At 28.8% G+C, this 115,343-nt stretch carries 98 protein-coding genes, 2 tRNA genes, 2 rRNA genes and 2 pseudogenes (1 of these 104 running past the window's edge); 47 read left to right on the top strand and 57 right to left on the bottom strand.

Features of this window, described 5'->3' with window-relative positions; genetic code table 11:
• Together C4S76_RS01765 and rrf are read left to right on the top strand one after the other, a co-directional pair.
• Window positions 1–568 (top strand): 23S ribosomal RNA (locus tag C4S76_RS01765); the annotation flags it as partial.
• Between the two features lie 99 nt (window positions 569–667).
• Window positions 668–777: ribosomal RNA gene (gene rrf / locus C4S76_RS01770) — 5S ribosomal RNA — on the top strand.
• 245 nt (window positions 778–1,022) lie between these two features.
• Here the strand turns inward: rrf and msrA are convergent.
• Window positions 1,023–1,670 (bottom strand): peptide-methionine (S)-S-oxide reductase MsrA, encoded by a 648-nt coding sequence (gene msrA, locus C4S76_RS01775; protein WP_105192105.1) that lies wholly within the window; start codon window positions 1,668–1,670, stop codon window positions 1,023–1,025.
• Window positions 1,671–1,870: 200 nt separating this feature from the next.
• On the opposite strand from msrA, the gene C4S76_RS01780 reads away from it, so the two are divergent.
• The 4 genes from C4S76_RS01780 to hflX are packed head-to-tail and all read left to right on the top strand — an operon-like array spanning window position 1,871 to window position 5,848.
• Window positions 1,871–2,320, top strand: coding sequence for a Fur family transcriptional regulator (locus C4S76_RS01780; RefSeq protein WP_105192106.1), 450 nt, complete (start codon window positions 1,871–1,873; stop codon window positions 2,318–2,320).
• Window positions 2,321–2,323: 3 nt separating this feature from the next.
• On the top strand, window positions 2,324–3,952 hold the full coding sequence (locus C4S76_RS01785) for an OstA-like protein (RefSeq protein WP_105192107.1): 1,629 nt from the start codon (window positions 2,324–2,326) through the stop codon (window positions 3,950–3,952).
• Window positions 3,953–4,000: 48 nt separating this feature from the next.
• Window positions 4,001–4,573 (top strand): DNA-3-methyladenine glycosylase I, encoded by a 573-nt coding sequence (locus tag C4S76_RS01790; RefSeq protein ID WP_105192108.1) that lies wholly within the window; start codon window positions 4,001–4,003, stop codon window positions 4,571–4,573.
• Window positions 4,574–4,624: 51 nt separating this feature from the next.
• Window positions 4,625–5,848, top strand: a complete 1,224-nt coding sequence (gene hflX, locus C4S76_RS01795; protein WP_105192109.1) for a GTPase HflX — start codon at window positions 4,625–4,627, stop codon at window positions 5,846–5,848.
• Between the two features lie 74 nt (window positions 5,849–5,922).
• Here hflX and C4S76_RS01800 read toward each other — a convergent pair whose 3' ends face one another.
• The gene (locus tag C4S76_RS01800) at window positions 5,923–6,432 is read right to left on the bottom strand and encodes an SPOR domain-containing protein (protein ID WP_105192110.1); all 510 of its coding nucleotides are present in this window, start codon (window positions 6,430–6,432) and stop codon (window positions 5,923–5,925) included.
• Between the two features lie 61 nt (window positions 6,433–6,493).
• Complete coding sequence (locus C4S76_RS01805; protein ID WP_146105660.1) at window positions 6,494–8,527, bottom strand: hypothetical protein; 2,034 nt, start codon at window positions 8,525–8,527, stop codon at window positions 6,494–6,496.
• 218 nt (window positions 8,528–8,745) lie between these two features.
• On the opposite strand from C4S76_RS01805, the gene C4S76_RS01810 reads away from it, so the two are divergent.
• The 3 genes from C4S76_RS01810 (at window position 8,746) to C4S76_RS01820 (ending at window position 12,352) form a co-directional block, all read left to right on the top strand.
• Window positions 8,746–9,669, top strand: coding sequence for an ABC transporter ATP-binding protein (locus C4S76_RS01810; RefSeq protein WP_105192112.1), 924 nt, complete (start codon window positions 8,746–8,748; stop codon window positions 9,667–9,669).
• Window positions 9,666–10,979 carry an ABC transporter permease gene (locus tag C4S76_RS01815; RefSeq protein WP_105192113.1) on the top strand — a complete coding sequence of 438 codons (1,314 nt, stop codon included), beginning with the start codon at window positions 9,666–9,668 and terminating at the stop codon, window positions 10,977–10,979. The genes C4S76_RS01810 and C4S76_RS01815 overlap by 4 nt, the downstream gene beginning before the upstream one ends.
• A 116-nt stretch (window positions 10,980–11,095) precedes the next feature.
• Window positions 11,096–12,352 carry a nucleoside permease gene (locus tag C4S76_RS01820; RefSeq protein ID WP_105192114.1) on the top strand — a complete coding sequence of 419 codons (1,257 nt, stop codon included), beginning with the start codon at window positions 11,096–11,098 and terminating at the stop codon, window positions 12,350–12,352.
• A gap of 58 nt (window positions 12,353–12,410) precedes the next feature.
• On the opposite strand, the gene C4S76_RS01825 is transcribed toward C4S76_RS01820, so the two are convergent.
• From C4S76_RS01825 to secD, 3 genes are all read right to left on the bottom strand, one after another.
• Entirely contained in the window at window positions 12,411–12,971 is a 561-nt protein-coding gene (locus C4S76_RS01825) for a phosphatase PAP2 family protein (RefSeq protein ID WP_105192115.1), read from the bottom strand.
• Between the two features lie 5 nt (window positions 12,972–12,976).
• Window positions 12,977–13,270 carry a Sec-independent protein translocase subunit TatA/TatB gene (locus C4S76_RS01830; protein WP_245915769.1) on the bottom strand — a complete coding sequence of 98 codons (294 nt, stop codon included), beginning with the start codon at window positions 13,268–13,270 and terminating at the stop codon, window positions 12,977–12,979.
• A 123-nt stretch (window positions 13,271–13,393) separates the two neighbouring features.
• Window positions 13,394–16,261, bottom strand: a complete 2,868-nt coding sequence (gene secD, locus C4S76_RS01835) for a protein translocase subunit SecD (protein WP_105192118.1) — start codon at window positions 16,259–16,261, stop codon at window positions 13,394–13,396.
• A 221-nt stretch (window positions 16,262–16,482) separates the two neighbouring features.
• On the opposite strand from secD, the gene C4S76_RS01840 reads away from it, so the two are divergent.
• From C4S76_RS01840 to C4S76_RS01850, 3 genes are read left to right on the top strand one after another with little or no spacing between them, the layout of a single operon-like run.
• Window positions 16,483–17,031 carry an L-threonylcarbamoyladenylate synthase gene (locus C4S76_RS01840; RefSeq protein WP_394335582.1) on the top strand — a complete coding sequence of 183 codons (549 nt, stop codon included), beginning with the start codon at window positions 16,483–16,485 and terminating at the stop codon, window positions 17,029–17,031.
• Between the two features lie 9 nt (window positions 17,032–17,040).
• Window positions 17,041–18,459: a CCA tRNA nucleotidyltransferase gene (locus C4S76_RS01845; RefSeq protein ID WP_105192120.1), complete on the top strand. Its 1,419-nt coding sequence runs from the start codon at window positions 17,041–17,043 to the stop codon at window positions 18,457–18,459.
• A 7-nt stretch (window positions 18,460–18,466) separates the two neighbouring features.
• Window positions 18,467–19,024 carry an IS1096 element passenger TnpR family protein gene (locus tag C4S76_RS01850; protein WP_105192122.1) on the top strand — a complete coding sequence of 186 codons (558 nt, stop codon included), beginning with the start codon at window positions 18,467–18,469 and terminating at the stop codon, window positions 19,022–19,024.
• Between the two features lie 74 nt (window positions 19,025–19,098).
• Here the strand turns inward: C4S76_RS01850 and accC are convergent, their stop codons facing one another.
• The 4 genes from accC to C4S76_RS01870 form a co-directional block, all read right to left on the bottom strand.
• Window positions 19,099–20,463: an acetyl-CoA carboxylase biotin carboxylase subunit gene (gene accC, locus C4S76_RS01855; protein WP_105192123.1), complete on the bottom strand. Its 1,365-nt coding sequence runs from the start codon at window positions 20,461–20,463 to the stop codon at window positions 19,099–19,101.
• Window positions 20,464–20,492: 29 nt separating this feature from the next.
• On the bottom strand, window positions 20,493–20,975 hold the full coding sequence (gene accB, locus C4S76_RS01860; RefSeq protein WP_105192125.1) for an acetyl-CoA carboxylase biotin carboxyl carrier protein: 483 nt from the start codon (window positions 20,973–20,975) through the stop codon (window positions 20,493–20,495).
• Between the two features lie 107 nt (window positions 20,976–21,082).
• Window positions 21,083–21,283 (bottom strand): 50S ribosomal protein L32, encoded by a 201-nt coding sequence (gene rpmF / locus C4S76_RS01865; RefSeq protein WP_105192127.1) that lies wholly within the window; start codon window positions 21,281–21,283, stop codon window positions 21,083–21,085.
• A 40-nt stretch (window positions 21,284–21,323) separates the two neighbouring features.
• On the bottom strand, window positions 21,324–21,806 hold the full coding sequence (locus tag C4S76_RS01870; protein ID WP_105192129.1) for a YceD family protein: 483 nt from the start codon (window positions 21,804–21,806) through the stop codon (window positions 21,324–21,326).
• A gap of 706 nt (window positions 21,807–22,512) precedes the next feature.
• Between C4S76_RS01870 and atpB the strand changes: the two genes are divergently transcribed.
• The 7 genes from atpB (at window position 22,513) to guaB (ending at window position 29,630) form a co-directional block, all read left to right on the top strand.
• On the top strand, window positions 22,513–23,592 hold the full coding sequence (gene atpB, locus C4S76_RS01880) for a F0F1 ATP synthase subunit A (protein ID WP_105192133.1): 1,080 nt from the start codon (window positions 22,513–22,515) through the stop codon (window positions 23,590–23,592).
• A 17-nt stretch (window positions 23,593–23,609) separates the two neighbouring features.
• The gene (gene atpE / locus C4S76_RS01885; protein WP_105192135.1) at window positions 23,610–23,804 is read left to right on the top strand and encodes an ATP synthase F0 subunit C; all 195 of its coding nucleotides are present in this window, start codon (window positions 23,610–23,612) and stop codon (window positions 23,802–23,804) included.
• Window positions 23,805–23,916: 112 nt separating this feature from the next.
• Window positions 23,917–24,411 carry a F0F1 ATP synthase subunit B gene (locus C4S76_RS01890; protein WP_105192137.1) on the top strand — a complete coding sequence of 165 codons (495 nt, stop codon included), beginning with the start codon at window positions 23,917–23,919 and terminating at the stop codon, window positions 24,409–24,411.
• A 1-nt stretch (window position 24,412) separates the two neighbouring features.
• On the top strand, window positions 24,413–24,958 hold the full coding sequence (atpH, locus tag C4S76_RS01895; RefSeq protein WP_105192139.1) for an ATP synthase F1 subunit delta: 546 nt from the start codon (window positions 24,413–24,415) through the stop codon (window positions 24,956–24,958).
• A 41-nt stretch (window positions 24,959–24,999) separates the two neighbouring features.
• Window positions 25,000–26,580, top strand: coding sequence for a F0F1 ATP synthase subunit alpha (gene atpA / locus C4S76_RS01900; protein WP_105192141.1), 1,581 nt, complete (start codon window positions 25,000–25,002; stop codon window positions 26,578–26,580).
• Window positions 26,581–26,619: 39 nt separating this feature from the next.
• Window positions 26,620–27,498, top strand: a complete 879-nt coding sequence (gene atpG / locus C4S76_RS01905; RefSeq protein ID WP_105192143.1) for an ATP synthase F1 subunit gamma — start codon at window positions 26,620–26,622, stop codon at window positions 27,496–27,498.
• Window positions 27,499–28,169: 671 nt separating this feature from the next.
• A complete protein-coding gene (gene guaB / locus C4S76_RS01910; protein ID WP_105192145.1) occupies window positions 28,170–29,630 on the top strand; it encodes an IMP dehydrogenase in 1,461 nt (486 codons plus the stop codon).
• A 348-nt stretch (window positions 29,631–29,978) separates the two neighbouring features.
• Here the strand turns inward: guaB and C4S76_RS01915 are convergent, their stop codons facing one another.
• Window positions 29,979–31,157: an MFS transporter gene (locus tag C4S76_RS01915; RefSeq protein ID WP_105192147.1), complete on the bottom strand. Its 1,179-nt coding sequence runs from the start codon at window positions 31,155–31,157 to the stop codon at window positions 29,979–29,981.
• A 461-nt stretch (window positions 31,158–31,618) separates the two neighbouring features.
• Complete coding sequence (locus C4S76_RS01920) at window positions 31,619–32,272, bottom strand: TIGR02117 family protein (RefSeq protein WP_245915770.1); 654 nt, start codon at window positions 32,270–32,272, stop codon at window positions 31,619–31,621.
• 141 nt (window positions 32,273–32,413) lie between these two features.
• On the opposite strand from C4S76_RS01920, the gene trmB reads away from it, so the two are divergent.
• The gene (gene trmB / locus C4S76_RS01925) at window positions 32,414–33,094 is read left to right on the top strand and encodes a tRNA (guanosine(46)-N7)-methyltransferase TrmB (RefSeq protein WP_105192151.1); all 681 of its coding nucleotides are present in this window, start codon (window positions 32,414–32,416) and stop codon (window positions 33,092–33,094) included.
• A gap of 245 nt (window positions 33,095–33,339) precedes the next feature.
• On the opposite strand, the gene C4S76_RS01930 is transcribed toward trmB, so the two are convergent.
• Together C4S76_RS01930 and atpD are read right to left on the bottom strand one after the other, a co-directional pair.
• Entirely contained in the window at window positions 33,340–33,609 is a 270-nt protein-coding gene (locus C4S76_RS01930) for a FoF1 ATP synthase subunit delta/epsilon (protein ID WP_105192153.1), read from the bottom strand.
• 21 nt (window positions 33,610–33,630) lie between these two features.
• Window positions 33,631–35,145: a F0F1 ATP synthase subunit beta gene (atpD, locus tag C4S76_RS01935; protein WP_105192155.1), complete on the bottom strand. Its 1,515-nt coding sequence runs from the start codon at window positions 35,143–35,145 to the stop codon at window positions 33,631–33,633.
• Between the two features lie 147 nt (window positions 35,146–35,292).
• Between atpD and C4S76_RS01940 the strand changes: the two genes are divergently transcribed.
• A complete protein-coding gene (locus C4S76_RS01940; RefSeq protein ID WP_245915771.1) occupies window positions 35,293–36,216 on the top strand; it encodes a bifunctional riboflavin kinase/FAD synthetase in 924 nt (307 codons plus the stop codon).
• Here the strand turns inward: C4S76_RS01940 and C4S76_RS01945 are convergent, their stop codons facing one another.
• The 3 genes from C4S76_RS01945 to porV all read right to left on the bottom strand — a co-directional run bounded on the left by C4S76_RS01945 (window position 36,217) and on the right by porV (window position 39,007).
• On the bottom strand, window positions 36,217–36,765 hold the full coding sequence (locus tag C4S76_RS01945) for an FKBP-type peptidyl-prolyl cis-trans isomerase (RefSeq protein ID WP_105192157.1): 549 nt from the start codon (window positions 36,763–36,765) through the stop codon (window positions 36,217–36,219). It lies immediately after the preceding gene.
• A complete protein-coding gene (locus C4S76_RS01950; protein ID WP_105192159.1) occupies window positions 36,752–37,756 on the bottom strand; it encodes a DHH family phosphoesterase in 1,005 nt (334 codons plus the stop codon). The genes C4S76_RS01945 and C4S76_RS01950 overlap by 14 nt, the downstream gene beginning before the upstream one ends.
• A gap of 90 nt (window positions 37,757–37,846) precedes the next feature.
• A complete protein-coding gene (gene porV, locus C4S76_RS01955) occupies window positions 37,847–39,007 on the bottom strand; it encodes a type IX secretion system outer membrane channel protein PorV (RefSeq protein ID WP_105192161.1) in 1,161 nt (386 codons plus the stop codon).
• A gap of 448 nt (window positions 39,008–39,455) precedes the next feature.
• Here porV and gldJ point away from each other — a divergent pair, with 448 nt between their 5' ends.
• From gldJ to C4S76_RS01970, 3 genes are read left to right on the top strand one after another with little or no spacing between them, the layout of a single operon-like run.
• Window positions 39,456–41,111, top strand: a complete 1,656-nt coding sequence (gene gldJ, locus C4S76_RS01960; RefSeq protein WP_105192342.1) for a gliding motility lipoprotein GldJ — start codon at window positions 39,456–39,458, stop codon at window positions 41,109–41,111.
• 57 nt (window positions 41,112–41,168) lie between these two features.
• On the top strand, window positions 41,169–41,675 hold the full coding sequence (locus tag C4S76_RS01965; RefSeq protein WP_105192163.1) for a Smr/MutS family protein: 507 nt from the start codon (window positions 41,169–41,171) through the stop codon (window positions 41,673–41,675).
• A 21-nt stretch (window positions 41,676–41,696) separates the two neighbouring features.
• Window positions 41,697–44,534: a gluzincin family metallopeptidase gene (locus tag C4S76_RS01970; protein ID WP_105192165.1), complete on the top strand. Its 2,838-nt coding sequence runs from the start codon at window positions 41,697–41,699 to the stop codon at window positions 44,532–44,534.
• On the opposite strand, the gene C4S76_RS01975 is transcribed toward C4S76_RS01970, so the two are convergent.
• The 3 genes from C4S76_RS01975 to dctA all read right to left on the bottom strand — a co-directional run bounded on the left by C4S76_RS01975 (window position 44,515) and on the right by dctA (window position 47,513).
• Window positions 44,515–45,693, bottom strand: coding sequence for a cysteine desulfurase family protein (locus C4S76_RS01975; RefSeq protein ID WP_105192167.1), 1,179 nt, complete (start codon window positions 45,691–45,693; stop codon window positions 44,515–44,517). The two genes, C4S76_RS01970 and C4S76_RS01975, sit on opposite strands and share 20 nt — an antisense overlap.
• Window positions 45,694–45,701: 8 nt before the next feature.
• A complete protein-coding gene (locus C4S76_RS01980; protein ID WP_181044027.1) occupies window positions 45,702–46,112 on the bottom strand; it encodes a protease complex subunit PrcB family protein in 411 nt (136 codons plus the stop codon).
• Window positions 46,113–46,214: 102 nt separating this feature from the next.
• The gene (gene dctA / locus C4S76_RS01985) at window positions 46,215–47,513 is read right to left on the bottom strand and encodes a C4-dicarboxylate transporter DctA (RefSeq protein ID WP_105192171.1); all 1,299 of its coding nucleotides are present in this window, start codon (window positions 47,511–47,513) and stop codon (window positions 46,215–46,217) included.
• Between the two features lie 300 nt (window positions 47,514–47,813).
• Here dctA and C4S76_RS01990 point away from each other — a divergent pair, with 300 nt between their 5' ends.
• The gene (locus C4S76_RS01990; protein WP_105192173.1) at window positions 47,814–48,737 is read left to right on the top strand and encodes a ribonuclease Z; all 924 of its coding nucleotides are present in this window, start codon (window positions 47,814–47,816) and stop codon (window positions 48,735–48,737) included.
• A 109-nt stretch (window positions 48,738–48,846) separates the two neighbouring features.
• Here C4S76_RS01990 and C4S76_RS01995 read toward each other — a convergent pair whose 3' ends face one another.
• Together C4S76_RS01995 and C4S76_RS02000 are read right to left on the bottom strand one after the other, a co-directional pair.
• Window positions 48,847–49,425: a DUF4349 domain-containing protein gene (locus tag C4S76_RS01995; protein ID WP_146105661.1), complete on the bottom strand. Its 579-nt coding sequence runs from the start codon at window positions 49,423–49,425 to the stop codon at window positions 48,847–48,849.
• A gap of 8 nt (window positions 49,426–49,433) precedes the next feature.
• Window positions 49,434–49,625: a hypothetical protein gene (locus C4S76_RS02000; protein ID WP_105192177.1), complete on the bottom strand. Its 192-nt coding sequence runs from the start codon at window positions 49,623–49,625 to the stop codon at window positions 49,434–49,436.
• A 419-nt stretch (window positions 49,626–50,044) separates the two neighbouring features.
• Here C4S76_RS02000 and C4S76_RS02005 point away from each other — a divergent pair, with 419 nt between their 5' ends.
• Together C4S76_RS02005 and C4S76_RS02010 are read left to right on the top strand one after the other, a co-directional pair.
• On the top strand, window positions 50,045–50,452 hold the full coding sequence (locus tag C4S76_RS02005; protein WP_105192179.1) for an Rrf2 family transcriptional regulator: 408 nt from the start codon (window positions 50,045–50,047) through the stop codon (window positions 50,450–50,452).
• A 69-nt stretch (window positions 50,453–50,521) separates the two neighbouring features.
• A complete protein-coding gene (locus C4S76_RS02010) occupies window positions 50,522–51,172 on the top strand; it encodes an NAD(P)-dependent oxidoreductase (protein ID WP_105192181.1) in 651 nt (216 codons plus the stop codon).
• A gap of 255 nt (window positions 51,173–51,427) precedes the next feature.
• On the opposite strand, the gene C4S76_RS02015 is transcribed toward C4S76_RS02010, so the two are convergent.
• Window positions 51,428–52,678 (bottom strand): glutamate-5-semialdehyde dehydrogenase, encoded by a 1,251-nt coding sequence (locus tag C4S76_RS02015; protein WP_105192183.1) that lies wholly within the window; start codon window positions 52,676–52,678, stop codon window positions 51,428–51,430.
• Window positions 52,679–53,752 (bottom strand): glutamate 5-kinase, encoded by a 1,074-nt coding sequence (gene proB, locus C4S76_RS02020; protein WP_221404967.1) that lies wholly within the window; start codon window positions 53,750–53,752, stop codon window positions 52,679–52,681. It abuts the gene before it with no gap.
• A gap of 199 nt (window positions 53,753–53,951) precedes the next feature.
• On the opposite strand from proB, the gene C4S76_RS02025 reads away from it, so the two are divergent.
• Window positions 53,952–54,275 (top strand): zinc ribbon domain-containing protein YjdM, encoded by a 324-nt coding sequence (locus C4S76_RS02025; RefSeq protein WP_105192187.1) that lies wholly within the window; start codon window positions 53,952–53,954, stop codon window positions 54,273–54,275.
• A gap of 143 nt (window positions 54,276–54,418) precedes the next feature.
• Here the strand turns inward: C4S76_RS02025 and C4S76_RS02030 are convergent, their stop codons facing one another.
• The 3 genes from C4S76_RS02030 to C4S76_RS02040 all read right to left on the bottom strand — a co-directional run bounded on the left by C4S76_RS02030 (window position 54,419) and on the right by C4S76_RS02040 (window position 58,100).
• The gene (locus tag C4S76_RS02030; protein ID WP_105192188.1) at window positions 54,419–55,579 is read right to left on the bottom strand and encodes a hypothetical protein; all 1,161 of its coding nucleotides are present in this window, start codon (window positions 55,577–55,579) and stop codon (window positions 54,419–54,421) included.
• 101 nt (window positions 55,580–55,680) lie between these two features.
• On the bottom strand, window positions 55,681–56,880 hold the full coding sequence (locus tag C4S76_RS02035; RefSeq protein WP_146105663.1) for a hypothetical protein: 1,200 nt from the start codon (window positions 56,878–56,880) through the stop codon (window positions 55,681–55,683).
• Between the two features lie 110 nt (window positions 56,881–56,990).
• On the bottom strand, window positions 56,991–58,100 hold the full coding sequence (locus C4S76_RS02040) for a hypothetical protein (RefSeq protein WP_105192192.1): 1,110 nt from the start codon (window positions 58,098–58,100) through the stop codon (window positions 56,991–56,993).
• Window positions 58,101–58,794: 694 nt separating this feature from the next.
• On the opposite strand from C4S76_RS02040, the gene uvrA reads away from it, so the two are divergent.
• Complete coding sequence (gene uvrA, locus C4S76_RS02045) at window positions 58,795–61,617, top strand: excinuclease ABC subunit UvrA (RefSeq protein WP_105192194.1); 2,823 nt, start codon at window positions 58,795–58,797, stop codon at window positions 61,615–61,617.
• A 321-nt stretch (window positions 61,618–61,938) separates the two neighbouring features.
• The gene (gene upp, locus C4S76_RS02050) at window positions 61,939–62,598 is read left to right on the top strand and encodes a uracil phosphoribosyltransferase (protein WP_105192196.1); all 660 of its coding nucleotides are present in this window, start codon (window positions 61,939–61,941) and stop codon (window positions 62,596–62,598) included.
• Window positions 62,599–62,914: 316 nt separating this feature from the next.
• Here the strand turns inward: upp and rpiB are convergent, their stop codons facing one another.
• The 14 genes from rpiB to rocD all read right to left on the bottom strand — a co-directional run bounded on the left by rpiB (window position 62,915) and on the right by rocD (window position 78,467).
• A complete protein-coding gene (gene rpiB, locus C4S76_RS02055) occupies window positions 62,915–63,376 on the bottom strand; it encodes a ribose 5-phosphate isomerase B (RefSeq protein WP_105192198.1) in 462 nt (153 codons plus the stop codon).
• Window positions 63,377–63,887: 511 nt separating this feature from the next.
• Complete coding sequence (locus tag C4S76_RS02060) at window positions 63,888–65,090, bottom strand: BaiN/RdsA family NAD(P)/FAD-dependent oxidoreductase (RefSeq protein ID WP_105192200.1); 1,203 nt, start codon at window positions 65,088–65,090, stop codon at window positions 63,888–63,890.
• A gap of 13 nt (window positions 65,091–65,103) precedes the next feature.
• A complete protein-coding gene (locus tag C4S76_RS02065) occupies window positions 65,104–67,608 on the bottom strand; it encodes an exopolysaccharide transport family protein (RefSeq protein ID WP_105192201.1) in 2,505 nt (834 codons plus the stop codon).
• Window positions 67,608–68,414, bottom strand: coding sequence for a polysaccharide biosynthesis/export family protein (locus tag C4S76_RS02070; protein WP_105192203.1), 807 nt, complete (start codon window positions 68,412–68,414; stop codon window positions 67,608–67,610). The genes C4S76_RS02065 and C4S76_RS02070 overlap by 1 nt, the downstream gene beginning before the upstream one ends.
• A gap of 30 nt (window positions 68,415–68,444) precedes the next feature.
• Window positions 68,445–69,485 (bottom strand): polysaccharide biosynthesis protein, encoded by a 1,041-nt coding sequence (locus tag C4S76_RS02075; RefSeq protein WP_181044028.1) that lies wholly within the window; start codon window positions 69,483–69,485, stop codon window positions 68,445–68,447.
• A 15-nt stretch (window positions 69,486–69,500) separates the two neighbouring features.
• Window positions 69,501–70,622 (bottom strand): DegT/DnrJ/EryC1/StrS family aminotransferase, encoded by a 1,122-nt coding sequence (locus C4S76_RS02080; RefSeq protein WP_181044029.1) that lies wholly within the window; start codon window positions 70,620–70,622, stop codon window positions 69,501–69,503.
• A gap of 4 nt (window positions 70,623–70,626) precedes the next feature.
• Window positions 70,627–71,745, bottom strand: coding sequence for a glycosyltransferase family 4 protein (locus C4S76_RS02085; protein WP_105192209.1), 1,119 nt, complete (start codon window positions 71,743–71,745; stop codon window positions 70,627–70,629).
• Entirely contained in the window at window positions 71,732–72,490 is a 759-nt protein-coding gene (locus tag C4S76_RS02090) for a glycosyltransferase family 2 protein (RefSeq protein WP_245915773.1), read from the bottom strand. The genes C4S76_RS02085 and C4S76_RS02090 overlap by 14 nt, the downstream gene beginning before the upstream one ends.
• A 48-nt stretch (window positions 72,491–72,538) precedes the next feature.
• Window positions 72,539–73,636 carry an EpsG family protein gene (locus C4S76_RS02095; RefSeq protein ID WP_181044030.1) on the bottom strand — a complete coding sequence of 366 codons (1,098 nt, stop codon included), beginning with the start codon at window positions 73,634–73,636 and terminating at the stop codon, window positions 72,539–72,541.
• 39 nt (window positions 73,637–73,675) lie between these two features.
• A complete protein-coding gene (locus C4S76_RS02100) occupies window positions 73,676–74,638 on the bottom strand; it encodes a glycosyltransferase family 2 protein (RefSeq protein WP_105192213.1) in 963 nt (320 codons plus the stop codon).
• A gap of 42 nt (window positions 74,639–74,680) precedes the next feature.
• On the bottom strand, window positions 74,681–75,520 hold the full coding sequence (locus C4S76_RS02105; RefSeq protein ID WP_105192215.1) for an FkbM family methyltransferase: 840 nt from the start codon (window positions 75,518–75,520) through the stop codon (window positions 74,681–74,683).
• Window positions 75,521–75,638: 118 nt separating this feature from the next.
• On the bottom strand, window positions 75,639–76,832 hold the full coding sequence (locus C4S76_RS02110) for a 3-phosphoshikimate 1-carboxyvinyltransferase (RefSeq protein WP_105192217.1): 1,194 nt from the start codon (window positions 76,830–76,832) through the stop codon (window positions 75,639–75,641).
• Between the two features lie 72 nt (window positions 76,833–76,904).
• A complete protein-coding gene (locus tag C4S76_RS02115) occupies window positions 76,905–77,231 on the bottom strand; it encodes a nucleotide pyrophosphohydrolase (protein WP_105192219.1) in 327 nt (108 codons plus the stop codon).
• Window positions 77,232–78,467, bottom strand: a complete 1,236-nt coding sequence (gene rocD, locus C4S76_RS02120; protein ID WP_105192221.1) for an ornithine--oxo-acid transaminase — start codon at window positions 78,465–78,467, stop codon at window positions 77,232–77,234.
• 36 nt (window positions 78,468–78,503) lie between these two features.
• On the opposite strand from rocD, the gene C4S76_RS02125 reads away from it, so the two are divergent.
• Genes C4S76_RS02125 through C4S76_RS02135 form a run of 3 tightly spaced genes read left to right on the top strand, consistent with a single transcriptional unit; the run spans window position 78,504 to window position 80,230 of the window.
• Window positions 78,504–78,749 (top strand): hypothetical protein, encoded by a 246-nt coding sequence (locus tag C4S76_RS02125; RefSeq protein WP_105192223.1) that lies wholly within the window; start codon window positions 78,504–78,506, stop codon window positions 78,747–78,749.
• Between the two features lie 24 nt (window positions 78,750–78,773).
• Window positions 78,774–79,736 carry a site-specific tyrosine recombinase XerD gene (gene xerD / locus C4S76_RS02130; RefSeq protein ID WP_394335581.1) on the top strand — a complete coding sequence of 321 codons (963 nt, stop codon included), beginning with the start codon at window positions 78,774–78,776 and terminating at the stop codon, window positions 79,734–79,736.
• Window positions 79,736–80,230, top strand: a complete 495-nt coding sequence (locus C4S76_RS02135; protein ID WP_105192227.1) for a YkgJ family cysteine cluster protein — start codon at window positions 79,736–79,738, stop codon at window positions 80,228–80,230. Before xerD ends, C4S76_RS02135 begins: the two co-directional genes overlap by 1 nt.
• Here C4S76_RS02135 and C4S76_RS02140 read toward each other — a convergent pair.
• From C4S76_RS02140 to C4S76_RS02150, 3 genes are read right to left on the bottom strand one after another with little or no spacing between them, the layout of a single operon-like run.
• A complete protein-coding gene (locus C4S76_RS02140) occupies window positions 80,219–80,650 on the bottom strand; it encodes an MFS transporter (RefSeq protein WP_245915774.1) in 432 nt (143 codons plus the stop codon). The two genes, C4S76_RS02135 and C4S76_RS02140, sit on opposite strands and share 12 nt — an antisense overlap.
• Before the next feature lie 8 nt (window positions 80,651–80,658).
• Window positions 80,659–81,036 (bottom strand): RidA family protein, encoded by a 378-nt coding sequence (locus C4S76_RS02145; protein WP_105192231.1) that lies wholly within the window; start codon window positions 81,034–81,036, stop codon window positions 80,659–80,661.
• A gap of 38 nt (window positions 81,037–81,074) precedes the next feature.
• Window positions 81,075–83,645, bottom strand: coding sequence for a putative LPS assembly protein LptD (locus tag C4S76_RS02150; protein ID WP_105192233.1), 2,571 nt, complete (start codon window positions 83,643–83,645; stop codon window positions 81,075–81,077).
• Between the two features lie 92 nt (window positions 83,646–83,737).
• Between C4S76_RS02150 and C4S76_RS02155 the strand changes: the two genes are divergently transcribed.
• Complete coding sequence (locus tag C4S76_RS02155) at window positions 83,738–85,015, top strand: N-acetylmuramoyl-L-alanine amidase family protein (protein WP_181044031.1); 1,278 nt, start codon at window positions 83,738–83,740, stop codon at window positions 85,013–85,015.
• A 165-nt stretch (window positions 85,016–85,180) separates the two neighbouring features.
• Here C4S76_RS02155 and asnB read toward each other — a convergent pair whose 3' ends face one another.
• The 4 genes from asnB to C4S76_RS02175 form a co-directional block, all read right to left on the bottom strand.
• Window positions 85,181–86,845 (bottom strand): asparagine synthase B, encoded by a 1,665-nt coding sequence (gene asnB, locus C4S76_RS02160; RefSeq protein WP_105192237.1) that lies wholly within the window; start codon window positions 86,843–86,845, stop codon window positions 85,181–85,183.
• A gap of 175 nt (window positions 86,846–87,020) precedes the next feature.
• Window positions 87,021–87,599: an RdgB/HAM1 family non-canonical purine NTP pyrophosphatase gene (rdgB, locus tag C4S76_RS02165; RefSeq protein ID WP_105192239.1), complete on the bottom strand. Its 579-nt coding sequence runs from the start codon at window positions 87,597–87,599 to the stop codon at window positions 87,021–87,023.
• Window positions 87,600–87,736: 137 nt separating this feature from the next.
• On the bottom strand, window positions 87,737–88,549 hold the full coding sequence (locus tag C4S76_RS02170) for a CPBP family intramembrane glutamic endopeptidase (protein WP_105192241.1): 813 nt from the start codon (window positions 88,547–88,549) through the stop codon (window positions 87,737–87,739).
• Window positions 88,542–89,015, bottom strand: a complete 474-nt coding sequence (locus C4S76_RS02175) for a 23S rRNA (pseudouridine(1915)-N(3))-methyltransferase RlmH (RefSeq protein WP_105192243.1) — start codon at window positions 89,013–89,015, stop codon at window positions 88,542–88,544. The genes C4S76_RS02170 and C4S76_RS02175 overlap by 8 nt, the downstream gene beginning before the upstream one ends.
• A 204-nt stretch (window positions 89,016–89,219) precedes the next feature.
• Here C4S76_RS02175 and C4S76_RS02180 point away from each other — a divergent pair.
• Window positions 89,220–91,257 (top strand): annotated as a pseudogene (locus C4S76_RS02180) (dipeptidyl-peptidase 3 family protein).
• A 46-nt stretch (window positions 91,258–91,303) separates the two neighbouring features.
• Here the strand turns inward: C4S76_RS02180 and C4S76_RS02185 are convergent.
• The 3 genes from C4S76_RS02185 to C4S76_RS02195 are packed head-to-tail and all read right to left on the bottom strand — an operon-like array spanning window position 91,304 to window position 94,376.
• Window positions 91,304–92,392, bottom strand: a complete 1,089-nt coding sequence (locus C4S76_RS02185) for a metallophosphoesterase (protein WP_105192245.1) — start codon at window positions 92,390–92,392, stop codon at window positions 91,304–91,306.
• A gap of 20 nt (window positions 92,393–92,412) precedes the next feature.
• A complete protein-coding gene (gene glmM / locus C4S76_RS02190) occupies window positions 92,413–93,795 on the bottom strand; it encodes a phosphoglucosamine mutase (protein ID WP_105192247.1) in 1,383 nt (460 codons plus the stop codon).
• A gap of 11 nt (window positions 93,796–93,806) precedes the next feature.
• Complete coding sequence (locus C4S76_RS02195; RefSeq protein WP_105192249.1) at window positions 93,807–94,376, bottom strand: TlpA family protein disulfide reductase; 570 nt, start codon at window positions 94,374–94,376, stop codon at window positions 93,807–93,809.
• 171 nt (window positions 94,377–94,547) lie between these two features.
• Between C4S76_RS02195 and C4S76_RS02200 the strand changes: the two genes are divergently transcribed.
• The 12 genes and pseudogenes from C4S76_RS02200 to C4S76_RS02245 all read left to right on the top strand — a co-directional run bounded on the left by C4S76_RS02200 (window position 94,548) and on the right by C4S76_RS02245 (window position 105,683).
• Window positions 94,548–94,790 carry a hypothetical protein gene (locus C4S76_RS02200; RefSeq protein ID WP_146105664.1) on the top strand — a complete coding sequence of 81 codons (243 nt, stop codon included), beginning with the start codon at window positions 94,548–94,550 and terminating at the stop codon, window positions 94,788–94,790.
• 42 nt (window positions 94,791–94,832) lie between these two features.
• Window positions 94,833–95,450, top strand: a complete 618-nt coding sequence (locus C4S76_RS02205; RefSeq protein ID WP_105192253.1) for a YceI family protein — start codon at window positions 94,833–94,835, stop codon at window positions 95,448–95,450.
• Between the two features lie 148 nt (window positions 95,451–95,598).
• Window positions 95,599–95,672 (top strand) — tRNA-Asp (locus C4S76_RS02210).
• Window positions 95,673–95,698: 26 nt separating this feature from the next.
• Window positions 95,699–95,775 (top strand) — tRNA-Asp (locus C4S76_RS02215).
• 410 nt (window positions 95,776–96,185) lie between these two features.
• Window positions 96,186–96,845, top strand: coding sequence for a phage integrase SAM-like domain and Arm DNA-binding domain-containing protein (locus C4S76_RS12070; protein ID WP_221404968.1), 660 nt, complete (start codon window positions 96,186–96,188; stop codon window positions 96,843–96,845).
• Window positions 96,846–97,032: 187 nt separating this feature from the next.
• Window positions 97,033–97,410 carry a site-specific integrase gene (locus C4S76_RS11870; protein WP_449500857.1) on the top strand — a complete coding sequence of 126 codons (378 nt, stop codon included), beginning with the start codon at window positions 97,033–97,035 and terminating at the stop codon, window positions 97,408–97,410.
• A gap of 4 nt (window positions 97,411–97,414) precedes the next feature.
• Window positions 97,415–97,924: pseudogene (locus C4S76_RS02225) on the top strand (ORF6N domain-containing protein).
• Between the two features lie 824 nt (window positions 97,925–98,748).
• Window positions 98,749–99,003 carry a plasmid mobilization protein gene (locus C4S76_RS12075; protein ID WP_221404970.1) on the top strand — a complete coding sequence of 85 codons (255 nt, stop codon included), beginning with the start codon at window positions 98,749–98,751 and terminating at the stop codon, window positions 99,001–99,003.
• Window position 99,004: 1 nt separating this feature from the next.
• The gene (locus C4S76_RS12080) at window positions 99,005–99,175 is read left to right on the top strand and encodes a plasmid mobilization protein (protein ID WP_221404971.1); all 171 of its coding nucleotides are present in this window, start codon (window positions 99,005–99,007) and stop codon (window positions 99,173–99,175) included.
• Window positions 99,176–99,240: 65 nt separating this feature from the next.
• On the top strand, window positions 99,241–101,136 hold the full coding sequence (locus C4S76_RS02235) for a type I restriction-modification system subunit M (RefSeq protein ID WP_105192255.1): 1,896 nt from the start codon (window positions 99,241–99,243) through the stop codon (window positions 101,134–101,136).
• Complete coding sequence (locus C4S76_RS02240; RefSeq protein ID WP_105192257.1) at window positions 101,133–102,392, top strand: restriction endonuclease subunit S; 1,260 nt, start codon at window positions 101,133–101,135, stop codon at window positions 102,390–102,392. The genes C4S76_RS02235 and C4S76_RS02240 overlap by 4 nt, the downstream gene beginning before the upstream one ends.
• Before the next feature lie 12 nt (window positions 102,393–102,404).
• Complete coding sequence (locus C4S76_RS02245; RefSeq protein WP_221404972.1) at window positions 102,405–105,683, top strand: type I restriction endonuclease subunit R; 3,279 nt, start codon at window positions 102,405–102,407, stop codon at window positions 105,681–105,683.
• Window positions 105,684–105,694: 11 nt separating this feature from the next.
• Here C4S76_RS02245 and C4S76_RS02250 read toward each other — a convergent pair whose 3' ends face one another.
• The 6 genes from C4S76_RS02250 to C4S76_RS02275 all read right to left on the bottom strand — a co-directional run.
• Window positions 105,695–109,552 (bottom strand): DUF3883 domain-containing protein, encoded by a 3,858-nt coding sequence (locus C4S76_RS02250; RefSeq protein ID WP_181044032.1) that lies wholly within the window; start codon window positions 109,550–109,552, stop codon window positions 105,695–105,697.
• A 961-nt stretch (window positions 109,553–110,513) separates the two neighbouring features.
• On the bottom strand, window positions 110,514–110,717 hold the full coding sequence (locus C4S76_RS12170; protein WP_146105665.1) for a histidine kinase: 204 nt from the start codon (window positions 110,715–110,717) through the stop codon (window positions 110,514–110,516).
• Window positions 110,718–111,250: 533 nt separating this feature from the next.
• Entirely contained in the window at window positions 111,251–112,645 is a 1,395-nt protein-coding gene (locus tag C4S76_RS02260; RefSeq protein WP_181044033.1) for a serine hydrolase, read from the bottom strand.
• A 90-nt stretch (window positions 112,646–112,735) separates the two neighbouring features.
• A complete protein-coding gene (locus C4S76_RS02265) occupies window positions 112,736–113,692 on the bottom strand; it encodes a DUF6268 family outer membrane beta-barrel protein (RefSeq protein ID WP_105192347.1) in 957 nt (318 codons plus the stop codon).
• Window positions 113,693–113,913: 221 nt separating this feature from the next.
• The gene (locus C4S76_RS02270) at window positions 113,914–114,612 is read right to left on the bottom strand and encodes a CPBP family intramembrane glutamic endopeptidase (RefSeq protein ID WP_181044034.1); all 699 of its coding nucleotides are present in this window, start codon (window positions 114,610–114,612) and stop codon (window positions 113,914–113,916) included.
• A 60-nt stretch (window positions 114,613–114,672) separates the two neighbouring features.
• Window positions 114,673–115,343, bottom strand: partial view of a DUF6268 family outer membrane beta-barrel protein gene (locus tag C4S76_RS02275; RefSeq protein ID WP_105192348.1) — the 3' portion only. 232 nt of this gene lie beyond the right edge of the window; only the last 671 of its 903 coding nucleotides appear in the window; its start codon lies beyond the right edge, outside the window — the gene reads right to left on this strand; its stop codon occupies window positions 114,673–114,675.

The following is a 115,343-nucleotide window of genomic DNA, read 5'->3' on the forward strand; positions in this document are numbered from 1 at the left end:
TAGAGTGTAATGGCATAAGGGTGCTTGACTGCAAGACCAACAAGTCGAGCAGGTGCGAAAGCAGGACATAGTGATCCGGTGGTTCCGTATGGAAGGGCCATCGCTCATAGGATAAAAGGTACTCCGGGGATAACAGGCTAGTCTCCCCCAAGAGCTCACATCGACGGGGAGGTTCGGCACCTCGATGTCGGCTCGTCACATCCTGGGGCTGGAGAAGGTCCCAAGGGTTGGGCTGTTCGCCCATTAAAGTGGCACGCGAGCTGGGTTCAGAACGTCGTGAGACAGTTCGGTCTCTATCTATTGCGGGCGTTAGAATTTTGCGTGGAGTTGACTCTAGTACGAGAGGACCGAGTTGAACAAACCTCTGGTGTATCAGTTGTGCCGCCAGGTGCACTGCTGAGTAGCTAAGTTTGGAAGAGATAAGCACTGAAAGCATATAAGTGCGAAACTCGCCACAAGATAAGAATTCTTTTAAGGGTCGTGGGAGATCACCACGTTGATAGGCTACAGGTGTAAAGGCAGTGATGTCATAGCCGAGTAGTACTAATTACCCGTAGATTTCGTCCAAAAAAAGTACAGGTGAAGTAATAAAAACACAAATCAAATAAGCCTAGTATAAAAGGTGAGAAGTTTAAAAAATATTATATAAAATTCCATTAACAATATTTAGGGTGGTTATAGCTGCAGGGCTCACCTGTTCCCATTCCGAACACAGAAGTTAAGCCTGCCTAGCGCTGATGGTACTGCTAATTGCGGGAGAGTAGGTAGCCGCCAGTTTTTTAATACAGAGTCTCACTTATTATATAAGTGAGACTTTTTTGTTTTTATAGGGTTAAAAAATAAGAAAAAAATAGGAATATAAGAGGGATTATAGGTTTAATTAGTTTTACAGTAAGTATGGCCATATTAAAAGTGTATAGTGTATAAAAAAGGGAAATTCCGGGCTTATTATTGGGATTAAATTTTTATTATTTAATTTATGAAGAAGGGAGAATTTGTTTTTTTTATGAATAATGATAATTTTATTTAATAATTCTTTTAAATTCAGGTTTTAATTTGTAATTAAATTTAGTCCTAAATTTCTCAATTTTAGGAGCTATAACGGAGATACAATACGGATGACTAGGATTTTTCTGATAATATTCTTGATGGAAATCTTCTGCCGGAAAAAAATTAACAAAAGGAACAATTTGTGTTACATATTTTCCTTTCCATAAATCTGTAGATTGTGACTTTTTTAAAGATTCTTGTGATAAAATTTTTTGTTCTTCATTTCTATATAGAATTATAGATCTGTATTGTGAACCAATATCAATTCCTTGCCGATTGAGTTGAGTAGGATCGTGTAAAAACCAAAATATGTCTAATATTTCAGAAAATGAAATATACTCTGGGTCATACTCTATTTGTATTACTTCTGCATGATCTGTTAAGCCGGAAGAAACTTGCTGGAACGTTGGATAATCATTATATCCACCTGAATATCCGGAAGTTACTTTATTAACTCCTTTTATCATTTCAAAACATGGACTTAAACACCAAAAACAACCTCCGCCAAATGTCACTTTTTCTAATTTTTTTTCTGTATACTCTGAATATTTTTCTTTGTGTTGATTAGTTTGGCAATTAATAAATAAAAATATATTCAATATTAATATATAGCTTTTCATTTATTTAATTAAAATTTATATAATAATAATTATTTTTTTAATAAAAAAAATAGTTAAGATAATGAACAACAAAAACTGTACTAAAAAATATTTATGTATTTATTTTTTTACAATAAACTTATATTAAGTAAATATTCATTTGTTTTCTAAAATAAATAGCTAAAATATTTATTATATTTGCAATAGTATCCCAAAGTAATATGAATTCAAAGACAGTAAATAAAGATATAGAAATTGTAAAAGAAGTTTTTCGTAAATATTTAGAAGATAAAGGACATCGAAAAACACCAGAAAGATTTGCAATTGTAGAAGAGATTTATTCTACTGATGAGCATTTTAATATAGATTGGTTATATATGAGAATGAAGGAAAAGAATTATAGAGTAAGTAGGGCTACTATATATAATACTATTGAGATTTTACTAGATGCAAAATTAGTTAGAAAACATCAATTTGGAGATGGATTACAAGCTTTATATGAAAAATCATATTTTGCAAAACAACATGATCATATACTTATGATGGATAGTGGAGAAGTTATTGAATTTTGTGATCCTAGAATTCAAACTATTAAAGATTCATTAGAAGAAGTATTTGGTATAGAAATAGAGAGTCATTCCTTATATTTTTACGCAAAAAAGAAAGCTTAGTAAATGAAATTAAATTTTTTATTATTCTTTTTTATAGGATTAATTTTTTCACAAGAAGTTTTCTCACAACCTCAAAAAAATACCAAACCTCAAAAAATAAATTTAATTAATGCAGATCTGGAAGAAGTAAATGAGAATGTTTTTAATGGGAATTTGGTTTATTCAGGGAATGTTATAGCACAGCATGAGACTTCTAAATTACAAGCAGATTCTGTTATTTATTTTCAAGATAAGGACTTTGTTGAAGCAAGGGGGAATATACATTTTACAGATAAAGAAACTTTGTTAACATGTAAAAGGCTCACTTATGATGCGAATAAACGTATGGTTATTGCTTACGATAATGTAAAATTAGTAAGTCCGGATCAAACAGTAGAAACAGAAAAATTATTTTATGATGCTAATATAGATCTAGCTTATTTTGATAATTGGGGAACTGTATATAGGGGAACAAATATTACCAGAACAAAGATAGGTAAATATTATATTAAAGAAAATCGTATAGAATTAGGCGAAAGCTCAACCTTAGAATCTCCTGAATACAAGATAGATGGGTCTAATATAAAATATAATACTCAAACAGGTATAGCTGTATTTGATGAATTTACCAGAATAAATAGTAAAAAAGATTATTCTGTTTACGTTACGGGTACAAAAGGAACTTATAATACTAAAACTAAAGAATCTGTTTTAAAAAAAGATGGGAAAGTGTATTATCAAGGAAAAATTTTATCGGGAGATGATTTATATTTTAATGAGATAAAAGGGTTCGGGAAAGGAATTAAAAATGTAAAATTAGATGATCCTAAAGAAAAAAGATACTTAATAGGAGAATATGGAGAGGTGTATCAATTTAAAGATTCAGCAATTGTTACCGGTAGGCCTTATATGGTGAAAATATTTACTAAGGATTCATTATATCTACATTCTGATACATTAATTGCTATACAAAACAAAGATAAAAAATCTATAATTAGAGGATATCATAACGGTAGATTGTTCAAATCTAATATGTCCGGAAAAAGTGATTCTTTAGTTTATAATGAGTCTATTGGAAAAATAGATTTTTATAAAAAACCAATATTTTGGTCATCAAGTATGAGGCAACTTATAGCAGATACTCTTACAGCTTATTTAAATCCTACGAGCCAAGCTATTGATTCAATGTATGGAAGAAAACATGCATTTATAATTAGTAAAGTGGATTCTTTATCACCTAAGTTTGAGTTTAATCAATCTAAAGGAAGGGATTTACATGCATACTTTGAAAATCAGGAAATTCATATTGTTGATTTAGTTGGGAATGCGGAATCTATTACCTATATAGAGGAAGATAATTCAAAAACACATGAAAAGGAGCGAACAGGAATAGCAAAATCTATATGTGGCATATTGCAGGGAGAGTTTATAGAAAAGAAAATGGAAATTGTTTCATGCAAAATAAATGCAGAATCTAAAATATATCCAGAGAGTAAACTTCCAGAGCGACAACGCTTTTTGCCTGACTTTGATTGGAGGGAGGATGAGCGTTTACGTAAGTGGCAAGATATATTTCCTGATATTTTACCTTTTGATAAAGATAAACCTCGAAAGTCTTTAGATGATATTTTAAAAGAACATGATAAGTTATAAATTATTTTTTAAATAAAAATAATAATAAACTAAAATAAATTAACAAAAATGGTAACTAATAATATTATTAAAAGATGTGGTTGGGTAGGTAAAGATGAAATTTATAAAAAATATCATGATGAAGAATGGGGAAAACCTGTTTATGATGATAATATATTGTTTGAATTTCTAATTTTAGAAGGTTTTCAGGCAGGTTTAAGTTGGATTACTATTTTAAAAAAAAGAGAGAATTTCAGAAAGTCATTTGATAATTTTGATTATAAAAAAATAGCTAGTTACTCTCAACAAAAATTAAATGATTTATTATTGGATGAAGGGATTGTAAGGAATAAATTAAAAATTCAATCAGTTGTGGTAAATGCACAAAAATATATTGAAATTCAAATGGAATTTGGTTCTTTCTGCAACTATATTTGGAGTTTTGTAAATGGGAATCCGATTATTAATAAATGGAGTAATATAAAAGAAGTTCCAGCTTCTACAGAATTGTCAGATAAAATTTCAAAAGATTTAAAAAAACGAGGATTTAAATTTGTTGGAACAACAATAATTTATGCTTTTCTACAAGCAGTTGGTATAGTAAATGATCATATTACCGATTGTTTCTGTTCCATTAGTTAGAGATAGATCTATGACTATAAAAAATCATAAAAATAAAGCAGGAGAAATTATATGTTAGAAAAAAAAGAAATAATTTATGAAAATGCAATTTTAGTTGGCCTGATAACACAAAATCAAGATGAAGAAAAGCTCATGGAATATATGGATGAGCTAGAATTTTTAACTGAAACAGCAGGAGCTAAAGCAATTAAAAGATTTACACAGAAATTAGATCAACCAAATCCCAGAACATTTGTAGGTACAGGGAAATTAGAAGAGATTATCAATTTTGCTCAGGAAAATGAAATAGATACAATTATTTTTGATGATGAGTTAACTCCCTCACAATTAAAAAATTTAGAAAAAGAAATAGATAGAAAAATTATAGATCGAACTAATCTTATATTAGATATTTTTGCTCAGCGAGCCCAAACTTCTTATGCAAGAACACAAGTTGAGTTGGCTCAATATGAATATTTATTGCCTCGTTTAACAAGGATGTGGACTCACTTAGAAAGACAAAAAGGAGGTATAGGTTTAAGAGGTCCAGGTGAAACAGAAATAGAAACAGACCGTCGTATTATCAGGGATAGAATTTCTTTATTAAAAGAAAAGCTTAAATCTATAGATAAACAAATGGCCACTCAAAGGAATAACCGAGGAAAATTAGTAAGAGTAGCTTTAGTCGGATATACAAATGTAGGGAAATCTACTTTGATGAATGTATTAAGTAAATCTGATGTGTTTGCTGAAAATAAGCTTTTTGCAACATTGGATACTACTGTAAGAAAAGTGGTTATAGGTAATTTACCATTTTTGTTGACAGATACTGTAGGGTTTATAAGAAAATTACCTACTCAATTAGTAGAATCTTTTAAATCAACTTTAGATGAAGTTAGAGAGGCAGATTTATTGATACATGTAGTGGATATTTCTCATGCAAGTTTTGAAGATCATATTCAGTCTGTAAATACTATTTTATCAGATATTGGATGTGCAGATAAACCTACAATTTTAGTTTTTAATAAGATAGATAATTTTACATATGAAAAGAAAGATGACGACGATCTTACTCCTATAAAAAAAGGTAATTATTCATTAGAAGACTGGGAAAAAACTTGGATGGGAAAATCAAAGTATCCTACGGTTTTTATATCGGCAAAAACTAAAGAAAATTATAAGGTTATGAAAAAATTAATTTATGAGAAAGTTAAAGAAATTCATGTAAAAAGATTTCCTTATAATGATTTCCTTTTTGAGTACTATGATGATGAAGGTAAAGAAATAAATATGTAAATAATAAAAAATATAACGAATATCAAATTAAAAGAAAACCTGAATTTTTTTCAGGTTTCTTTGTTATAAATTAATTATTTAGCTCTGTTGCAATAAATTCTCCAATTAATTACTACTGCAGATGGAAAATTTCTTCTAATTCTCCTTAAATCTATCTGGGCTGATTCTTTTTTAAAGTAATCCCCTGCAAGCAGTCTCCAATCAGGTCGTAAATAATGTTTTTCAACTCTGAGTTCAGGAAATTCAGATCTAAAATTATTCAACAATGAATTAATATCTTGTTCACTTTTAGCCTCTGCAACTTTTATCATAAATCCGGGAATATCATTTCTTCTCCCACAAACACTCTTAGGAGAATTATTTTTAGGTTTCGTTTTAACTATAGGGGTAGAGGAAGGAGTAGATGAAGTTTTGGTCGATTTATTGCAAATTTCTTTATCATTTAACATTTTGATTATTAAAGGTTCTCCTTTAATAATTAATCTACTTCCTGTGGCTGAATCTACTTTAATAATTACTTCTTGTGCCATGAAGAAAGAAGAACAAGTAAACAGTAGTAATAAAGTTAAAAGATAATTTTTCATTAGTTTATAAATTAATATGATACAAAAATAATGTTTTCTATCAATATAATACCTCACTCTATTAAAATAAATTAAAAGTTAATTTTATAAACATATTACGATCAGGTTTATCATAATTATAAGCTCCAATTCTGTAGTAAAAACCTAAACCAAAGTAATAAATTATATGATTAAATTCAATTCCTAATTCTTGGTAGTAATTTGAGGGTGTTTTAAAATCTATTAAAGAATGTAGGTTTTTGTTTTGAATATTTCCTAAAAGTCCATTGTATAGAAGGGAAATAGATATATTTTCATTTCCCCATAATGGAATATCCTTAAATTTATGAATAAAGAAAAATGCAATAAATTTATCAGCAAAAAATTCACCCGGTAATAATGTTTCAAAAGAATCATAACCTTTTACTGAAAATCTTTTTAAAATAGTATTAGCATTTTTAGCATTTCCGAAACTACCATATAGATTCCATAACACAGTTTTTCCCGAAATGTATCCGGAATTTAAATATAAATGGCTAATTCCCCATTGGTTTTTAATAGAAATATCAGATGAAAAATCAAATTTATTATAATTAAAATCTCCTCCAATTCCTTTCCAACCTTTGGTATAATTAAAATTGAAATGTATAGGTTTGTCTTTTATAGTTAACTTACCTATAGGAGTCATTAAGTATTCACAAAAAGGAGAGTAATTTATTTGAAAGGAGGTAGTAAAATTATGATACCAATGCTTGGTACTAAAGTTTTTATAAATATAAGAATAGTTTGTTTTTTGATTAGAATAATTTAGAATAAAAGTTGTAGAGAATTTTTCAAAAAAATCTTGGTTATAGGAAATTTCACCTTTTCTATAATTATAAAAGATATTATTTTGAATAAAATTTAAATTTTTCTTACTTTCTAAAATAGTTTCTGAATTTCTATAAAAATCAGTAGAAAAAGGATTTACATCTGAATAGGTATCTATACTAAGTTTACCATCATTTTTTTTATTTACATACAAATCAATTCCAATATTACCTTTAAAAGAGGAATCTTTACTTCCAAATCCCGTATATCCGTGAAGAGAATAATTTTGGCTAAACTTATAATTGGTTTTTCCACCTATTTGAAACCTAAATCCTTCGTAATCATTATAACTCAAAAAATTAAGTAAACTTAAATCAAATTCTCCTAAGGAGAGTTTACCTTCTTTTAAAGCAAGGTAAGTTCGAACTTTTCTTTCTATCGGATAAAAATCAAATATTGAAGTAGTAGAAGAGTAAGTTTGTTTTTCAGCAAAATTTAATGGTTTTGATCTGAATGGTGAGATTTTAACTTCTGTATCTTTATTAAAATTTTGCTCTAACTCATAGGTATAACCCTTAAAATCATTTCGGTTATCGGTTTCGGTATCTGTAAAATTTAGCGTTGACGATTCTATAATAATCCAAGGCGTAATTATTAGTTTAGGACTTTTAAATTTTTTATCTAAAAATTTTGAAAAATCAATATTGTTAAATTTAATTTTATTAATGCAGCTTTTTAAGTACCAAAAATCTTTAAATTTAGCCCAATTTAATTCAAAATAACGTGTGAAATTTTGATTATATACAGTTCCTGAATATTTAACTATATTATAATTTTTACTATCTATATATAATAAACCATTACTCCCATTAATTAATAAATTTCTTTTTGAACCAAATGATATTATAAAGATTTTATTATTATTATAAGTAATACTATCAACTAATTTAAAATTATAGGAAAAAAAATTATCAGTTAAAATATCAGGTATTTTATCATACAACATTTGTTCGCCAAATAACTCATAAAAAGGTTCTTTTAATCCTGATACTTGATCGGCTATAATTATATTTTTATTTCCATATTTTTTACTATGCTGAAATTTAGTAACTCTTTCGCCTAAGAATACCAATTCTTGATTAGGATAAGATTGAGATATAGAATCTATATCAATATAATTTTTATTATTTAAATCTATATAAAATTTATTATAAACATAATATTGGTAAGATGATAGAGGAACAGAGTAATTTTTTTTTGCATTTGATAGAATTTGATAAGTATATAACTCGGAATTATTTTCCATTTTATGAGAAGGGAAGAGTTTATTTTGCTGTGCAAAAAAAAATATAGAATATAATAAACTAAACAGATTAAAATACTTTCTCATTAAAAAAGTTATGTGAATCAAAGACTATTTTATATATAATAATCTTTGCAAAGGTAAAATATTTGATTAAAAATTGATATTTTAAAAGATACAGAACTTTTTAGTACTTTTGGAATCTAATATATAAAAGTTTAATGGAATACTTTATTCAAGCTGAAAATGTTACCAGAGCCTATGAAGATAAAATAGCTTTAGATAAATTTAGTATTAATATCCCTAAAGGTAGTATTTATGGTATTTTAGGACCTAATGGAGCAGGAAAAACTACTTTTATTAGAATTATTAATCAAATAACCAAACCAGATAGCGGACAGATTCTTTTTAATGGTGAGCCTTTGCAATCCAAACATATAGCACATATCGGATATATGCCTGAAGAAAGAGGATTATATAAAAATATGAAAATTGGAGAACAAGCCATTTATTTAGCGCAATTAAAAGGGATGAAAAAATTAGAAGCTAAACAAAAGCTGGAATATTGGTTTGATAAATTAAAAATAGAAAAGTGGTGGAATAAGAAATTGAGCGAGTTATCAAAAGGAATGGCTCAAAAAATTCAGTTTGTGGTAACCGTACTCCATAATCCGGAATTATTAATTTTTGACGAACCATTTAGTGGTTTTGACCCTGTAAATGCAAATTTAATTAGAGATGAAATTTTAGAATTAAAAGAAAAAGGGACTACAATTTTATTTTCATCTCATCGGATGGAATCTGTTGAAGAATTATGTGATTATGTTGCCTTAATAAATAATTCTAAAAAAATATTAGATGGTTCAGTAAAAGAAATCAGACACAAATTTAAAGAAGGAAGATTTAAAGTTTCTATAACTAACATAGATTTTAAAGAAATTGAGTATTTTAAACAAATTAAACAACTGGAAAATTTAATAAAGGAAGAGAATACATACACATTTTCTATAAAAATAACCAATAATGAAAATTCAAAAGCTTTAATTACAGACCTGTCTGAAAAAGGAGATATTCTTTCTTTTTATGAAGAAATTCCAAGTATGAATCAAGTGTTTATTGATGCAGTAAAAAACAAAGATATATGAGAAATATATTTTTAGTAATGAGAAGAGAATTTCTCACTCAAATAAGAAAAAAATCATTTATTATTATTACTATTTTGGCTCCTTTGCTAATTATATTAGCAGTAATGGTAATAGCCTATATGATAAAAATGAATGAAACTAATGCCAATATAGCAATTGTAGATGCTAATAACCAATTTTATTCAGATTTTAAAAGTGATAGAAAAAATATATATAATTTTTACCAAGTAAAAGATATTAATTCTTTAAAAGATTCATTAATACATAGCAAAAATCTTGATGCCGTTTTATACGTTCCTAAAATGCAAGATTCTTTAATGGATAATCTACAAAACCATATTCAATTATATACTAATAAGAATCTTAATAAAAAACTTATATATTCAATAGAAAATACAATAAATAAAAAAATAGAAAATAAAAGAAGAATTCAATTAGGATTAAAAAAATCAGATTTAGATAAAATTAATTTCCATGTAAACCTTAAAATTACAAATATAAAAGAGGGAAATAAATCAGATAGTAACTCAACGATTAAAGATGTATTATCACTTTCTTTGATGTATGTAATACTTATGTTCATTATTATTTATGGGACACGAGTAATGAGAAGCATAATGGAAGAAAAAAATAATAGAGTTGTAGAAATTATTATTTCTTCTATAAGACCCTTTGATTTAATGATGGGTAAAATTTTAGGAACAACTCTGGTAGCTATATTACAATTTTGTATTTGGACAATAATGACTCTTTTTCTTTTATTTATAGGGCAAGTTTTTTTAGGTCATGAATTGATAGTAAATTCTATACAACATGAAGAATTTCAAACATTAATGAATCATGATACAGAATTACAAATTAAAACCATAATAGACTCATTATTTGAGCTTAATTATCCACTTATAATCTTTCTTTTTATATTTTTTTTCTTTTCAGGTTATTTATTCTATAGCTCATTTTTTGCAGCTATTGGAGCAGCGGTTGATAATGATACTGAAACCCAACAATTTATGCCTATTATTGTAATACCTTTACTATTAGGTGCTTATGGGTGCATTACCATAATTAATAATCCTGAGGGACCGGTTGCTTTTTGGTTGAGTATAATTCCTTTTACATCCCCTATGGCAATAGTGACACGATCTTTTTATGGAATACCTTTATGGCAGTTAATATTATCTATATTTATCATGCTTGCTTCTGTTTTATTAATGGTTTATATATCTGGTAAAATTTATAGAGTAGGAATTTTAATGTATGGTAAAAAAGTTAATTTTAAAGAAATATGGAAATGGATAAAACAATCTTAAAAATTTAAAAATATTACAAGAATTATATGTAGTATATCACTTTATTTGTAAAAATAAATGTATTACTTTAGCATAACAAAAAACAAAACAATCAATTTATAAAAAGGATAAAAGAGATGACTATAAAATTACGCTTAATAATTCTAGTGTTTTTACAATATTTTGTATGGGGAGCTTGGTTAATCTCTTTAGGAGGATATGCCGGACTTTCTACAATGGAAGGAGGCTTAGGATTTTCCGGAATACAAATTGGCAGCTTATTTGCCACAATGGGAATAGCCTCACTTTTTATGCCGGGGTTATTAGGAATTATTGCAGATAGATGGATGAATGCAGAAAGAGTATTAGGAGCAAGTCATTTGATAGCTGCCTTATTTTTAATTATAGCCTCACAAATGAAAGATTATGCATGGTTTTATACTTTTTTATTATTGCATACTTTTTTTTATATGCCTACTTTGGCTTTAACTAATACTGTTTCATATAATGCACTTGAAAAAAATGGATTAAACTCTGTGACGGCTTTCCCTCCAATTCGAGTATGGGGGACTGTAGGTTTTATAGTAGCCATGTGGATCGTTGATTTACTAGGATTTGCAAGAAGCCCTATTCAATTATATGTGAGCTCAGGAGCAGGAATTTTAATGGCTATATATTCTTTTACCATGCCCGAAACGCTTCCAACAAAAAGTAATAATTCACGTAAATTGTCCTCAGCTCTTGGCTTAGATGCCTTAATTCTTTTCAAAAAAAAGAAGATGGCAATATTTTTCTTTTTTTCAATGTTATTAGGATGCTCATTACAAATAACTAATGCTTTTGGAGGACCTTTTTTAGATAGTTTTAAATCTGTATATCCCAACTCTTTTGGTGTAAAGCACCCTAATCTATTACTCTCTATTTCACAAATTTCAGAAACTCTTTGCATATTATTGATACCATTTTTCCTTCAAAAGTTTGGTATTAAAAAAGTTATTATGTTAAGTATGTTGGCTTGGGTCTTGAGATTTGGATTATTTGGATTAGGAAATCCTGCAGATAGATTATATTTATTAGTTTTATCAATGATAGTATACGGTATGGCCTTTGATTTTTTCAATATTTCCGGATCTTTATTTGTTGAAAATGAAACAGATAAAAGTATGAGGGCTAGTGGCCAAGGTTTATTTATGATTATGACGAATGGCTTAGGGGCAATTTTAGGAAGTTACGGAAGCGGATGGGTAGTACAGCACTTTACAAAAAATAATATTACTGATTGGCCCACAGTATGGTTTATTTTTGCTGGCTATTCTTTATTTATATTGATTATTTTTCCTTTTGCATTTAGACCCAATCATCATCCGGATAGCAAAGGATCTATTCATCAATAAAATAGAAAGAATAATTTTTTAATAAGTAATTTGTTATTGAGGAATATAATTATCTTCTTTAATGCTGAGGAATAAACCATTTTTGGGTTTTACTGAATAAAAATCCAATGAGTATTCCAACGAAAATACCGGTAATTATATCTAATGGAAAATGTACCCCAACATAAATCCGACTATATGAAACCAAAAATGCCCAAATAAATAAAAGAAAAGGTGCATATTTATGTTTTTTATAAAACAAGGTAGATAAGTAAGTAACTAATCCAAATGAATTTGCAGCATGAGCAGAAAAAAAACAAAATGAACCTCGACAATTTTCTATGACTAATCGGAAAAGTCCGTTTAATTCAGAGTTTCTGCAAGGTCTTGGACGTTTTACCCAATGTTTGATAAGAGAAGCAAAATTATCAGTTATAGCAATCATTATTGCTATACTAATTAATATCAGAATAGTTTTTTTCCATCCATATTTTTCTATAAGAATAATAAGAATGAGAATATAAACAGGAATCCAACAATATTCATTGGTTATAAATAACCAGAAGCTATCAAAAGATTTACTTCCTAAATTATTTAGAAATAGAAATAAATTTATATCCCATTGAATTAGATCATTCATACAATCTAACTTCTTTTAACAGGACCCTCGAAAGTATCATCAAATGCAGATGTTATATTGTTACTATCCTCATTAACAGAATCCTTGATGTTTTTTTTAGCTTCCTGTATTTCATCTTCTATTTCTTTTAGAGAATCATTTTCCTCTATCTGCGACATTACTTCTCTTTTTATATTATCTGTAGCATCTTTCATAGCTCTTACTCCTTGCCCTAAACCGCGGGCTATTTCCGGTATTTTATCAGGACCAAATAACAGTACAGCTATAAATAAAATGACAATTATTTCTCCAAAACTCACGACTATATATTTTATGTTTTTACAAATACAAAGTTACTATTTTATTTATAGAGAAGATTTGAATTAATAACAAAAAAACAGGTTTCATAAAAACCTGTTTTTTTCTATTTCAATAATTTATTTTTATTTTACGTTAGCTAGTTTAGGACTATCAGTAGCTCTATCATAACTATATTTAGTTAAGTCATAAGATAGAGCGGATGCAATATAAATAGAAGAATACATACCAAAAGTAAATCCTAAGAATAAAGCAAACATAAATCCTTGAAGGCTTTCTCCACCAAAGAAAAATATAATTACTGTAACCATAATAGTAGAAACCCCAGTGTTTATCGTTCTTCCCAATGTATGATTGATAGCATCATTATATAATTCTTCCAAAGTCATTGTATGATGAATATTATGTTTTTTATTTTCACGTATACGGTCAAATACTATCACAGTGTCATTAATAGAATATCCTATGATTGTAAGAATAGCTGCAATAAAAGATTGATCTAGCTCAACTGAAAAAGGAACAATTTTTAACCATCCTAATACAGAAAATATACCCATGACAATTATTGAATCGTGAAGTAAAGAAATAACAGCACCGGTAGACATTTGCCAGTTGTTGAAACGTACTAAAATATATATAAAAATTCCGGCTAAAGCTATGGATACAGCAATTACACCATTTCTAACAATTCCGCTGGCAACAGTTGGTCCAACTTCAGATGCAGACTGAATACCATAAGGGGTACCTTTCACAAATTGATCTTTTGTATATTTTGAAGGTAAATAATTTTTTAATCCGGAATATAACTTTTCTCTAATTATTACATCAATATTCGGATCATTACTATCTACTCCATATTTAGTTGTAATTCTTACCTGATTTCCTTCACCATATTTTTTAGCATCCACATTTGTGGTTTCTCCATTTATTACAAATAATTTTTCAAGATTATGAGATATTTCTTCTGGTTGAATAGACTTATTAAGTTTAATTACATAGGTTCTTCCTCCAGTATAATCTACCCCTTTATCAAAACCTTTGGTAAATATAGAAACTACAGCTATGAGCATTAAAATTAAAGAAAAGATATAAGCAAATTTTCTTTTCTCCATCCATTTAAAATGAACATTGGTAAACCAATTTTTAGTAATTTTAGTAGAAAGAGCAAAATTTACTCCTTTCTCCATAGCTCCATATATAAATAAACTTGTAATAAATATAGCGGTAAATAAAGTACAGAAAATACCAATAACTAAAGTAACCGCAAATCCCTTAATAGGTCCAGTACTAAATAACAAAACTATCCCTACAATCAAAGTAGTTAAATTTCCGTCTATGATAGCAGCTAAAGCATGTTTTTGACCTTCAGAAAAAGCTTGTTTTAAAGGCTTTCCCATTCGTATTTCTTCTTTTACCCTTTCAAAAATAATAATATTAGCATCAACAGCCATAGCCATAGATAAAACGATTCCTGCAATACCCGGAAGAGTAAGAACAGAACCTGTTGAAGCCATAATTCCTACCAAGAAAAATAGATTTAGTATCAAAGCTATGTTAGCATAGAGTCCTGCTTTTCCATAATAGAAAAACATCCATATCAAGATAAAAACATAAGAAACTATAATAGAAAGTAATCCATTGTTAATGGATTGTTGTCCTAAAGTAGGACCAACAATTTCAGATTGGATAATTTTAGCTTTTGCCGGAAGTTTTCCTGATTTTAATACATCAACCAAATCATTAGCTTCTTGTTCATTAAATGAACCAGTGATTACAGATTGTCCGTTAGGAATAACTGTATTAACATTAGGAGCTGTATAAACAACATCATCAAGTACAACGGCAATAGGTTTACCTATATTTTTTTCTGTTAATTCTTTCCATATAGAAGAACTTTCATTATCCATTTGCATACTTATTTGGATTCTGTTGAACTGGTCAAAAGTAATTCCCGCCTCAGTAACCGCTCCAACTAATGGAGCTTTATTATTTTTAGTTCCTCTAATAGCATAAAGTTCTAAATCGTTTGGAAATTTAGAATCAGGTTTTGCTGCCCACAATAACTTTGTATAACGCATACCCATAGGTAGGAGATTTTTAGCCTTATCAGAGTATATTATTTTATTAATTGCAGCAGTATCTTTTATTTTAGCTGTAGCTACAGCGTTAGGTTGGTTAGAAGGAGATAAAAGTCCTAATAACTTATTATTAGCAATTTTTTGATTTACATCAGCTAGGTAACTCCATGCAGAAGATTGATCGTAAACTTCCCAAAATTCTAGTCTGGCAGAGGTTTGAAGTAATTTTTTAACTCGATCGGCATCAGAAACCCCTGGTAATTCTACTAAAATTCTGCCTGTACCAGGTACTCTTGCTATATTAGGTTCATCTATATTTAGTTTTTTAATACGAGCTCTAATAACATCAATGGCTGTGTTTACTCTAGACTCAACAACACCGGTTATATATTTTTCAACTTCGGCATCAGTTGTATTATATTGTATTTGTTTAGAAAGAGCTTTAGTACCAAAAATATCAGGGGAAGATAATTTTAGATTAGGTTGCCCAAGTTCTGTTTTAGCTTTTTCAAAAGATTTAAAAAATATTGAAGTATAGGTAGCACTGGATTTTGTTTGTTCAGATGTAGCCATATCCAAAGCTTTTTTGAATACAGGATTTTCTGAATTATCTGCTAAATCTAAAAGTAAGTCTTTTTCAGAAATTTCTAATAAAAGATTAAGACCTCCCTTAAGGTCTAACCCCAATTTCATTTCATTCTTTTTAGCATCATGATAATTTAATTTAACAATTCCCAAATTTAGAGTATCTTTGGCTAATTTTTCAAGTTGCTCTCTTTTGCTTCCTTCAGTTCCGTTAGATAAACTGTTAGCCTTAGATTCTATACGATTAACATAAAATGTCGGGAATAATTCTGCAATACAGATTAGTGTAAGAACTATTGCAAAAAATTTAACAAATCCTTTTCCTTTCATTGTGACTATTTATAATGTATAAATTTTTTCTATTAGTCTGCAAATATAATAGTCTATTTCATGTCCGCCAATTATTTATACATTTTTTTTGATTTAAATGGTATTCTATAACAATCAAATGAAATTTTATTGAAAAATATATAAAAAAAAATAGCATTTTGTACTTATAAATACAATCCATTTTTATATTTGCACTTTCAATTTTTGTAATGCAACAGGAAATTTTAAATGCGGTTAAAGTACTAAAAGAAGGAGGGCTAATTCTTTATCCTACAGATACTATCTGGGGAATAGGTTGCGATGCAACTAATGAGGAAGCTATTGAAAAAGTATTTAAATTAAAACAAAGAAGCAAAGAAAAAAAATTGATTCTTTTGGTTGAATCAGAGAAGCGTTTACAGGATTTAGTAGAAGTTTCTGCTTTGGCTTGGGAATTAATAGATATTTCAAAAAAGCCTATGACTATAATATATGAAAACCCTAAAAATTTACCATACAACTTAATATCCGAAGATCATACAATAGGAATAAGATTGACTAAAGATGAATTTTGTAAACAACTTATTTCTAAATTAAATAAACCTTTAGTTTCTACTTCAGCAAATATAAGCGGAGAAGCTTCTCCTAAAAATTTTAGTTCAATTTCTCCTTTAATTTTGGAGGGTGTAGATTATATAATAAATTTGCGTCACGAAGAAGAAAAAGAATATAAGGCTTCATCTATAATAAAATTATCAATAGATGGTAAAATCAAAATAATCAGAGAATAATGAATATTCATGAATTTAGATAAAGCACTACAATTACCTATTTTTAAGCAAATATCAAAAGTATCTAAAAATAGAAACCAACGGGTTTTTGTTATAGGAGGTTTTGTACGTGATTATTTAATAAATCAGTCCGAACCAAAAGATATTGATATTGTAACAGAAGGAAGCGGAATAGAATTAGCTGAAGAAATAGCTAAAATGTTTCAGCCCAAACTCAAAGTCAGTGTTTTTAAACGATTTGGTACGGCAATGATTAAAAATGATAAATATGATTTAGAATTTGTTGGTGCCAGAAAAGAGAGTTATTCTCCAGATTCTCGTAAACCCTTTGTAGAAAATGGAAGTTTAGAAGATGATCAGAAACGAAGAGATTTTACGGTCAATGCTATGGCGATAAGTCTTAATGAAAAGGATTATGGAGAGTTAATAGATCCATTTAATGGTAAAGAAGATTTGAAATTTAAAATTATACGTACTCCATTAAATCCGGATATTACCTATTCAGATGACCCGTTGAGGATGATTCGCGCTATAAGATTTGCAACTCAATTAGGGTTTTCTATAGAAAAAGAATCCTTTGAAGCTATTAAAAGAAATGCAGAACGTTTTGATATTCTTTCCAAAGAAAGAATAACTGATGAATTCAATAAAATCTTAATGAGTTCTACTCCGAGTGTGGGATTGAAATTACTGTATGAAACCAAACTTTTAGAAAGATTTTTACCAGAACTTACAGCTTTACAAGGTATAGAGGAAGTAGAGGGGCAGACCCATAAAGATAATTTTTATCATACTATTGAAGTAGTTGATAACATAAGTAAAAAAACGAATAAATTATGGTTAAGGTGGGCTGCATTATTGCATGATATTGGTAAAGCAAAAACTAAAAGATTTGATAAAAATATTGGATGGACTTTTCATTCTCATGAATTTGTAGGCAGTAAAATGGCAGTAACTATTTTTAAGAGGTTACATTTGCCTTTAGGGGATTCACTTAAATATGTTCAAAAACTTATACAATATAGTTCCCGTCCTATTTCATTAATTACTGATGAAGCTACTGATAGCGCTTTAAGAAGATTATTATTTGATGCAGGGAATGATTTAGAAGATTTATTTTTACTATGTAAATCAGATATTACTACTAAAAATGATAAAAAGCAACAACAGTTTAAAAGAAATTTTGATTATGTTGAAAAGAAAATCAAACAAGTAGAAGAAAAAGATCAAATAAGAAATTTTCAGCCTCCGATCACCGGTAATCATATAATGCAAACTTTTGAAATACTTGAAGGAAGACAAATTGGGATAATTAAAGAAGCTATAAAAGAAGCAATTTTAGAGGGAATAATTAAAAATGATTATAATAATTCATATAATTATATGTTAGAATTAGGGAATAAATTAAATTTGAAACGAAAAAACTAAATTAAAAATGATTTATAAAATTAGAGTAATCCTTGAAACAGATGATGATGTATTCCGAGATATTGAAATTAAAGATACACAGACATTATGGAATTTATATGAAGGTATTAAAAGTGCATTCACCCTTTTGGGCGATGAACTAGCATCTTTTTATAAATCTGATGTGAACTGGAATCAAGGAGAGGAGATTCCTTTAGAAGATATGTCTGATGAAGGTGATGGAGAAACTATGTCAGATGTTTATATTAAAGAAGCTTTTAGTAAGGTTGGAGATAGGATGTTGTTTGTTTACGATTTTATGAAAATGTGGTCATTTTATGTAGAACTTTTAGAAATTGTAGATAAAAAAGCGATAGGCAATTATCCTTTAACAGTTTATAGATTCGGGAAAATGCCATTAAAAGCTCCAAATAAGAAATTTATATCACCAACAGAGATAGATGATTTCGGAGAAGTAGGAGATGTAGATTTGAATATTAAATTTGAAGATGATGATTCTTTCAGTAATGAAGAAGAAGAAGATATTTATGATGAGGAAGATGATTTAATAGAAGATGATATATAATAAAATAGAATAAACATTTAAATTTATAAAAAAAAGCCTCTATACAGAGGCTTTTTTTTATAAATTACTTTATATTATTGTAAATCATCATTTTCATATTTTTCATCTAAAACAAAATCATCCATAAATTTAGTAGTATAATCTCCTTTAACAAAAAGAGGTTCATTCATTAACTGTTTATGAAAAGGAATTGTTGTTTTAACCCCCTGAATATGAAATTCATCTAAAGCTCTTTTCATTTTAGAAATTGCCTCTTCACGATTATGCGCAGTAACAATAAGTTTTGCTATCATGGAATCATAGAAGGTTGGAATTTGATATCTTTGATACACATGAGTATCTACTCTTACTCCGTTTCCTCCGGGTATATTTAAATCATTGATAGTTCCCGGACAGGGCCTGAAATCATTATAAGGATCTTCTGCATTAATTCTACATTCAATAGAATGCATTTTTGGATAGTAACTTTTACTAGGAACTTTGTAACCATTGGCTAGTTCTATTTGGAATTTAATTAAATCCAAATCAGTAATTTGCTCTGTTATAGGATGTTCCACTTGAATTCTGGTATTCATCTCCATAAAATAAAAGTTTCTATTTTTATCTACCAAAAATTCAATAGTACCAACACCTTCATAGCCAATACATTCTGCTGCTTTAATAGCAGCATTTCCCATCTTTTCACGAAGTTCGTCTGTCATAAAAGGGGAAGGCGTTTCTTCAACTAATTTTTGATGCCTTCTTTGTATGGAACAATCTCTTTCCGAAAGATGAATAGCTTTGCCAAATTTATCACCCGCTATTTGAATTTCAATATGCCTTGGTTCTTCAATTAGTTTTTCCATATACATCCCTCCATTTCCAAAAGCAGCTTCTGCTTCCTGTATGGCTGATTCCCATGCTTTTCTTAAGTCCTCAGGTTTCCAAATGTCCCTCATTCCTTTTCCCCCACCACCAGCAGTGGCTTTAATCATAACCGGATAACCAATTTTTTCAGCAATTTTTTCAGCCTCTTCAAAACTATTTATAAGTCCGTCAGAGCCTGGAATAGTAGGTACCCCAGCCTTTTTCATAGTAGCTTTAGCAGAAGCTTTATCTCCCATACGTTCAATATTTTCAGGAGTAGCTCCTATAAACTTAATTCCCATTTTTTGGCATGACCTTGAAAAATTTGCATTTTCAGATAGAAATCCATAACCAGGATGTATTGCATCTGCATTTGTTACTTCAGCGGCAGCTAATATATTAATAGGGTTTAGATAAGAATTTTTACTTGCAGGAGGACCAATACAAACTGCTTCATCCGCAAACCTCAGGTGCATACTTTTAGCATCAGCGGTAGAATAAACAGCAACAGTTTTTATACCCATTTCTTTAGCTGTTCTTAGAATACGCATGGCAATTTCGCCTCGATTAGCAATCAAAATTTTTTTAAACATAAATTTAGTTTTTATTTTGATTTAAAAAATTAAGAGGGATCTACTAAAAATAAAGGTTGATCAAACTCAACAGGAGAAGAATCTTCGACTAAAATTTTTACAATCTTACCAGAAACTTCAGATTCTATTTCATTAAATAATTTCATAGCTTCAATTACACATACTACGGTACCTGAATTTACAGAATCTCCTACATTTACAAAAGCCTCTTTATCCGGAGAAGATTTCCTATAAAACGTACCTATCATAGGAGATTTAATAGTTATATATTGTGAATTATCTTCTGAATTATCTTCTGAAAGAGTTGAAGATGTATTGGTTGTTTGTATTTGAGGCACAGTTGGTAATTGTTGTACAGGAATTGGTTGTACGGGCTGATTAACAGCTGGATATATTACTTCTGAATTACGAGTTTTAATAGATATCTCAAATTCTTCTGTTTTATAAGTCACTTCTGCAACATTAGATTTTGAAACAAATCTAATCAAGTTTTGAATGTCTTTAATGTCCATGAACTAAAGCTTTTTTAAATTTCAAATTTAAATTTATTTTTATTAATACACAAAAAACCATTTAATTAATTAAATGGTTTTAATATTTTAAAGATCAGTAAATTGGATTAATCTTCTGCAGTTTCAGCAGCTTTTTCCATAACTACTTTTCCTCTGTAATACAATTTATCTTCGTGCCAATAAGCTCTATGGTAAAGATGTAATTCTCCCGTTGCTGAGCATTTAGCGAGTTGAGGAACAGATGCTTTATAATGTGTTCTTCTTTTATCTCTTCTGGTAGAAGACTGACGTCTTTTAGGATGTGCCATAATTCCTTAAATATTATATTATTTAATTACTATTTTAACTTTATAAGTCTTCATCTGTATTAGGAAGACCATATTTTTTTAATAAATCCGTATATTCATCCTCGTATCCTTGTAAATACCTTGGATGAACATGTTTCATTGGTATAGATAAAATTACACATTCAAATATTAGCTGCGAAATATTAACACTATGTGAACCTACAGGAATAATTAATATTTCTTCATTACTGTCATCATATTCTTCCCCAAACTTAACAAGGGTTTTGATCTTGTTATTAATAGTTTGTTCATAATCTTTGTCAGAGATATCACAACGTAAAATTACAGTACCACTGATATTTATTTCCAATTCTAAAAATGAAGAATGTTTAATAAGTAAAACATTTACTTCTATTGCAGGATTATAAAACTCCTGATCAAAATCAAATAAATCAAAAAACGATTGCTCAATGCTCATATTAAAGCTATGGTTTCCAAGCTTTAAAGATGAAAATGAGATATCATAATTGTGTAACTTTTCCATAAAAATGGATTGCAAATTTAAAGATTTGTTTCAAAACTACAAACTTTATTTAAAAAAATAATAAATGTAAAACATAGATTTTGAGATTATTTCGAGTAAAGGTAATATAGTAAAGTATGTATTTTTAATATTGTTATTTTTATATTAAATAATTTTTAAACTTGCTTTTATTCTTCAGTTCAGATTTGATTAAAAAAAAAATTTTCAATTATATTTGCTAAATGTTATTGAGAGAATATTTAAATATTTATTTAGATGAATAAAATCCTTATAAAATATATTAGTTTAAATATTTTAATTACACTTATTGTTTTTTTTATATTTTATTTTTTTTCATGGAACTTATTTTATAAAACCTATGCTTTTATCTCTTTTTTAATTATTGATATAGCTTCCATATTTGTTTTTTTGGGGGTATACTTTTCTTTTAAAAAAATCTTTAAAAGGATTTTTACAGCTTATCTTTTTTTTACATTCTTCAAAAATATATTTTTATTATTTTATTGTTTTAAGTATAAGCAGGTTACGGAGAGATTGATTTTTTATCTATTTATAGTTTACATTATAACGATAAGCATTGAAATTATATATATTTTAAAACTTTTCTATTTCAGTGAATCTAAAAAAACAATAACATGATAAAGCTCATGTATATGTTATATATATATTAAAAATAGTTATATTTGCAAATCTATTTTATGGAAAAATGAAGAAATTTATATTTAGTTTTTTGGTTTTACTTTTTGTTTCAAATATAGTGCTAGCAGAAGATAAAAATCAAAATTCAAATAAGGAGTTCAATCCAACCGAAACAGCTTTACATCATGTGAAAGATTCGCATCAGTTTTCTATTTTAGGTGAAAGGTTAGTGCTAAATTTACCTGTAATCTTATGGACAGAAAACGGATTGGTTTGCTTTTCTTCGAAAGAATTTAATGGAGACGATACGGGTAAAGTTAAAGTTGAGAAAAATGGATTAGCTTTAGCAAAGTATCATGAAAAAATTTATTATGCTAATGCTACACCAAATTTTGAAGGAAATTACTTAGATATAGAACATGAACATCCTGTAAATAAAACTCCATGGGATTTTTCAATTACAGAAAATGTGTTTTCTATGTTTCTTTCTATGATTCTATTATTAGTGATATTTGTAGGAGCAGCAAGATATTATTCTAGTACAAAATATAACGGAGTACCTAAAGGGGTTGCGTCAGTAGTAGAGCCAATAATCGTATTCATCAGAGATGAAATAGCTATTCCTAATATTGGTGAAAAGAAATATAAAAAGTATTTGCCTTTTTTATTAACTATATTTTTCTTTATATGGTTGAATAATATTTTTGGATTGATTCCATTCTTTCCATTTAGTGCGAACTTAAGTGGGAATATAGCATTCACATGTACTTTAGCTTTGTTTACATTTATCATTACTACTTTTAGCGGGAAAAAAAATTATTGGAAGCATATCTTTTGGGCACCAGGAGTACCCGTTCCGATGAAACTTTTTTTAGCTCCGATAGAATTTATAGGTATATTTACTAAACCTTTCTCATTAATGATTCGACTTTTTGCTAACATAACAGCCGGGCATATAATTATTATTAGTTTAATTTCTCTAATATTTATATTTAAATCATATTTAGTAGCACCCGCTTCAATTGTAGCAGTAGTTTTTATATTTTTAATAGAAATTTTGGTAACTGCTTTACAAGCATATATTTTTACAATACTTTCGGCTTTATACTTTGGCATGGCTGTTGAAGATTCACACGAAGAACATTAATTTTAATATATATAAATATGGAAGTAGTTGGAGCAGGTTTAGCTGCAATAGGAGCAGGTTTAGGAATTGGTTTAATTGGTGGAAAAACGATGGAAGCCATAGCCAGACAACCAGAAGCTCAAGGGAAAATTCAATCTTCTGCTTTAATTTTAGCAGCATTAGTTGAAGCGGTAGCATTATTTGCTATTGTAGTTTCTTTAATTAAAAATTAAATAAGAAGAGTAGAAATTTTAAGAAAACCTGATTTTAACGGTTGGTTTGTTCAGGTTTTCTTTAAATATTAAATAATTATTCAAAAATACAAGATAAACTCAAAGATATATTATGGATTTATTAACCCCTGAAATTGGATTAGTTTTTTGGACTACTATTTCATTTATTGTATTATTATTTTTATTAGGGAAATTCGCATGGAAACCTATTCTTAAAGCTTTAGAAAATAGAGAAAATTCTATTCAAAAATCTTTAGATGAAGCTAAAGATGCAAGAGAAAAAATGATGGAATTAACTTCTCAAAATGAGCAGATTTTGAAAGAAGCAAGAATTGAAAGAGAATCGATTCTTAAAGAAGCTAGAGAAATAAAAGATAAAATGATTAATGAAGCAAAAGAATCTGCAGTACTTGAAAGTAATAAAATAATTTCTGCAGCTAAAGAAACCATCAATAATGAAAAGATGGCAGCCGTTAATCAAATTAAAAAAGAAGTAGCAGATTTATCCATAGATATAGCAAAAAAAGTTTTACAGAAAGAGCTTAACTCTGCAGAAGAACAAAAGAAATTAGTTGAAACTTTGCTAGACCAATCCAAATTAAATTAAAATGTCCAAAATAAGAATTGCAAGAAGATATGCAGATGGTTTGTGGGATTATGCTTTATCTGTGAAAGAAGAAGAGATAATTGTTGAGGAAATGCAATCTTTAATAAATATCATTAACGGAAGTAAAGACTTTCAGTTATTTCTTAAAACTCCTATTTTAGAAACTGAAAGAAAAATACAAATTGCAGCTCAAATTTTCAAATCTTTCTCTAAAACGACTCAACATTTTATTACTTTAGTTATCAAACAAAATAGAGAATCGGATTTAATAGATATAGCGGAAGAAGTTATTCATATCTATAATGAATATAAAGGAATTCTGCAAGTGACTATTACCTCAGCAATACCATTAGAAGATAAAACTATTTCAGATATCTTAATAAAATATGGAAAACTAGATGATCCAAAAAAAGTAAGAGTAGATAATAAAATAGATGAAAGTATAATTGGGGGATATATTTTACGCTTAGGAGATCAGCAATTAGATGCAAGTGTAAAAACAAAATTAGAAAACATCAAAAAACGGTTTGAACAAAAAGTATATTAGATAGATAATAAAGTTTTTACAATAAAAATTAAAAAACCATTATGGCAGATATAAAACCGGCAGAAGTTTCTGCTATTTTAAAACAACAATTATCAAATTTTGATGATAGTATTTCTTTAGATGAAGTAGGAACAGTATTACAAGTAGGGGATGGTATTGCCCGAGTTTATGGATTAAGTAATGCAGAACAAGGAGAATTAGTTAGATTTTCTAATGGATTGGAAGGAATGGTACAAAATCTTGAAGAAGATAATGTAGGAGTTATTTTATTTGGGCCATCGAGTAGTATTAAAGAAGGAGATACTGTTTCAAGAACAAGAAGTATTGCTTCTATTAAAGTAGGGGAAGGAATGATAGGACGTGTAGTTGATACTTTAGGATTACCTATAGATGGCAAAGGTCCTTTACAAGGAGAATTATTAGAAATGCCACTAGAAAGAAAGGCTCCTGGAGTAATTTATCGTCAACCTGTAAGTGATCCTTTACAGACAGGTATTGTGGCCATAGATTCAATGATCCCTATTGGAAGAGGTCAAAGAGAATTAATAATTGGAGATAGACAAACAGGTAAGTCTACCGTTGCAATTGATACAATAATTAATCAAAAAGAGTTTTATGATAGAGGAGAACCTGTATATTGTATATATGTAGCAATATCTCAAAAAGGTTCAACAGTAGCACAGATTGTAAAAACATTAGAAAATAGGGGAGCTATGGATTATACAATAATTGTTGCAGCAAATGCATCAGATCCTACTCCTATGCAAGTATATGCACCTTTTGCTGGAGCTGCAATTGGTGAATTCTTTAGAGATACCGGAAGATCAGCTTTAATTATATATGATGATTTATCTAAGCAAGCTGTATCTTATAGAGAAGTATCTTTGTTATTAAAAAGACCCCCAGGAAGAGAAGCTTATCCAGGAGATGTTTTCTATTTACATTCAAGATTACTTGAAAGAGCAGCTAAAATTATAAATAATGATGAAGTTGCTGCTAATATGAATGATTTGCCGGAGTCTTTGAAAGGAAAAGTAAAAGGGGGAGGATCTTTAACAGCACTTCCTATTATTGAAACTCAAGCTGGAGACGTTTCTGCATATATTCCGACAAATGTAATTTCCATTACTGATGGGCAAATTTTCCTAGAAACAGATCTGTTCAATTCAGGAGTGCGTCCTGCTATCAATGTAGGTATATCAGTTTCCAGAGTAGGAGGAGCAGCACAGATTAAGCCTATGAAAAAAGTTTCCGGAACTTTAAAAATAGACCAAGCTCAATATAGAGAACTAGAAGCTTTTTCAAAATTCGGTTCAGACCTTGATGCAGCTACAGCGGCTGTAATAGCAAAAGGAGAAAGAAATGTTGAAATTCTGAAACAATCTGTAAACTCTCCAGTCCCTGTAGAACAACAAGTAGCTATAATTTATGCAGGAACTCATAACTTACTAAAATCTATTCCGGTAAATAAAGTCAAAAATTTTAAACAAAATTTATTTGAAGTTTTAAAATCAAAATATTCTGACTTATTAAAAGAAATAAAATCCGGGAAAATAGACGATTCTGTTACTAATTTATTAGAAAAAATAATAGATGAAGTAGCTCAAAATTTCATTAATTGAAAATAATAAGACTATTTTAAAAAATTTATTATACTAGATATGGCTTCATTAAAAGAAATACGAAATAGAATTGCTTCAGTAAATTCAACCACGCAAATTACTAGTGCAATGAAAATGGTTTCTTCATCAAAATTGAAAAAAGCCCAAGATGCAATTTGTAAGTTACGTCCATATTCTAAAAAGATGCAGGAATTATTATCTAATGTAAGCTCAAATTTAGATTCTGAAGTTGGTGGAGAATATGTTCGAAAGAATGAGGTTAATAAAGTTTTATTGGTAGTTATTACTTCTAACAGAGGTTTAGCCGGAGCTTTTAATTCTTCAGTTGTTAAAGAAGTAAAAAATTTAATAGAAATAAAGTATAAAAATAAACAAGTTGAAATTTTAACTATCGGTAAAAAAGGGTATGATATACTGAATAGGTCTAGTGTAATTTATAAGGATTATAGTAATTTATGGGATTCTCTAACTTATGAAGGAGTTGTTGAAATCGCAGAAGAATTAATAGATTTATTTATTACAAATAAATATGATAAAATTGAATTTGTTTATAATCAATTTAAAAATGCAGTAATACAAGTATTACAAGTAGAACAATTTTTACCTTTACAAATTAAAGAAGAGAAATCTAATCTAGAAGCAAACAAAAATATAAATATTGATTATTTATTTGAGCCTTCTAAAGAAGAAATTTTAACTCATTTAATTCCTAAAACATTAAAAATACAGTTATTTAAAGCAATTTTAGACTCACATGCGGCAGAGCATGGGGCAAGAATGACAGCTATGCAATCCGCTACAGATAATGCTGAATCCTTAAAACAAGATCTAGTTATTTCTTATAATAAGGCAAGACAGGCTTCCATTACAAATGAATTGATAGAAATAGTTAGCGGAGCTCAAGCTTTGGATAATTAAAAATATAATTTTTTATGAAGGTCACTTAAAAAAGTGACCTTTTTTTATAAAATATTTATAGGAAATTCTTTTATTTAATTGCATTTAAGAAGATTTCCTTATTATACTAATTAATATTTATTAATTAGTATAATCACTTCTCACATGCAATATTTATAAAGATAAGTGAATAAAATTCTTTTTTTGATAGAATTATTATTGTTCTAATGTAGGGTAGATCCTAAAGTTTTATAATGAATATGTTTATATTTTGTAAAAGAATAAAAAGCACATAATATATATATCTACGTAATTACATAAACAGGAGAAAAGATATCTTCTTTAAAATTAATATATAAAAACATTTTGGTAACAAATGAGAGAATGTTAATTTAATAAAATGAGGTTTTTTTGCATTAAATGAATTAAGTTTAAGACATATTGTGACACCTAAGAAGTTTTCATTGTAAATAAAAAAAGCATTAGAGTTATTATTAGATCTTAGTTTCCTATTTTAGGATATTTGTAATAAATTTCATCTACAAAAAAGTAATCCATAGGAGGAAATAGGATATCGAATTTTCAAAGATTCTCCTGAAAAGTAATTCCTATAGATATAGTCTTTATTTTAACTTTCAATTATATTTTTAATTTTATGAAAAAAATCATAATTTTGCTTGGCAAAAGCACATATGTCACTTAGTTCAAAAATTATTGAAGAAGCAATCACTTTTGATGATGTACTTCTTATACCATCTTACTCAGAAGTACTTCCTTCGCAAGTTTCCCTAGAAACTCAATTGACTCAGAAAATAAATTTAAATATACCTATTGTATCCGCAGCTATGGATACAGTAACCGAGTCAGATTTAGCCATAGCTTTAGCACGAGAGGGAGGCTTAGGATTTATTCATAAAAACATGACTATTGAACAACAAGCCATTGAAGTTAATCGTGTTAAGAGAACTGAAAATGGGATGATAACTAATCCTATTACACTAAGCAGAAATCATACCTTACAAGATGCATTAGCCTTGATGCAGGAATATAAAATTTCAGGGTTGCCTGTAATCGAAGAAGATTATACTTTAGTAGGTATTATTACGAATAGAGATATAAAATATCAATCAAATTTATCTCAAAAAGTTGAAGATATTATGACAAAAGAGAAAATCATAACCTCTTCACGAAATACTTCTTTGGAACAAGCAAAAGAAATACTCTTAGATAATAGAATTGAAAAATTGCCAATTATAGATGATCATAATAAATTAATAGGTCTAATTACTATTAAGGATATAGATAATTTATTAGAATATCCCAGAGCCTGTAAAGATGGAAATGGAAGATTGAGAGTGGGAGCTGGAGTTGGGGTAGGAAATGATACTTTGGAAAGAGTAGATGCTTTAGTGAAAGTTGGGGTTGATATTATAGCAGTAGATTCTGCACATGGTCATTCTATTAATGTATTAAATAAACTAAAGGAAATAAGATCTTCTTTTCCAGAGTTAGAGATTGTAGGAGGAAATATAGTTACTTCAGAAGCGGCCAAAGATTTAATAGAAGCAGGAGCAAATGCTTTAAAAGTAGGAGTAGGGCCTGGTTCAATATGTACAACCAGAGTAGTTGCAGGAGTAGGAGTACCTCAACTTTCTGCTATATATAATGTTTTCGAATATGCTTCACAAAAAGGTATTCCGGTAATTGCTGATGGAGGAATAAAATTATCCGGAGATATAGTTAAAGCAATTGCAAGTGGAGCTTCTTGTGCTATGTTAGGCTCTTTATTTGCGGGCACAGAAGAAGCTCCTGGTGATGAAATTATTTTTCAAGGCAGGAAATTTAAAAGCTATCAAGGAATGGGATCGCTTTCTGCTATGAAAAGAGGAAGTAAAGATAGGTACTTTCAATCAGAAGCCAAAAAATTAGTTCCAGAAGGAATAGAAGGTAGGGTTCCTTATAAAGGAAAGCTTTCAGATGTAATTTACCAATTGTGTGGAGGAATTCGAGCAGGAATGGGATATTGTGGTACTGAAAATATTAAAAAATTACAAAAAGATAGTAAAATGGTTAAAATATCTTCAGCAGGATTAAAAGAAAGTCACCCACATGATGTAATCATTACTCAAGAGGCCCCTAACTATTCGAATTAGTTTTGTTTTTTTAATGAAGGTATAAATTATTAGAATTATTAATAATTTCGAATATTAAAAAAAACTTAAAAAATATTTTATAAAAACTAAAATAATTAAAAAAGTCTTAGTATTAAGACTTTTTTAATTATTTTTTTATTGAGTCAATTTTCCAATTTCTAATTTCAATATTACAGGTTTTTTTTGAAAAATTATAGCCAAATGACAAAAAAAATTAATTTGTTGAGACAATTTAAAAAGAAAGGAGTATATATATAATATATTTATTTATGAATAAGGGCTAAAGGTTTTTAGGATAATAGGGAAGTATACTTGGTTATTTAATAAACAATTGGGTTATATTAGTACTTATTTTTTACTAAAAATAAGATGACAAATAAGCATAATAATAGCAATACTTCCTCCTACGAATGTAACTCCGTTCCATCCGAAAACTTCAAAAGCATATCCAGTCATTAAAGTTCCTAAAGCGCCTCCAATAAAATAACTGGTCATATAAATAGTATTTACACGGTTTGTAGCGTCAGGATGTCCTGAAAAAATAATAGATTGATTGGTTATATGAGAGGCTTGAACGCCAATATCAATTAGAATAACACCAATAATTAATCCAATATAAGAATTACCAAAGCTGTAAAATATAAACCAGGAAATAATAATTGTAACAATAAAAATAATCATTAAAGTAGATTTATTATATTTATTAATAATTCCTCCTAAAAAAGCAGCAGTAATAGCTCCGGCAATTCCTGCCAATCCAAATTTTCCTGCCAAATTACTAGCGTTTCCACTAGTTAAATGAAAATCCTTTTCAAGATGAAATACTAATGGAGTCCAGAAAGCACTAAGCGAAGCAAAACTAAGCCCTCCTCTTAGAGCAGATAATCGTAGTGAAGGATCAGATTTAAATAGGTGAGAAAGAGAAAACATTAATTCTTTATATCCCCCCTTAAAGTTTGGATAAACTTCAGGCAATTGTAAATAAATCAGTATCCATAAAATTATCATTACGAAAGTAGCTATATAATACATTTCTTTCCATCCCCAAATATCTCCGATATATCCACTTAAAACTCTTGAGCCTAGAATTCCTACCAATAAGCCACTCATTACAAAACCTACAGCTTTAGCTTTTTTATCAGGTGTAGCCAAAGTTGCAGCCATAGGTATAAATAATTGAGGGATTACCGAAGTAAATCCGATAATAAAACTTATAGGAAATAATAATTCCACAGAAGGGCTCATAGCCATAGATAACAAAGAAATAATAATAAAAATAAAATCAATAAGTATCATTCTTTTCCTTCTGAACATATCACCTAAAGGAATAAAAAAGAAAAGTCCGAAAGCATATCCTATTTGCGTAAACATGGTTATGCCACTGATCTTTGATTCACTTACATTAAAATCTTTAGCCATCAGACCTAATAAAGGTTGATTATAGTAATTATTAGCTACAACCAATCCAGAACTGATTGCCATTAACCATAAAATTCCGGTAGTAAGTTTAGGTTGAGAAATATTCATTTCTTATTTTCAAATTAAATTAAAAAATCAAGGGGTCAAAGGTATGAAATAAATTTTCCAGTGTGAAAATTATATTGTTCAGCTTCGTTTAATGAAATCAATAAAAATTAGTGTTTACGGATGATTAAATGAAAACAAAGTTATGTAATTTGATAAACTAAAATTACAAAAACACTTAACGAACAACAAAGGCTTATCATATTAGTAATCCATCAAAATAAATTTCATATATACAATCAAAAATTCTATATAATAGTAAATGAATAATTATTTAATTTATTATGTTTATAGATGAATTTATAATAAATAAATAAAGTATGAAAAATAATGACTTATTCACTTAAAATGAGATTTGCTATAAATAATTTTATAAAATATTAATATATAAATTAACAGGACATATTTAATAAAATTATAATAAATTTGTGAGAAAATAGGTTTGTATTATTAAAAAAAATAATTTATTTATATTGATTGAAAATACCTTGTTGGAAAGGAGTCCATAGACAAGCTTTTAATCCAGCATTTTTTAAAGCTGAGTTCACCCAGGTATTACAAGTAAAAAATAGTTGATAGGTTCCTTTAGCCTCGTAAAAAGAATCATTTTCCCCATAAGTATTAGAAGTTATAATATTAATAAGATTCCCTTTTTCGTCTCTTTTAAAATATTGTTGTATATATTTTATAAGTCGTTTATATTGATCTTTGGAAATCATTATTTTTTTATAATCTTTTTCATCCTCAATACTTTTAAGATATGTAGTATGAATTGCCGTGGTACTAAGGCCGAAAGCAGCTTTAAAAGCTACCGAAACTTTTACATGATCCCAATCAGGGACATCAAGAAAAAATCCCCGATCACCCCAACCTATAGAAATATAATTTTGTATACTATCTTTACTTGAAGTTTGGCTGTATTTTATTTCCTTACTCCAGTTTATTTCTTCTGTTTTTATAGGAAATATTAGGTCAGTATGCATGCCATTAGTGGAAATATATATGGGCATTTCTTCAGGTTGATTATCTTCTTTGTTAACAGTAATATGGGAAAAAATATATGCGCCTGCTAAATATAAAAATAATACAGAGGTAATAAATAATAATAAGAATCCCATGCATTTTAAGAACTTTTTTATAAAAAGTAATTTCATAGAGTTAAAATTTAAAGCCCTAATTTAAATATAAAAAATAATTAAATATTATTTATAATTAATTTTTTGAATATATCTGTATTTTTGCACTTGTATTAATGAATAATGGGAAAAGATAAATTAAGAAAATTTGCTGAAAATAAAACTTTTTATAATGTTTTGCAGCCCTCAAGGGAGGAGGTTGTGAATGATAATGGATTTTATTTAAAAGGAAAATGGCGAAAAGAATTTTTTAAAAATGATAACCCTATAGTTTTAGAGTTAGGTTGTGGGAAAGGTGAGTACTCAGTAGGATTGGCACAAAGTTTTCCAAATAAAAATTTTTTAGGTATAGATATAAAAGGAGCTCGGTTTTGGAGAGGAGCAAAAACGGCTATAGAACAAAACATAAAAAATATCGGTTTTTTAAGAACCCAGATAGAATTAATTAATTTCATTTTTGAAAATGGTGAGGTAGATGAGATATGGATTACTTTTCCGGATCCTCAAATTAAATTTAAGAGAACTAAACATAGATTGATAAATCCTTTATTTTTAGATAAATATAAAAAAATATTAAACTCTAAGAATGGAGTTATTCATTTGAAAACTGACAGTGAATTTTTACATGGTTATGCTAATGGTCTTTTACAAGGTTTAGGTTGTAAAATATTGGCTTCTCATCATGATATTTATGGTGCTCCAGAATATGATTTACCTTCTTATGTTAGAGAAATAAAAACGTTTTATGAAAATATATTTTTAAAAGAAGGAAAGCCTATAACTTATCTAAAATTTAAAGTATAAATAGAGAAATTTTATTTAAAATATTGTTTTATTATGATTTCAGAATGAATAATATTAATATTCTGTTTATAAATAATTTTAATATTATATGAATTTAAAGTTGATTTTAAAACATTTATTTAAGCGATTCAATTACATTTAAAATTGAAATTTATTTCTAAATACATACTAAAAAAGTAAATTAATAATATGCAAAAAATAAACCCTCTATTAGAGGGTTTATTTTTTTGTATTTGTGAATTTTATTAATCACAAAGGATAATTCCTTTATTATTATTAAATTCTAATATACCTCCTTTAATAAGATAAGTATCAAATTTTCCTTCTTTAGTTAAATTTTTATTAACTGAAGAAGAAATTATAGATTCAATCTTTATTTTTCCTGAAGTAAGTGCAGAAACAATAGCTGCGTGATTTTCTAGCATTTGAAATTCACCATGTAATCCAGGAATAATTACAGATGAAACTTCACCATCAAAAATAGTATCTTCAGGGGTTAATATTTGTATTTTCATTAATAAACTTGAAGATTTAAATTAATTTTTCAATTCAGCTAACATTTTTTCACCATGCTCAATAACTTCTTCAATAGTTCCTTTAAGATTAAATGCAGCTTCTGGATATTGATCTAGCTTACCATCCATGATCATATTAAATCCTTTAATAGTATCTTTAATGTCTACTAAAGCACCAGGAGTCCCGGTAAATTGTTCTGCAACATGGAATGGCTGAGATAAAAATCTTTGTACTCTTCTGGCTCTGTGTACTACTAATTTATCTTCTTCACTTAATTCTTCCATACCCAAAATAGCAATAATATCTTGAAGGGCTTTATATCTCTGTAAGATTTCTTTTACTCTTTCTGCACAATTGTAATGTTCATCTCCTAAAATCTCTGGAGTTAATATTCTTGAGGTAGATTGCAGAGGGTCTACAGCAGGATAAATACCTAATGAGGCTATCTTTCTATCTAATACTGTAGTTGCATCCAAATAAGCAAAAGTAGTTGCCGGAGCAGGGTCTGTTAAGTCGTCTGCAGGTACATATACTGCCTGAACGGAAGTAATAGAACCATTCTTTGTAGAGGTTATTCTTTCTTGTAAAGCCCCCATTTCGCTGGCTAAAGTTGGTTGGTAACCCACAGCTGAAGGCATACGTCCTAATAAAGCGGAAACTTCAGAACCAGCCTGTGTGAAACGGAAAATGTTATCTATAAAGAATAAAACATCACGTCCTTTACCACTTCCTTCTCCGTCTCTATAGTATTCTGCTAATGTCAATCCAGAAAGAGCTACTCTGGCACGAGCTCCTGGTGGCTCATTCATTTGCCCGAAAACAAAAGCTACTTTAGAAGTTTTTAGTGCTTCATGGTCTACTTTGGATAAATCCCATCCACCGTTTTCTAAAGACTTCATAAACTCATCTCCATATGAAATGATTTTAGATTCTAGCATTTCACGTAGAAGATCATTTCCTTCTCTGGTTCTTTCTCCAACTCCTGCAAAAACAGATAGACCTCCATGGCCTTTGGCTATATTATTAATCAATTCTTGAATCAATACGGTTTTTCCTACTCCCGCACCTCCAAATAATCCAATCTTACCTCCTTTGGAATAAGGTTCTATAAGATCTATTACTTTGATACCGGTATAGAGAACTTCTGCCGATGTAGATAGATCTTCAAATTTAGGTGCCGGTCTATGTATAGGTAATTCATGGGTTTTAGGAACCTCTCCAATACCGTCAATAGCTTTCCCTACTACATTAAATAAACGTCCATTAATTTGGTCTCCAGTAGGCATTGTAATGGGTTTATTTGCTGAGAGAACCAATTGTCCTCTGTGTAAACCGTCTGTAGCATCCATGGCAATACAACGTACAGTATCTTGTCCGATATGTTGCTCTACTTCCATAATTAGAGAAGGTTCTCCGTTTTCTTTTACAACTTCTAAAGAGTCATAAATATTTGGAAGTTCTGATACTTCTTCAAAAATAACGTCTATAACAGGACCGATTATTTGCGATATCTTTCCTTTTTGTTCAGTTGCCATATTATTTAGTATTCGATAACTTTAAGAATTTTATGTATTTCTGCTAATTTTGCATTACTGCAAATATAATATTTTATTCTCATTCTCTTTTGAAAAAAATATAATATTTATCATATTTGCACATTAAATTTGTTTACTAAATATTAAGTGGAAATTCATATAGGGAATATAGAACAACCTAAAGAAAAGAAAATTATTTTAACCTTAGGAATGTTCGATGGGGTTCATTTGGGACATCAATTTGTTATAAAATATTTAAAAGAAATTGCAAGTAAAGAAGGTGGAGAAACTGCAATAATGACTTTTAATCCTCATCCCAGATTTGTTTTGCAACCCCAAACTGATTTTAGATTACTTACGATTTTAGATGAAAAGATTAAAATGTTGGATAGATTTTCGGTTCAGCATTTATATATTCAAGAATTTACCTATGAATTTAGCCGTTTAACAGCTTTAGAATTTGTAAAAAATATTTTAGTAAATCAGATGAAAATCCATTCCCTAATCGTGGGATATGATCATCAATTTGGAAAAAATAGAGATGGTAATTTTGAACAACTTAAACTTTTCTCAGAAATGTTTAATTTTAAATTATATCGGTTGCCTCCCATTACAGAACATAATACAGTGATAAGTTCTACTAAAATTAGAAATCAAATAAATGAAGGTAATATAGCTTTGGCTAATCAATGGCTAGGATATCCCTTTATTATGATAGGAAAAGTGATCCAAGGTGATAAGATAGGAAGAACAATAGGATTTCCTACTGCTAACATTGAAATTGACCCTCAAAAAATATGCCCTAAAAACGGAGTTTATTTTGTTAATGTAAAAGTTAGAGATAAGAATTATAAAGGAATGATGAACATAGGGGTACGTCCTACAATAAAAGGGGTGAAAAAACAAATTGAAGTTCATATACTTAATTTTAATGAAGATATTTATGGGGAAATATTAGAAATTCATTTTTACGAAAGAGAAAGAGATGAAAAAAAATTTATATCAATAGAAGGTTTAAAAAAACAATTAACTAAAGATAAAGAGAATACTATTAAATATTTTTCAAAATAATTAAGGGGATTTTACATCTATAAGATTCAATTTTATAAGTAAAGGAGCATTTGCTCCAATTTTATTTTCATCTCCATATAAGCCATAAGCGGTAAAAGAAGGTAATAAAATTTCAACCGTTTCACCTTTTCTCATTTTATATAAAGCACTTTCAATCCCCCTAATTTCATTAAATTTACCTAAAATGCCTTGTTTATTTCCAAATTCATTTGTGGAATAAATTATTTGATTGTTTAAATCTTTTACTTCTGCGGTATAAATTACCTGATCATTTAATTTTGCCAGTGGAGAATTATTTTTTATAACGTATCGAATCCATATACCTGAAGATGTAGTTTCAAAAATATGTTGTAATGAATCTTTTTGCTTATTTACCCATTTTTGTAGATATTTTCTTTCATTTGTTTCTCTAATTTTGGAATATTTTTGAGAATTTTGTAAATAATCTGTATGTTTCGATTGTTCAGGTTGAAAAATTTCTTTCTTTTGACAAGCGGCAAAAAGTAGAAATAAAAATAAATAAACAATATTATTATTATATATTTTCATTTTCTATAATATTTTTAAATTTTTGAATTGTATTTTCAAGAGAAAGTTCACTTCTACCTCCGGCAGCATTTATATGTCCTCCACCATTAAAATATTTTCTAGCAAATACATTAACATCAAAATTACCTTTAGAACGAAATGAAATTTTGATAAAATCATTTTGCAAATCTTCCATAAAAAAAGCTACAAATTTAATACCTATGATGGATAAACCATAATTCACAAAGCCTTCTGTATCTCCTTTTTGGTATCCCATACTTTTTAGTTGTTCTCGGGTAAGTGATAATATTGCCGTGTTTTTTTCTTTTATCAGCTGCACCGAGTCTAATACTGTGCCTAATAATTTAATTTTTTCAGTTGTATTGTTATCTAAGATATTGGAAGCTGCTAAATCAGGTAAAACTCCTTTATCAATTAAATGGGCTATTATTCTATGAGTTTCAGCAGTAGTGTTTCTATATCTAAAACTACCTGTATCTGTTAGAATTCCTATATATAAACAATAAGCAATATCTTCATCAATTTTTGAGACTTCGCCTATTGAATCAATAAATTTATAAATCATCTGGCAAGTTGCCGGTTGTGTAATATCTGAATATATAAAATTAAAAGAATCGGGTTGCTGGTGATGATCTATTAAAATTTTAATAGCTTTACTTTTATTTAATTTATCTTCAAGTTGGTTTATTCTAGCAGCTGTATTAAAATCTAGACAAAAGATTAGATCTGCTTTTTTAAATGCAATTTCAGTATATTTAGTTCTATATTCAGCAATAATAATATTTTTTGCTTTAGGCAACCACTTTAAAAATTTAGGAAATTCATTGGGAACAATAATAGCTGAATCAATATCTAATTTTTTAAAAAAAAGTTGTAATGCAAGAGAGGATCCAATTGCATCTCCATCAGGGTTTTGATGTGTAAGGATAAGTATATTTTTCTTAATTTTTAAAAGATGTTTTATTTCGGATAGTTCTTTTTCTGAAAACATATAATGCATATTTTTAGTAAAAATATAAAAATCACTCCTTATGAAGAGTGATTTTTATAGAGAATATGAAAAATTAGATTTTATTTAATTCTATAAATTATCATACGATGAAGAAGTATCTCCACCAAAATTCCAGGTTAAACCAAATCTTAAAGTATTATCCAAAGCATTATTTACACTGGCTGTGGTTATTAAATAAGAAAAATCTATACCAAAAGATTGATATTTAAGTCCTGCACCTAATGTAATGTATTGTCTACCTCCTTTATCCGGGTTTTCATAAAAATAACCGGTTCTAAATGCAAAAGCATTTTTAAAAGTATATTCACCAGCAATACTATAAGTAATTTCTTTACCTGCATCTTTATTTCCGAAAGAACTAAACATTCCAGAGATAAAACTTTTGTCAGGAACTTCCGTATGGGTTGTACCATTAGAATCTGTAACATCTTTAGGTGCAGGTACTAATAACTTAGTCGCTTCAAAAGTTAACCCTAATTTATTTTCACTATCAAAAAATAAATCATATCCTACACCTAATCTTAGATTCGTAGGAAGATAACTTTTATTTTCCTGACTATCTGAATAATCTAATTTAGGTCCCATATTGAAAATTCCCCATCCTGCTCTCCATCGACCTTGATAGTTTTTAAAAACGTCTGTTTTGTTTGATTGAAAATATCCGGTAACATCTACAGCAAATGTATTGGCCGCTTTAGTTTGAGCATAAGAATTATCTACATTGTTAAAAAGGTCAGATCGTATATACCTAGCAGTAACAGCCATAGAATATACATCAGCAAGTTTTAAACCATAGGATAAGTCAATAGCAAATTCATTGGGTTTAGAAGTGCCTTTTTCAACAATATCATTCCCTATTAATTCATTTAGTTGAATTTCTCCCATGTTAAAGTAATAAATACTGGCAGCCACCGTACTTCTTTCTTCCTCTCCTAAGAAAGTATAAAAAGTACCATTTAATAAAAATACATCATTAGTTAATTTATTCATATAAGGAGTATAAGATACACCTATTCCAGAATAGCTGCTTCCAAATACATATTTGGAAGGATTCCAATATTGGGAATATTCATCTGGCGACGTGGCGACTCCTTGATCACCTAATCCTCCAGAACGGGCATCTGGGGAAATTCTTAAAAACGGAGCCCCAGTTATTATAGCATAACGATTATCTTGAGCTTTTAAAAGAGCAAAGCATAGGATGGATAGTAATAAAATACTTTTTTTCATGTATTTAATTAAGTTTTGTTTTTTACAATTTATATTAGCAAAGATAGATTTTTATTTTTAAATTATCTATAAGGAATAAACTTAAAAATCTTTATTGCTATTTTTAATGTTTTTGTCTAATTTTTTGGTAGGAATGTTATTTTTTTTGATTTTGTATTATTCATAAGTAGAATTTTATAAACTAGATCATCCCTACGCAAACCATTCTTATTCATTTTAACGATAAAATTAATAGGGATATTGTTATTTAGAGATTATTTTTTCTTTGTTAAACTTAAATACAATTTATTTGGGTATAATAATTTTCTTTTTATGCAATATTTATTTTCAACTAAACAATATTTCAAGTTTATTTATCGTTACTCCACTATTAATTAGAAATAGAAAAATTTTTAAATTCATAATAATATATTATTTTTGCATGTTTAAAATAATGAAAATAGATATAATGAAAATAGGAAAATTCATTTTATTGTTCACTGTGGTTTCTTCATTTTCTTTCCTTCTAACAAGTTGCGGTGGAGGTGGAGGAAAATCAAAACTTGGTGGAGGAACAAAAAATACTCAAAGTTTATCAGGATGGAAAGCAAATGATAAGAATGGATGGTTTTTTAGCAGTAAAAGGAAAAATGAAAAATCTTGGGTAGGAATGGTATTTGTTGAAGGAGGGACTTTCACTATGGGATTGGTAAAAGATGATGTTATGCACGATTGGAATAATACTCCTACGCGTATGCAGGTGCGTTCTTTTTTTATAGGAGAAACAGAAGTAACCAATTATGAATATAGAGAATATGTTACATGGTTGAAATATGTATATTCTCCTAGTGATGAAAATTATAAAGATATTTATTACGGAGCACTTCCGGATACATTAGTTTGGAAAAATAAATTATCAAGAAATGATGTATATTCCGAAGATTATTTCAGGGCTCCACAATTTGATAATTATCCCGTAGTAGGAGTTTCATGGTTACAGGCACAAAGATATTGTGATTGGCTTACAGATAGAGCAAACGAAAGGGAGTTAATGAATAGAGGAATTATTTCGAGAAATTTTTATAATGACCCTGCCAATAATGTGGGTTCTAATTCATTTAATGTTGAAAAATATAAATATAATGATCCTTCATTAGAAAACATTGTTAATCAAGACAAAGTAGCAAAACAAAGTGGAATAGGAAATAAAAATGAAAGAGTAGTTGCTGTAAATAAAAGTGCTCAAGGTAATTTAGTACAAAAATTTAGATTGCCTACAGAAGCAGAATGGGAGTATGCAGCTCTTGCTGAGGCCGATAATAGGCAATATAATTTAGTAGAAGGGAAAGATGTGATGATCAATAGAATGCGTGAGAAAAAAGGGAGAAACAGAGGACAGTTTTTAGATAATTTTAAATATGGACAAGGAGATTATTCCGGTATAGGTGGCTGGGGTAACGATGGAAATGCCATAACCTCTGATGTAAGAGCCTATCGTTCTAATCCATATGGTATTTATGGAATGTATGGTAATGTGGCTGAATGGACTCAAGATGTATACCGACCTTTAATAGATACCGATTTTAATGATTTTAACTATTATCGTGGTAATGTTTATCAACGTTTTATAAATGAAGAAGGAAGTCCGGGGCAGTTTAAAAAAGTGGAGGATGATAATATTCAATATGATACATTAACAGACGGAAGAAGAATCTATAAAAGTTTATCAGGTAAATTTGAAACTGAGGTAGTTGAAGATTCTAGAAATTTTAGAGATGGAGATTTACAATCATCTTTAGAAGCAGGAAATGGAAAAACAGACTCAGCAGGAACATATAATTTTTATAATTCGCCAATTAGAAATTGGGTGGTTGATAAAAAAGGAAGAGTTATTTTACAAAAAGATGCTAAACAGAGAACCTCTCAAATAAGTAATGATTTGAGGGTTATTAAAGGTGGCTCTTGGAATGATACAGCATATTGGCTGGATCCGGGTCAGAGAAGATATATGAATGAAGCAGAATCTGCAGTGTGGGTAGGATTCAGAGTAGCTCAGGATCATAAAGGAAAAGAAAGCTCTTCTGTAAAGACCAAGAGAGGAACTAATAATAGGATGCCTAGATAAATATAAGCTTAATATTATAATATAGGGCTATCTTTTAGGTAGCCCTTTTTATTTAATATGGAAATTGGTGATAAGGTAAATGTAATTGATGAGAAAGGAACTTTTATTATAAAAGAAATAAAAGGACCTCAAGTAATTCTTTTAGATGAATATGGTTTTGAAAATATTTATTTAGCTAAAAGTATTATACCTTATAGCTCTTTTAAAGAGCTAAATTTCGATTGTTTAGAAGAGATGAAAAAAGATGAACATAAGGATAATAAAAGTATAATTATAAAAAAAGAAACTATAAGAATAATTGATTTACATATTGGGCATTTAGTCGATTCTTTGAGAGATATAAAACCCCATCAAATGTTACAGAAACAAATTAATGTAGCATATTCAGAAATAAAAAAAGCAAAAAAAGATGGAATTAAAAAGCTCATTTTAATTCATGGCAAAGGTAAAGGAGTTTTAAAAAAAAATATATATCAACTTTTACAATCTATAGACGATATAGAATATTTTGAGGCAGATATTATGAAATATCGATTTGGTGCAGTTGAAATTAGATTTAAATAAGTATTTTAATACCTTTGTTTGATGAATTTTAAAATTATATATGTTATACTTTTCTTAAATTCTACCCTGTTTTCTTTAGCGCAAAAAGATAAAATAATAATTACGGCTACATTAGATACTCTATCTAAAACCTTAGCGGTAAATCAAAAAATATTTTTTTATAATGATACAAAGACGTCTTTAAATTCAATTTATTTCCATTCTGCCACTAATTCATATTCCAATAATCATACAGAGCTAGGGAAGAGAAAATTAGAGGACCGAAATAAGGTATTATATTTTTCAAAACTTAAAGAAAGAGGAAAAATAGAAAATCTAACTATTTTTACTCAAAATAAACCGGCATTATTTTTATTAAGAGATTTTGAATTTTATGAAATTTATTTATATGAACCTTTATTGCCAGACAAAACTATTATGATAGAGTTAAATTATAAAATAAAATTACCCGTCGATAAGATTTCAGGTTATGGTTATTCAAAAGATGGAAGTTATTTGTTAAAATATTTTTTTTTGCAGCCTTTATCATATAAAGAAAATAAACCATTACTAGTACCTTTTACTGATACTGAATTTAGTCCATACAGAAATACAGATTATGAAATAAACTTTCAATATCCTGATAATTATTTTATAGATAGTGATTTAAAAGTAATTGATTCAAATAACTTAATGGGGACTAGTAAGGATGCAATCAGTATTTTAATATCAAAAAAAAATAATATTAAATTTAATTATAAAATTAAGGAAGATTCTGTAGAAGTATCTATAGGCTATGGAATTAAAGATAGTCTTTTAAATATTTATCAAAATAAAATAGAACGAGAACTGTCATATTTGCATAAAAAGCTGGGACCATTACCTTCAAAAATATTTATTAGTACTAAAATTAAAAAAAATCAAAATTTTATAGGAGTAGACGATATCAACTTTTTTGGGATAAAAGAATGGAATTTATTTAGTGAAGAAGATCAAATAGATCTTAAATTATTCCAGCAAATTGCCTATAATGTAATCAATCAAAAAATTGAGTTGGATAAAAATTTTAATCATTGGATATTGAATGGATTATTATTTTATTATCAATATAACTATATTAAAGAATTCTATCCTAATACAAAATTATTAGGAAATTTGCCTAATGAAGTAAGTGTATTCAAAATAAAACCCTTGAAGTATTTTTTTATTTCAAAAGTACCTCTTACTGACAGGTATAAATTAGGTTACAGATATATTGCAACACAAAATTATGATCAGCCTATTAATGAAAAGTATTTAAATTTAAGTAATATAAATCAGATAATTATAAGTGGATTTAAAACTGGTTTAAGTTTCAATTTTATTTCAGATTATATTGGGAAAAATATTTTTGAAGAATCTATAAAGACTATGGTTCAACAAAATAATGACAAAGAACTAACTTCAGAAGAATTAAAAAATTCATTAGAAAAAAGCTCTAAACGTAATTTAGATTGGTTTTTTAATGATTATATAAATACAAATGAAAGAATTAATTTTAAGATAAAGAAATTTTATTCTCAAGAAAATCAAGATAGTATACAAATTAATATTTATAATAAAACCCAATTACCGGTTCCAATTTTAATTTCAGCAAAAAAAGATAAGAAAATAGTCAATGAAAAATGGGTATATTCTACAAAAAAAGACTCTTTATATTCTTTTCCTAAAGGTAATTATGATGAATTATTAATAAACCAAAATTATCTATTTCCGGAAATAAACGATAATGATAATAGTTTAATTACCAAAGGTTTTTATAAAAATAAAAAAAGGTTTCAATTGAAATTTTACGCAGATGTAGATAATCCTAATTATACACAAATATTTTATGAACCTAAGGTAAAATGGAATAATTATGATAAATTTATTTTAGGTATACGGTTTTATAACCGTTCTCCTTTTTCAAGACCTTTTGAGTACTCTTTCGCTCCTACATATTCTACAGGTACTAATAGTCTAACAGGATCAGGATCACTCAACTATAATATTGATATGGAAACGGGGATATTCAGAAGAATTTCTTTAAACTCTAATTACAATTACTTTCATTATGATAAAGGCCTATCATATACACAATATTCAGAAGGATTGAGCTTTATTTTTAAGAAAAGACCTAGATCTGAGATTTCAAGAACTATAAGTGTTGGTTTTAATAGCGTAGAAAGGGAAAAAGATCCTTTTAAACTAAGAGAAAAAAATGATTATTCGCATTATAACCTTTTAAATATTTCCTATATATATTCAGATAAAAAAATAATTAATGAGTGGTATGGTAGAACTGATTTCCAACATTCAAATCTTTTTGATAAAATTAGTTCGGAAATATATTATAGACATGAATATGCTTATAATAAGAAAATAACTTTACGTTATTTTGGTGGGTATTTTTTTAATAATAGATCCAATTCAACTTACTTTGATTTCGGTATTGATCATATAACAGATTATAGCTTTAGTTATGTAGATTATTTAGGAAGATCAGCAACCAGTGGATTATTGTATCAGCAATATATAATGGCAGAAGGAGGGTTCAAATCTTTAGTAGATAAATCTGCTAGTAAATGGATTAATACATTAAATGGAGAAATACATTTATGGAAACTTTTTGATTTATATGCAGATGCTGGAGTTTATAAAAGTAATGGTAAATCTATACGATTCATTTATGATTCAGGGGTTAAACTCAGAATAATTCCAGATTTCCTAGAACTTTATTTCCCAATGCAATCTACATTAGGGTTTGAACCTGCAATGAAAAATTATTTTTCAAATATAAGGTTTACATTTAATTTTAATCTTTCTGCAGTGGTTAACCATCTTAGACGTGGATGGTATTAGTTTTGTTAATTGTCGCTTTTTGATATATTTCAGATAAAGCACTTACTAAAGCATCAATATCTTCTTTAGAATTGTAATGACTAAAAGAAATCCGTAATGTTGTACTATTCATGAGTTCTTCAGTACTAAATAGTTGTAACATGGTACTGGAAGGTGTGGTAGCACCTGATGAACAAGCACTTCCCTGAGATACAGCTATACCTTTAATATCGAGTTGAAAGCCTACTAAAGTATTGGGTATGGGCAGTAATATACTGATTAAGGTGTATATGCTTTGTGAATTTTCTTGACAAGTGCCATTAAATGTTATGCCAGGTATATGATTCGTTAACTGTTCAATAGTATATTGCTTTAATTTTTCTATTTGCATTTTTCTTTGCTCTAATTCTTTCATAGCACAATCAAAAGCTTTTCCCAACCCTACAATACCATAAACATTCTCTGTACCTGCACGCATATTTCTTTCTTGGGATCCTCCTGTAATTATGCTTTTTAAACCGGAAGTTTTTTTTATATACACAAATCCCACTCCTTTAGGACCATGTAATTTATGCGCACTACATGTAGCAAAATTAAGAGGTAAGTTTGCAAGATCTATTAAATAATGACCCATTGTTTGAACAGTATCTGAGTGGAAAAGAGCATTATATTTCTTACATAAACTGCCCACATAGTTTAAGTCAATTAAGTTTCCTATTTCGTTATTTGCATGCATTAATGAAACTAATGTAGGCTTATTTTCCATTAAATATTCTTCAAGAGTTTCAAAATTTAAATTTCCTTTTTTATCTTTAAGAGGAAGGAAAATAATTTCAAGGTCATTGTGTTTTTCCCTTAAGTCACGAATGGTTTCTAAAACACTTTTATGTTCTAAAGGAGAAGATATAATCCGCTTTATTCCTAAATTTTCAACGCAGGATCTAAGGATCAAATTATTGGATTCAGTACCACAAGAAGTAAAAATGATTTCATGAGGAGGAACATTAAGCCATTGGGCAATGCATTTTCTAGCAGCTTCAATTTTAGCTTTTCCTTCCTGTCCAAAACTATGAGTAGAAGAGGGGTTTCCATAATCTTCATTCATAGATTCCATCATAACTTCAATCACACGTTTATCTATAATGGTAGAGGCAGCACTATCTAAATATATCTTCTTCATTGTAATCTTTATTCTAATTTTAAATATACATTGTTTGAATTTGTTTTCTCTATTTCAGCAATAATATAAGGAGTAGCTATGGCATCAGTAGAAAGTATAGTTCCATTTTCTTGGATAGTTTGCAATTTTACAATAATTGATTGATTTTTTCTTTCTACTTTATGAACGGAATATTCTAAACCTCCATTAGATTTTTCTCCAAAAGTTATAAAAATATAATCTTTTTTAGGTGAATATTTTCTATGAACAATAGGAAAAATATTTTTATGAAACTCAGTGAAAAGAGAATCAAAATCTTTTTTATTTTTAACGAGCATATGGAAAGGATAAGAAAATCCTCCATATGCTCCTGACTCAATTATACGAAAATTTATACAAGAATTATTAGATGTATTTTGCTTTACAGTATGACAATTCATAATGAAAAGAATACATATGAATAATAAAATAGAATGAATTACTTTAAATAAGTTCATTATACAAAAATAATAAATATAGATGGGAATAGAAACTATAAAAAGTTATTGAGAAATTAGAATTTTTTTAGCCTTTTCCGAATCGAATTCTTTTTCTCTACGTGCTACTACAATTGTGGCTGTAGCATTTCCTATAATATTGGTTATTGCTCTAGCTTCACTCATAAATTTATCTATACCAAAAATTAAAGCAACTGATTCAACCGGAACATGACCGACAACAGGAAGAGTTGCAGCAAGTGTAATAAATCCGCTGCCCGTAACTCCTGCAGCTCCTTTAGAGGTAAGCAATAATACTAATAAAAGAGCGATTTCTTGCTGTAAGTTCAAATGCTTGTCTAAGGCTTGAGAAATAAATACAGCAGCCATGGTTAAATATATAGAAGTTCCATCAAGATTAAAAGAATATCCGGTAGGAATGACTAAACCGACTACTGATTTAGAACAACCTATTTTTTCCATTTTTTTCATAATTCCAGGCAGAGCGGATTCTGAAGAAGAGGTACCTAATACAAGTAAAATCTCTTCTTTGATGTATAATAAAAATTTAAATACATTTATTTTATTATAATAAAGAACAGAGCCTATAACTAAGAAAACAAAAACAGCACAGGTTAAATAAAAACACAAAATAAGCATTCCTAAATTAGCTAAAACTTTAAGGCCATAAACTCCAATGGTATATCCCATAGCTCCTAAAGCTCCTAAAGGAGCCAAATACATGATCATTTTAATAATAGCAAATAATCCATCCAAAAAAGATTGCATTACATTTAACACGGGTTGAGAAGCTTTAGTACCTATCTTTGTCATAGCAAATCCAAATAAAACAGCAAATACTAAAACTTGTAGTAAATTATTAGATGCTATGGAAGCAATTACGTTTTCAGGAATCATATCAATAATAAAATTTACAATTCCATGATCTTCTTTACTTTTTTCTATATAGGTTCCAACATGCGAGGCATCTAAAGAATGAGGATCCACATGCATATTATCTCCGGGTTTTAAAACATTTACAAATATTAATCCGATAATTAATGCTATAGTGGTCATAATTTCAAAGTAAATAATCGCTGTAGCACCTACTTTCCCAACTTTTTTAGTGTCTTCCATACCTGCAATTCCCAATACAATCGTACAAAAAATTAGAGGGCCTACAATCATCTTAATCAGTTTAATAAAACCATCACCTAAAGGTTTTAGTTTTTCACCTAATCCGGGGAAATGTTCACTTACTCCTTGGGCATTAACTATATCATTACTTGGGAAAAAATATCCGATTAAAATACCAATAATAATAGCAATAATTACTTGTACGTATAAATTCTTTAAAATTTTCATGGTTTTTATTTTTTTAGGTGAGTAATATATAAATATTTAATCCAAAACAAAAAAATAATATGCTATTACTATATAATAATATTATTATTACGTATAACTTACTTGTAATGAATATGTTATATGTTGTATTTGTAAATATATATCTATTTTCATAACATATTATTTATTAAGAAACTTGTTAAATATTTATTTTTTCAAAAAAAAAAATAATAAAAAAATACACTTACTTTATTAAATTTAATTAAAACAGTCTTGAAGATTTATTCGATATTTGCATTTGATAATAACTTGGCATAAAAAATGAAACTTACAATCTTGGGTTATAATTCAGCAGTTCCCACAGTGAGATTTAATCCTTCTGCTCAGCTATTAGAAACTTATAATAGATATTTTTTAATAGATTGTGGTGAAGGTACACAGGTTCAATTAAGAAAGGCTAAAGCTAAATTTTCAAGAATTAATAATATTTTTATATCTCATTTACATGGAGATCATGTTTTTGGATTAATTGGTTTACTTTCCTCTTTTCAATTATTAGGAAGAACTACTCCCATGAATATTTATGGTCCTAAAGGAATTAAAGAATTTGTCGAAATTCAATTTAAATTAACAGAAAGTTTTAATAATTTTAAAATAAATTTTATTGAGTTAACCTCTAAAAATCCTGAATTGATATATGAAGATGATAAAATATGGGTATATACAATTCCCCTAAATCATCGCATTTACACTAATGGTTTTTTATTCAAAGAAAAACCAAAATTACGCAAATTAAACATGGAAGAAATTGGAAAGATTCAAGAAATAAAAATTTGTGATTATTATAATTTAAAGTTAGGAAAAGATTTTAAAACAGAAGAAGGTGTTATAATTAGTAATAGTAAACTAACTTTATCTTCCCCTCATTCATATAGCTATGCATATTGTTCAGATACTTTATATAAACCGGATATAGTTTCTCAAATAAAAAATGTAGATGTATTATATCATGAATCAACCTTTCTGGAGGAATTAAAAACGTTGGCTTATAAAACTCAGCATACTACAGCTTTACAAGCTGCTGATATAGCTAAGAAAGCAAATGTAAAATATTTAATTTTAGGACATTTTTCTAATAGATATACAGATGTTTCTGTTTTTAAAAATGAAGCAAAAAAAATATTTCAAAATTCCTTGCTTCCTGAAGAATTAAAAGTTATGGATTTTGAAAAATTGATTAAATAAAAACTCAGTTAATAAAACTGAGTTTTTATTTATTATGAATAGGAAATAGGAGATTATTTGATTTTACTTTTTTTATATTTTCTTAAAATAATATATCCAAGAATTAAGATTACCCATAAAGGCCATATATACATAAAGGCCATATATATAATATAACAATTATAATTTTTTGAAGAATATTTCCCCCGGTATATAAAGCTGTTTTAATTTGATACCCAAAGTTTGAATTTTCATAAGTTGTAAAATTTTTAGTATTAGGTATTATAGTTTGTTTAATGTTTTCTTTTTCAACTAAATCTAAAGTCACAGTAGCATATTGTACTAGATCATTTAATTTGTATTTATTAATTAAATTTTCTTCCTGAGAATTATTCAAATTTTTATCTATTTTTTTAGTATTAGTTTTTATATTATTAATTCTTGCTTCTATGGTTACATCTGTAATTTCTAAATTTCGGGAAATTACGAAACCAATTTCTTGATTTAAAGATTGGAGGAATTCATTGAGATTGTTTTTAGGAATACGTACTTCCATAAAATTAGTTATATTATATACCTTAGTTTCCCGTGCACTATCTTTAGATATGGGAGTTATCTTTTCAGAAATTATTTGAGAATTTAATTCACTTTTGCCTACATATCCACCTAATTTTATTACATTTTTTTCTATAGTCAAAGTAGATTTCAAAGCATCTTTTACTTCAATATTAATATATCAGCCTTATGAATAAATTTTTTGTTAGGATTTTGTATTCCATTAACAGAAGATGTACTATCAAAAATTATATTTTTAGTCTCTGTTGTTTGATCAGAAAGCTGTTTTTTATCACAACTTATTAATAAAAAATAAAAAAGTAAAGATAGAAATAGAAAGTTTTTTGTTTTCATGATTAAAATTTTTGTTTCTCAAAAGTATAAGGCTGACTATTGTAAATAATTACTAAACTCTTATAAAATAATTGTAATAGGGTTTTACAAAATTTATATGCTGATTATCAGGTGTTTTTTAATTAATTGTAAAATAAAATTATGAGGAGTATTAAGTAGTAAAAAAGTTTTTACAAGTTAATATTCCTAATTCTAATTACATATATTAAATAAATCATGAGATTTTAATGTCTCTTTTAAGACTTTAATGTATTAAACAATCAGAGTTGATTTTTAATTAACTCTATATAGTAGAAATTAGGATTAAATAAATTATAAATATATGTTAATAAAATATTTTACCATTTGAAATGAAGTAAATAATTTGTTAGATAAAAAATAATGAATATATTTGAACTGTAATTTAAATAATTACAGTAATGAATGATAAACGTTTTATAATTTCTATGCATATACTTACTCTTATGGTTAAAAATTCAGAGGATTGGCTTTCTTCAGAATTTATTTCAGGGAGTATAAATGTAAATCCTGTGTTAGTGCGTAAAGAATTATCAAATTTAAATAAACATGGATTTATACAAACCAAAGAAGGAAAAAACGGAGGAAGCAAGTTAAGTAGATTACCACAAAAAATACTTTTATCTGAAATCTACTCCAGTGTGTATAATTCACAATTATTAGGAAAACTATTAAAAGACCCCAATCCCAAATGTAACATAGGTAACAAAATAAATCAAAATATAAGTGAATTAACTAATACTATTGAAAAAGTTGTATTAAAAAAATTAGAAACCATAACTTTATTTGATTTTAGCAAAAAATTCTAATTTTTTTTGACTAAAACTGTTTTAATTTTAGTTACAGTTTTTTGAATTAAATTAAAAAAATATATAATTATGAAGAAAGTAGCATTAATCGGAGCCACAGGATTTGTTGGCTCAGAAATAGTAAAAGAGTTGTTAAATAGAGGTTTTGAAGTTACAGCTATTGCACGATCTGTTGATAAGATAAAGATAGAAAACAAACATTTAAACAAAATAAGTGTAGATATTTTTAATAAAGAAAAATTATCAAAGGCTTTGAAAGGTAACGATGCAGTAATAAGTGCATATAATCCAGGGTGGACAAATCCTGAAATATATGAAGAAACCATTAAAGGCTATCAGTCTATTATTGCAGCGGTAAAATTGGCTGGAATTAAAAGATTACAAGCTGTAGGAGGAGCCGGAAGCCTATGGGCATCTCCAAATAAAACAGTGATAGATAGTGGTGCGATACCTAAGGAAATTCTACCCGGAGTAAAAGCATTGGCTTTGGTTTTAAAAGAGCAATTTCTGCCGGAGAAAGAACTAGACTGGGTGTTTTTTTCTCCCGCAGGAGTTATAGAACCAGGAAAAAGGACTACTCATTATCGTTTAGGTTTAGATCACTTAATCACAGATGAGCAGGGAAATAGTAAAATTTCGGTACAAGACTATGCAAAAGCTATGGTAGATGAATTAGAGAATCCTCAACATCATCAACAAAGATTTACTATAGGCTACTAAATAAAAAAGGAGCTATTCGGCTCCTTTTTTATTATTAATTTTTGATTTTTCAAGAAAAAATTATATACCGTTTTTTTAATTAAGTTATGTTTCAAGATGATTTAATTTTTTCAAACTTTTAAAAATGAAATTCAATATAAATATTTAAAAAAGATTGTGATTTTATTATGAGTATATTCCTTACTAAATTTAAATAAAGTAAATAATTAAAGGTTGAAAAGTATAATTAATAGAAGGTTTTTTTGAAACAAATATTTACCTACGTATTTGTCCATTACCTTGTATTATCCATTTATATGTACATAATTCCTCCAATGCCATAGGTCCGCGAGCATGCATTTTTTGTGTACTTATGCCAATTTCAGCTCCCCAACCTAATTGGGATCCATCTGTAAAAGCTGTAGAGGCATTAATATAAACACAAGCTGCGTCTACCCGCCTTTCAAATAATTTAATGGCCTCCTTATTTTCACTAATAATAGCTTCACTATGGCGTGAACCGTATAGATTAATGTGATTAATAGCTTCATTTATAGATTCAACTGTTTTAATGGACATTTTATAATCTAAAAACTCTGTACCATAACTTTTAGAATTTACTTTTTTTAATAATTCATTAGGATATTGATTCAATAAATTTTCATAAGCAAGATCATCAGCATAAATCAGTACATTTTGTTTCATCAAATCTTTACACAAATAGGCAAGATCAGGTAAGCGATATTTGTCAATAATTAAACAATCCAAAGAATTACAAACACTAACTTTTCTAGTTTTAGCATTGGTAATAATATTTTTTCCTATTTCTTTATTTCCTTCTTGGTGGAAATAGGTATGGCAAACTCCTGCCCCGGTTTCAATAATAGGTATAAGTGAATTTTCACGTACAAAATTAATAAGTTCCTTACCTCCTCTAGGAATTATTAAATCAACATACTCTCGTGCAGTTAATAACTGCTCTGTAGCAGATCTGTCGTTAGGCAATAAAGTACATATATCAGGGTTTATGTTTTTTTCTTTTAATGTACTACGTATGATTTCGGAGATTATTGCATTGGAGTAAGCTGCTTCTGATCCCCCTTTCAGTATACAAGCATTACCGGACTTTAGGCATAAGGAAAAAACATCAAAACATACATTAGGGCGGGATTCAAATATAATACCGATGACACCGAAAGGAACCGAGATTTTAGAAAGTTGCAATCCATTATCCAGTTTTCTTTTAGCTATAATTTTACCGACCGGATAGGGCAGAGACTTAACCTTATGTAGGTCTGAAATGATATCTGTTATTCTTTGTTCATTTAAAAGTAAACGATCATATTTAGGAAGGATAGGGTCCATTTTCTCCAAATCTTTTTGATTTTCAGAGAGAATTTTTGTTATATTTTTTTCTGTTTTTTGAGCGATTAACTCAAGTAATTCATTTATTTTTTTTTCAGAAAGCAAGTTTAGCTCTGTTCCGGCATTTTTTGCTTGTTTAAATAGTTGTATATAACTTTTCATTTAATTACTTTCTAGATATAAATAATCATAGTGTATAATAGGTCTTTTATGACTTTTGCCTATTAACTCTTTAGCCATTGTACTGCTATACGAAGTACGTCCTATACCGATTTGTTTTCCATTTTCATCCTTAATTTGTACGATATCATCGGCTTCAAAATTTCCCGTTACCTTTACTATCCCAATAGGTAATAGGCTTACGGCAGTATCTCCCAGTAAAGCTTCACAGGCACCTTTATTTATATAAATAATTCCTTTAGTAAAATCATCAGAATGAGCAATCCACTTTTTTACGCATGAAATAGATTTAGTAGAGGGCACAAAGCGGGTTGCATTTACCTCTTGTTCCTTAACTATTTTTAAAAGTATATTTTCGGTTCGTCCATTAGCAATAATTACTTCTATTCCTTCTTCCGCTACCTTACGAGCAATGTTATATTTGGTTTTCATTCCTCCTCGTCCCATAGAAGATTTGGAAGTTTGTATATATTTTTCAATAGATTGTTTGTCTGTTTCTATTTCACGGATTAATAGAGATTCCGGTTTTTCAGGATCTCCGGTAAAAATACCGTCTATATTACTTAATAATATCAGTTTTTTACAATCCATCATGCTAGCAACCAGCCCCGAAAGTTCGTCATTATCAGTAAACATAAGTTCATTAACAGAAATTGTATCGTTTTCATTCACTATAGGAATAATTCCGCTCTCTAACATAATATTCATACAATTTCTTTGATTTAAGTAATGGCGACGGGTAGCGAAATCTTCCTTGGTGGTTAGAATTTGTCCACAGGTAATTCCTTGCTGGTGAAAAAGATCGCTGTAACGATTCATTAATTTTACCTGGCCTATAGCAGAGTAGAGTTGTCGTGCAGAAATGCTGTCCAATTTAATGGAAGGTGAAATTTCTGTTTTTCCCGAAGCTACCGCACCAGAAGATACTAATATGATTTCTATATTATTTTTATATAATTCGGAAATTTGATCTACTATATCAGACATTTGTGTAATGTCTAAAGAACCATCTTTTCGGGTAAGTATTTGACTTCCGATTTTTATAACAATTCTCATTTTCATAACAAAGCAATAAGATTGAAAAACAAAGTTAAAACTTTAATTTCATTTAATGTTTATTACTCATTAGGGATGATTTATTCTGAATAAATAAAAATGAGAAGGTAAAAGAATCCTTAGATATAATTTCTTCAAGGTTGTAGGAGCAGTATAAAATATTTATTTTTGCTTTCAAAAATATTTAAAATAATAAATAATGATAGATGTAATACCGTGTCCGAAGTGCTCTATGCAAAATACTTATTTTGACGGAACTTCTTATGTTTGCCCGGATTGTTTTTATGAATGGACATTAGAAGAAAAAGAAATTTCTGTTATTTCTAAAGACAGTAATGGCGCTGAACTGAAGGATGGAGATGCTGTAACCGTAATCAAAGATCTTAAAGTTAAGGGTTCTTCTATGGTAATTAAAAGAGGAACAAAAGTAAAAAGCATTCGGCTGACAAATAATCCTGAAGAAGTAGAATGTAAAATAGATGGTTCAGGAATAGTTTTAAAAACCTGCTTTCTTAAAAAATAAGCAATTAATTAGTTGAGAAAAGTCTAAACAATTTTTACAATTAAGAAATTTTTATTATTAAAAACAAAGATTTAAGAAAACCCAAAAAGGTATCTTTTTATTAAAAGATACCTTTTTGGGTTTTATATCTTTACTTATTAAAATTATTCCAATTTTTCTATGAATATTGTTACTCCGGATTCTACTGAAGGTATAGGAGGGTTTAATTTATCTATTTGGTCATCTTTCAAACCTTGAATGGCTTTTTCTTGATCATCAATTTTACCATTTACGTTAAGGGTAATTCTATATACTTCCTGTGTTTGGTGAAGAACAAGTAAAACTGAACCTATGTCTCTAAGTCCTGAGTTTAAATCTGGGTAAGTTCTACCGCCTGAAGAATAATTAGGCATGCCACTACCACCCCAAGATTCATCTGCTAATTTATACCAATTTCCGTCCTTATAAGCAGGTATTTTGCCCCATAATTGAAGATTTTGTCCTCCACCACCGGCTTTTTCATATTTGATGGTGACATGTGTGTTAACTAGAGGTCTGAATTCAATATAACTATCTTGAGCTGTAGATACATGCGTTCCATTGTATCGTACAGTAATATTCCCTATAGTAGTTACAGATCGAGCGGGAGTTTTTTCATTAATAGGAGAGGTATATTTTCGTGCATACATCACAGGTTTAATTTCGTTAAGGTCTCCTAAGCTATCTGTACAGGTTTTATCTAAGAAAGAGAGTTCAAATTTTGAAGGTTTAGGAGAAGATATATCAGGTTTTCCGGTGACCGTATAATAAATATTTCCATTTCCGTAATTTAACTTTCCGGGTTGTAGAACATAGGTAAGTCCATTTACTTTTTTAGGTTGACCGGCTTTAAATCTGCCTCCGTTACCCATGGTGTAAGGAAGGGTTATGGTCCCATTGTATTCTTGGTCCTTTATATATTTAGGAGGGGTTAGGTAAGCATTACCACATTGTAATGAATCAATTTTAGGGGCTGTTCCGGAGCTATTATCCAGTAATCTCCATTCATTATCATTCCAAAAATAAAATCCAGGTACTGATAATCCTGCTTTTTCTCCAGTATTATACACTATCAGGCTTTTAGCAGGGTTAGGTATTGTAATAGTATCATAAATAGATTTTAAAGCTACTTTCGGAAATAATACTCCTTTTTTTTTGCCAGATAAATGATTTACGTTAATGTCTAATATGGCAGAAGAATCTGTAGACACAGAACCTATGTTTATCTGTGAAAAAATATAATTATAAAATATAATTATAAAGAGAAAGAAAAATTTTTTTTTCATTTTTACTTTGTTAAGTTTTTAAAAGAATTATTTTTATTTTGTTAAAAAAAATGATCTAATTGTGTTTTATTATCTAGTTATATCTAAAAAAAATTACTAAGTTAATCCAGCTTTTCTATAAATATAGTAACCCCTGAAGGGACATCTTCATCTAGTATGTTTCCTCTGGCTATATTTCCGTTTACATTAAGTGTGACTCTGTATATTTCTTGAGTATTGTGAAATATAATTATAACCGTACCTAAATCCCTTAAACCGGAATTTAAGTCGGGATATGCACCTGAAGAATAAGGTGGATAAACTGCAGGATTAGTCCAAGAATCATCAGCTAATTTATACCATAAATCTTTAGCTTCAACTTTATGTGTTTCTTCATTTAGCTTGTAAAATTTTGATTTAGCAGCTATTTTTCCCCATAGTTCAAGATTTTGTCCTCCGGCACCTGCTTTGTCGTATTTAATAGTAACGTAGGTATCTACTAAAGGATGGAATTCAATAAAACTATCATGCCCTGAAGATATTTTCGTAGCATTATATCTAACTTGTATATTTCCTATTGTTGTTACAGAACGAAGTGTAGTGCCTTCCTTTACAACAACTTCATTATTTTTATTATTAATTATTACTTTATCGGCATTAATAGTATCAGTATATTTTCGTGCATATTGGATAGATTTAATTTCGTTAAGATCTCCTAAGGTAGCTTTGCAGGATTTATCTAAAAAATTCAGTTCAAATAAAGAACCTTCAGGTGATGATACAGTAGGAGTTCCGGTAACTGTGTAAAAAAGATTTCCATTTCCATAATTTAACTCACCTCCTTGCAATACATAAGTAAGTCCATTTACAGTTTTAGATACACCGGAAAAATATTTTCCTCCATTTCCCATGGTATAGGGCAGAGTAATAGTACCAAAATAAGTTTTCCCCTTCTCATATCTGGGAGGAGTAAGCATAGCACTTCCACATTGTAATGTGTTGATAGAGGGGTTAATTCCGGAGCTACTGTCAAGAAGTCTCCATTCGGTTCCGTTCCAAAAATAAAAACCGGGTGTAGAAAAATTTTTATTTTTTCCTGTATTATAAATTACCAAACCTATGGCGGGATTAGGAATAGTCGTTTTATCGTCGATAGATAATAAAGTCACATTAGGAAATAAAACTCCTTTTTTGGGATTAATTTGTTCTACGTTAATGTCTAATGCGGAAGAAGGATCAGGGTTTTTAGTACCTATCCCTACCTGAGAAAAGACAAAATAGGAAAAGGATAATAAAGTTAATAAGAATAATTTTTTTTTCATTATTTTATTTTTTTTCATTATAGTATTAAGGAAATAATTGGTTAAAAAAAAGAAAAAGCATATATTAATTGTAAGATCAATAAAAGTTTAAATATGCTTCTTAAATGCTATTACTCTAATTTTTCAATGAAAAACGTAACTCCTGACTTAATTGCAGGAATTCTATTATAAGCCGGAATAGCATCGTTTATATTTACACTGACTCTATAAACTTCCTGTGTTGTATTGTTTTGAAAAGTAATTAAAACCGTGCCTATATCTCTGTTTAAAGCACTTAAATCCGGAAAAGAACCAGATGTAGAAGAAGGAACTCCCCATCCCCAATTCCAAACACCATCCGTTACTGTTTTATACCAAGTACCATCATTACTTGCAGGTATTGTTCCATATATTTCAAGATTTTGTCCTCCATACCCAACTTTATCATATTTAAGAGTAACATGGGTCGGAATTAAAGGTCTGAACTCTATAAAACCATTTATTGTAGGATCCGTACCATTATATCTTACTTCTAAATTTCCGATTTTTGTCACAGAATTTTCAGGTGTAAATATATCAATAGGGGAAGTATTTTTACGGGCAAAATTAACCGTTTTAATTTCATTTAGGGTTCCTAAGGTAACCTCACAGGACTTATCTAAAAATTTAAGGGTAAATTTTGTACCAGTAGGAGAAGATACTGATGGGGATCCGGTTACCGTATAAGAAAGTGTTCCATTTCCAAAATTTAATGTTCCAGGTTGCAGTCCATAACTTAAACCGTTTTCTTCTAAGATACCATTATTAGTATATTTTCCTCCATTTCCCATAATATAGGGAAGGGTAATAGTTCCTGAATATTTTTGACCCGCAATATATCTAGGAGGGGTAAGCATAGCATTTTCACATTGAAGGGAATTTACGGAAGGTTCTATGGCTGTACTACTGTCAAGGAGCCTCCATTCAGTTCCGTCCCAGTAATAAAAACTTCGAGTCGTAAATCCGGGATTTTCCCCTGTATTAAAGACGATCAATCCGACAGTAGGTTTTGGGATAGTAACAATATCTGTACTTGAAGTTAGTGCCACTCTGGGAAACAGAACGCCTTTTTTTTGAGATGTTTGATCTGCGTTAATGTCTAGTATAGCAGAAGGATCGGGTTTGTCTGTGCCGATACCTATTTGAGAAAAGATCAAATTGTAAGATGATAATAAGCTAACTAAGAATAATTTTTTTTTCATTTTTAATTTATTAAATATTTAAAATATTTTTTAGCCCATATGACAAAATAAAAGAACTAATAGATTTTTTTATTTTTTTTATTCATTAAAATAATACAAATTTAATTTATTTTTATATTAAAACAATTATTTTTTTTAAAAATAATAATGGTGAAAATATATTGTATTTTATAATATTTAAAAATAAATGTTGTTGAGGATTTTTTTCATATATACTTGCTTTTGCAATGGAATTTGGAAATATCACATTTGTAATCTATCATAAAATAATTTAGAAATAATTCATGGAGAGTTTTTAAATACATTCAATAATATTGAAATTGAATTTATATTTTCAGACTATTAGTGAATACTATTTATATTTATGGTGTAATGTATGTTTCTATTTTTATAATTAGTATGTAAATAGAGTATTTTTTGTATTAATACTATGTTATTAAATGAAAATGCATTAAAAATAAGATAAAAATAAAATAATTTTAGTTGTTTCCTGTTTAATATCGATTAATATCAATTAGTATTTATAAAAAATTATATTTTATTAAAAAAAATGTAAAATATGTATTGATTATTTTCTTAATAAACATAATTCTATAGGTATAATGTTTGATGAATAAGGTATATTTTTTTATAGTATATACTTTTCGTATTTTTGTTATTGGTTTTTTGAAAAAAGAACAGGATTATATAAATTATGAGTCAAGAATTTATACACATTTATGGAGCCAGGGAACATAATCTTAAAGATATTTATATAAATATTCCCAGAAATCAATTAGTAGTCATAACAGGACTCAGCGGAAGCGGAAAATCATCTTTAGCATTCGATACCATTTTTGCAGAAGGACAACGCAGGTATATAGAAACATTTTCAGCATATGCCCGTCAGTTTTTAGGAACATTAGAACGCCCAGATGTGGATAAGATTGATGGACTATCGCCGGTTATAGCCATAGAACAAAAAACCACTTCTAAAAATCCTCGTTCAACAGTGGGCACCATTACGGAATTATATGATTTTTTTCGATTACTATATGCCCGTGCTTCCGACGCATATTCCTATAATACAGGTGAGAAAATGGTTACATATTCGGAAGATCAAATTATTGAACTGATATATCAGGAATATAAAGACGAGAAAGTCTTACTTCTTGCACCGTTAGTAAGATCTCGTAAAGGTCATTATAGAGAACTATTTTCCAGTTTAGCTAAAAAAGGCTTTCTACAGGTCAGGATAGATGGTGAATTGTTGGATATAGAAAGAGACATGAAGTTAGATAGATATAAAACGCATGATATTGATGTAGTAATTGATAAGTTGATCATCGATAATTCAGACCAAAAACAAAGAGTACTTTCATCTATACGTTTAGCTATGCAATATGGAGAGGGCACTATTATGTTATTAAAGCAAAGTGAAACAGACGGAAGATATTATAGCCGGAATTTGATGTGTCCTTCCACAGGGATTTCCTATCAAATACCAGAACCAAACACTTTTTCTTTTAATTCGCCAAAGGGAGCATGTGAAACTTGTAGTGGTTTAGGACGAATTAAAGAAATAGAGTTATCTAAGCTGATTCCTAATCCTAAACTTTCTTTTAGTAAAAATGTAATGCCTGTGTTGGAAGAGCTGAAATATACAGACTGGTTATTTTCACAGATAGAAATGATTCTGAAAAAAAATGGGTTTGATAAAAAAACTCCCTGGGAAAAATTGTCTTCTCTAGCTCAACATGAAATCTTATATGGAGTAGAAGAAAAATTAACTGTAGATCTAGATTATGCAAAAATTAAAAAAACCTATAAAATTAGTTTTGAAGGTGTTTTTGCTTATTTAAATAAATTGAGAGAAGAGGGAGAAGACGGGGAAATAAATCGGTTTAAAACTCAAGTTTTTGAAGATAAAGTATGTCCAGAATGTAAGGGAGCCCGATTGAAGAAAGAAAGTTTATTTTTTAGACTTGATAACAAGAATATATATGAAGTATCGAAACTGTCCTTGTTAGAATTAAAAAACTGGATAGAAGAATTGCCAGATAAGTTGAGTAAAAGTCAAAATATAATAGCCAAGGAACTATTACAGGAAATTACTAAAAGACTTAGTTTTCTCTTGGATGTAGGGTTAGAATATTTGAGTTTACATAGACCCTCTCAAACACTTTCGGGAGGAGAGTCTCAAAGAATTCGATTAGCCACTCAAATAGGATCTCAATTAGTAAATGTGCTATATATTTTAGATGAACCTAGTATAGGACTTCACCAAAGGGACAATGTTAAGCTGATAAAATCACTGAAAAAACTCAGAGATCTGGGAAATTCTGTATTGGTTGTAGAGCATGATAAGGATATGATCCTCAATTCCGATTATGTGGTAGATATGGGGCCTTATGCGGGAAAACGAGGAGGAAAAATAGTTTGGCAGGGACCTCCTGAAAATTTAAAAAAAGCAAACACTTTAACCTCTAAATATATCAATGGATATTTAGAAATTTCTATTCCCCAGAAACGAAGGGAAGGTAATGGTCATTTTCTTACTTTGAGTGGATGTACAGGAAATAATTTAAAAAATGTAAATTTTAGAATACCTTTAGGAGTTTTAGTTTGTATCACCGGAGTATCAGGAAGTGGTAAATCCTCATTAATAACCAATACATTATACCCTATTCTTAATAAACATTTTTTCAGAGCAGAAAAAGAACCACTTCCTTATAAAAAAATTGAAGGTTTAGAATATCTGGATAAAATTGTGGATGTAGATCAGTCGCCTATAGGCAGAACTCCCAGATCTAATCCTGCCACTTACACTGGAGTTTTTACAGAAATACGGAATTTATTTACACAGTTACCGGAATCTAAAATAAGAGGATATAAATTGGGGAGATTTTCTTTTAATGTTAAAGGAGGAAGGTGTGAAGTTTGTCAGGGATCAGGATTAAAATTGATAGAAATGAATTTTCTTCCGGATGTTTATGTTCCTTGCGAAACTTGTCACGGAAAAAGATTCAATAGAGAAACTTTAGAAGTCAGATACAAAGGAAAGTCTATTTCTGATGTTTTGGATATGACAATTGATGAAGCAGTAGAATTTTTCCGACCTATACCTAAAATTTATAGTAAAATAAAAACTTTACAGGAAGTAGGACTAGGGTATATTACTTTAGGCCAACAATCTACGACTCTTTCGGGAGGGGAAGCTCAAAGAGTAAAACTAGCCACAGAGCTTAGCAAAAAACAAACAGGAAATACCATTTATATTTTAGATGAACCTACAACCGGTTTGCATTTTGAAGATATTAGGGTATTGATGGAAGTAATTAATCGTTTAGTAGAATTAGGAAATTCTGTAATTATTATTGAGCATAATTTAGATGTTATTAAAACAGCGGATTATATAGTAGATATTGGATTAGAAGGAGGGGATATGGGAGGAAAAATCATTGTACAAGGAACTCCTGAAGAAGTTGTGAAAAATAAAATAAGTTTTACGGCTAAATATCTAAAAGATGAGTTATAAATTATAAGTATATATTTATATGAGCAATGAAAATAATTTTTGTTTTAATTAATGTTAAGTTCAGTAAATATATTTCATGCTCAGCTTATAAATAGAGAAGATATTAAAAGAAGGAGTTCAGATAGATATTTATCTTTTTTAAATTTATAAGATTATTAAATTCCGAAAGTTATAAAAAAACGATAAATAGGTAAGAAGGATCTTAAAAATGATCCGGTTAATTTAGTATCATTTCTTAGATTGATGAATCGTTAAAAAACTTTAAAAATTACATTTGCATGAATGTAATTCAAATACCTACCTTTACAAAAAATATAAAAAATGATTGTACACGATTTTAGTCGTACCCATTCCATATTAAATCATTTTGTTGCAGAACTTAGAGATGTAGAAATTCAAAAAGACAGAATGCGTTTTAGGAAAAATTTAGAAAGAATAGGGGAAATTTTAGGATATGAGTTGAGTAAAACGTTAGATTATTGTATAACAGAAGTAAATTCTCCATTAGGAGTTAAACCTACAGAACTTTTAAAACAACAACCTGTTTTGTGTACAATTTTACGTGCAGGGTTACCTTTACATCAAGGAATGATGAACTTTTTTGATAAGGCAGAAACTACTTTTGTTTCAGCATTTAGACATCATCCTAACGGTGAGAAAGAATTTGAGATAGTGGTGGAATATCTTGCCACTCCTTCTTTAGAAAATAAAACTTTAATAATATCAGACCCTATGCTGGCAACTGGTGAATCTTTAGCAAATGTATATGAAGTTTTATTAAGTGAAGGAAAGCCAAAAAAAGTACATATAGTTGCAGCTATTGGTTCAAAACCCGGATTAGATTATATTTCAACTAAATTACCTGAAAATACTGAATTGTGGATAGCTTCTGTAGATGATATACTAGACAATCATAAATATATTGTTCCGGGCTTAGGGGATGCAGGCGATTTAGCATTCGGGAAAAAATTGTCCAAATAAAATTCAAGTTTTAAATTATATTAAACTTAAGAATTATTATATAAATATTTTATATTGTTTTATAAAATTTATATATTTATTATTGATTATTATTGTGTTGAAAGTAAATTTTTGATAAGATTCTTTAATTTTTTTATATAATTCACTTTTAGTATTAAGGATTTTTTATGTGAAAAGTGAAATGGGAAAAATAATATTATTGAAGTTTTAATCTAAAAAAACAGTTATAATTAAAAAAATAACAAGAGTAAATATAATAAATTGTACTTATTCTTGTTATTTTTTTGTTAATTAAATTTTTATTCTTAAAAAAACTTTATTTTTTAGAATATTCATTTTCATAGTGGCATATACGTTCTACCTTTGGAGCAGATCCTCCTCCGCTAAATTCTGAATCTAACCAAGTATTTAATAAGCTTTTGGCTAATTCATGTCCAATAACTCGTTCACCAAAACAGATGATTTGTGCATTGTTACTTTTTCTTGCTCTCTCAGCAGAAAATGGATCGTGACAAACTGCTGCTCTAACTCCTGGGATTTTATTAGCTGTAATTGCCATTCCGATTCCTGTACCACAAGTTAATACTGCTCTTTCAAATTCTCCGTTAGCTACTGCTTTTGCTACACTTGCAGCTACATCTGGATATAGAACAGTTTCACCCTTTTCTGCACCAAAATCTTTTACTTCATAACCAAGTTTTTCTAAATGGTCTTTTAATACTACTTTTAGTGCATATGCTGCTTCATCGCATCCGATTGCTATTTTTTTATTATTCATGATAATTGGTATGTTTTAAAATTAAAAAATATAGGTATTTTCGTTTACACAAATTTAATTACTAAATCAAAATTAAACAATATAATTTCGAACTATTTTTAATGATAATTAACAGTTTTTTTATTAATTTATTATTTATGTTGTTGATATTTAGTTTGTTGTTATTTTTTTTGAGATGGTTTTATGTTTCGAAATCGAAATATTTTAAGTGTTTTTAATCAGTTATTTATTTTAATAAACTTCTATTGCTTATTCTATAAAATTTATTTATACTATGGGAAAAAAGAATAAAATTAAGAGATAATAAATAATAATTAATGAAATTATTATAAATTATTTTTATTATTTCACGAATAGAGTAACATTTTTAAGATAAAACACAATCTTATAAAAAAATATTTTAAGAATTTTTAATCAAAAAATAAGTGTTAATATTAATCTAAATAAAATTAATGATTTTTAAGAAATTTAGGAGAGTTATAAATTCTAACCAAAAGAAAATTATAATATTTTACTCTTTGTATTTAAATTGTTGGCTGATTATAAAAGCTTCACTCCAGCATGCCTGAAAATTAAAACCTCCGGTTATAGCATCTATATTTAACACTTCACCGGCAAAATATAATCCGGAAATCAGTTTAGATTGCATGGTTCTAAAATCTATTTCTTTCAAATCAACTCCTCCAGCTGTTACAAATTCTTCTTTATAAGTACTTTTTCCATCAATAAGTAATTGTGTGTGAGTTATAATTTCAGCTATTCTATTGATATCTTTTTTTCCTAGATCTGCTAATAATTTATTGGATATTCCTACATGATCTAAGAGATTTAACCAAAATCGTTGTGTTATGTTATAAATTTTTAGAGTAGAAATATTTTTTTTAGGATGTACTTGTTTAATTTTATATAGACTTTCTTTGACCGTATCAAATTTTTCAGAGATCCAATTAATATTTATAGAGAAAGTATAATTAAGATTAGCAATTTCTCGAGCTCCCCATGCAGAAAGTCTGAGTATTGCAGGGCCGCTGAGACCCCAATGGGTAATAAGAATCGGACCAGTTTCCTTTATTTTTAATTGAGGAATAGAAACTTCTGCATTTAGAAAAGAAATTCCTTGTAAATTTTGGATTAAAGAATTTTTACAATTAAAAGTGAATAAGCTTGGTACGGGTGGAATAATTTTATGACCTAGTTTTTCAATGATTTTCCACATTTTTTGGGAACTTCCAGTACATATAACTACCGAGTCTGCACAATATGAATTTTGATTTGTTTGAATATTAAATTTATTTTCATTTTTAGTGATTTGCGTTACTTGGGTGTCATAAGATATATTTATTTGATTGGACGAGGTTTCATTAAGTAATGTTTCTATAATAGTTTGAGAAGAATTAGTTTCTGGAAAAATTCTATTATCAGATTCTATTTTTATATTGGTATTTTTATTTTTAAACCATTCAATAGTATCTAATGGTTGAAATTGATGAAAAACACTCAAAAGTTCTTTAGTCCCTCTGGGATAAAATTTAGTTAATTCTTTTGGAACAAAACAAGCATTTGAAAGATTACATCTTCCGCCCCCAGAAATTTTTAATTTTTGAAGTGGTTTTTTTGCCTGTTCTATTATTAGCACATTCCAATTACAATATTTTAGGTTTGAGGCTAAAAAGAATCCAGCAGCACCTCCACCTATTATGATAAGCTGCTTCATCTCTTATTTAGGTTTAAGATTTTTTAAATAATCTTTTTATTCTTGAAATTAATGAATTATCGTAGATTTCATCTTCTTCAAAATAGCCATAACCATAACCATAACCATATCCGTAACCATAACCGTACTCTCTCGAACTCATGTAATCGTTGAAAATTATACCTATGTGATTGACTTCTCCCTCATTATACTTTTCATTAATTCCTTTAAGTAATTGTTTATATGTGTAATTACATCTGGTAATATATAATCTGGCATCTGAAAATCTCATAAGGTCATAAGCATCTATTACCAACCCAACGGGAGGAGAATCAATAATAACAAAGTCATATAATTCTCTTAATTTTTTTATAAGTTCTTCATTTTCATCGCTAATCAATAATTCCCCAGGATTAGGTGGAATTGGACCAGCTGGTATTATATCTAAATTTTCATATTCAGTCTTCTTAATTATTTCTTCCAAAGTATTGATTCCTGATAGATAACCAGATAACCCAACTTTATTACTAATTTTAAAATCATCAAAAATCCTAGGTTTACGTAAATCCATTCCTACCAATACAGTTTTTTTTCCGCTTAAGGCAATAACTGATGCTAAGTTTATTGCTATAAATGTCTTTCCCTCTCCTCCAATAGATGATGTAATAAGAAAAACTTTACCCCCTATTACTTCTTTTTCATTAAATAAGAATCTCAAATTTGAACGAATAGCTCTAAAACTTTCTGATATACTGGATTTGGGTCTATTAAATACGACAAGGTTATTTTCCACATTTTTACTTCCTATAGTTCCTATTATAGGTATTTTTGTAATATTCTTTAAATCAGAAAATAATTTTATTTTATTATCTAATAATTCTATTAAAAATAGAGCTAAAAAAGGAATGAAAAGAAAAATACTTGTATATGTAATTTGATTTTTTTTGATATTAGGGGTAATAGGTCCTTGACCGGTATTTTTAGCTTTATCTAAAATATTAATATCAGAAACTGTAGTGGCTTTCCTCATTTCTGCCTCTGAAAGCTTGTCTAATAGTGTATTATATATTCCATCATTTAGTAAGTAGCCTCTTTGAGCATTAACATATAATTGTTCTTTTTCAGGAAGAGTTTCTATTTCGAGTTCTAAGTTATTTATTTGCTTATTAATGTTATCCATATTATTCAATAGGTCTTTAGAAGAGCTATTTAACATGGAAGAAATTTTTGATTTAGCATTATTTAATCTATAATTTATTTCTTTTATAGGTTCTGAATTAGGTCTATATAAAAATAATTTTTCTCTTTTTTCTTCCTCAAGACTATGTATTTGCTGTAGAGTAGTATTAAATTCAGGATTAGTAATTCCTGCTAACGAAAAATCAATAACATCTTTATTGTTATATACAGAGTTTTTTAATTGTGATAATGCATTTATCTTAGTTTTAAGTTCTTCTTTTTGTTGATCTAAAGTTTGTATTTTAGATAAAACTAAATTAGTAGAACTTTCTGATTTTGAGAAAATTTTATTTTCAAGTTGTACTTTTTGAAAGACAGCTGAGGCACTATCAAGTTTTTTCTTTGTAATAATAATTTGATTTTTTATAAATAGAATTGTATTTTGATTAACTAGATTTTTATCTTTTAATCGAGTTTTCATCAATTCTTCAATAGATTTGTTTAAAAAATTAATTGTTCCATTTAAACTTAATCCTTTTTTAGAAACAATCATTATTGAAGATAAATCAGAATCAAAATCAACACTTGTGGAAGCTAAAATTTTATTAACAGCATTGTTTATTGTAGAAAGATAAAAATAAAATTCAAAATTATGCATAGACATATTTCCAATATATTCTGGATTAGATACTATTTTAAATTTTAAATTATTTGTTTTTACCCATGTATTTAAAGAAACTATTAATTGTTTTTTGTATGTATCTTTTCTATTGATATACTCCTCTTTTGGATAATAAAAACATTGTTCATTTACTTCTTCTGGAAATGTTAATTCAAATTTATTTTTAGAAAGATATTTAATTTTCACATGAGAGTTTAGACTTTGTGCATAGCTTGTGTCTATTACTACTTTAAAAGGAATATCAACATAGTCAATTTCAGTGGTTTTAATATTTCCTTTCAGATAATAATTTATATATAAATTTAAAGATTTAACTAGATTTTCATTATGGGTACGGGAAGTCAATATTTTTTTATAAAAAATCCCTTGAGTACCACCGTTATTTCCTCCCCAAATAAAATTTATTGATTGGCTGGGAGCTAATACATTAGAAGTACTAGAAGATATACTTACAGAAACTGAGGTTTGATAGAACCTATCAGAAAATCTGTTTATTATAAATGCTATGAGCCATCCAATAATAAAAAATATGATAAACCAGTACCAATTTTTTAACAAACGTTTGATAAATCTTTCGATACTAAAGAAATTATTCTCAAGAATTTCTGAAGCTTTACTTTTTTGATTGACAGACTGATTATTGTCTATATTGTTTTTGTTATTATTTTGCTGATTCATTATAAACTTTTAAAGAACACATATGTTGCAATTGCCTGCATTCCTAAAGACAGAAATTGAGTTGCATCTCCAAGAGTTGTACCCCCACCGAGTCCGGATATTTTCTCTTTTAAAGGATCTATAATTACTTGATCTCCTGATTGAAGATAAAAATATGGGGAATTTAGAATATCATCACGTGTTATATCTAAAGTAATATTTTTTTTACCTTCTGGATATTCTCTAATTATTCGTATATGTCTTCTGTCAGCAAATCTTGTTAAATCCCCAGATTTTGCAATAGCTTGCAGTAAATCAACTCTGTTACTTTGTTCAATTTTTTCACCAGGGCTAGATACTTCCCCAACCATATAATATTTTATAGAACCAATATTCATCCTTACTTCAGCTTTTCCTTCATTATATAATACTTGGTTTAATTTTGCTTGTACTAAATCTGTAACTTCACTTAAAGTAAGTCCATAAACATAAAATTCACCCAATCCATATATAGTTATATATCCGTTAGGGTCGACTATTAGACCTCCTGTTCTTAATCTGCCATCATTTGGATTAGTTCCACCTTTAAAATAAGTAGTATTTTCATTAGTTAGAAATTTTGCAGCATTTTCATCAGAAGTAATAAGAGTCATTGTAAGGATATCATCTTTTTTTATCCTATATTTTTCATAAGCTACAGGAATTAATCCATATTGGTTTAATTGTAAATTTTCACTTGGTTGAAGGTATTTTAATTTTTTAACTCCTATACAAGAACTAAGCAAGATTGAATTTAATATAATAAATATAAATATTTTTATCTTCATAGTGAGAATGATAATAGTTGGCAAAAATAGTTAAATTTTTAATAATTGGCTATACTTTTTAATTTCCATTTCTATTTTTTTTAAATTATAACTGTTTAAATTTATTTTGTTACATTCTGAACATATCTTTTCTTGTGTTTCATAAGAAAAAATAAGTTCTTCATCAAATTTTTCATACTTTTTAGATTTAGATTTTGTGTATGAGATATTGGGGATATAATCCAAATTTAATTTTTGTAAAATTTTAAAGAGTATTTCTTCTATTATATAAGGTTGTCCCATATTGAGTATATAAATTCCTGAAGAAAATAAAGGGTTTGATAGAATAATTAATCCTTGAGTTGCTTGAAATTTAGATATAAAATAACGTTTCATGCTTTTATGAGTTATTGTAATAGGTAGTTTATTTTCAATTTGAAATTTGAAAATGTTAAATATGGACCCATTACTATTGAAAACATTTCCGAAACGTAAAATTTTAACTATAAAATTATCTTTTTTTGAAAGAAACTCCTTAATGAGATAAAGTTCAGTTATTCTTTTAGAAATTCCCATCTTATTTATTGGGTTAACAGCTTTATCTGTAGATATAAAAATAAATTGTTCTGCATTTTGTTTTTTGGCAGTAAACAAAATATTTAAGGTAGCTTCAGTATTGACAGAAATTAATTCGGTGCTGTTATTTTCTAAAATAGCAATATGCTTATATGCTGCAGCATGATATATGATTTGAATAGGAAAAGTAGAAAAAATATGATTTATTGTATTTTGATTTCTTATATCTCCTAAAATTAAAAAAAGCTTTTTATTTTCAATAGCTGTTTTAAAAAATAATCCTAATTGAAAAATCCCATATTCAGAATGATCGAGGGCTATGATTTCTTTGATATTTTGATTTAAGAGGTGTTTAATTAAAGAACTACCAATAGAACCAGCTCCACCTGTTATAAGAATAGTTTTGTTATTTAAGTAATTATTTTTCTGTAATGAGATATTAATTTTCTTGTCAAAAATATCTTCAAAATGAATTATTTGATTATTTATATTTAATATGTCTGCTGTATCAATCAAAACATTCAACTTTATTTATAAATTTTTATCAATTATATTTATAATTCTTTTTAATTTATTCTTGGTAAGATTATTTCCGGAAGGTAAACTTAAACCGTGTTTGAATAAATAATTTTCAAAACTTTTATCTCCATAAAAAAAGTAATTTTTAAAAACTGTTTGTTTATATAATGGATTCCATAAATATCGAGATTCTATTCCATTTTTATTTAAAATATCTTTAATTTTTTTGTTTAAGTCTTTGGGGAAAATAAATGAACTTAACCATCTATTAGAAAAACAGTTTTCATCTTCTATTTGAGATTCAATTTCTAATTTATTTTTAAAATAAGATAAATAATAGTTAAAAATATTTCTTCGTTGTGTAACTTTTTGATTGAGACTTTTAAACTGGGCTAATCCTATCGCTGCTAATATATTACTTTGAGAATAATTATATCCTAATTCTTCATGTTTATAATAATCTATATCTTCTTTAGCTTGATTAGCTAGTTTTTTAGCATAGGAATAATCTTTTTGATTAGGTAATATTAAAGCTCCTCCTGTAGAACAAGTAATAATTTTATTGCCATTAAAAGAAAGAATTCCATAGTCACCTAATTGTCCTAGTGGCAAATTAAAATATTTAGATCCTAAAGCTTCTGCAGCATCTTCTATAATTTTAATATTATAATTTTTACAAATATCAAAAATACTTTTCATATTACAAGGCATCCCATATATATGAGCTACAATTAATACTTTTGGATGTATATTTTTATTTTTTAAATTTATTAATGCATGTTCTAAATATTCAGGAGATAAATTCCAACTTTTTTGATCAGCACCAATAAATACTGGTATTGCCTTTTGGTACAATATCGGAAATGCTGTTGCAGCAAAAGTAAAATCAGAACATAAAACATAGTCTCCCTCTTTTATATTTAAAATTTTTAATGCTAAGTGAATAGCAGATGTACCATTATTAGTAAGTAATATATTTTTATGGGAATAATAAAGAGATAATTTTTTGGTAAAATTATTAATAAATGAACCATAAGGTGATATCCATCCACTCAATAATGCTTCATTTACAAATTTTATTTCTTTATTTGTAATGCAGGGGGGAGAAAGGTATATTTTATTTGTTGTGTCCAAATAATTAATTTTTATTTTTATTTGATTTTGTAATTAATAATGGTAAAAATGAAAATATTAAACCTAAAGTTAATATTATTAATAATAAAAGATGAACCTTAATATGTCTAAGAAAATAAGCAGTTAAAATTATAAGAGCATTCTCAGAAATCATAATTAAAGAAACCTTTTTATGATCTAACCCTAATCTTAAATACCTATGATGCATATGGTTTTTATCGCCTCTAAATGGAGAATTTCCTTTTAATATTCTAATAATAAAAACTCCAATAGTATCTATTATTGGGATAATTAAAATTGCAATCACTATTACTGGTGCAGATTGTAAATGATAAATAGGGGTGCCAAATGGTGATAATATTAAAAATAAATTTAAAAATTTAATACCCATAAATGATAATAGAAAACCAATGATCATGGAGCCGGTATCTCCCATAAAAATTTTATATTTTTTATTAAAATTAAATCGTAAAAAAGCTAATAGGCTTCCTATGATGGTTAATGCCAATACTATCATAGGATAATTTATACTTCCTAGCCTCCAAAAAGTAAATATAAAAGCACAACAAGCAAGTAAAGCTATACCTGAGGCTAAACCATCAATACCGTCAACTAAATTGTAAGCATTAATTAGAAAAATAAATATTATAACTGTAAAAATGATACTGATTCCGTAAGGTAAAGTTTCAATTCCAAAAATACCAAAAAAACTTCCAATTCTTACATTAGATCCTATTGAGATCATTAATGAAGCTATGATTTGTGCATAAAGTTTTTTATTAGGTGTAACAACTAGTATATCATCCATTAATCCAATGAAAAATAAGATAATAATGGAAGAAAACAAGAAAATATAACTTGAAAATAATTCGTAAGCACAAATAGAAGACATAATGGTAATTGAATAAAAGATAGCTATTCCTCCTAAATTAGGAGTTCTTTTATTATGAGAACTCCTCTCTCCAGGTAAAGCCATTAAGTCTTTTTTATAAGATATTTTTATAATTTTAGGAATAGATATATAAGTCAAAAGAAATGATCCTACTAATCCTAAGAAACATTTTAAATAGAAACTATTTATTCCAAAAATATTTTTTAAATCTCTTATGTCAAATTCGTTCATATTTCTTTAATCCATTAAATGCCCATTGAACTGTATAATAGATAGATTTATACAAAGATAATTGCAAAAAATTATAATAAACAAAAAATTGTAATTTAAACATTAGCCATTTATTTCTAGAATAGGAATTACACCTTATTCTATATATTACTAACGGTTTATTTATAGCTCTAATTATAGTTTTTTTTGAAAGATTTAGTATCATCGCATAATCTTCTCTTCTATAAACATCAGGGAAAATTATTTTCCCAATTTTATTAGCATCATATATTAATGTTGAAATAAAAACAGGGCAATTTAGTAACAATCTGTTAAAATTTACATTATCTTCTGCACTAAAATCCTTTAAACATGGTTCTAATTTTTCATTTACTCTTTTATAAGAGGTATAAACTGCAGATTCATTATTTTCTTGTAAGTATTTAATTCGTTCTTCTAAAGCAGTAGGTAACCATAGATCATCACTGTCAATAAAAGATATATATCTTCCTTTAGCTTGATTGATGCCATAATTTCTAGCAATAGCAGTGCCCATGTTTTTTTTTAGTTTTAGTAATTTAATTCTATCATCTTTATAATTTTCAATAATTTTTATAGAAGAATCTGTGCTGCAATCATCAACTATAATCCATTCCCAATTTGGATATGTTTGATTTAATACAGAGTCTATAGTTTCTGATATAAATTTTTCAGAATTATAACAAGCTGTAATTATAGATATATGATTTTGCGAAATATGGTTCAATTTTGTAAAATTTTTGAAATTAAACTTTAAAACATGTGTATTTATTTTTTAGTCAATTGTTTCATCAATTATAACATTAGCAGATCCGTCTGTAAAAAGAGTATCAAATTTATCAAAATTTAATTTTTTTGCATTTGCAGCAAACCGAAAGCTCAAAAGATATAGGTAAATAATCAAAAAAGAGTAAATAAAATATTTATTAATTTGACTTTTACTGTTTTTTATAATAATTGCGAATAAAGTACCAGCAAATGCATCATAAACAATAGGAAGCCTAATTGAAAATATTTCATTCTGACGAAAACAATAATAAATACAATAATAGGTGAGACATAAATTTCTAATTTTTAAATAATTATAATTATTTGCTGTTTTAATGTTATACTTATCAAAAGAAAAAATGATTACTAAAAAACATATTTTAACAAGTTCTCCAACAGAAAAGGTTGATTCACCTAATTTTTGATAAGAATTGTAAGCATCAGATAAGGTATCAGCAGATAATGAATTAAAAATTTCTCCGAACCAATTATAAGGTTCTAATGGAGCAATTAAAATAGATAATACAATCAATAAAAAAGCTTTGAAAGTAGATATATAAATGTTTGCTATCCAATAAGCTGGCAAAAAAATTATAGCAGTTTTATGAAAATAGTAAGCTATTAAAATAGATAACAAAAATTTTAACAGTTTTCTTTGTGTAATATATTGAAATGAAAATAGGCAAATAGCTATGGAAGCTCCTTGTCTGATATGCCCTGAATCTTGAAAAAAATATGTAGGCATATAATAAAATAATAAAGTAAAAAATGGATAAGGAGAAAATTTATAGTAAAATGAACTTCTGAGACTTATGGATATAGTGGCAAAAGTAAATAGAAGAATGAAAAAAGGTAAATGTAAATTTCCTATTATTTTCGAAAATATTATATAAGTAGGCTCTACACCAGAATCGAATATTTGATTCCATCTAATAAAAGTATTAGCTCCAACAAAAAATCTTACATATGGCCAATAATCAGCTCCTCGGTTTCCTCTTGTTCCCGTAATAAAAATTAAAACTATAACCATGCAGATGTATGGAATTTTAATTTTTGGTTTTATATTATAATTACTTGAAACTTCCATATAACTATAGAAAGTCATAATAATCATAATTAGGTAAAATACGGGGTGTATCATTCCTTATATCTTTATTATTTGTATTAAATAATATATTTTCTTTTTTATTCCAAGGGAAAAAAGATAATTTTTAGCAAATCTAGTATAACATATTATATCTTTTTTAGTTATTTTTTCTTGATTTATTAATTTTTTTAATTTAGAAAACATATAACTCTTTTCTGGAGTTTTTACATAAGCATAATAAGCCAGGAAGCTATAAAAACCTTGCAGTATTACAAACTTTTTCCACACATTAGTCCATTTACTGTAAAAACATGTATTGAAATCTTTTTTAACAATTTTTATAGCTTCAAATATATCTAAACCTTTTATGTTATAATTTCTGGTAATAGATCCTGTTCTAACAAAATATTTGTAAAAATATTTATCGGATTTAGCTATAGTTTTTGCTTTTAAAAATAGACGTGGAATAGTGGCTATATCTTCAAAATGTAAATTTTTAGGAAACGTAATTCCTTCAAATAATTCTTTTTTAAATATCTTATTACAAGCAAAACAAGACATTTCACCAAATATAGAAAAATCTTCTTTTAAAAATATTTTTTCTTTTGATTGAGGCATTTGAGGAAGAAGTTCTATGGAGTTATTATTTTCATTTACTTTTTCAAGACTACAAAAAACGATTTCTGCATTATGTTTTATGCCTAAATTATACATTTCTTCCATCATTTTGGAATCAATCCAGTCGTCTCCATCAACAAAAGCTAAATATTCTCCATTAGCATGTTTTATACCATAATTTCTTGCATCACTTAATCCTCCATTAGATTTATTATATACTTTAATAAAAGAATAATTTTTAGAGTATTGTTCAATAATATTTAGAGAATTATCTGTAGAACCGTCATTAATTATTACTATTTCAAGTTCCTTTAGTGATTGATGAACTATAGATTCCAAGCATTTGGCTATATAAGGTTCAACGTTGTAAACAGGTACTATAATAGATATTTTATAATGCATAAATTTCCTAAATCATAATGATTGTTCGATCTATTAAAAAAGTTATTTTTCTTTAATCTCTTCAATAATATTATGAAAATTTTTATTTATAATAAGAAAGTTAGAATCTAAAAAATTTTCCATTTTCACATTATAATCTAAAAAATGAACTCCGTTAGGATATATTTTCCCTATAATATAATTATTAGGAACACAAAAGTTGTATATATCTTTTAAAAATGAGCCAGAATAAATAAAATTTTTTCCATATTCAAATTGTATAGCATCAATTTTATTATTTTTTATCATATTTTTAAAACCTTTAATAACTTCAAAATCCATTCCTTCTACATCAATTTTTAAGAAATTGATGTGAGAAATATTATTTTCTGAACAAAATTGATCGCCTGCGTAAATTTCTACTTTTTTCTCAATATAATTTATATTTTTATCGGAGTTATTCTCATATCTTGTAGAGAGATAATGACTTGTAGGAAAATGCTTAAAAATTGTTTCAGATCGCTCACTTCCAAGTGCTAGGTTAAAATAATGTATATCTTTAAATTGTTGAGTAAATTCTTTACATTTACTAAGTGTTTCATCTATTGCTTCTATAGCATAAATAGTAGCTTTTGGATTAAATATTTTATAAATTCTCGTATTGGTACCTACATTAGCTCCGCAATCCACTACAATATCAAAATTATGTTTAGCTAATTTTTTAAACAATAAATTTTCTCCATTTGAAGAAGAATCATAGCTAACATTATTCTGAGCATAAGTAAGATATTCAGCTATTTGTAAGACAGATTTAATAGGTTGTTTGTTTCTTTTATCAGAAATAAATTTTATTATTTTATTTTTTTTACTTTGTGGAATTAATTCTTTTAATGATCTAGACATTTTTAATAAATATTGTACAAAGTTATACTTTTATTTAAAAAACAATTAAACAAATTAAAAAATATGTATTTTAATAAGTGCATAATCATAATATATTTAAAATAGGTTAGTTTAATTACTAATAAAAAAAATTATATTTTTTGATATCTTCCCAAAATTCAGGATAGGATTTTTTAACAACTTCAGGATTTTCAATTTGCAATGGGAATAATAATTTAAGGGGTACAAAGCTCATAGCCATCCTATGATCGTTATATGTTTGTATATTTATATTATCAATAAAATTATTACATGAATAAATTTTTAGACTATTATCAGTTATAAAAACTTCTCCACCACATTTTTCAATTTCTGTTTTAAGTGCGTGTAAGCGATCAGTTTCTTTTATTTTTAAAGTTTCCAATCCAGTTATATGTATAGGGATTCGTAGTCCAAAAGCTGTAACGGCCACAGTTTGAGCTATATCGGGGCAATCATTCATATCCAGTTGAATTGATTTTGGATAGCAGAATTCTTTTATTTTAGATAAAATAATTTCGCCATTGATAAATTCTGTATTTACTCCAAAATAATCTTTATATATAATTTCAACTCTTCGGTCTGCTTGTAAAGAATTTTTAAAAAGATATTTTAACCTAATATTAAAGTCACTTCCTAAAGCACAAAGTGAGTAATGATAGGAAGCCGATGACCAGTCGCTTTCAATTACAAATTCTGTTTTTTTTAATTTATTAGTATAAGCTATAGAAATATTATTTTCATAAAAGTCTACCTTGATGCCTAATTGGGTTAAAATGTTGAGAGTCATATTTATGTAAGGAAAAGAAGTAACCTTTCCTTCAAGTTCAATATTTAAACCATTTTTTAATTGAGTTCCTATTAAACATAAAGCAGTTATATATTGACTACTCACTTGAGAAGAAATTTTAATCTTATTTTCATGTAATTCTTTCCCATTAATTTCTAAGGGAGGATATCCATTATTTTCTAGATAAGAAATATTAGCACCCAGCTTTTGTAATGCAGATACTAAAATTTCAATAGGACGTTCTTTCATTCGGTGAGACCCGGTAAGAATCGTTTTTCTTTTATTTTGAATAGAGTAATATGCTGTTAAAAAACGCATAGCAGTTCCTGCATGATGTATATCTATAAGTTCATTATTAGAAGATAAGGCATCTTGCATAAGTTGTGAATCATGACTTTTAGAAGTATTAATTAATCGAATAGTATTAGGGTATAAAGCGTTTAAAATTAACAATCGATTAGTTATACTTTTAGAACCAGATAATTGAATGTGTATTTCTTTCATGAGAAAGTATTATATTCTGAATTTAGGAATAAAAAAATAAAATATAAGTTAAAAAAATAATCAATCAAAAAATTATTTCAATTTTTTATTATTCAGATGTCTTGTTTTATCACGAAGCATTTTAGACTTCATATTTTTTTGAAAAGCATCTTCAAGGTCTATCCCTGTTTGGTTAGCTAAACAGGTAACTACAAAAATAACATCAGCTAACTCTTCACCCAAATCCTTATTTTTATCAGATTCTTTTTCTGACTGTTCACCATATCTTCTGGCAATAATTCTAGCAACTTCACCAACTTCTTCAGTAAGTTGAGCCATATTAGTTAGCTCATTAAAATACCTTACTCCGTATTTATTGATCCATTGATCTACCTGATGTTGTATTTTATCTAATCCCATTTATTCAAACTCTCTGATAGTTAATTTAATGATTTCTAAACATTCTTTTATTTGTTTTTCTGTAATAGTAAGAGGAGGTGCAAACCTAATTATGTTGGTATGAGTGGGCTTAGCTAATAGTCCATGATCCTTTAATTTAAGACATATTTCCCAAGCCAGTTCTTTATATGAAGAATTATTAATAATAAGAGCATTTAGTAATCCTTTACCTCTAATTTGTTTGGCAATTTTAGAATTTTCACAAAAAGTTTTCATTTCTTTTCTGAATATCAATCCCATATCATAAGCATTTTTTGCTAAGTTTTCTTCTTGTATTACTTGCAATGATGCAATACCAATTGCTGCAGCAATAGGGTTCCCTCCAAATGTAGATCCGTGTTGTCCTGGTTTTATAACATTCATAATTTCTTTGTTGGATAATACCACAGAAATAGGATAGGTTCCTCCGGAAAGAGCTTTACCCAAAATTAAAATATCTGGTTTGATATCTTCATAATCACAAGCTAATAGTTTCCCGGTTCTAGCAATTCCGGTCTGTATCTCATCACCAATAAAAAGGACAGAGTGGGATTTACATATATCATAGCATGCTTTTAAATATCCATCATCTGGTACATAGGCTCCTGCCTCACCTTGAATAGGCTCAACTAAAAAACCCGTTATATTGGAATTTTCATTTATAATTTTTTCCAAAGCCTGAACATTATTATAAGGAATTTTTATAAATCCGGGAGTAAACGGGCCATAATGAGTAGATGCTTCAGTATCAGATGAAAAAGAAATAATAGTAGTAGTTCTTCCATGGAAATTATTTTCGCAAACAACGATTTGAGCCTCATTTTCTTTAATTCCTTTAGATTCATACCCCCATTTACGGCAAAGTTTTATCGCTGTTTCAACCGCCTCTGCACCTGTATTCATAGGAAGAACTTTTTCATAACCAAAGTAATCTGTTATATATTTTTCAAATATTCCTAATTTATTATTATAAAAAGCTCTTGAGGTAAGTGTTAATTTTTTAGATTGTTCAATGAGTGTGTTTATAATTTTTGGATGGCAATGTCCTTGATTGACAGCTGAATAAGCGGATAAGAAGTCATAATATTTTTTTCCTTCAACATCCCATAAAAAAACCCCTTTTCCTTTTTCTAATACAACAGGTAAGGGATGATAGTTGTGAGCTCCATATTCATTTTCGTATTCCATTAAATGAAGTGGAGATAATTTTGGTTCCATGAACAAATTTATTTTTTGCTAAATTAATTAAAAATTATGGGAATTTTAAATTTAGTAAAATCAGGTTTATTATTTTACCTTACAATGCATGGAGACTCAAATTTTATAGGCAATCCTTTATTACAAAATAATTTCTACTCATTGCAAGGAAATATCCCAATTAAAAAGGAAACGTATCAACTTACTTATATCAATAAAAATTCAACTTTAGTTGAAAATTCCTTAGGTATTACAAAGACTAGAACATTCAATAAATTTAACTTTTATTTTAAAAATTACTAATCTTTTAGAATTTTTAAAATAAGCATGTTTACATTAATCTATAAATTAAACAAAAATAGTAGCTTTGCAAAAATAATGGATTGGAATTCTGCTTTTATAGATTTTAATGAATATTTGTTGTTGGAGAAAGGGCTTTCTCAGAACACACAATTAGCATATACAAGGGATTTAAATAAATTAAGAATATTTGCTGAACTACATAACGAATCTAACCCTTGTTTGGTAGATAAATTTTTTATGCAGGATTTTGTATATGATTTTGCTAAAAAAACAAAGTCAGATAAATCCCAAGCAAGATTAATATCATCATTAAAAGCCTTTTTTAATTTTTTACAAATAGAAGATAGGAGGGAAGACAATCCTGTCGAACTGATTGAAAGTCCTAAAATAGGGCTTAGATTACCGGATACTCTAAGTCATTCAGAAATTGAAAAAATTATTTCAACAATAGATTTATCAATGCCTGAAGGAACAAGAAATCGGACCATTATTGAAACATTGTATGGATGTGGTCTGCGAGTATCAGAATTAGTAAATTTAAAATTATCAGATTTATTTTTTGAAGAAAATTTTATAAGGGTTATTGGTAAAGGAGATAAGCAAAGATTAGTACCTATATCAGATTGGACCATCAAATATATTACTATTTATAAAGAAACTGTGCGATCACATCAAAATATAAAGCCTAAAAATGAAGATATTTTATTTTTAAATAGAAGGGGAGGAAAATTAACCCGAGAGATGATATTTATAATAGTTAAAGATGCTGCAGAAAGGGCAGGAATTTGTAAAAAAGTTTCCCCACATACTTTCAGACATTCTTTTGCTACTGTTTTATTAAAAAATGGTGCTGATTTACGATCTATTCAACAAATGTTAGGACATGAAAGTATTACTACAACTGAAATATATACACATTTAGATAAACAACAACTCCGAGATGCAATTGAAAAATATCACCCTTTTTATAGAAAAAATTTAGAATGATGTCTGTAAATATAATACAACATAAAAAAGAAGCATTAAAGAAGCAGGAAACTCATAAAAAATATTTAGAAAAATTAAAAAGTAAGAGACCTAAAAAACTTGATGTAATTATGCAGGAAATACATCAAAATGTTTTTAAAAACGTAGATTGTTTAAAATGTGCAAATTGTTGTAAAATAACAGGTCCCTTATATACGGAAAGAGATATAGAAAGAATATCTAAAAATTTACATATAAAAGCTTCTGAATTTATAGAGAAATATTTATACAAAGATGAAGATAATGATTGGGTATTAAAACAATTGCCATGTCCATTCTTAGATTCAGAAAATTATTGTTTGATTTATGAATTTCGCCCCAAAGCTTGTAAAGAATATCCACATACAGATCGAAAGAAGTTTTATCAGATTAATAAATTAACCTTGCAAAATACTTTAATATGTCCGGCAACCTACAAAGTTGTTGAAGAATTAATAAAAAAACTACCTTTGTAAATTAACTTTTTTGTTCTTTTTGTTTTGCAACCATTCTACTAATTGGGCCCCCAACCATGAAAAAGGGAAAAAAATAAAAAACATACATACGATATACCAGGTAGGATAACCTTTAAATGTGAAAATAGTAGCAATTGCAGCTATTAAAAGTATAAAACCTATTAACATAGCATAGGCTTTTTTCGCTGTTTTAACTATTAAAGCACATACAATTCCTCCCATAAGAGAAGCTATCCCTGAGGAAATTAATAAAGCTATAAAAAATTCTACTTTAGCAGTTCTTACAACCGACCTCCAATGTTCTATAGGTAATCCCTTATAATTAAAAGGAATCCAGTAAGAATTAATCATTACAGAAAAAGTAATTATAGCCAAAGCTACAAATAAACCTGCTATTACAGCAATTGTGTTTCTAATCATTTTTATGTTTATTCAGAAGCTATTACTGAAATTTCTATTTTAACATTTTTAGGCAAAGCAACTACTTGTACACATTCTCTAGCTGGAAAAATTTCTGAAAAATAAGAAGCATATATTTCATTTACTATTCCAAAATCCTTTATATCTGTTAAAAAAATAGTAGATTTAATTATGTTATTACATGTAAGATTTGCTTTTTTTAGAATGGCTTCTATATTTTTCATTACCTGCTGGGTTTGTTCTTCAATGCCTGTAGGGATTTCATTTGTTGATGGATGAACAGGAATTTGCCCCGAAATGAATAATAGATTATTTATTTTTATTGCTTGCGAATAAGGTCCTATAGCTGCAGGAGCCTTAGTGGTATTTATTATATTTTTAGACATTTTTTATGTTAATTTAATTTTATAAATATAAAAAAAATTTAAAAATTAGTGTTATCATTAAAATTTCTTGCTTCATATTTTATAGCATCTTTTAGAAGATTTGCCTTAATTCCTATATAAAAATCCCATGTTTTATTATAACCAGAAGAGATAGGTACCCAATTAAAACTAATATTAAAGCTACGTAAATCTCGCATAAATCCAAGGCGGGTATAACCAAACTCTCTACTTTCCATATCATAATTTGTAGATCCGGTTATTTTCCAGTAAGGAGACGGAGAAACTTCACCTGTTATATTTACTGTGGCAGATGTAGTTGAAAATCTGTTATATTCTTTAGTATGAGAATAGTTTAATCCAATATTCAATTTCCATGGAATATAGAAATGAGCGTAATTTTCGTCATCAAAATAATATTTTTCATATCTAATTTGTCCCTGTTTATTATATTTTTTGGAATAATTATCTTCATTTATCCCAAATAAAGACGGATCTAAAGAAAAATTTAACCCCATAGTATAGCTAGCAATTGTAAAATATCCAAATTTATCTACCATATGTCCAAAATTGTTATTTGTGGGATTATCAAATACTATTTTGTAAGGGTTAATTTTCATTCCATAATTAATTTTTAGTTTGGAATTGAAAACAGAAGAAGATCCTGTTGCAATTAAAGGAGACCATTTTAATGAATCTGCAGCAAAATTATAACCGGTAGAAATATTTAAAGCTTCAAATATTTTTATTTTTTTTACTCCACTTTTTTCATTTTTGTCTCTTACTTTCATTTCCAAATTATTTGCTATGGAAATAGAAACAGAACTATTTTCAATATTTGAAGGATCCCCTAATATTCCACCTTCGAAATAAGAATATTTAATTTTTTGTCCTGATTGATTTATGTATGTGCCATAATACCCCCATGAATCACTGGAAAAATCAGGCATATAGTTATAACTGATAGTAGGAGATATCATGTGTCTAATTGACTCTATAACTCCTCCTTTTTTAAATTTTGCCATTCCATATAATGTAGTGCTAATACTAGCAGACCCACCAAAAGTACGGTAAGATTTAAAACCATTATGATTGTTAATTTCTAGTTTATTTTCAGAAAGGTTATAGTCTTTTTTAATCGTTTTGGTTGTCCAGGCCTCTTTATAATTTCCATTAATACCTATTTGAAAATAATTGAAAATATTAGCAGTAGTACCAAAATTTGTTTGATTTGTTATACCATTTTTAGAATTATCAAACATTTTAGAGGTAAAAATGTCATCCATGGTAGTATTAACTGTATTTTGAAGGTTCATTTTGTAATCCATGTAGATGTTTTGGAGCATGCCTTTTTTAGCACCTGATTTGGGTGAAAAAGGATAAACCTGCGGCATAGTTACAGATAGGTTAGGTAATATCATTGTTACATCTCCCGAATTTGAATTTCCTGATGTAATGTTTTGAGAAGCAGATGCATTTAAAGAAATGGTTAAAGGATTATTATTAAATCTTTTCACTAAAGAGATTGAGGAAGAAGCTTGGTTGTTATTTACACTTCCGTTAAGTGCATTTTGATTATATATACTATTATTATAATAATTTTGGCTTACAAAATTAATAGCTGAATTAAAAGAAAGGGTAGGATTGGCTTTGGAATCCTGATAGTGAGACCATACTACTCTATAATTTTCAATTTCCGAATAATCATCTAAACCTTTTGTGCTGGTTATATTTTTTTCGTAAATAATATTAAAATTTCCTGAATATTTATATCTTTTAACATATCTCAATTTGTTGTCTGTCATCCAACTACCCTTAGTGTAAACACCAAACCGGCTTTCCAAATCTAAATATTCTCCGATGGGAACATAAAATCCCCATCTTTCTAGGTAAAACCCTTTAGTTTGTCTTTCTCCAAAGGTACCAATAAGAACTCCTGCTTCTCTTTTTTTACCAGAAGAAGGTAGATATAAAAAAGGAAGAATAAACGGAGTTGGGAACTGTTCAATATACATTTGAGTAGGTCCGGCAACCAAAGTTTTTTGGTTTTTTCCCGTGATCATCTTCATTTTGTTGGTTGATAAATGATAGTCGGGCAAAGAATCTTTTTTAGCTTTAAAGTATTCATCAGTAGTCATAATCCCCCTTCTCATATAGTAATTTTCATCATCTACTCTTTTAGCCTTTTCCGCTAATATTACCATTTCATCTTCATCGGTTCTTATATTGAAAGCAGTACCCTGTTTCGTTTTCATATTGAATACAGCTTCTTTATATTCAAATTTTTTATCTCCTTGTGTAAAGAGGATATTATCTGTAATTTTTCCTAAACTGTCAGTTTTACCACGCGCAAAAATATCTCCGGAATTCCAGTCAATGACGATATAATCTGCTGCAATAGACATATTTTCATAATCGACCTTGGCATTGTGAATTAAATAAGTTAACTTTTTAGAAAACAAATTTCTTATTTCATCTCCTTGAGTGTTAAGAATATCTTCAAGTTTTTCTTTTTTATTTTGAATTGTATCTCGAGTTATATGTGTGGAATCTGGGATGCTTTTTCCAACCTTATTCTGTGCTAACAGAATGTTAAAAATTAGAATAAACAAACAAAGTATACTATATTTGAATCTTGAATTAATCAATGTATATAATTTCAGAGAGAAATTTAAGTGCCAAAATTAATCAAAAAAAATTTTTAATGCGAGTTTTAACAGTATTTAACTTAAAAAATCTAATAATATTATTTTTAATCTCGATAAGCAGTTTATCATATTCTCAAAAAAAAGATTTTGTACTAGTGTTGGATGCCGGTCATGGTGGGAATGATTTTGGAGCCAAAGGTCCTTATGCTTATGAAAAAGATGTTAACCTTTCTTTAGTTTTAAAAGTAGGAGCTTTGATTGAGAAAAATAACAAGAATATTAAAGTTATATATACCAGGAAAGTGGATGAATTTATTCCGTTGATGACCAGAGCTGATATCGCAAATCGAAACAAAGCAGATTTATTTATATCAATACATTGCAATTCCAGTTCAAGTAGTGCACCTTATGGTACGGAGACTTATGTGTTAGGTGCTCATCGAAATAATGACAATTTTAATGTTGCTAAAAGAGAAAATGAGGTTATTTATTTAGAAAAAGATTATAAAAGTACTTATGAAGGTTTTAATCCATCTTCTCCAGAATCAATTATAGGGCTTACTTTAATGCAGAATGTTTTTTTGGAAAACAGCTTAAAAATAGCTTCTTTGGTTGAAGATAATTTTAAAAAGGAAAGTAGGCTGTCACGAGGAGTAAAGCAAGCAGGTTTTTTAGTTTTGGTGCAAACAGCTATGCCCTCTGTTTTAATTGAAACAGGTTTTATATCCAATTATCAAGAAGGGAAGTATCTTGCGTCAGAAGAAGGACAGAATGTTATAGCTAATGACATTTATGGTGCATTAATAAAATACAAAAAAGAATATGATAAAAAATCAGGAAAAACAGAAGAGATAAAAGAAGTAGTAAAAGAAAAACCTCTTGAAAATACTAGCTTAAAAGTACAATTTTTAGCTTCTTTTAATAAATATTTTCCAGGTTCAGCCCAACTGAGAGGACTTAAAAATATAGAGATTATCAAATCCGGAGGAAAATATATATACTATACGGGAAATACTAATTTGAGGTCTGAAGGAGAAAGCAATTTGAAAATAGCAAAGGAAGCTGGTTTTACAGACGCTAAAATTGTAGAATTTAATGATAAAGAATCTTTAAAAAATGAGTATTATACAATTGAAATATTACTTTCTCCTAAAAAATATAAAGAAAGAGATGCTATTTTTAGAGGACTTAATAATGTAATTAGAGAAAAAAATAATGATGTATATGTCTATACTTGTGGAAAAGTAACAAATTATGAATCTGCCAAAAGATTACTTGAAAATATAAAAAAAATAGGATTTACTGATGCTGTAATATCTAAATTATCATTCTAATTATATTCAAAATAATTCAGATTAAAATATAAAATATACTAAACATTTAAATAAATACGATTTGTTAATTTATAATATTTATTAATGAAGTGTTTATTTTTTACGAAATAATAAATTATAATAAAATCGGCTTGAAATTTTTTCAAGCCGATTTTTATTATGTCTTTATATAGCATCTGTATGTACCGTTTTTACAGCTCTTCCTGAAGGATCAGGATTATTTTTGAAAGCTTCATCCCATTCTAGTGCAACAGCAGAACTGCATGCTACAGATGGAACAGATGGAACCGTATGAGCAGCTGCGGGAGATGGAAAATGTTCTTCAAATATTGTTCTAAACCAATATTCTTCTTTTGTCATAGGTGGATTAATAGGAAAACGTTCAGCAGCCCTTTCCATTTGTTTATCACTTACTTTTTCATTAGCTTTTTCTTTTAATGTATCAATCCATGAATAACCTACTCCATCAGAAAATTGTTCTTTTTGTCTCCAAGCAACATCTTCGGGCAAATAATCTTCAAAAGCTTTACGTAAAATATACTTTTCAATCTTTCCATTTCCACACATTTTATCTTTAGGGTTCACACTCATAGCTATATCCATAAATTCTCTGTCCAAGAAAGGAACACGTCCCTCTACCCCCCAAGCCATTAAAGATTTGTTAGCTCTGAGGCAGTCATATAAATGAAGTTTGTCCAGTTTTCTTACAGTTTCCTCATGAAAAGCTTGAGCATTTGGCGCTTTATGGAAATATAAATAACCTCCGAAAATTTCATCAGATCCTTCTCCGGATAAAACCATTTTTACTCCCATTGATTTTATATATCGGGCTAGTAAATACATGGGAGTAGAGGCTCGTATAGTAGTTACATCATAAGTTTCTACGTGATAAATTACATCACTTAGAGCATCTAGAGCTTCTTCTATAGTAAAATGAATTTCATGATGAACCGTACCTATATAATCGGCTACTTTTCTTGCAGCCAATAAATCAGGAGCACCTTTTAATCCAATGGCAAAAGAATGCAATTGAGGCCACCATGCTTCGGATTTATTATCATCTTCAATTCTTTTACTGGCATATTTTTTTGCAATTGCAGAAATAATAGAGGAGTCTAATCCTCCGGAAAGTAAAACACCATAAGGAACATCAGACATAAGTTGACGGTGCACAGCGTCTTCAAGCCCTTTTTTTAGTTTTTCAATATCCGTTTTATTCTCTTTGACATTATCGAAGCTCATCCAATCTCTGTGATACCAGGATTTGATTTCACCATCAGGGCTATAAAAGTATTTTCCTGGTTCAAATTCTTTAATATCCGGACAAACTCCTTCTAAAGATTTTAATTCGCTGGCTACATAAAATTGTCCTTTATCATCATATCCCATGTATAGTGGAATAATCCCCATATGATCTCTTCCTACTAAATAGGCATTTTTAATTTTATCATATAGGACAAATGAATATATACCTGATATATCTTCAAATAATTTAATTCCTTTTTCTTTATATAAAGCTAGAATTACTTCACAGTCCGATTGAGTTTGAAAATTATATTTACCTTTAAATTTTTCACGAATATCTTTATGGTTATAAATTTCTCCGTTTACGGCGAGTATTAAATTTTTGTCTTCACTAAATAAAGGCTGTCCGCCAGAAGCAATATCTACAATTGATAATCGCTCATGTACTAAAATACTTTTGTCATCACAGTAAACCCCAGACCAATCGGGACCTCTATGACGAATTTTTTTTGCCATTTTTAAAACCTCAGGTCTTAAGGTATCACTATTTTCTTTTAATTCGAAAACACCAACAAATCCACACATGTTATATTAATTAATAATTGAAAGCAAATTTCCGATTATTATTATTAATTATCTAATAAAAACAAAAAATCAATTTATTTATTAAATTGATTTTTTGTTTTTAATTTATATTTTAAACTAGAAAACATAAGAATGTTTCGTTTTAGTTGTAAAAATAAAGAAGGAAAAAATGGATTTAAGACTGATAAGTATCTAAAAAACGTACTAATTTTTTTAAAGCAAGAGCTCTATGGCTTATTTTGTTTTTTTCATTGGCGGAAAATTCAGCAAAACTTTTTAAATATCCATCAGGAATGAATATAGGATCATATCCAAAACCTTGCTCTCCCTTTATTTCAGTAGAAATTGTTCCGTTTATTTTACCTTCAAAATACTTAATTTCGTCACCATTAACCCAACAGATAACACTTATAAAATAGGCTTTCCTGTTTTTAACACCTTTCAAGTTTTTCAGAACTTTGTTAATATTATCAACAAAAGAACCTGTTTCTGCATATCGTGCGGAATATACGCCCGGATCGCCATTTAACGCTTCAATAACCAATCCACTATCATCTGCAAAACTAGGAATGCCACCAAGTTCATATCCAGATTTAGCTTTTATAAAAGCATTTTCCTGGAAGGTTTTTCCTGTTTCTTCAATATCTTCCTGAAAATTATAATCAGCAAAAGTTTTTAATAGAAGATTTTTAGGTAATATGGATAATATTTCTTCTTTTTTATGTTCGTTTTGTGTAGCTAATAAAATTTCCATTTTACATTTTAGAATATTTGACTCCAAAAATAAGGATAAAAAGTTATTTTTTAGGCAAGCAACCTAAAAAAATATTTATATTCATGTGTTTTAAATATTTAAAATTCTTTGAAAGTATATGAAATTTTAGATTTTAATTAATATGGATTCCAAATATAATTTTTAGTTAGTCGGGAATATAAATATCCAAAAAGTATTAATAAAACAATTCCAAAACATAAAATAAAAGTATCATATGATAAAAAAAAATCAGGAGTATTTAAATGTTTGTATTTTATGTACATAATATATCCTGTTAGGTTATTTATAATATGGAGTATAGTACTAGTAAGAAGAGAACCTGTTTTATAGAAAACAACCCCTAAAACTATACCGGCCATTATACCTCCTAGCATTTGCCATGGAAAAATATGAGCTCCTCCAAATATAAAAGCAGATATAATTATAGCTTTTGTTGGTTGTACTTTATAATTTAATAGTCCTTTTAAAATTAAACCTCTGAAAAATATTTCTTCACATATTGGCGCGATAATACATATATTCAGAAAAGTAATAATGGGATATTGGGTTAAATTTCCTAAAAGTGCATTTTCCATGGAATGGTATAGATTCCCAAAGTATTTACCTTCTGTAGGAATAAGTCCGGTTAAGAATTCAGCTATAATAGATTGACCTATAAATAACAATAAAGCAATAGGAAATAAACTAAACCTCTGTACTGAATAATTGATAATAAATTTTTCGTGTTTAGAACTAAATACTATGAATTTATAAAAAAGGAAAATAAACAAATAGTTCATTAATATACTAAACGGAGAAAATATATAAGAGTTTATATGCAATGAATCTCCTATATTTTGAAATAGGTAACTAATTATACTTCCGCTAAAAAAGTAAATAATAAGTATAAAAATAATTTCTAAATAAGAAAGACGTATATAGTTATTCATTATGATAAGGTTTTCCTTGTAGTATACTGAATGCACGATATATTTGTTCCACGAAAAATAATCGAATCATTTGATGCGTAAATGTCATTTTTGAAAGGGCTATTTTATGAGGGTTGAGCGCTTGTATTTTATCGGAAAAGCCTAAAGCTCCCCCCACACAAAAAACCAAATGCTTTTTAGATAAATTCATTTGTTGATCTAAATATTTTGAAAATTCTAAAGAGGTATATTCCTTACCTCTTTCATCTAAGATAATTAAAGTATCAGAAGGTTCTAACTGAGATATAAGTAAGTCAGCTTCTAAATTTTTTAATTCATATTCAGATAAATTTTTTGCATTTTTTATATCAGGCAATTCTTTTCTATTAAATTTAACAAATAATGGCAATCTTTTTTCTAATTCATCTATTAAATATATCAATTCTTTAGAATTAGTTTTACCTATTGTAAGTAAAGTTATTTTCATGCTATACAAAAGTAATATATTTTTTTATTATTTATTTTTATTCAATTTAAAAGCTTTATGTAATTCATATAATCATTTAAAGAATAGAGTATATTAAAATAAAGAAGATATAATGGAATATTTAAAATTAAAAGATGAATATATATTAATGTTGAACATAAATTCTTCATTTATTATATTTGTTAAAAAATAATTAATATATAGATGAGATTACATATGATAGCCGTTGGGGCTTTAGCTGCTTCCTCACTTTTAGTGTCTTTGGATGGTAGAGCGCAAAATAAAAAAAATTCTAAAGGAGAGATGGAATCTTTTAATTTCAAAGTAGACCGTTTTGCAGATATAGAAGTTTTAAAATATCAAGTTCCAGAATGGAATAAACTAACTTTGAAAGAAAAAGAATTGGTGTATTATTTATCGCAAGCAGGATTATCGGGTAGAGATATTTTTTGGGATCAAAATTATAAATATAATTTACGTATAAGAAAAGCTTTAGAAAATATTTATAAAAAATATAAAGGAGATAAAAATACAGAGGATTGGAAAAATTTTGAAACATATATAAAAAGAGTATGGTTTTCGAATGGAATACATCATCATTATTCAAATGATAAAATTAAACCGGATTTTACTAAGGAATATTTTAATGCATTGTTAAGATCTACTAAAACAGAGTTAAATTCCGAAATAATAGCAATTCTTTTCAATGACGCAGATAATAAAAAAGTAAATTTAGATGAATCTAAAGATTTAGTTGAAGGATCTGCAGTTAATTTTTATGGAAAGGGAATTACAGTAAAAGATGTAGAAGATTATTATGCTACTAAAGGGACTCCTGATAGAGACAGACCTTTATCTTTGGGATTAAATTCTCAATTGGTAAAAAACGCTAATGGACAATTAGAAGAGAAAGTATGGAAAAGTGGAGGAATGTATGACTCTGCTATAAATAAAATTATTTTTTGGCTAGAAAAGGCGGTTACAGTGGCTGAGAATAAACCTCAGGCAGAAGCTCTTAAATTATTGATTCAATTTTACAAAACCGGAGATTTAAAAGTATGGGACGATTATAATATTGCTTGGTTACAGGCTACAGAAGGTAATATTGACTATATTAATGGGTTTATTGAAGTTTACAATGATCCTTTAGGACAGAAGGGATCTTATGAAACCATTATACAAATTAAAGATTTTGATATGTCTGCTAAAATGGAAGTGATTTCTAAAAATGCGCAATGGTTTGAAGATCATTCACCACTGAAACCTGAGCATAAAAAGAAAGAGGTGGTAGGAGTCACTTATAAAACGGTAATTGTAGCCTCAGAAGCTGGAGATTCTTCGCCAAGTACTCCCATAGGAGTAAATTTACCTAATGCGGATTGGATACGTGCAGAATATGGATCTAAATCGGTTTCTTTAGGGAATATAATAGATGCATATAATATGGCAGGAGGAACAGAAAAATTAAAAGAATTTGCATATGATGAAGAGGAGTTTGAATTGTCTAAAAAATATGGGGAGTTGGCTGATAAATTACATACAGCTCTACATGAAGTAGTAGGACATGCTTCAGGACAAATTAATAAAGGTATAGGTACACCTAAGGAAACATTAAAAAGTTATGCCTCAACTTTGGAGGAAGGACGTGCAGATTTAGTTGGGTTATATTATTTGTATGATCCTAAATTACAGGAATTAGGGTTAGTAGAAGATTGGGAAAAAGTTGGTAAAACGGCATATAATGATTATATACGTAATGGCTTGATGACACAATTAGTACGAATAGAACCTGGGAAAGATATAGAAGAAGCTCATATGAGAAATAGACAGTGGGTGAGTGCCTGGGTATATGAAAAGGGAAAAGATGAAAAAGTAATATAAAAAAATTGTAAAGAACGGAAAAACCTATTTTAAAATTAATGATTATAAAAAACTGCATAAATTATTTGGCGATTTATTACGTGAAACACAGAGAATAAAATCAGAAGGTGATTATGAAGCAGGTAAAGATTTAGTAGAAACTTATGGAGTTAAAGTAGATCCGGCTTTGCATAAAGAAATATTAGAAAGAAATGCTAAATTTAATACAGCAGCCTATAAAGGATTTATTAATCCGATTTTAACACCTAAAGTAAATGTTAAAGGAGAAATTACAGATATAGAAATTGTATATCCGAAAACATTTGCAGAACAAATGTTGTATTATTCAGAAAATTACGGTTTTTTACCTTTAAATAATTAATATTATGTACTTTATAAAAAAAAGCAGTCTTAAATGGCTGCTTTTTTTATATGCTGGATAAGTTAATTACCACATATTCGGATTGAGTCCCTATTCTAAATTTACCGCCCCATATACCGATTCCGGAACTTACATAAATATTAGTATTACCTTTTTTCTTATAGCCATGTGATACTTCATAAAGTTTATCTGTAATCCAGGAGATAGGCCAAACTTGTCCTCTATGCGTATGTCCTGATAATTGAATATCTATTCCGTTTTTTTGAGATTCTTCTAAACCATAAGGTTGATGATCCAATAAAATAATGGGTTGAGAGGAATCTATATTTTTTATTATCTCTTTTAAGGCTTTTCTACGGCTATTCGTTTTATCATCCCTGCCTACAAGATAAAAAATACCTTCTATATCCACATAAGAATCTCTTAAAAGATGCACATTAGTCTTTTCTAAAAATTTTATACTGGAATCAATACCCGAAATATATTCATGATTTCCTAAACAGGCGTAAATACCTAAAGGGGCATGAAATTTATTAAAATAAGGGGCTAGTTGGTAATAATATAAAGGATTTACGTTATTGTCAATAATATCACCGGGAATGAGTAAAATATCAGCTTTTTCCTGATTAATCAATTGTATCCATTCATTCAATTCTTTGCTATTAATAGTATATCCTAAATGTAAATCACTAATAGCAACAATTTTTATATTCTTCTTCAGGGGTTTATTTATGGCTATATTTAATTCAACCCTTTTCTTTTTTTTATAATTTATGTTTCCACAATAAAATATTGAAAATAAACAAATCAAAGCTAACCCTACGTTCATCCAGAGAGGTATTGGATATAAGTAATAGGTAACTAAATCCAATATCCCAAAAATTAATATGGCATATATAAGAATAATAATCCAGGATGTTCCTAATGTATATAAAAAAGTAATACTCTTAATAGTTAATTTTTTAGGAATAATTAAAACCGGTAAAATTGAAAAAGATATAAATATAGATAAAACCACTAAAAGTATATATATTACTGAATATCGTATAGGAAGTAAATTATAAAAATGACTAAACACATAATAATTAGCTCCTATGTAAATAACGAGTAATAAAAAAAAACGTATTAATTTCAATTTTGTAGTAAGAAATAAAATTAAGAAATATTTTTTATTTCTTCAATGAATTGATCGGCTAACTGATCTGCTTCATTTTGAGATAATGCTTCAGTATATATACGAATAATAGGCTCTGTATTCGATTTACGTAAATGTACCCAATATTTAGGGAAATCAATCTTTAACCCATCTATTGTAGAAATATTTTCATTTTTATATTTTTCTGTTAATTTTTTCAGAATAGAGTCAGTATTTACATCAGGATTTAGATCTATTTTTTTCTTTCCCATGTAATACGAAGGGTAAGTATTTCTTAAAGATTTACAAGAAATTCCTTTTTCAGCAAGAAATGTAAGAAATAAAGCAATACCTACTAAAGAATCTCTGCCATAGTGTAATTCAGGGAAAATAATTCCTCCGTTTCCTTCACCGCCTATTTTAGCATGCAATTCTTTCATTTTAGTAACCACATTTACTTCTCCTACTGCCGAAGCCGCATAAGGTTGTTTATATGATTCAGAAATATCTTTTAATGCTCTGGAAGAAGAAAGATTTGAAACAGTAGCTGAAGGAGTTTTGGATAATATATAATCAGCAACGGCCACTAAAGTATATTCTTCTCCAAACATTGAACCATCTTCACATATTAAAGCTAAACGATCTACATCCGGGTCTACGACAATACCTAAATCAGCTTTTTCTTCAGGTACTTTTTTCATAATATCCTGTAAATTTACTTCTAAAGGTTCCGGATTGTGAGGGAAATGTCCATTCGGTTCACAGTATAGTTTTATAACTTCAACGCCTAGTTGTTCTAAAAGTGGAATTACAGATATGCCTCCGGTAGAGTTTACAGCATCTACAACGATCTTAAATTTTGCCTTTTTAATAGCTTCGGTATTAACCAAAGGGAGAGATAATATTTTTTTAATATGATAGTCAATACCTGAAGAATTTTGAGAATATGAACCTAAGTGATCCACATCAACAAAATCAAAATCTTCATTATCTGCAATATCCAATAGCATTTCTCCTTCTTCTTTCGATATAAATTCACCTTTATTATTTAATAATTTTAAAGCATTCCATTGTTTAGGATTATGGCTTGCGGTTAAAATTATCCCACCATCAGCCTTAAGATGAGTAACCATGACCTCAACAGTAGGGGTAGTGGAAAGGCCTAAATCCACTACATTAATTCCTGTTCCTTGTAAAGTAGAGGCAACTAAATTAGAAATCATTTGCCCCGATAAACGGGCATCTCTACCAATTACAACTTTTATAGATTCATTATTAGAATTTCTTTTTAGCCAAGTGCCATATGCAGAGGCAAATTTGACGGTATCTACCGGAGTAAGGTTTTCATTTACATTTCCGCCGATGGTTCCACGGATACCGGATATACTTTTGATCAATGACATAGTATATTAAACTATTTTTTTGTTAAATATTCTTCTATTTTTTTATATAAAAAATTTTTGGAAAGATCTCCTAAAAATAATTCTCTGTTATTTTTTTTCTGAATAACTGTAATGGGTATTCCTAATTCTTTCATTTGAGGATCTAAGGAACCTATATTATCCATTAAATCAGAAATATTTATATGATATAAATTTTTCATTTTATTTTTTTCTACAAATGGTATTACTTGAGTTTGAATTTCTTCTTCATTATTTACATTTACAAATGCAAATTTTACTTTTTTGTTTTTATACTTTTCTTGAAAATCCACAAAATCAGGTATTTCTTTAACACAAGGAGGACACCAGGTAGCCCAGTAATTAGTTATATAAACCGTATCACTATCTATATGAGCAAGGGTTTGTATTTTTTCAAAATTAGATTTTATAATATTGGTACGAGTATTTTTAATAGTTTTATTAGAAGTTGCTTCAAGTGAAAGAGAACCTGCCTTTTGTTGAGTTTCATTAGGTTTATCTTTGCAGGAAAAAGTAAAAAAAATAAAGCTAACAATAGATAAACCTATGAGACAATTTTTCATTTTTTTATTTATTTTAATGTAACAAAAGTAATAAATTTTGCTATATATATTTTTTTAAAGAATAGAATTACGAATTTCTACATACTAGAAAAGTTTTACATAAATCTTTCTCCCCTGATGACTAAATTAAACTCATCAAAAATTTTTATCTTTGAAAAAAATAAGGTAATCATGAAAAAAAATATTTTAGCTTTGGGTATACTTTCATTTAGCTTTTTTTCTTGTGGTGATACTTCCGGAGGAAATAAAAATATTTTACCCAAAGACTCAAAAGATATTGTAGAAACAAAATCTAATTCTACTATAGAGAAAAAGGTTACAGATACACTAAAAAATCAAGATTCGTATCACTATAGAGAAAAAGAAAGTTCGGTAAAGGCAGATTCAACGAAAGCTAATACCCAAACTAAATAAAACACACACAATTTTTTTAATTGAAATTATAAATTAAGATTTATGAAAAATTTAATAGGGGGATTACTACTTTACTCATTTGCTTTAATTTCTTGTGGAGATAATTCCGGAGGAAATAAAGGAGTAGTTGTAGAAAATAACAACTCCGAATCATCAAATACAGTTATTCCGGCCAAGGAATCTAGTTATACAAAAACATTACAGTGGACAGCTTACAAAATGAAAGAAAAAGTTCCTGTAATTGGAACTTTTAATTCAATTTCATTAACTAATACCCAAGAAGAAAAGCCTATTTTGGAATCTTTACAAGGTGCTAAGTTCTCATGTGATGGTACAACTGTATCAACAGGAGATACTGCAAGAGATGGTACTTTAACAGCATTCTTCTTTAAGCGTTTACAAGATACTACTATTCAAGGAAATTTTGGTAAATTTGAAAACAATAAAGTTCCTATAACCTTTATTTTAGATGGCAAAACAGTAACTAAAGTTTTTGATTATACTCTAAAAGGAAAGGAGTTAACCATTAAGGGGAGTATAGATATACTTAAAGATTTTGGTGCGGAAAAAGCATTTACCAGCCTACATCGAGCCTGTTATGATTTACATGAAGGTAAAACCTGGACAGAAGTAGATATTATAGCAAAAATCTCTGAATAATATTTAAATCAGATAGATAGAATTCTATTTTAATTTAAAATGTAAATAAAAAATGTAATTTTTTTAACAAAAGTTTGTAAAATAAAAAAATGATTCTATCTTTGCACCACTCAAAAAAACACTTATTTATAAGTGAATTTAGGAAGGAGATCCGGTAGTTCAGTTGGTTAGAATGCCGCCCTGTCACGGCGGAGGTCGCGGGTTCGAGTCCCGTCCGGATCGCAGTAAATTTTGCATTTATCTCTAAAGGTGTGGTAGTTCAGCTGGTTAGAATACCTGCCTGTCACGCAGGGGGTCGCGGGTTCGAGTCCCGTCCATACCGCCAATACAAGATGTAAAACATCGCAAAGTCCTGAAAACTAACGTTTTCGGGACTTTTTGTTTTAATCTGTCCTAAGCTAAAAAAAGCAGTTTTACGCAACTCCCACAGTACAAATCGTGGCACATTATTTTTTAGCTGATTTGTACCACGAATAATGATTTAACTATCTGATATTAAAAAGTTTAAATATATGTGATTGTACCATAATATTTATTTATTCAGGTATCTTTCAGATAAAAAGTCAATCAAAGAACAACGAAATTTAGAAAATCTTTAAAAATGACTAAATCGTGGTACATTGAAAACCCATTAAATGTACCACTAAATAGACTTTTATTCGTTGATTTACAATATTTTGCATAAGTTATTTTTGAGCTCAAAATAGTAATTTTATAATAAAAAAAATCATTATTATGAGTACAGAAAGAACATCTTTTAGTGTATTGTTTTTCATAAAGAAAACAAGGTTGTTAAAGAACGAAGAAGCACCTATACGGATGCGCATATCCGTTAATCGGCAGATTGTCGATATCGTCATTAAACGTAGTGTTCCTGCAGAACATTGGAATCAAGCAAAAGAATGTTCTAACGCGAGAGGCAAAGTTGCATTGGAATTAAGCCATTATCTGGAAAGTGTAAGGGCGAAGATAATGCAAATCCATCGCGAAATGGAAATAGATGGCAAAACGATTACTGCCAAAGCTATTAGGGACAGATATTACGGAAATGATGAAGACCATAAGACATTAGTCGAGGTATATTCGGAACATAACGAGAAATGCAGGGCATTAATAGGAAAGGATTATACAGAATCGACCGTTGGTAAATTCGATGGCTCATTGGCATGCCTGAAAGAATATATCAAATATCAATACAAACAGGGCGATATTTATTTGTCTGAAGTAAATACTCAGTTTGTACAGAATTTCGAATTTTATCTGAAAACCAAACGAAACCTGCAAAACAACTCGGCTATTAAACATCTTAAAAGCCTGAAAAAAGTTATCCGTATAGCATTGGCTAACGAATGGATAAAGAAAGACCCTTTTATTGGTATTCAGTTTAAAACATGAGGAAACTTGTCCTGATTTTCTATCGCAAGAAGAGTTGCAAATTTTAATGGAGAAAGATTTCGCTATTCCCCGTTTAGATATGATACGTGATGTATTTGTGTTTTGCTGTATGACAGGTTTGGCATTTATTGATGTTAAGCAACTTACAAGCGAACATATATTTAAAGATAACAACGATAATCTATAGATTAGAAAAAGCAGGCAGAAAACAAACAATATGTGTAATATACCATTATTAGAGTCTGCAATCCAATTAATTGAGAAATATAAGAATTATCCTGAATGTAAAAAGAATAATGTTTTATTGCCTGTTATCAGTAACCAGCGCATGAACGCATATCTGAAGGAAATCGCCTACCTGTGCGGAATAAATAAAAAGCTGACAACTCATGTTGCCCGACATACCTGTGCAACAGTTGTACTTTTGGCAAATGAAGTATCTATCGAAAATGTTCCTAAAATACTCGGACATTCCAATGCAAAAATGACACATCATTACGCAAAAGTATTGGATAGTTCTATTATGCGTGATATGGAAAAAGTAAGAGTAAATTTCAAAATCTAATATTATGGAAGTACAAATTATTCAGAATAAAATATTTGAAATCAGAGGGCAACGTGTAATGTTAGATTTTCATCTTGCAGAACTTTATCATGTTGAAACAAGAGTGTTGAAACAGGCAGTCAGATGAAATATAGAACGTTTTCCTGATGATTTTATGTTTGAATTGACAAAAGAAGAGTCTAATAAGTTGATAAACATAGGGGTATCACAATCTGTGATATCCCCCGATTACAACATTGGGATAACAAAGATTTTTGCTTTTACCGAGCAGGGAGTTGCTATGTTATCATCTGTTTTACGAAGCAAAATAGCTATTGAGATTAATATATCCATTATGAGAGCATTTGTACTGATGCGAAAAATGATAACAGAATATGAAGATTTAAGGCAACGAATTGAGCAATTAGAAGTAGAAACCAATATGCAGTATAACGACATTTATCATGCTTTGACCGAATTAGCAAGTAAAAAAGAATTAGAGAATTCAGTAACAGGTATACATCCTGATTGTTGAGCCAATCGTTCATTGCTTTATTCTGCCTCTTTTCGCACAGGGCAATCGTCCTATTTTTAAATGCTTCAAACTTCTGCATCATTTCGTCAAATGTCCGTTTCTCTATATTTATAATTTCCATATTTTTTGAAATTTATACGATTGATTTTAAACACTTTATTTTCTCGATTTACAAATCTAAAAGTGAATATAGAGGATATATCAACCGTTTATTTTTCCTGACCTATTTTGTCCTATGCGCTTTTTGTTGACAACAAAAAAGTAGGCTGTTTACATCCATTATCCAGATATTGGTTTACCGATAAAAATGCATGTAGTTTAAACAGCATGAAGGCAAGAGCACGAGAGGACAAGCAAGCAAGCAATTTCGACTTGACGATTACATCGCCAAGTCACTCATTTACTTATATTTCATATAGTAAATGATTCTTTGCCCATCTAAATGGAAAAAGAATAAACAATGTATTCCTTTGCTCTGTTTTGCTGAAATTTACAGACTAAACTATTTGATTTTCAGAGAAAAATGTTATATTATTGTAGCTTGATTATCGGTGGATAACTCTATGGATTAATCAGGCTTTTCCTGCCAATATCCAAATCATAGAATTGAAATCAAAATAATCCGTACAATATGGATTTTTTAAGCACTTGCTTAAGGCAAGTTATCTTTTTGTCGGACGTAAACGTTTATGTCCGACAAAAAGAACTTGTCCCCTGCCCCGATGGTTGGGGAGAAACAGCCTCCGAAGTCGACTGTTTTTGAATAGAAGATTGATTTATCAGATTGCATTTGCGATCATTTTTATAACTTAAAACATTATTATATGGAAGAAAAAAAGAAACGGAAACAGAGTACAGGAAGAAAACCTGTTGTTGATCCTGCTAATAGAAAAATAACGATCCGAATGAATGAACAGGAATTTGTCAGATTCGAGCGATTGATGAATATAGCGGAAATAAAAGATAAAACGCATTATATCAAATCATGTATATTCGATAAGAAAATATCCATTATAAAAATTAATAAGGCTGATATGGATTATGTAAAAAAGACTGACCGAGTTTTATGCTCAATTTAGGATGTTCGGGAACAATTATAATCAAGTAGTAGTGGCTTTGAAATCTAATTTTTCAGAGAAAACAGCAATGAGGCTTCTTTATAAGTTGGAACAGCAAACGATTAAATTTGCTCATCTTTCTAAACAAATTATCGAGTTGACAAAAGAGGCAGAAAAGAGGTGGTTGGGATAATTAATCTTTCTTATTAGCTATTAGATTTTTTAGTTTTATTATTTTTGTCTAAAATAGAAATTTGGATGAATAAACAAGAACTAAAAGATTTAGAAGATAGACTTTGGCAAGCTGCTGACAACCTGAGAGCCAACAGCCCGTTAAAGGCAAGTCAATATTCAGCACCGTTGCTTGGATTAATATTTTTGCGTTTTGCATCCATAAAATATAAATTGCACGAAACGGCAATATTGGAAGAATATCTGCAAAGTAAAAACTCTCGCAACGCCAAAACAATAGAGCAAATAGCATTGAGAATTTGCGGGTTTTTCCTTCCCGAAAAATCAAGATACGACTATCTTCTGTCTCTTCCTACAACTGAAAATATACCCCAAGCCATAAAAGAGGCAATGGAAGAAATAGAGAAGCACAGACCTGAATTGGCGGGCTGTCTTCCAAAAGATGAATACTTGAAGTTGAAATCGGAAAAAGACGAAGATTTCACTTTTGCCAAAGATTTATTGAAAATACTGAAAGATATTCCAGAAGAAATTGACGGAGACATATTTGGTAAGGTATATGAATTTTTCCTTGGTAAATTTGCTTTAGCAGAAGGACAAGGAGGAGGAGAATTTTATACTCCTACCAGTGTAGTACAACTTATGGTAGAAATGATCGAACCTTACGGAGGTACAATTTTTGATCCTGCTTGCGGTAGCGGTGGTATGTTTGTTCAGAGTTCGGAGTTCGTAAATCGTATGAGGGAACACAACAAAAAGAAGGATATAGAACCTTTACAAGTTTACGGTTGCGAAAAAGAAGAAGAAACAACAAAAATAGCTCGCATGAATATGTTCTTGCATGGGCTACACAACAAAGTAGTGCAAGCAAATAGCTATTATGAAGATCCACACGACAGTTTCGAGAAATTTGATTTCGTAATGGCTAATCCTCCCTTCAATGTAGATGACGTCAAACTGAGCAGCGTAAAATCGCAACGAAGATTTAACAAATACGGAGTGCCCCAAAACAAAACTAAGAAAGGCAAGAAAGACGAACAAGAAGATAAAGAAACCGTACCCAATGCCAACTATCTTTGGATAAACCTTTTTGCAACGTCATTGAAGCCCAAAGGAAGAGCCGCTTTGGTTATGGCAAACTCAGCTAGTGACGCTCGAAACAGCGAAGCCGATATACGTGAACGATTGATAAAAGACGGCATTGTCAGTTGTATGCTCTCCTTACCCAAAAATATGTTCTATACGGTAACATTGCCTGCTACGCTTTGGTTTTTTGACAAAGCACGCACCGATGATAAACGCATACTTTTCATAGATGCCCGCAACATATTTCGTCAAGTAGATAGGGCACATCGGGAATTCACGCCCGAACAAATCCAAAACATTGCTTGTATTCGTCATCTTTATTATGGGGACAAGCAATATATGGTTGATTTATTGGCTAATTATGAGCAACAAATATTGGACTTGTCAAACGAGGCAGATAAACTTCATGAAATATATAATGAAGCACTAACAGAGAAAGAGCGATTAACAAAAGCTTTTGAAAGAATAAACGAAAAAGCATTGACCGAAGTCCCAATCGTATCGAAAGAGACAACCAAAGAACTGAAAGAAGTAGATCGTTTACTGAAACAAGCCGAAAAACTTTGGAAAGACAAGCTTGCCGAGCAACATTATTTCGAAGATCAATATACATGGCTTACCGAACGTTTTTCCAATGGAGAATACGAAGATGTTACAGGGCTTTGTAAGGCTGCAACATTGGAAGAGATAGCTGAACAAGATTATAGTTTGAATCCCGGCAGATACGTGGGGGTCGTGATTGAAGAAGATGGAATGACCGAAGAGGAGTTCAAAAACGAAATAAAAGAGCGGCACGATACCTTGAACAGCTTGAACCAAAAAGTCAAAGAATTAGAAACTTTGATAGAACAAAATCTTAAAAGTCTTTGGCTATGAAAGAAAATTGGGCTCATACTACTTTTGGAGAATTTGTAGATTGCAATCCTAAAATCTCTATCAAAAAAGGAGAGGTAGTAGAAAATTGCGAAATGGAGGATATTAATATTGGCTATAAATTTCTATATCCTAGAGAAGGTAAGTTATATAATGGGAGTAACTCAAAATTTCAGAATGGAGATACCGTTTTTGCAAGAATAACACCTTGTTTAGAGAATGGGAAGATAGCTCAAATAAAAGGACTCAAAACAAAGGCTGCTATTGGTTCTACTGAATTTTTTGTCTTTAGAGGTAAATCAAAAGTATCAGATAATGAATTTGTTTATTACCTAAGCCAATCTAATCTTGTCAAAGATACGGCAGTTATTAGTATGACAGGAGCCTCGGGCAGACAGAGAGCAGACCTAAAAGCACTGAAAAGATTAGAAATAATAGTCCCCAAAGATATAAACCACCAAAAACGCATTGCATCTATTCTTTCAGCTTATGACGACTTGATAGAGATAAACAATAAACGAATAGAATTGTTAGAACAATCGGCTCGCGAGCTTTACAAAGAATGGTTTGTCAGAATGCGTTTCCCTAACTATCAAAATACAAAGTTTAATAAAGGTATTCCTGAAGGATGGGAAGTAGAAAATATTGGTAAATCCATACCTTTTCAAATTGGAGGAGGATGGGGAGAAGACAAAAAAAGTGCTATCTACGAAATTCCAGCTTATGTTATTAGGGGAACTGACATTCCAAAGGCTAAATTTGGTATACCTAATAAGGATATATATAGATTCCACAAACAAAGCAATGTGAAATCTCGAGAATTAATCGAAGGCGATATCATATTTGAAGCAGCAGGTGGCAGTGAAGGACAATTGTTAGGACGTACTTGTTATATTACAAATGAGCTTCTTAATACTTATGGAGAGAAAGTTATTCCTGCAAGTTTTTGCAAACTTATCAGACCAGAGAATAATTGTTCTTTGTATCTATACTATTTCCTTAATTATTTATATGAAACAGGTCTTATAGAAACCTTTCAATTACAATCCACTGGAATAAGTAATTATCAATTTGAACCTTTTCTTAAATTTCAAGAAATTATTATACCAAAAGAAAATTTATTATTAGAATTTGAAAATAAGGTATTACCTATTCAACGAGAAATTGCGTTGATAGGAAAACAAAACCAAGAACTAACAGAAATACGCAATCGTCTTTTGCCTCGTCTTATTAGCGGAAAACTCGAAGTAAAAGCATAAAATTTCTATATCATGGGAATACGCAACTTTATAACCGAAGATCAGATAGAAAAGGCAGCCATTGAGGTCTTTTCCCATCCCGATATCAACTATCGACATATCGACTGTCTGCACAACGACACTACAGGTAGAATATCAGAGCGAGAAGTGGTTATAAAGCCCTTGCTATGGAATAAACTCAAACAATTGAATCCCGATATTCCCAACGATGCCTTACAAAAGGCTTTTGATAAGTTGACTTCTATCAACAAACTTACAACTCCGTTTCAGGTCAATCGTGACATGATGCGAGACCTCAAACTTGGAGTTAAGGTAGACATAAATTTGCCCGATGGTAGCACCGAACCCCGATATGTTAAAGTCATTGACTGGAACAACTACAAGGAAAATGATTTCTGGGTAGTATCTCAACTTTGGATTCAAGGCGAAGTATATCGTCTTCGCCCCGACCTTATCGTTTATGTCAATGGTCTACCACTAGTACTTATTGAACTAAAAAATAGCAACATAGACGTAAAACAAGGATATTCGGACAATCTGACAAGATACAAGGAAGCCATTCCCGACCTTTTTGTTTACAATGCTTTCCTGATAGTGAGCAATGGCAGCAAGACCCGTATAGGTAGTACTTTTGCATCTTGGGAGTTTTTCTTTCCTTGGTTGCGTGTCAGTGAAGAAAAGCAATCAATTGACAAAGAACGCATCAAGAACTACGGACGAAGCCTTGATTATGCAATCAGAGGTTTACTTCATCCCAAGAACTTGATTGATTATATCGACAATTTCGTTTTCTTCTATAACGACGTAGCTAAAATATGCGCAAAAAACCATCAATTCTTAGGCGTTAATAATGCGATAGAACGTTTTGCCTATTTGCGGGAAGAAATAAGAAAAGGAGTTCAAAGCGAAGAACTAAACAAGTTAGGGGTATTCTGGCATACGCAAGGAAGCGGAAAAAGTTTCAGTATGGTCTTACTTGCCCGAAAAATCATGCGTCGATTCGAAGGCAATTATACATTCCTTATCGTTACCGACAGGGATGACTTAGACGAACAGATATACAAAAACTTTTTGCGTTCGGGAGTTATTAGCGAAAAAGATAATTGTCGCCCCGCTAATAGTTCAGCTCTACGGTCAATTTTAACTACCAATACTAAATGTATTTTCACACTGATACAGAAATTCAGATACGACAAAGGCAAAAAATATCCGAACTTGTCAGACCGCAACGATATTATTGTCTTTATTGATGAAGCCCATCGTACCCAATATAAAGACCTTGCCGACAATATGCGTACAGGTCTTCCCAATGCCCAATTTATGGCATTTACGGGAACACCTTTATTTGGAAGTAAGCAACTAACAAACAAATGGTTTGGAGATAACGTTTCGGAATATAACTTTCAACAAGCGGTAGAAGATGATGCTACAGTTCCGATTTTTTATCGCAAACGCCTTCCTCAGATGCAACAAGCAAATGCAACGTTGAGCGAAGATTTTTTGGAAATAATAGAGGACGAAAATCTGAGCGAACAAGACAGTGCACGTTTGGAACGAGAGTACGGGAACGAGCTTACTGTTTTACGCAATCCCGACCGTTTGGATGAAATAGCAAAAGATATAGCTTATCATTTCCCTCGCAGGGGATATTTGGGCAAAGGGATGGTTGTAGCAGTCGATAAGTTTACTGCGGTACGTCTTTATGACTTCGTATCAAAACATTGGCAGGAAGAGCTTAAAAACATAAATCGCGAAATAGCTTCGGCTACAGGAGCAGAACAAGATGATTTGATAAAAAGACGACAGTGGATGCGAGAGACAGAAATGGCTGTCGTTGTTAGTGAGGAAGCAGGCGAAGAGGAAAAATTCGCAAAAGAAGGTCTTGACATAAAGCCTCACAGAATAAAAATGAATACAGTAGACGATGAAGGTCAGGATTTGGAAGATATTTTCAAAAATCCCGATTCAAAATTTCGTCTCGTTTTCGTTTGCAGTAAATGGCTTACAGGCTTCGATGTCCCTACTGCATCGGTTTTATATTTGGATAAACCGATGAAAGATCATACGTTAATGCAAACTATTGCTCGTGTAAACCGCATTACGGACTATGAGATAGACGGAAAACCTAAAAGAAGTGGCTTGGTTATTGACTATTGCAACGTTTTTGGCAGATTAAAGAAAGCGATGTCTACTTATGGAGGCAATACCCCAACAGAAGAGGATACTTCTTTTGACGATGATTCGGAAAGCCCAGTAAAAAAAGGAGAGGTTTTATTCGATCTACTGCAAAAGAGTATCGACGAATGCGTTGATTGGTGCAAAAGTTATGATATAAATCTTAACTCTATATTGCAGCAGGATAAAGTATTCAATCAGGTAGAAGATTTTTACAAATTTGCAGATAAGATAATCGGTATAAAAAACGGTAGAGAACAGTTTAAAGTATATGATAATGCTATCAGTTCTTTATATGATGCCTGCCGTCCTGAAATATTGAAAAGAAAGCAAGAATTTGTCTTGGCAGAAGTGATCCATTATTTAAGAAATATAGTAGAGAATAACAAAGACGATATAAATATTGACAGGGCAAGGCATCGTTTCAAAAAACTATTGGACGAAAGCATTGTAACTGAAAAGCCATTGGACAAGCAAGGTTTTCTTTCAGAACCAACTGTCAATTACGGAATAAAAGCATATCGAGAAATAGACCTTAGTAAACTTGACATAGAGAAGCTAAAGGAGGAATTTAAACAATCAAAGTATAAGAATATCGAGATTGATGACCTTAGAAATTTCTTAGAAGATAAGTTAAGCAAAATGCTTAGCGAAAATAGTACAAGAACAGACTTTGCTACCAAACTTCAAAATATCATTGATAAATATAATGCAGGGAGTTACGAAAACGAAGAGTTTTTCGAAGAGTTACTTAAATATCAAGCTTCTTTATCGGAAGAGCAACATAGAGCTGTAAGAGAAGGTTTGTCAGAAGAAGAACTTGAAATATTCGATTTGCTGAAAAAAGACAACCTAACCAAAGAAGAAACTCAAAAGGTAAAACTTGCAGCCAAGCAACTTCTGATTAAGTTAAAAGAAAATCATCGGACATTGCTTATTAATGAATGGTATAAAGATAGTGCTCAACAAGAAAAAGTAAAGGATTTAATTGGCAATACTCTTGATAGTTATTTGCCAGACTCTTACGACCGGAATATATTTTCGACAAAAAAATCGGAAATTTATAATTGCATTTTAGCTAAATCGGTTCAAGGGGTAATGATGCTTGGAGCGTAATTTTTTCAAACTTATATATGCAAGCTTATATTATTAGAGATTAAGTCTCCCTTTATAATATAGGAAGAAGGATCTTCTATAATTTTAAGTGTTACATTTTCTTTTTTCCCAACATTCATTAATCTATATATTTTATAGTTTTCACCTTTATCAAACATAAATGCCCATTCATTTCTAGTCATATAAAATTCTGTTTTGCTTGTTGAAGTAGTCCCTTTTACTTCTATAAATATTTCAATTTCATTTTCAACAACAATAAAATCATACGGTAAAGAACTTTCCATCAATTCATTTAGCCAAGTTATGGAAGAATATGTATTTTGAGATTGTAGATAACTATATATATATTCTTCACTCCACTTCCCAACATCTATTTTAGCTTCATCATGAATACTTTGAGAAGGACTAGTCATTTCTTTATAGTTAATCATTTCAGGAATAATAGTTTCAACCCTTATATTTTCCACATTCGCCTCTTTAGCTTGTACTTCAGGGATAAATGTTTCATGACTTACTATATTTTCAGTATTTATTTCGAGATCAGAATTCTCATTATAATTGCCCTTATCATGTTCATCAACATCAGTCAAATCTAAAATATGACTATCTAGTTTTATTACGTCTTCATCTATATTATATCCTCTTTCTAATAACCAAGATTTAATCTCAGATATAGATATTTGTAAAAATAGGCTTAACTCCTTTTCAATATTCTCTATATTGAAATAACCACATAATAAGGATGATAAAGAGTACATATTAAGAGGGCTTTTCCAATTTCCAGTGAAGTAAAAAGACGAATTTTTGTGCCATATTGTAATAGCAGATTCATATATTATGTCTTCTTCTGTTTTATAACAAAGAGACATTTCTTCTGTCGTATATACTGTTGTATTTATTATTACTTTATGTAGTGCATTTATTTGCTCATCTACTAATACAGAGTTCTTGTGAGAAAGAACTATACTTAAATAAGGGATAATATCTCTTAATTTCTTTTTTAAAGATTCTTCTTCAATTGGAGATATGTATTCAAATGTAAGATCATCATATTTTATTATTGGAATATTAAGTGCTTGACACAATATACCCTTATCCTTTATTTTAATTTTATCTGAAAATTGAATAAAATAGTCAGAATTCACAGGAGGGGTTAAGGAATCAACATCAAAGTGGTGTAATGAGTCTAAAATTTTAAACTGATTGTTTAGGGTTAACAATTTTAGATTAGATATGTCCCGATTGATACTGTTTCCTTCTTTATAAGATTTTATAATTTCATCATATATATGAAAAATTTGTTCTTTGTTTTCATTGTTAATATCTTCATAACTAAGAATTTCTAATAGACCAATACAATCGTCAATATCTAAGAACTGTTTTAATCCTAAATAATTACTTTTTTCTTTGGTTAACGAGGAATCTTTAAAATTTGCCACAGGGTATCTATTCCCAATAATATCTTTGAATCTAGGCGCATAAATATCTGTCGACTTGTAACATTTACCATCTGTAGCAGGTATAGATTGATTATTTCTTATAAAATAAAATAAATAATCAGGTATTGGTTTTTGCCCTCCACGATAATGATAAGTTGTTATTGTATCACTAGGATTAAAGATATTCCAGTCTTTTAATAATATTTCCCAAAATAGAGTTGCAAACTCATAGTTTCTTAAATTTTCAAGAAAGAATATAAACCTGAAATTGGAGACTGCATGTTGCCCTGTATTCCGATAATTATAATAAATATTTTCATAATAGCCATTTTTATCTATCCATTCTAAATAAGCTTCAGCACTATCATTATATGAAATTAATTTAGTTCTTTCCGTTCTCTCATATGAAATAATTTTTATACTGTCTTTCACATTTAGCTTGAGAAAAAATGATCTCCATTTATCAATCTCTGATTCATTATTAATATAGTCTGTTTTTATATAGTTTTGTGTCGAAACAAGGGTTTCTATTTTCAAAGCTGGATTATATCTATCAGGTAAGTAGCATTCTTCAGCTTTTTGCATTCCATTATTTGTTAGAAATTTGATTTTTCGTAGCTGCTTATAATCATTATCTGTTAATTCTTCTGATTTGTATAATTTAAATATAAACCGTGTTACCTCGGTACTTATAACTTCAGTAATTAGATCTTGAGATATTAGTTGAAAAATTGATTTTCGCAGAATCTCAATTTCATTTGGATATTTTACGTCCAAAGATTCTAACCAGTTTATTATGAAAGAATTATTTTTCAACTGAAAATAAACATCTTGATCAATAAATAAAAGAGAGGCAAATGACAGTTGAGAAGAATATTCTTTTTTTGGGAAATATAAATTCTCTGGTGCCTGTAAGTTCCCGTTATTATCTAAAATAAATTTCTGTTTTTTAAGGGAGATGTCTTCGGTAATTTTAGATGATAAAAAAACTATAACTTGGATATTATATTTTTTGTCTAATAGGCATCTTTGCTGAAAGGCTTTTGATTCGATTAGTAATTTATAATTATCTTTTCCAAAAATTCGTGAACCTATATCTATTAATTTTTCAGAGTAAAGAAGACCCCTATTCGCAATCTTGTAATTCACTCCAAACAACGGGGTTATATGTTCTGTTGGGAAATGTGAAGAATATTCTAAGGAATCAATTAAGGCATCTTGAGCTTTTATCAGATTACTGTTTGTTATGTCTGGAATAAAGTTTTTTTCTTTGACAGCCTCAGAAATCCCCATATTAAAAGACTCATAAAATTTACTCTGAGTGGATATACGAGTAATTAACAATTGTAATATATCATATTTGCATGGAGTTTTATTTAATTTTATTAGTAAATCAAATTGAAGTTTAGCAAGCTGGTAAAGTAAGAATTTATTCCATTCATTTATTAATAATTGAGTTCTTTCAGCGTTGGTAATAAAATCTCCATTAACGATAAAAGGAAAGTCAAAACAAACTTTGGTTGGTAAATAATTGTAAACAATCGTATTTTGAAGAGAACAAAGTTTGTTCTCAGAATCTAAACATGAAGCAAAAGTTAACTTGGAAATATCCGCTTCTTTTAGTTTTCTTGGACATTCTTCATCTGATAATAAGGAGACTTTTTGTTTTATTTCAAAAGGGATCTTAACATAGAAATCTTCTATATACCAATTACTTTTAGCTTCATTATTATAAAACAAACTATATACATTCTCTTTTATCTTTGTCTTAGTAATTACAAACTCGACTGTATCATCAACTTTAAAACTTATAGAATTTATATTTCTTAAAAATAAGATTATCTGGCAATCTTTAAAAACAGATATTATTTCATTATAAATTTCGTTTTTATCATTAATTTCTAAAATCGTATTTACATTTTCTGTATTGATATATTGATTTATGGGGCTGGGAATTTCTTCATGCCAGATAGGTATAACTTGCCAAGGATAAGATTTATCATTTGTCCATAAAGAAAAGTTTTTATCAAACTTAAATTTGTATTTATTCGATATGATATGAACGCAATCTGATGTTCTAAATACAGATTTAAAGCCAATGCCTTTATATCCAGTTTTATCACTTCTTTTATCTTTTTGACTATCTAGACTTCCAACTTTTGATATGCTTTTGATATCTAACTCTGAAAAGTGGGTTCCATTATGATAGAATAATAAATGTCTATCAAATAAATGAAATCCAACATCAAGTGTTAAACTATTGTCAATATTTGGAGAATCATCCGCATTCTGTAGTAGTTCAAAAACAAATCGGTTAACATCTCCAAATACTGTTTTTGAAAGAATATTTAATGTATTAGCTAAATCTTCGGAGTTACTATCATTTTTAGCTTTTTCATTAAATAAGTTTTCTATAAATTTTTTTTCCATGATAGACATTGGTTTGCGTTGAAATGGATTCTCCAAAAATAATATTAGAATTCCATTATTCGAAAAAAATAATAAATATAATTCAATTAAAATAAATACTTTATTTTTGCAAATTAGGGAGTCTAACTTGAGATCCGTATGGTATAAAATTAACATTTTAAACTGTTAAAATCAGGTTCGGGTACTGTTTTTTTGAAAAGGACTCACTATATTTGTAAACAAAGCTCATTGAAACAATGCATTACGTTGAAATTTAACGAAAAAACTTCGTTGTCTAAATCGTGGTACGTTAAATTTTCAGGATACATAAAATATTGGTTATGAACGGAATGAATAATTAGTTCATCTACCGTCCATACCGCTACAATAGAAGCTAATAATCTTAAATAAAGATTGTTGGCTTTTTTGTTTTACAAAATTGCACAAAATCCAAATCATTACAAGTAAAGTGCTTTTGTTTGATTAAACGGGTTATGAGAATTTTTACCTATTGGTAGTATATAATACTAAAATGGAAATTAAATATTAAAAAAAATTATCTAAGATTAGATAGAGGTATGCAGTTTTTCCATTCTGTAGAAAACTCTTTTCGAAAGCAATAGGGCAGCAATAGAGATTTTTTAACGCATTTCCCCCTGCTTGCATAAAATTTGTGCCGGTAATGTTTTAAACTTTATGTGAGTAATGTTCAATATCCAAAAGATTGTTTGGAAATCAGTTTCGGATTGATTGAGAGATGTTGTTTCTATGATATAGTTTTCATAGGCTGGTTGCATTTCGTGGTTTGTGACCTTAGATGGCGTAGACAAGAGTTCAAATAATTATAAGGTTGAAAAATCATCCTTAAGCATTTGTTTTAATGATTAATAAATATGCTGTGGTTATTTTTTTCAGATCGTTGATAATCTCAAACTTAGAAGAATTAATTGTATGAACTTAAAAATGTAAACAAACAGATTTTTTATAATGTCAAATAGTCATTTAAAAATTTTATTTTGGAATTTAACAATACAATATCTCTTGTACAGTCATAGAGTTGATATCTAAGTACTCGACTCAATTGAAACAGTATTGTTGAAACCTTAGTAGGGGATGTCTTACAATATTCTGCTACTTTATTTAACTTGTCTAGAAGAAATTTAGCACTTACTCTGTTTTTCAACATACTCAAATTTGTTTGCAACTGCTTTGTTTTCAGTTGTTCTAACGTTTGGGCCCTTAATAGCCAACGTTTGTAGATGATAATAGAAGTAATACTTACAAAATATAGCGTGAATAGAAAGAAATTAGAAAGTAAATCCAAAAACTTATAATGTCCTTGCGAAAAGAATGAAAATTGACCGAAAGGAATCTCATAATATTGATGCACATTGTATTCTACACAAATATCTATACCTAAAATAAAAAATATAAGAACGAGAGAGGTTTATAATATATTGGAGATATATTTTCCATTAATAGTAGTTATGGAATGAGCCAATATATATTTAAATACATGATTAATAGGCTAATTAGAATGTAACCAAATGTAATGCCTAAAGTATTTACAGTTTCTGTTTGCTCTTTGTATACTAGATAAACATGAATCAAAAAAATAATTCCAATTGAAATAATAAGTATAACATGTCTCCCTAATCTAAATTTAGAGTCTAACAGTAACCGATATTTCGGATTGTGTACTTTCTTTTTTTGCATATATTACTCTTCCAAAAAATTCAAAAGTATAAAACTTAAGTTGTCAATATTATCTCTATGTAAGTTGTATCCTGAGACATTCGATAAGATAATCACTCCACACTTATGAGCTATATCTAAAACCATAGAAGAAGAATAACCTCCAGTTGCTCCATTATGCCAATATAACTCTTTATTATCTTCTGATTTGATAATATGCCATCCCAATGCCACCTCGATTCTTTCATTTAAGGTGAAAGTAGGAGTCCTTGTTAAAGCCAATTCCACATTGGTACTATCAAATTGGGCTTTTGCAAATTTAGATAAATCATTTGTTGTTGACAAAATACCTCCTGCACCTAATAATACATCGGAATTCCACTCCCAGTTTTTAATTGTGTTTCCATTATCATCTAACCCACAGACTAAACCTTCTTTGACTTTACTTATATTTGTGAACGAACTTGTCATTTCATATTTTTCGAAAATTTTTTCTTCAAATAGGTCTTCTAGATTTTCTCCTTCAACTAAACTTAATGTATACCCTAGTATACCAACACCTAAGTTTGAATATTTATATTGTTTATGAGACAATTGAATAGAATCTAAATCTTTTTGAAGATAGGAGTACAAATCATTTTTATTATATTCTTTGTATGGATTAACAAAATTTTCTTTTGTACTTAACTTTAAATAATTTAGAGCATTTAAATTTGAAGGCAATGCAGATAAACCCGATGTATGATTAGATAAACTTTTGAAACTAAGCTCTATATTATCCTTGAACGGAAAATTATAGTACTTGCTAATATTATCGTCTAATTTGATCTTATTTGCTATAACTGCATTTGCTAAAAGAGTTGCTGTAAATACTTTAGATATAGAACCTATTTCAAAAACCGCATTTTTGTTTTCTATTTCTTTTAATGTGTTATTTGATTTTACAATACCATAAAAGCTAGTAGCTCCATCTTTTATAAAAGCAATAGCTAGCTGAGTATTGTTAGGAAAGTCTTTAGTCTGTTCTACAATTGCATTAATCTGTTTTTGAGGTAGATTCTTTAATGCACTCTTTTCATAGGACTTAGGGTTTGATCTAGATATATTATAGGGTTTGAAAAGAAACTCTTCTATTTTATCTTCTTCATTGATTGTTAACATCAGAACAAGCTTTTTTCTCTCAAAAGTTATTTTATAGAATGCATTAGAACCATTTCCCGATTGTTTTACTAATTGTCTACTGATGATATTACCACAGTTGTTTTTAAGGTATGATAAAAATTGATTTGTAATATATAAGGTTAATACTTGTTTCATCTCATTAGAGAATGAATTCTGAAATGTATCGTAATTACCGGAATTGTAAGAGTCTTGTAGTTTACTTGCTATGCTGTCAAATTTCTTATTCTGAGCCGACATGTAATTGCTAGGTAAGCTAATTATTAGAAATAATAAATTTAGATACACTCTCATATTTCTTGTCATATCAAGCAGATTATATATATCAATTTATCTTTGGAATTTATATTTCAATCCAATAGAGCCATAGGCAGAGACACCAAAGCTAGGATGTTTATCAGATTCTATTTTATTAAATCCATTATTATCATAAGAAATAGACTTATCATCATCAAAAAAAGCTTTGATAGTCCTATCCTTATAGTACACTTCACGCGACATACTTACTCCTATTGTTATAGGAATTGATAGAGATTTACCTAGCAAAAATTCAGGTTGCAATCCTAGATATCCATATTGAGTAACAAAATACATATCTTTACCATCCTTATTTACAGCAGACATCAACCCTTTAAATTCTCCAATTAATCCTAATTTAAACTTGTCATTAAACTGTGTAGCAACACCGACTTTAAATGAATTGTACATAGACAAATTGAATTGATATTTACCGTCTAACCTCCAATCTAGATAAAATGAGGGAAATATCATTGGATAACCCAAAGCATTATTTAGAGCAACACCCACACCCCAATCTAGATTCTGTTTGGCATGACGGATAAATAAGACTCCACCCTGTCCTAAAATTGCTTTTCCTGATATTTTATCTAAGTCAGATGTAAATATGCCTACACCCAACAAAGCCATCATTGACCATTTATCGTTTAATGGTCGTATATGAATTAATCCCACTTGAGCATTAAGAATTTCAGATTCAGAATAAATTTTTGATAAATTTTCGTTTCCTAAAGAAGCATAAGTACCACTTAATGCAACAGCCCACGCTTTAGGCTTATTATTTTCATTCATTTTGATGGATATTGGTACCTGTACACTTCCATCAATTGTTTTTAAATCACCCTTTCCTCCTAATTTATTTCCGTCGGCATCTTTAAATTTTGATGATGTAATGTATTCTGATTTTATCTCTATCTGTGCGTATCCATTATTTCCAAATATTATGATAAAAAAGCTGATCGTTACTATATTCATTAATTTGTATTCCATAATTGTTTTTTCATGATTATAGAAACGAAAGTAGACAATAAGAGATAGCAGATTTTTTATATAGACCAAAGTAACATTTTTGTAGACAAACGAAGTCAAGAACACATATCTGTTAGTTTGAATATTATTTTTTCTTTTCAACTGATAAACCATTTTTTTAAAAAGAGAATAATAAAAGCAAGGTTTTAGTAAAGAATAATCTTGACATATGTTTTTCTTTTTTACTTGTATTTTCTCATTTTTATTACGATGTAAATACAGAATGGCATAAACAAACCAACAAGACTTAAATATAGCATTTCTATCAATTTTATATTTTGAGATATATTGATAACAATTTCTTCAAATAGTAATAAGGCACATAGATTAAATGATGAATGTATTATGATAGCAGCGACTATATTTCCTTTTGTTTTTAGATATAACCAACTGATAATAATAGAAAGTTCTGTGGTTAATAGTATGTATATTAAAAAAACGAAAATTCCTGCTTGAAATCGTAAGTGCCAAACGCCCCAAAATATACCAATAAGAATACTTGAAATTAAATACGAATGTTTTCTCAGAAGTATGGGTAACATAAAACCTCTCCATCCTATTTCTTCTCCAATACTGCACAAGATAATCAAGAGTAGGTATAAAGAATACATACCTAAAGAATGATGTAAAGTTGGACATATCAACCTATGATGTTTTATAAAGCATATTATCAAAAAACAAATTACACATATAACAAAGGGGATAATGAAAGCTAATATATTCCATCTGAGATCAACCTTTTTGAGAGCGAGTTTAGATAATAATTCTTTAATTCCAATTCGACCATTCGCTAAATAGGTCAGACAAATCGCAAAAAAGGCAGGAGCCCATTGTTGTGGTACTTCATCTAAGGAATAGATTACCGTAATCGCTAATACCAAACAGATATTTAATAGACTATATAAAGAAATTAAATGATTGGCTATAAATTTTTTCATACCCTAAAATCCTATATTTAGCCCTGCTGAAACATAAGGAGCTATTTGAAAATAATATTCTTTATCCTGAAACATGCTTTTTATGTTTCTATTCGTTATCTCAGCTGGGCGTATTGCACTAATACCAGCTGTAATGAGTATAAAAATCTGTTTGCCTATCTTTATTTCGGGACGGAATCCTGCTACAATATATTGGTGTGAGAATATCTTATCTTTTCCATCTTGTTCTATAAAAGCCATTTGTCCATTCATTTCGGCTACAATATTTAGGCTTAAATATTTGTTGACGTTATATCCTGCTGACATTTCTAAGCCGTCCATCATTGATATCTTTACAGCATATTTCCCTTCGGCAGTCCAATTAAAATAAAAAGCAAGAAATACCATTGGATAGCCGAAAGAATTATTCATAGATATACCTAAACCGAGTTCAAGATTTGGTTTAAAATGATAAATAAAAATAGCAGAAGCATTTCCAAGTACATTTTTTAATCGGATTTTGGAAAATTGGGTACTTGGCATATAAATACCTCCGCCAACACTTGCCATCATAGACCATTTGTCATTTAATGGACGAAGATGATCAAGACTTAGCCCCATATTCATAATTTCATCGATGACTAAAGGCTCTGTAAAATTTTTGTTATCAAGTTTTGCATAAGCTCCTCCTGCAC

It is taken from the genome of Apibacter adventoris (assembly GCF_002964965.1).
Classification (GTDB): domain Bacteria; phylum Bacteroidota; class Bacteroidia; order Flavobacteriales; family Weeksellaceae; genus Apibacter; species Apibacter adventoris.

Bases quoted from the DNA above. Each gene is read 5' to 3' on its own strand.
- rocD (WP_105192221.1), bottom strand. From the start codon at position 78,467: ATGGAACCAAAATTATCTCCACTTCATTTAATGGAATACGAAAATGAA.
- C4S76_RS02170 (WP_105192241.1), bottom strand. From the start codon at position 88,549: ATGAATAACTATATACGTCTTTCTTATTTAGAAATTATTTTTATACTT.
- C4S76_RS02250 (WP_181044032.1), bottom strand. From the start codon at position 109,552: ATGGAAAAAAAATTTATAGAAAACTTATTTAATGAAAAAGCTAAAAAT.
- C4S76_RS02125 (WP_105192223.1), top strand. From the start codon at position 78,504: ATGGGAATTTTAAATTTAGTAAAATCAGGTTTATTATTTTACCTTACA.
- rpiB (WP_105192198.1), bottom strand. From the start codon at position 63,376: ATGAATAATAAAAAAATAGCAATCGGATGCGATGAAGCAGCATATGCA.
- C4S76_RS02260 (WP_181044033.1), bottom strand. From the start codon at position 112,645: ATGTCGGCTCAGAATAAGAAATTTGACAGCATAGCAAGTAAACTACAA.
- C4S76_RS01870 (WP_105192129.1), bottom strand. From the start codon at position 21,806: ATGGAAAAGTTACACAATTATGATATCTCATTTTCATCTTTAAAGCTT.
- C4S76_RS01920 (WP_245915770.1), bottom strand. From the start codon at position 32,272: ATGGGATTCTTATTATTATTTATTACCTCTGTATTATTTTTATATTTA.
- C4S76_RS02070 (WP_105192203.1), bottom strand. From the start codon at position 68,414: ATGAAGATAAAAATATTTATATTTATTATATTAAATTCAATCTTGCTT.
- C4S76_RS02245 (WP_221404972.1), top strand. From the start codon at position 102,405: ATGGGAATACGCAACTTTATAACCGAAGATCAGATAGAAAAGGCAGCC.
- uvrA (WP_105192194.1), top strand. From the start codon at position 58,795: ATGAGTCAAGAATTTATACACATTTATGGAGCCAGGGAACATAATCTT.
- C4S76_RS02085 (WP_105192209.1), bottom strand. From the start codon at position 71,745: ATGAACGAATTTGACATAAGAGATTTAAAAAATATTTTTGGAATAAAT.
- C4S76_RS01820 (WP_105192114.1), top strand. From the start codon at position 11,096: ATGACTATAAAATTACGCTTAATAATTCTAGTGTTTTTACAATATTTT.
- atpG (WP_105192143.1), top strand. From the start codon at position 26,620: ATGGCTTCATTAAAAGAAATACGAAATAGAATTGCTTCAGTAAATTCA.
- C4S76_RS01930 (WP_105192153.1), bottom strand. From the start codon at position 33,609: ATGAAAATACAAATATTAACCCCTGAAGATACTATTTTTGATGGTGAA.
- xerD (WP_394335581.1), top strand. From the start codon at position 78,774: ATGTTTACATTAATCTATAAATTAAACAAAAATAGTAGCTTTGCAAAA.
- C4S76_RS02235 (WP_105192255.1), top strand. From the start codon at position 99,241: ATGAATAAACAAGAACTAAAAGATTTAGAAGATAGACTTTGGCAAGCT.
- dctA (WP_105192171.1), bottom strand. From the start codon at position 47,513: ATGAAAATTTTAAAGAATTTATACGTACAAGTAATTATTGCTATTATT.
- C4S76_RS01990 (WP_105192173.1), top strand. From the start codon at position 47,814: ATGAAACTTACAATCTTGGGTTATAATTCAGCAGTTCCCACAGTGAGA.
- gldJ (WP_105192342.1), top strand. From the start codon at position 39,456: ATGAAAATAGGAAAATTCATTTTATTGTTCACTGTGGTTTCTTCATTT.
- C4S76_RS02175 (WP_105192243.1), bottom strand. From the start codon at position 89,015: ATGAAAATAACTTTACTTACAATAGGTAAAACTAATTCTAAAGAATTG.
- accC (WP_105192123.1), bottom strand. From the start codon at position 20,463: ATGTTTAAAAAAATTTTGATTGCTAATCGAGGCGAAATTGCCATGCGT.
- C4S76_RS02205 (WP_105192253.1), top strand. From the start codon at position 94,833: ATGAAAAATTTAATAGGGGGATTACTACTTTACTCATTTGCTTTAATT.
- atpD (WP_105192155.1), bottom strand. From the start codon at position 35,145: ATGGCAACTGAACAAAAAGGAAAGATATCGCAAATAATCGGTCCTGTT.
- C4S76_RS01950 (WP_105192159.1), bottom strand. From the start codon at position 37,756: ATGTTTTCAGAAAAAGAACTATCCGAAATAAAACATCTTTTAAAAATT.
- secD (WP_105192118.1), bottom strand. From the start codon at position 16,261: ATGAAAGGAAAAGGATTTGTTAAATTTTTTGCAATAGTTCTTACACTA.
- C4S76_RS02015 (WP_105192183.1), bottom strand. From the start codon at position 52,678: ATGAAAAGTTATATACAACTATTTAAACAAGCAAAAAATGCCGGAACA.
- C4S76_RS01975 (WP_105192167.1), bottom strand. From the start codon at position 45,693: ATGAAGAAGATATATTTAGATAGTGCTGCCTCTACCATTATAGATAAA.
- C4S76_RS02025 (WP_105192187.1), top strand. From the start codon at position 53,952: ATGATAGATGTAATACCGTGTCCGAAGTGCTCTATGCAAAATACTTAT.
- C4S76_RS01810 (WP_105192112.1), top strand. From the start codon at position 8,746: ATGGAATACTTTATTCAAGCTGAAAATGTTACCAGAGCCTATGAAGAT.
- C4S76_RS02005 (WP_105192179.1), top strand. From the start codon at position 50,045: ATGAATGATAAACGTTTTATAATTTCTATGCATATACTTACTCTTATG.
- C4S76_RS02145 (WP_105192231.1), bottom strand. From the start codon at position 81,036: ATGTCTAAAAATATAATAAATACCACTAAGGCTCCTGCAGCTATAGGA.
- C4S76_RS02135 (WP_105192227.1), top strand. From the start codon at position 79,736: ATGTCTGTAAATATAATACAACATAAAAAAGAAGCATTAAAGAAGCAG.
- C4S76_RS02030 (WP_105192188.1), bottom strand. From the start codon at position 55,579: ATGAAAAAAAAATTTTTCTTTCTCTTTATAATTATATTTTATAATTAT.
- C4S76_RS02000 (WP_105192177.1), bottom strand. From the start codon at position 49,625: ATGAAAACAAAAAACTTTCTATTTCTATCTTTACTTTTTTATTTTTTA.
- C4S76_RS01785 (WP_105192107.1), top strand. From the start codon at position 2,324: ATGAAATTAAATTTTTTATTATTCTTTTTTATAGGATTAATTTTTTCA.
- C4S76_RS02105 (WP_105192215.1), bottom strand. From the start codon at position 75,520: ATGTCTAGATCATTAAAAGAATTAATTCCACAAAGTAAAAAAAATAAA.
- C4S76_RS01890 (WP_105192137.1), top strand. From the start codon at position 23,917: ATGGATTTATTAACCCCTGAAATTGGATTAGTTTTTTGGACTACTATT.
- C4S76_RS02060 (WP_105192200.1), bottom strand. From the start codon at position 65,090: ATGAAGCAGCTTATCATAATAGGTGGAGGTGCTGCTGGATTCTTTTTA.
- C4S76_RS02040 (WP_105192192.1), bottom strand. From the start codon at position 58,100: ATGAAAAAAAAATTATTCTTAGTTAGCTTATTATCATCTTACAATTTG.
- C4S76_RS01850 (WP_105192122.1), top strand. From the start codon at position 18,467: ATGATTTATAAAATTAGAGTAATCCTTGAAACAGATGATGATGTATTC.
- C4S76_RS02200 (WP_146105664.1), top strand. From the start codon at position 94,548: ATGAAAAAAAATATTTTAGCTTTGGGTATACTTTCATTTAGCTTTTTT.
- atpE (WP_105192135.1), top strand. From the start codon at position 23,610: ATGGAAGTAGTTGGAGCAGGTTTAGCTGCAATAGGAGCAGGTTTAGGA.
- porV (WP_105192161.1), bottom strand. From the start codon at position 39,007: ATGAAAAAAAGTATTTTATTACTATCCATCCTATGCTTTGCTCTTTTA.
- asnB (WP_105192237.1), bottom strand. From the start codon at position 86,845: ATGTGTGGATTTGTTGGTGTTTTCGAATTAAAAGAAAATAGTGATACC.
- C4S76_RS02115 (WP_105192219.1), bottom strand. From the start codon at position 77,231: ATGGGATTAGATAAAATACAACATCAGGTAGATCAATGGATCAATAAA.
- C4S76_RS01980 (WP_181044027.1), bottom strand. From the start codon at position 46,112: ATGAATTGTCATACTGTAAAGCAAAATACATCTAATAATTCTTGTATA.
- C4S76_RS02035 (WP_146105663.1), bottom strand. From the start codon at position 56,880: ATGAAAAAAAAATTATTCTTATTAACTTTATTATCCTTTTCCTATTTT.
- C4S76_RS01815 (WP_105192113.1), top strand. From the start codon at position 9,666: ATGAGAAATATATTTTTAGTAATGAGAAGAGAATTTCTCACTCAAATA.
- atpB (WP_105192133.1), top strand. From the start codon at position 22,513: ATGAAGAAATTTATATTTAGTTTTTTGGTTTTACTTTTTGTTTCAAAT.
- atpA (WP_105192141.1), top strand. From the start codon at position 25,000: ATGGCAGATATAAAACCGGCAGAAGTTTCTGCTATTTTAAAACAACAA.
- C4S76_RS12080 (WP_221404971.1), top strand. From the start codon at position 99,005: ATGTTCGGGAACAATTATAATCAAGTAGTAGTGGCTTTGAAATCTAAT.
- C4S76_RS01970 (WP_105192165.1), top strand. From the start codon at position 41,697: ATGAATTTTAAAATTATATATGTTATACTTTTCTTAAATTCTACCCTG.
- C4S76_RS01915 (WP_105192147.1), bottom strand. From the start codon at position 31,157: ATGAATATTTCTCAACCTAAACTTACTACCGGAATTTTATGGTTAATG.
- C4S76_RS02095 (WP_181044030.1), bottom strand. From the start codon at position 73,636: ATGACTTTCTATAGTTATATGGAAGTTTCAAGTAATTATAATATAAAA.
- trmB (WP_105192151.1), top strand. From the start codon at position 32,414: ATGGGAAAAGATAAATTAAGAAAATTTGCTGAAAATAAAACTTTTTAT.
- C4S76_RS02065 (WP_105192201.1), bottom strand. From the start codon at position 67,608: ATGAATCAGCAAAATAATAACAAAAACAATATAGACAATAATCAGTCT.
- C4S76_RS01790 (WP_105192108.1), top strand. From the start codon at position 4,001: ATGGTAACTAATAATATTATTAAAAGATGTGGTTGGGTAGGTAAAGAT.
- C4S76_RS12070 (WP_221404968.1), top strand. From the start codon at position 96,186: ATGAGTACAGAAAGAACATCTTTTAGTGTATTGTTTTTCATAAAGAAA.
- guaB (WP_105192145.1), top strand. From the start codon at position 28,170: ATGTCACTTAGTTCAAAAATTATTGAAGAAGCAATCACTTTTGATGAT.
- C4S76_RS02140 (WP_245915774.1), bottom strand. From the start codon at position 80,650: ATGATTAGAAACACAATTGCTGTAATAGCAGGTTTATTTGTAGCTTTG.
- rpmF (WP_105192127.1), bottom strand. From the start codon at position 21,283: ATGGCACATCCTAAAAGACGTCAGTCTTCTACCAGAAGAGATAAAAGA.
- atpH (WP_105192139.1), top strand. From the start codon at position 24,413: ATGTCCAAAATAAGAATTGCAAGAAGATATGCAGATGGTTTGTGGGAT.
- C4S76_RS02265 (WP_105192347.1), bottom strand. From the start codon at position 113,692: ATGGAATACAAATTAATGAATATAGTAACGATCAGCTTTTTTATCATA.
- C4S76_RS01965 (WP_105192163.1), top strand. From the start codon at position 41,169: ATGGAAATTGGTGATAAGGTAAATGTAATTGATGAGAAAGGAACTTTT.
- C4S76_RS02100 (WP_105192213.1), bottom strand. From the start codon at position 74,638: ATGCATTATAAAATATCTATTATAGTACCTGTTTACAACGTTGAACCT.
- hflX (WP_105192109.1), top strand. From the start codon at position 4,625: ATGTTAGAAAAAAAAGAAATAATTTATGAAAATGCAATTTTAGTTGGC.
- C4S76_RS02155 (WP_181044031.1), top strand. From the start codon at position 83,738: ATGCGAGTTTTAACAGTATTTAACTTAAAAAATCTAATAATATTATTT.
- C4S76_RS02010 (WP_105192181.1), top strand. From the start codon at position 50,522: ATGAAGAAAGTAGCATTAATCGGAGCCACAGGATTTGTTGGCTCAGAA.
- C4S76_RS01805 (WP_146105660.1), bottom strand. From the start codon at position 8,527: ATGGAAAATAATTCCGAGTTATATACTTATCAAATTCTATCAAATGCA.
- C4S76_RS01825 (WP_105192115.1), bottom strand. From the start codon at position 12,971: ATGAATGATCTAATTCAATGGGATATAAATTTATTTCTATTTCTAAAT.
- C4S76_RS02240 (WP_105192257.1), top strand. From the start codon at position 101,133: ATGAAAGAAAATTGGGCTCATACTACTTTTGGAGAATTTGTAGATTGC.
- C4S76_RS02110 (WP_105192217.1), bottom strand. From the start codon at position 76,832: ATGAAAGAAATACACATTCAATTATCTGGTTCTAAAAGTATAACTAAT.
- rdgB (WP_105192239.1), bottom strand. From the start codon at position 87,599: ATGGAAATTTTATTAGCTACACAAAACGAACATAAAAAAGAAGAAATA.
- accB (WP_105192125.1), bottom strand. From the start codon at position 20,975: ATGGACATTAAAGACATTCAAAACTTGATTAGATTTGTTTCAAAATCT.
- C4S76_RS01780 (WP_105192106.1), top strand. From the start codon at position 1,871: ATGAATTCAAAGACAGTAAATAAAGATATAGAAATTGTAAAAGAAGTT.
- C4S76_RS12170 (WP_146105665.1), bottom strand. From the start codon at position 110,717: ATGTTGAAAAACAGAGTAAGTGCTAAATTTCTTCTAGACAAGTTAAAT.
- msrA (WP_105192105.1), bottom strand. From the start codon at position 1,670: ATGAAAAGCTATATATTAATATTGAATATATTTTTATTTATTAATTGC.
- C4S76_RS12075 (WP_221404970.1), top strand. From the start codon at position 98,749: ATGGAAGAAAAAAAGAAACGGAAACAGAGTACAGGAAGAAAACCTGTT.
- C4S76_RS01845 (WP_105192120.1), top strand. From the start codon at position 17,041: ATGAATTTAGATAAAGCACTACAATTACCTATTTTTAAGCAAATATCA.
- C4S76_RS01800 (WP_105192110.1), bottom strand. From the start codon at position 6,432: ATGAAAAATTATCTTTTAACTTTATTACTACTGTTTACTTGTTCTTCT.
- upp (WP_105192196.1), top strand. From the start codon at position 61,939: ATGATTGTACACGATTTTAGTCGTACCCATTCCATATTAAATCATTTT.
- proB (WP_221404967.1), bottom strand. From the start codon at position 53,752: ATGAGAATTGTTATAAAAATCGGAAGTCAAATACTTACCCGAAAAGAT.
- C4S76_RS02195 (WP_105192249.1), bottom strand. From the start codon at position 94,376: ATGAAAAATTGTCTCATAGGTTTATCTATTGTTAGCTTTATTTTTTTT.
- C4S76_RS01945 (WP_105192157.1), bottom strand. From the start codon at position 36,765: ATGAAAATATATAATAATAATATTGTTTATTTATTTTTATTTCTACTT.
- glmM (WP_105192247.1), bottom strand. From the start codon at position 93,795: ATGTCATTGATCAAAAGTATATCCGGTATCCGTGGAACCATCGGCGGA.